Source organism: Pseudomonas sp. IT-P395 (assembly GCF_949767675.1).
GTDB lineage: Bacteria > Pseudomonadota > Gammaproteobacteria > Pseudomonadales > Pseudomonadaceae > Aquipseudomonas.
Genome location: NZ_CATKPW010000022.1, coordinates 169986 through 283632 on the forward strand (window position 1 = coordinate 169986; position 113647 = coordinate 283632).

The window sequence follows — 113647 nt, forward strand, 5'->3', positions numbered from 1 at the left end:
TCATCTAAATCATAAAAAAACGCAGTTAAAGTTGGCTGGTAGGAAAAAGATTGTAACGGGCGTCTCAATATCTTCTGGCCAAGTTAGGGCTCCGAAATCATTTAAGAGAAAGCTCAGGGCTCAGATTTATGAGTTGGAGAAAAATATTGGTAGTCTAGCGCGGCTGCCAGATTTTGATCCATTAATTTATGAGCGTTTAATAGGCCGAATTAATTATCTTCTCCAAATCGAACCTGAAAACAATTATGCGAAGGTGAAGAAAGCTTACCTGAGTAAATGCCATCAAGATTTTCTCGGACTTGTTGATGAGCAGATTATCAGTGCATTTGTGTAGTTTTGCTTGAGCTATAAAAATAGTATTCGACTGTTATCTGTTATATCGCGCAATTGAAATTATGCTTTAGATCGCTTTGCTAATACTTTCAAGCTTTTAGATTCCATACCTTTTACACCTTATTTCTAAGTTCTTTTTTCACCCGATAAACTGTTGCGACGCCACAACCTGCCAATGTTTGATCTGCTGATGCACCTGGAAACTTTTTTAGAAGCACTTAGTGCAATTTCTCCGGCCAGATATGTCGTCGCGAGCAGCACCTCGCTTGCACATAAACTCGGCAACCCCCTACCTTCGCCGGCAGGGCTACTAGTTGGCCCTAGAGAAGAAATCGCTCCCGACTCGGGTAGGCTTTGTTCTCAAGTTTACACCGATGGTACGCATCCGCGTACAGGGGTGGTTAAGTGGGGAGTAGGCGATTGGAATAAATCGTTAATTGGCACAGACGGGACTCTGGCTCGTAAGTGAGAATGATGGAGTCAGATTGGGAGCTCCTCAGCCCCCGTCCAGCGGAAACCTATGCCTCAATTACGCGAGATATGCGCTGTGCTTAATACTCAGCAAACCCGGCCAACGCGCCAAGCAAAGGACGCCAGCCATGACGAGTTTATGGTACTTCAGCTTGTCAGAAAGCCAAGCGCACAAGAGATTGAGTTCTCAGGTTACTGATAAAAAAACCGCGCTAGGCGCGGTTTTTTTTGCGTGGAATTTGACGAGGTTTGCGAGTCAAAACTCCAACGAACAGCGGCACTTACAAGACTATCTCTAGGTACTCTGGGTTCCACGCAATGGAGACGCACTGCTATTTGAAGGCTTCGTATATCCAGGTGCAAAGATTGCGCTCTCGACACCATAGAGAGCCAGCGGGTCGCTTAACCATAACCGATAAGCTAGACCCTTGATGCTGTGATCAGGTGAGCAATCAACGTGGTATTGCTGCAGGACATAGCCCGCCATCGCTGCACGCACACGAAGCCGCATGACTCCATCTTCCATCCCGAAATCGCGAATAACTAGCTCGGCTGAATCTTTGTCAGGATGGGGGACTATAGGGAGGTCCAGCATTCGATTCCACTGATCATCATTCGACCAACTCTCTGCAGCTAGAGGCTTTTCCCCAATAACAACCTCAGCGCTGCTCATCCTAGTGAATACGAAATCTGCAAATTTTCCGCTCTTGCGATCAAATGCGCGAGCATGCCAACGGAGCCCATCACAACCGATAGCAAACGGAACAATCTCTCGCGTTGAAGGCCCCGATTTCGACGTGTACTCGATTCTTACCACTTGCCCAAGGCGAATTGCACGCGTGATAGGCGCGAGGATTTCGATCTTAGGGCGACTCAGCAACGACACTGATTCGTGTCGAATCAGTGAACCTTCCCCTGAATCTACGCCATCCCCGAATCCTTGCGACAGAGTCACTAATACGCGTTCGGAAGCATGTATTACCTGAGGCACGAACTGCTCACGAATAACATAGTGCTTACTAACCGGATCAAGCTCAGTGTTTTCCGGGGCGAGTTCACGGTAGAGCGCAAAGTCGCGTGTGGCTGCTGCTGAAGCCACTCCAAAGCGTTCCATTAGATCCGAGCGCGATACGACTCCCAAAAAATAGAGGCGGAAGTCTATGAAGGCTAAGCGCTCCTGCTGTGCCTTGCTGTAATCGCTGAGGTCAATCATGTTTTCTCCGTTCGGTCGTCAACGGGTGCAACCAATCATTCATGTGTCGAGGATAACACATGATGGGTTGACGTGATCAAAATGATGATGATAGTATTAAGTTATGGATTGACCTCATGCTCTTTATGAGCATGCTAGCAAATCTCTAATGGAGATTTGTAGTGGAAGTTTGAGACCAGGAAATAGAAAGCCGACCAAGGTACGAACTTGATCGGCTTTTGGGAAAAGACGTCTGAACAGGCTCCAGATGTCTCTCGCGCTTCAGGAAAAGCGTTGTGATGGTAGCCTCAATGGGTACCGTTCGCAAGGGAGCGAGTTTGTGTTCGAGCCTATCTCTGTGAGAGACGACTATGTCCCAGCAAGAGATGTTCGAAAAGCCGGACGAGGAAGGGGAGGTCATTTACCGTATGACCATCCGCACTAAGTCTGGAAAGGTGATACGACGTGCGAACGGCCAGCCGTTCCGCATTGTTCTTCGCCCAAAAGCGGCTTAATAGGCCGTCCACTCGACTCAGGGCATCAATTGATGCCCTGTATTCCCTTTAGAATGGATCACTCCCATGAGCCAGGATTTTTACGATCGAAACGGCACTCCGACCATCTATACCGATGACAATGTCCATCTTTTTAGTTTTGATGGGCGACCAGTTGGGTATTTTCATGGTGACGCCCTGTATTCATACGTGGGACAGCATCTAGGCCGTATTGCTAATGGATTGATACGCGACAATCACGGTCAAGTAGTATTTTTTTCCAGCAATGCTAATGGCGGCCCAATGAGGCCTATGCGTCAGTTGAAGCCTCTAAAAGGCCTTAAGCAGCTTAAACCCCTCAAAGGGCTACGGCAGCTCCAGCCCCTACGCCCACTACTTAACAACAGTTGGTCGCAGCTCTCCGGGCAACAATTCTTCCTTTGAGCAGCCGCCTCAGCCTGATAGCGCCCGAATGGTAGCAGTAAGGTATAGGTCATGCTTTTGTAGTAAGAGTTAGTCCCTTGCCACTATTGTCAAAATATATTGTTGAAAATCAGGGTCGGTTTGGTGGGATAGGCTGGGAGGTGTCAAAATTTCCGCCGAGCTGGGGCCTCCCTGTTGAGCCGTTTGTCCCAGTATTTGCTGAACTATCGGTGTCAAAATATTTTGTTCTGCACCAGCGCAAAAAATCGCAGCTTAGGCTGCGATTTTTGTATCTGACTCGAGAGGCACCATGGATCGCTTCCAGGAAATGCACATCTTCACCACCGTCGCCCAAGAGCAAGGCTTCTCCTCTGCCGCGCGGCGTCTTGGTTTGTCAGCGGCCAGCGTCACGCGCGCGGTGGCGGCGCTGGAGTCGCGCATCGGCACGCGGTTGTTGATCCGCACCACGCGCAGTGTGCATTTGAGCGAAGCGGGGCAGCGTTACCTGGAAGATTGCCGGAGGATTCTCGCCGAGGTGCAAGAGGCCGAGGATTCGGCGGCGGGCAGTCATGCCGAGCCGCGTGGGCAACTGACGGTGACGGCGCCGGTGTTGTTCGGTGATTTGTTTGTGACGCCGCTGATGGCGCGTTATCTCGCGCAGTATCCGGATGTCACGATCAACGCGGTGTTGGTCGATCGGATCGTCAACATGGTCGAGGAGGGCCTTGATGTGGCGGTGCGCATCGGTGATCTGCCGGACAGCAGTCAGCATGCGATTCGCGTGGGTGAGGTGCGTCGGGTCATTTGCGGCTCGCCCGACTACTTCGCCAAGTATGGCCGACCGGCTCATCCCCACGCGTTGGCGGGGGCGCCAGTGGTGGCGACTTCAGCGATCGGTCAGCAACGCAGTTGGCCGTTTCTCGACGCGGGCGAACCGCTTAGCGTGCGCCCTGAGCCGCGTCTGATCGTGACTGCCAATCAGGCAGCGATTACCGCAGCCTGCATGGGGCTGGGTTTGACTCGGGTTCTGTCTTACCAAGTCGCCAGCAAAATCGCGACTGGCGAGCTGGAAATCGTCCTTGCTGAATTTGAACTGCCGCCCTTGCCGATCCACGTGGTGTATCAGGGCGGGCGCAAAGCGCCAGCGCGGATTCGCAGTTTTGTCGATTTCACCGCCAAGGCTTTACGTGAGCACCCAGCGCTTAAAGATGCTGCGTTATTGCATGAGATGAAATAATCGATTGCAGTTGCTGGTGATTCTGTTGTTTTCGCGATCAGCGCAAGATGACCTCCATCGGCGCGCTCATCCCCGCAGCGGCGCCCCTGTTCAGCGGAGTCGACCATGCAAGCGATCAAACTCTACAACTTTCCACGTTCCGGCCACGCCCACCGTGTCGAGCTGATGTTGTCCCTGCTGCAATTGCCGACCGAGCTGATCTTCGTCGATCTGGCCAAAGGTGAGCATAAGCAGCCGGCGTATCTGGCGATCAACAGTTTTGGCCAGGTGCCGGCCATTGATGACGACGGTGTGGTGCTCGCCGATTCCAACGCGATTCTGGTGTATCTGGCGCAGAAATACGGCCATGGTCGTTGGCTGCCAACCGATCCGGTCGGCGCCGCGCGGGTACAGCGCTGGCTGTCGGCTGCCGCCGGGCCGATCGCTTTCGGCCCCGCCGCTGCGCGATTGGTCACGGTGTTTGGTGCCCAGCTGAATGCAGAAGAAGCGATTACCCGGGCGCACAACCTGCTCAAGGTGATGGACATCGAGTTGGGCAAAACGCCGTATCTGGCCGGCGACGAACCAAGCATTGCCGACGTTTCGGCCTACAGTTACATCGCCCACGCGCCGGAAGGCAACGTGTCGCTGGACGACTACGGCAACGTCCGCGCCTGGCTGGCCCGGGTTGAAGCATTGCCCGGCTTCGTCGGTATGCCGCGTACTGTTGCGGGTCTGCAAACCACCGCCTGATTTTCGCAATCCACACTGTGCCGACGGTGCAGGGGAGAGGTCATGATGGAACGTTCACCGTGGCACGCTGGCGAACAGCAATTGCAGGCCCATGTCGGCGTTGCCGAACGCATGGAAGCCTTCGGACGTAAGGTGATTCGCACCTGGATGCCGGATCAGCACCGTGAGTTCTATCAGCAATTGCCTTTCATGCTGTACGGCGCAGTTGATGCAGACGGGCGGCCCTGGGCCAGTGTGCTCGAAGGCGCGCCGGGGTTTGCCCATTCGCCGGATCCCGAGCATCTGCATTTCGCCAGCCAGGTCGCTGCCGATGATCCGGCGCAACTGCGCAATGGCGAACCGATCGGTTTGCTTGGCATCGAGTTACACACACGCCGGCGCAATCGCCTCAATGGTCATGTCGGCAATCTGAACGCTCATGGTTTTGACGTGAGCGTGGATCAGGCCTTCGGCAACTGCCCGCAATACATCCAACTGCGCCAGTTTCAGCGGGTGCCGCTGACGGATCCGCAGACACGCCCGGCTGAGCATCTGAACGGTCTCGATGATGCGGCCATTGCGCTGATCGCCGGTGCCGATACGTTTTTTGTCGCCAGTTATGTGGATGTCGACGGCCAGCGTGCGGTGGATGTTTCCCACCGGGGTGGCCAGGCCGGTTTCGTACGGGTGGAAGGCAATCGTCTGACCATCCCCGATTTCGCCGGCAATCTGCACTTCAACACCCTCGGCAATTTGTTGCTGAACCCTAAGGCCGGCTTGCTGTTCATCGACTTTTCCACAGGTGATCTGCTGCAACTCAGCGGGCGTACCGAGATTCTTCTCGAAGACCCGCAGATCGAAGCCTTTCAAGGTGCGGAACGGCTGTGGACATTTGAGGTGGAAAAACTGGTGCGGCGCCCGGCAGCTCTGGCGTTGCGCTGGCGCTTCGACGGCATGTCGCCGACCAGTCTGTTGACCGGTAATTGGGCCGAGGCCGACGCGCGTTTGCAAGCGCAGGCGCTGGGCAATCAATGGCGGCCGCTGCGGGTGGCGAAGATCGAAGCTGAAAGTCGTCATATCCGCTCGATCTATCTGGAGCCAACTGATGGCGCCGGGTTGCCGGTGTTTCTCGCAGGTCAGCATTTGCCGCTGCGTTTCACGATTGATGGCGAGGTGCATATTCGTACTTACAGCCTTTCGAGCGCGCCGTCGGATGGTTTCTACCGCATTAGCGTCAAACGCGAAGGTCTGATTTCATCGCATCTGCATGAGCAGATTCGCGTTGGCGACGTACTTGAAGCGCGGGCACCGCAAGGGCATTTCACCGTGGCGCCGCTGGAACAGCGACCATTGGTGCTGCTGGCTGCCGGTGTCGGCATCACGCCGTTGCTGTCGATGCTGCGCGAGGTGGTCTACCAAGGCCTGCGGACGCGGGGAATTCGTCCGACATTGTTGTTGCAGAGTTCGCGCAGTCTGGCGGATCAACCGTTTCGCAAGGAGCTGGATCGTCTGCTCGAAACGGCGGGCGACTCTGTGCGAGTCCTGCGTCTGCTCAGCCAGCCGGAAGCGGATGTGCGAGAGGGCGAGGATTTCGATGTGCGCGGGCGGATCGACGGCGCGGTGCTGAGGAACCTGCTGGATGCCGAGGATTTTGATCAGCTCGACTTTGTGCTCTGCGGCCCCGGTGGTTTTACCCAAGGGCTTTACGACACTTTGCGCGAACTGGATGTGCGCGATGCGCAGATTCATGCGGAAACCTTTGGCCCGTCGACCCTGAAACGTCAGGCCGATCCGGACGCGATCGTGATCGAGCAACCGCCTGCGGCAACCACTTCGGTGCCAGTGGTGTTCGAGCGCTCGGCCAAGGAAGCACGCTGGCAACCCGATGGCGGCAGTTTGCTGGAGCTGGCGGAAAGTCGCGGATTGCGCCCCGAGTTCAGTTGCCGCGGTGGTTCGTGCGGTACCTGCAAGACCCGGCTGGTCAGTGGTGCGGTGAATTATCCACAGGTGCCGGCGGATATTCCGGAAGCGGGGCATGTGCTGATTTGCTGCGCGGTTCCGGCGCAAAGCAATCAGCCACTGGTCTTGGACCTGTAACCCGAGCCTTCGGCAGCGCCTACAGGGGATCGGTGTTCCACCCACGCTCAGGCGTAGGACAGGGATTTCTCTTCCAGCAATTCCTGATACAGCTCCGTCCACTTGCGGCCCATGTCATCGGCGGTGAATAACTGCCGGTAACGTGCTTCGGCTTTCACCCCCATGGCAGCGGCGCGGACCGGGTCTTCCCAGAGCGTGCGCATCGCCTCGCGAAATGCCTGTGGATGACTGGGAGGGACCACCAGCCCGGTTTCGTTGTGAATATTGATGTAGCTGGTGCCGGTGCCAATCTCGCTGGAAATCATCGGTTTGCCGTACATCGCACCTTCCAGCAGAGAAATGCCGAACGCTTCCGAGCGCAGGTGCGACGGGAAAACAATCGCGTAGCTCAGTTGCAGCAGTGCGACTTTGTCTTCGTCACCCAGGCGCCCGAGGAAATGAATGTTACGCAGGCCCAGCGCCTGCGCCTGTGCGTGCAGCTCCAGTTCCAGTGGCCCGGCGCCGACGATGACCACGGGATAGTCCACTTCTTTCAGGGCCTCCAGCAAAATGTGCAGGCCTTTGTAGTAACGCATCACGCCGACAAACAGGAAAAACTTATCCCCAAGCTGCTGACGCCAGCGATTCATCCGTTCGGCATCGGGCTGTGGATAACCGGCCTTGTTCAAACCGTAGGGAATCACTCGGGTCTTGTCCTGGAATTGCTGCAACACGTCGCTGGTGTGCAGGTAGTTCGGCGAAGCGGCAACGATACGGTCGGCGCTGGCGAGGAAGCGGTTCATCAGCGGGCGATAGAGTTTGAGAAGGTGTTTCTGGCGAATGATGTCCGAGTGGTAGGTCACCACACTCGGTTTATTCGTCGCGCTAGCGAAATGCACCAGGTCCATGAACGGCCACGGGAAGTGGTAGTTGATCACATCCGCCTCGGCCGCCAGTTCGCGAAACTGTTTGAACACGCTCCAGGAAAAACCGGTGGAGGCGAACTGGATGTCGAGTTTGGCGCGGTGCACTTCGTGCTGACCGAGTTGCACCACGGGGGGATTCGGGTCGGCGCTGAGTGTCAGCACCTGGCCGTCGATACCGTGCTGAGCGCCGCTCTCGCAGAGCTGGAAGATCACTTGCTCAATGCCGCCGACCGAGTCAGGCAGGTACGTCTTGAAAAAATGAAGAACTCGCATTCAACCTCCCATGGCCTGACGGTAGGCACCGGCCGTGGCCTGTGCACAACGCTCCCAGGAAAAAAGCCGTGACTGCTGCAATCCGGCTTCTTGGCATGCCTGCCAATGCCCTTGATCGTCGATCAGTCGGCTCAGCGCATCGCGCAGGCCTTCTGCATCGTCAGCTTCAATATAGTTGCCCGCCGCACCCGCGACTTCCGGCATCGCCGAAGAACGCGTGAGCAGCACCGGCGTGCCGCTGGCCATGGCCTCCAGTACCGGCAGACCAAAACCTTCATACAGCGACGGAAAAATCAGCGCCCGCGCGCCGGCCAGCAATTGCGCGACCTGTTCATCGGGCAAATAACCGAGCAGGCACACATGCCCGCTGGCCAGCGCCTGACGCAGGGGTTCGCTGAACTGTTCGCGCTCCCAGCCGGCCATGCCGACGATCAACAGTGGAAAGCGCTGGCGCACCGCCTCCGGCAGTAGGGCATGGGCGCGTAGGGCCAGGCCAAGGTTCTTGCGCGGCTCCAGCGTGCCCACGCAAAGAAAATATTCCCGCGCCGCCACCGCATGAGCCTTGAGCACCGCGTCAATGGCGCACGCTTCGCGCGGATGAAAGCGCTTGGCGACCCCCAGTGGGGCCACCACAAAACGCTCGGCAGGCAGGCCGAAATACGCTTGAGCTTCGTCGGCAATGGCTTGCGAGTCGGTGAGAATTACTTGGGCTTGCTGCACACCCACGGCCAATCGACGTTCGATTTCCTTGAGTCGCGCCGCAGGCTGGGTCTCAGGGAAATGCAGGTGCGTCAGGTCATGCAGGGTGATCACGGTCGGGCCGTCGAAGGCCAGTGGCCACAGGCTTGGTTCGTGATAGAGGTCGATGCCTTGCGCGCGGCCCTGATCGAAGCGTTTCTGTTCCAGCCAGCGGCGCGCCTGATAGGCCCCGGGGATCTGCCGCAGCAGCGGTGTCAGGCGCGAGTAACCGGGCATGGCCGCTTCCGGCAATGCCGAGCTCCAGCCCCAGCCGTGGAACAGCGTCACGTCAATGTCGGGCTCACTGCGCAAGGCGTTGACCAGTTCGGCAACGTAATGGCCGATGCCGGTGCGCGGTGCCTGGAGAATGCGCGCGTTAAGAGCAATGCGCATGCTGACTCTCGGGGGCAGGCATCGCTGCATTCAAGTTGCGTTCAATACGTTCGACCAATTGGGCGCTCGCTTCACGCCAGCTCAACCAGCGCCAATGTTCTAGGCTCAGCGTTGCCGGAAACTCGCCGGAGCGCTCCATGCCGGTCACCAGATCAGTCAGACTCTGTGGATTCGTCAGGTCGAAATACGCCATGTAGTCGCCGCCGATCTCGCGAAACACCGGGATGTCGCTGGCCATTGCCGGTAACTGGCGTTGCATGGCTTCCACCAGTGGCAAGCCGAAACCTTCGACATGGGACGGAAACACCAGCGCCGTGGCGTGAGAGTAGGCGTGCTCGAGACTTTTGTCCGAGAGCGAGTTGTACATGAACAAGCGTCGGTTCAGCTCGGGATGCTGGCGGATTCGTTCGATCAGTGCGTCGCACTTCCAGCCGATCTTGCCGACGATGCATAACCGCGCTTTCGATCCTGTTGCCCAGGCGAGTTCAAACGCCTCGAGCAGGTACGCGTGGTTTTTGCGCGGCTCGATGGTGCTGACCATGAGAAACACCGGGTCCTTGGTCTGGAACATGTCCAGCAGGCCACGGTCGACCTTGGCATCGGCCTCACTCAAGTCCAGTTCGGAGCCGAGGTGGAAATAATCAAACCAGCGCTGCCCGACCTGTTGCGTGCCGATCCGGCGCAGCATTTCCTCGCGCACCTGATCGCGGATCGTGGTCGAGATCGCGACATAACCATCAGCGGTGCGCGCGATCCAGTCGAACCAGTCGTTGAACACTTTGACCAGTCCGGCATCGCAAAACTGCGGGTGGGTCAGGGGGATCAGGTCATAAATCACCGAAATTATGCCCACGCCCTCACGCTTGAGTTGCTCGGCGAGGGGGAAAAAGTTGGCGTGCCAGGACGAGTCGAGCAGCACCAATTGATCGCCCCCCCGGTGGACCAGCGGGATACAGCGCTCGGGAATCTGTTGGCCCTTGAGGACGCGCTCTAGCAGGCGCATGGGCAAGCTGAAACAGGCGAATGCCGTGAGTCGGCAGCCGACGTACAGCACCCGACGGGTGAAATGCGACTGGTTGAACGGCCAGCGTCGCTCCACCGCTCGGTGACGTAGCCAGAAGGCGTTGGCCCACTGTTCCAGTTTCACCCGCAGACCCATCAGGTCGAGCTTCGGGGACTTCAGCGGCGCCAGACTTTTAACTTCATACAAACCGCCATCGATCATCACCACCGGGATGCATTCGAGGGTGTCATCGGCCGTCGGCAATTGCTGAATGACGTTGCGTACAACACGTTGAATGCCCGAGTTGGCGGAGGGATGTTCGAAAACGTAAGTGCACTCCACCAGCAATCGTGTCATCGCAAGATCTCCGTATCAGGCGTTTTTAAAAGGTTTTCACTGGAACGGGTGATTTCGGTCCGGGCTTGTAACCAGGAGCAGCCGACAAAGTCTTCCTGGCGATTGTTGATCACGTGGAAGATCAAACCATAATCGCGCCACTCGAAGTTGCGATCCAGGTGCGAATCCAGACGTGACAGGCTCAACGCCACGGAGTAGTTACCCTTGCCCAGACGCATGTCGAAAGCGAAGCGAAAGGTCACGCGTTCGCCGGCACTCAGCTCGGTAATGGCTTTGTCGAGGCGATGGGTGTTGATGCCATAAATGGCCTGGCCCAGACGATCCTTGATCATGAAGCCGAGAATCAGCCGCTCGATGTCTTCACGAATTTCGGTCTGCACTTCCAGCACCACAGGCTGACCGACCTCCGCGACTTCAAGGCTGCGTCCTTGCTCATCGAGCAGGCGCACGCTGAGAATCGCTGCTTCACCGGTGCCGGAAATGGTCTGTACCTGGCCATTGGCGAGCATCTCCTGGCGCACCGTCTGGCCTTCGCGCTGGGCCAGCATGGCGTTGTAGTAGTCCATGACTTCTTCGGGTTTGCCACGCATGGCCAGACGTCCGTTCTCCAGGAGAATCGCGGTGTCGCAGATCGATTGAATGGCCGAGCGGTCATGGGACACGATCAGCAGGGTCGTACCGGCTTTGCGGAAGCTGCGGATGCGCTCGAAACTTTTATGCTGGAAATACGCATCACCGACCGACAGCGCTTCGTCGACGATCAGGATGTCCGGACGCCGCGCGGTCGCGACACTGAACGCCAGGCGCATCTGCATGCCGCTGGAATAGGTACGCACCGGATGATCGATGGCGTCGCCGATTTCGGCAAAGCTTTCGATTTGCGGCATCAACGCTTCGATCTCTTCGACCTGCATGCCCAGCAACTGACCGGCCATGACAGCGTTCTGCCGACCGGTAAAGTCCGGGTGAAAACCCATGCCCAATTCCAGCAACGCGGCCACGCGGCCTTGCAGATGGATCTGTCCACAGGTCGGTTGGGTGGTGCCGGTGATCATTTTCAGCAGGGTACTTTTGCCCGCGCCGTTGACGCCGACGATGCCAACCGCTTCACCGGGTTTGATCTCGAAATCGACGTCTTGCAAGACCCAGTGCAGGTGATGGCGGTTCGGCGAGAACGGCACCAGCCATTCCAGCAAGCGACTCCAGCGATTCGGATATTGTTTATAGGCTTTGGCCAGGCCAGTAACGCGTATGTGTCCCATCAGAGTTCGTCCACCATTTCACCGACTCGTTGACGGAACAGGCGCAACGCCATGGTGCAGAGCAGCAGACCGATGATCAGCAGCGGTGTCAGTGACGACCACTGCGGCCATTGGTTGTAAAGGAACACGTTCTGGTAGCTGGTCATCAGCGCCGTCATCGGGTTCAGGCTGATGACGTGCTGGATGCCTGACGGCAGGATCGAAAGCGGGTAAACGATGGGCGTCAGCCAGAACCAGAACTGCAGGCAGATGCCGAACATCTGCCCGACATCGCGAAAGAACACATTGAGAATCCCGAGCAGCATCCCCAGCCCCGCGGCAAAGATCACTTGCACGATCAACAGCGGTATCAGCGCCAGCAGGGCCATGCCGGGCAGGCGGCCGCTGATCAGCAGAAAGCCGAAGAACAGCCCGAGAATGATCGCAAAATTGATACCGGCGTTGAGCAGGGTAATCACCGGCAGGCAAATGCGCGGGAAGCTGATTTTCTTCAGCAGGTTGGCGTTTTCCAGAAACATGCTCTGGCTGCGCGTGGTGATTTCCGCGAACAGACCCCACGTCAGCAGGCCGGCGCAGAGATAGACGCTGTAGGCCAAGCCATCGTCCACGCCCGGCAGACGGGCGCGCATGATCTGGGAAAAGATCACCGTGTACACAACAATCATCGACAACGGGTTGAGTACAGTCCACAGCGCGCCGAACAACGAGTTGCGATAACGTGATTGAAACTCCCGCTTGACGCTACCGAGGATGAATCCGCGATAACTGCGCATTGAGCGGTAAAGGGAAAGCAGCATTCAAACCGTCCTGCCGTATTGGTCTTCGAAGCGGACGATGTCGTCCTCTCCCAGGTATTCGCCGCTTTGTACTTCGATGATCACCAGATCGATCACCCCGGGGTTTTCCAGGCGATGGCGGTGGCCGGCAGCGATGAACGTCGATTCGTTTTTCGCCACCAAGTGGGTACCGGTACCATTGTTGGTAACCTTGGCCATGCCTTCGACGACCACCCAGTGTTCGTTACGGTGATGGTGCATTTGCAGAGACAGCTTGCCGCCGGGCTTGACCACAATGCGCTTGATCTTGAAGCGCGGGCCCTCCTCGAGCACGGTGTAGGTGCCCCATGGCCGACTCACCGTGCGGTGCAGACGGTAGGCTTCGTGGGATTTGTCCTTGAGCTGCTTGGCCACTCGTCGCACGTCCTGCGCACGATCAGCGTGAGCGACCAGTACGGCGTCGGCGGTGTCGATGACGATCAGGTTGTCCACGCCGACGGCAGCCACCAGCCGACCTTCGCTTTGAACGAAGTTATTGTGGCTGTCGATGAAAATCGCTTCGCCGCTGGCACGATTGTTATCGGCATCGGCCGGTACCAGAGCCGCGACGGCGCCCCAGGAACCGATATCGCTCCAGTCGAACCCGGCGGGTACCACGACGACTTTTTCCGAGCGCTCCATCAACGCGTAGTCGATGGAGATGTCGGTGATCTCGGCGAACAGCGCTGGCGACAGTTCCTGTTGCAGGCAGCCGACAGTTTCCAGCGGGGCGCTAGCCGCCATGCAGGCACGGGTCTGTTCCAGCAACTGCGGCGCATGCAGTTGCAACTCGGCCAGCACACTTGCGGTGGTGAAGCAGAACATCCCTGAGTTCCACAGGAAGTTGCCGCTTTCCAGATAATGCGTGGCGGTTTGCAGGTCGGGTTTCTCGACGAAACGCTGCACTTTCGCAGCGCCTCTGGCGTCGAGTGGCGCGCCAGTCTCGATGTAGCCGAAGCCGGTTTCCGGGGCGGTCGGCGTCACACCGAAGGTCACCAGATAACCGTCCTTCGCCAGATTGACCGCGTGTTCGACGGCACTTTTCAGCGCGTCCTGATTGACGATCAAATGGTCGGCCGGCATCACCACCATGATCGCGTCGTCACCGTGCAGCGCTTGCAGCGACAACGCGGCAGCAGCGATGGCCGGGGCAGTGTTGCGGCCGGTCGGCTCCAGCAGGAAATGCCCGCGATGACGCGAGACATGGGCGGCGCAATAGTGATCCTTGCTCTGGAAGTAGTACTCGCGGTTAGTCACCGTGACAATGTCGCCCCAACCGTCCAGCAACGCGGCGGCACGCTGGTAGGTCTTGCCCAGCAGCGACTGGCCGTCGGGCAGGGTCATGAACGGCTTGGGATGGCCCTCGCGGGACACCGGCCACAAACGAGTGCCGGCACCGCCGGACAGAATCACGGGAATCAGCATGGCCTACTCCTTGGCGACGCGTTTCATGTCCGCATCCATCATCATGCGGATCAAGGTATCCAGGTCGGTTTTCGGCTTCCAGCCCAGCACACGCTGAGCCTTGGCTGGATTGCCGAGCAGCACTTCAACTTCGGCCGGGCGGAAAAACGCCGGGTCGATCTTCACGTAGTCGCGGTAGTTGAGGCCGACGTGATCGAAGGCGATGCGGCACATTTCACGCACCGTGGTGGTGACGCCAGTGGCGACAACAAAATCGTCGGGTTTGTCCTGTTGCAGCATCAGCCACATGGCTTCGACGTAGTCACCGGCAAAGCCCCAATCGCGCTTGGCGTCGATGTTGCCCAGGGCCAGTTCGTGCTGTTTGCCCTGTTTGATGCGCGCCGCGGCATCGGTGACTTTGCGCGTCACGAATTCGATGCCGCGCAGCGGTGATTCGTGATTGAAGAGGATGCCGCTGCTGGCGTGCAGGTTGAAACTTTCGCGGTAGTTGACGGTGATCCAGTGGCCATACAGTTTGGCCACGCCGTACGGGCTGCGGGGGTAGAACGGCGTGTTTTCATCCTGCTGTTCAGCCTGGATCAGACCGAACATTTCGCTGGTCGATGCCTGATAAAACCGGGTATGCGGGCTGAACTGGCGGATCGCTTCGAGCAGGTGGGTAACGCCCAGACCATCGACGATGCCAGTCGTCACCGGTTGATTCCACGACGCGGCGACAAAGCTCTGCGCGGCGAGGTTATAGACCTCGTCCGGCGCCGATTGAATGACTGCACGCTGTACCGAACAGGCATCGGCCATGTCACCGTCCAAATAGACGATGTCGGCTTCGACCCCCATCTCGCGCAGACGCCAGCGCGAATCGCTGCTGCGCCGTGCCACGAGGCCGTAAACCTTGTAGCCCTTGCCGAGCAACAACTTGGCCAGATATGCGCCGTCCTGGCCGGTGATGCCTGTGATCAATGCACTTTTAGTCATTCTTGTTTTACTCGCGTCTCCCAGTCGGACAGGATCGCCCGCAGGGATTGTTGTGTTGTGATTTCAGGCGTCCATCCTGTGGTCTGGGTCAGCCGGTTATGGCTGCCACAAACGCGACGCTGATCGGCACGCCGCATGCGCGCAGGGTCTTGAACCAGTTGCATGTCGACTTCGGCGAGATCGCCGAGCTGCTCGATCAGGCTGCGAATGCTTTGCTCGCGGCCCGAGCAGATGTTGTAGACCTGTCCTGACGTGCCTTTTTCCAGCAGCGCGAAGTAGGCCGATATCACATCGCCGACATCGAGGAAATCTCGCGTCACATCGATGTCGCCAACCTCCAGTTGCGGCGCTTGAAGGCCCTGTTTGATGCGACTTATCTGGCGGGCGGCACTGGCGATGACAAAGCTTTCTTTCTGGCCGCTGCCGATGTGGTTGAACGGACGCGCTACCAACACCGGCCAGCCTTCACTCAGGCCCCATTGCAGGCTGAGAAACTCCGCCGAGAGTTTGCTCACCGCGTAAGGATTGCGCGGGCAGGGAGACTGTTGTTCGCTGATCGGCAGATCGCTCTCGCCGACTTGACCGTAGACATCGCCGGAGCTGACGTAGAGGAAGGTGCCGGCAAAGCCCCGCGCCTTGAGCGCCTGCAGCAGATTGAGGGTGCCGAAAAGATTGATGTCGAAGGTACGCGCCGGATCACGGAACGCTTCCGGGACGAAGGTCTGCCCGGCCAGATGAATTACCGCGTCGGGCATCTGCGGCCACAGATCACGGAGGCTGTCAGCATTCGTGAGGTCGTAGGGCGAGGCGGCAGGCAGCAGCTCCCACGGCGAATCAGGCAATGCCAGACGCGATTGAATATGTTGTCCCACGAATCCACTGAGACCCGTGACGAACAGACGCTTTTTCAAACAGCGACCCCTTGGTCTTGAACTTGCGCCACTTTCTCACAGGCTTTAAGGAGAGGTCTGTCAGACCGGAGGAAAAACCGGGTGAGAGACGGGCGAAGTCAGTTGTTGTAGTTGTTTGTTATCAATCTGTGCCAATTGCGCAGCAATTTCAACAGGCCAAACCGTGACCGGTCAGTTCTCGTCAGCGTAGTCCGATTTATTCTCGTCGGGCGGTTCCCGGATCCTTGATGGATGTGTTTAGAATGGCCCTCGTCGCCATTCCCCCAGGTCCACCGTGGGCGTGGCGCAACCAGGGTGAAACTGACCACTAAAACAAGAACGAAGACGTGCCTGAAGATGATGGACTAGCTGCGTTATTGCGGCTTGATCCAACGCCGGGTCGTCATAGCATGAGGTTGCCGGGACGGCTGCTTCATCGTGGGATGCCATGAATTTCATTCTTTACTCGGACGTCAACGACCGCTCCATCAGCCAAAGTCTCGGGCGTCCCGAATACAGCTACTACTTCGTGCTCAAGGCTTATCGCCCGGTGCTGGAAAGCCTTGGTCGCGTGCATGTGGTCACGTCGACTGACGACGTCGATCCGCTGTATCTGCAATTGCGCCAGGCCGATCAGGAATGCCTGTTTCTTTCGTTTGCACCGCCACATAAAACCCCGATCGGCCTGCAGTGCCCGATGGTCTGCGTGATTGCCTGGGAATATGACTCGATCCCCACCGAATACGCTGGCGACGATGTGCGCCAGGACTGGCGCCAGACACTGGCCCGCCATGGCCGGGTGATTACGTTGTCCACCCACACCGCGCAGGCCATCCGTCGCAGTCTGGGTGAAGATTTCCCCGTGCTGGTATTGCCCACGCCACTGTGGGAGCGTTTCGCTCAGGTGCGGCGAGATTGTCCAAGTGTCCCGGTAAACCCCGGCACCACGCTGCAGATTAAGGGCTGCATCATCGACAGCCGTGCTCTGGGGCTGTCGGCCGATGGCTTGATCGCACCGATACTCCGCGAGCCGGAACTGCAAACACCGCAAGTGATCGAGCCCGTGCCGGAGCCGATCGCGGAACCTCCTCCGGCACTGACCCTGCGCCGGCGTGCTTTCATCACCAAGCATTACCTGATCGCGGGCTACAGAGCTGTCACGGTGGCCTCCGAACATCGACCGCTGTTTCTGCTCAAGCACAACCTGTTGCAGTGGTATCGCGAAGCCGTCAGTGATTTGCTGCCGGGCTCGGTCCGCGAGGAACACCGCGAGTTGCCTGATCCCATTGTCGAGGCAATAACGCCGGCTCCAGCCGTGAGTGAAATGCCGGTGTTGGCTGAGCACCCGCAAGCTTCGCTCCCCGACACCAGTCAGCACGTACAGATCGACGTCAGCGGCGTGGTTTACGTCAGCGTGTTCAACCCCGAGGACGGGCGCAAGAACTGGCATCACCTGATCACTGCGTTCTGCTGGGCTATGCGTGATGTCGACGACGCGACGCTGGTGCTGAAAATCACCCAAAACGATCTGTCGAGCTATTACGTTCATCTCATTACGTTGCTCTCGCAGCTGTCGCCATTCGCCTGTCGCGTGGTGGTCATGCATGGCTATCTGGAAGAGGAGGAATTTGCCCGGTTGTATGGCGCTGCGAGTTTCTACGTCAATGCGTCGCGCTGCGAAGGGTTGTGCCTGCCGTTGATGGAGTTCATGTCGTGTGCCCGCCCGGTGATTGCGCCGAACCACACCGCGATGGGTGACTACATCGACGAACGCGTTGCTTTCATCGTCAAGTCCAGCCGCGAACCGACCATCTGGCCGGAGGACGCGCGCATTCTCTATCGCACGCTGCGCCATCGTCCCGACTGGGGATCGTTGAAAACCGCCTACGAGGACAGCTACGCCATGGCCAAGAACCATCCAGAGGCTTACCTGGCGATGGCCGCTGCCGCTGCTGAGCGGATGCGTGAATACTGCGGTTTTACGCCCGTGCAGCAGCGCGCGGAGGCGTTTTTCGGTCTGAGGGCCAATAGCGAAATGACTTCGTTGGCGGTCGAGACCGGAGCGGCCTCATGCTGATCATCATTCATTCGGAAACCAACAAGAGCAATATCCAGCAGAACCTCGGCCGGCCGGAGTACAGCTATTACTTCGTGCTCAAGGAGTTTCGCCCCGTTCTCGAACGAATCGGTCAGGTGATTGAAGTCAGCAACCCTGACGAGTTAGTGGATCGTTTGTATTTCGACTGCTTGAGCCGGGGCGAGGATTGCGTCTTCCTGTCGTTCTCGCCGCCGCATCGCACGCCCATCCATTACGCATGCCCGACCATCCCGGTGTTCGCCTGGGAATTCAGCACCATCCCGACTGAAAGCTGGCAGGGCGAATCCCGTCACGATTGGCGTGTGGTGTTGCAGGCGTGTGGCCGGGCGATTACGCATTCGACATTCACGGTGAACGCGGTGCGCGACGTGATGGGGGCGGACTATCCGATCTGCGCGATCCCGGCTCCGGTGTGGGATCGCTTTGCCGCTCGCGGCGAGCAATTGGCCAAGCGTCCGGTGGTTGACCTTGTGACGCTGAACCTGCGTGGATTGCTGATCGACAGTCGTCGCACGGACTTGCGGCCGTATGGCCCACCGCGATTGCGCGAAGGCACGCCGATGTCCTTCGCAGGACCGCCAGAGGATTGCCAATTGCAGCTCGAAGGCGTGGTCTACACCTCGGTGTTCAACCCTTACGACGGCCGCAAGAATTGGCAGGATATGGTCAGCGCGTTCTGCACGACGTTTCGCGACATCAGCGATGTGACCCTGGTGCTCAAACTGACCCACCATGACATCGCCGATGCGCTGACCGACATGCTGCATCACTTGTACAAGAACCAGTCGTATCAGTGCCGGATCGTGCTGATCCATGGCTATCTGGCGGATGCCGATTACGAAGCACTGGTGCAGGCCACCAGCTACGTGGTCAACAGTTCTTACGGTGAAGGACAGTGCCTGCCGTTGATGGAGTTCATGTCCTGCGGCAAACCGGCGATTGCGCCGTTGAACACCGCGATGGCCGATTATGTGAGCAGCGATAATGCATTTATCGTCGACTTCACCGAAGAGCTCACCGCCTGGCCGCATGACCCGCGTGCGGCCTATCGCACGATGCGTTACATCACCGACTGGGATTCGCTGTGTCTGGCGTATCGCGCCAGTTATGACGTGGCAAAAACCGATGAGCAGCGTTACGCCGGGATGTCCGCCGAGGCGATTCGCAGTCTGCAGCGATTCTGTAGCCAGGCCAGCACCGAGCAGAGATTGCGCGATTTTTTTGCGCAGCCACTGCAAGCCCGCGGAACGTTGCCTGCGCCAGTTACGGTCGCATGATCCGGCGTCTGCTCGCACGATGGCGTCCGGCGCGTGCCGCGCAACCGCTGTCGGCACCGTTGGCCAAGGTGTCGCCTCGCGACGTCGGTTTACATGACGCCGTGCTCGACGGTTGGTTCTTGAATGACAGCGGCGAGTTGCTCAAGGGCTTTGCGATCAGCGCTGACGATACGTTGCTGGATGTCGGTTGTGGCGAAGGCGTGGCGACACTGTTTGCCGTGCGTCAGGGCGCTTCGGTGATTTTTACCGACAGCGAACACGCCAAGGTGCGTGAGCTCGCACGGCAGGTCGAAGCACAAAGCGACAAAGCCCATCTTGGGCTGGTCAGCAATAGCCTGCCGTTGCCACTGGCTGACGGCTGCGCCAGTAAAGTGGTGTGCATGGAGGTGCTGGAGCACATCGATCAGCCCCAACCGTTCATGGCCGAACTGGTGCGCATGGGGCGCCCAGGTGCACAGTATCTGTTCAGCGTGCCGGCACCGGTGGGCGAACACTTGCAAAAAGGCATCGCCCCGGACAGTTACTATCAGTCTCCCAATCATGTGCAGATTTTCACCCCGGAGCGCTTCGCTGCGCTGGTAGAAGAGGCTGGCCTGGTGATCGAACATCGCCAGGCCAGCGGATTCTTCTGGGTGATGGGCATGATTTTTTTCTGGGCCGGCGAACGGGCTGCAGGGCGTGATCCGGGCGGTGCGGTGCGTGACCGGATTCAGGAGCCCTTCATGCCGTTGATGGAGAACTGGGCCAAGACCTGGCAGGATCTGCTCGCTCAGCCGGGCGGGCTGGCGATCAAGCAGACGCTTGACCGCTTCATGCCCAAGAGCCAGGTGATCATCGCCCGCAAGCCATCGGGTGTGGGGGAGGCACCATGAGCAGCAAGCGGATCATGGACATTGAAGTGCTGCGCGCAATTGCCGTATTGGGCGTGTTGTTCCATCACTTGCAGGGCAGTCTGTTTACCGATGTCGTGCCGTCGCTGGAAAAGATCCATGCCTGGGCGCAGCCGTGGTGGGGCGTTGATCTGTTTTTCGCCATCTCCGGTTTTGTTATTGCCCGAAGCCTGATCCCGGCGCTGCAAGGCTGTACAACCCGCCAGGAGTATTGGCAGCAGACGCGCAATTTCTGGCTTCGCCGGGTTTTCCGGTTACTGCCGTCGGCCTGGTTATGGCTGGCGCTGATGTTGCTGGCGTGCGTGTTTCTCAATCGTTCGGGGGCGTTCGGTACGTTGTCGGCCAACCTGCAAGCAACGTTGGCCGGGGTGTTGCAGTACGCCAACTTCCGGTTTGCCGACAGCTTCTTTCGCTACGAGTACGGCAGCAGTTTCGTCTACTGGAGCCTGTCGCTGGAGGAGCAGTTCTACCTGCTGTTCCCGCTGCTGATTCTGCTCTGTCGCAAACATTTGGTCTGGGCATTGCTGGCGCTGGTCGCGGTGCAGATTTTCACCCTGCGCACGCCGTTGTTGATGGTGGTGCGTACTGATGCGCTGGCCCTCGGTGTTTTGCTGGCAATGTGGAGTGCGCAGCCGAGTTATCAACGTTGGCGGCCGAATTTTCTCGCTCGGCCATGGGTCGGAATTTCGGCATTGATGCTGATCGGCGCGCTGTTGAGTTTCATGGCCACCGATCGCTTCACGTTCGCCTGGTACCGTATCGGTTCAATTGCCGTACTGAGCGCAATACTGGTGTGGATCGCATCGTACAACCGCAATTACCTGATGCCCGCTGGCGCGATGCAGCGGCTGCTGGGGTGGATCGGTAGCCGGTCCTATGGCATCTACCTGATTCACATACCCGCTTATCAATTGGTGCGTGAACTGATCTTTCGCTTGCAGAGCGCCGGTCTGCCCAGCCCTACCGGCCACCCGGTGCTGACGCTGCTGATCGCTTTCGGCCTGATCGTGTTGCTCAGCGAACTCAATTACCGCTGGGTCGAAATGCCCATGCGCAACCGTGGTGCCGCGCTCGTGCGCCGCCTCGGTACGTCCCGATCCACCGTCCCGTCCTCTGGAGCCACCTCATGCTGAGCCTACTGAAGAAACTCACGGCGGCGACGCCAGCACCGGTCCCCGCGCAGGCAGTGGAGCCGGTCGCCAGCAAGGTCGATCCGTACATGCTCGGCTTGTACGATGCCAAGCTCAGTGGCTGGTTCAACCAGGAAACCAACGAGCTGTTCAAAGGTTTCGTGGTGTCTGCCGAGGACACGCTGCTTGATGTCGGCTGCGGTGATGGCGGCAACGTGCATTTTTGCGGCATGCGCGGGGCGAAGATCATCATCGCCGACATCGACGGGGCCAAGGTCGAAGCGACTCGTCAGCGCCTGAGCGATACGCCGGCACGGGACATCGAATGTCACGTCACCGATTGCAATCCGTTGCCGATCGCCGACGGCACTGCAACGCGCGTGGTCTCCACCGAAGTCATCGAGCATGTCGACGATCCGGCACAGTTCCTCGCCGAACTGGTGCGTGTCGGCAAACCGGGCGCCTTGTACCTGTTGAGCGTGCCGCACCCGAGTTCTGAAGACCTGCAAAAAGACATCGCCGCGCCCCAGTACTTCCAGAAGCCCAATCACATTCGCATCATCAGCGAAGAGCAGTTCAAGGCGCTGGTCAGCGAGGCCGGGCTGGAGATCGTCAGCCATAGCCAGTACGGCTTTTACTGGTCGATGTGGATGCTGTTGTTCTGGGAAGCCAAGGTCGATTTCAGCAACCCGGATCATCCGCTGCTCAATCACTGGGCCGAGACCTGGCAAGCGGTGCTGGACTCGCCGCGTGGTGCGCAGATCAAACAGGCGCTGGACGCGGTGGTTGCGAAAAGCCAAGTCATCATTGCCCGCAAACCCGCCGCACCCGTGTAGGAGCTGCGGCACGCTGCGATCTTTTGATTTTGATCCTGAAAAACAAGATCAAAAGATCGCAGCCTCGTTTTACTCGACAGCTCCTACAGGGGTTTTGTGTAACCTTGCAGCCTTGTGGTGTCAGGGGGCCGGAAGGTATGCGGTTTATTGTGGGTCTGTTTTTGGGCATCGTTATCGCGGGTTGCGAGCAACACGACGCGCGCCCTCTCGACCAACAACTCTACATCTGGCAACGCCAGTGGACGCCGGCCCACGAGGTAGCGCTGCGTGACAGTCGCCAGGATTTCTCGACGCTGCGCGTGCTGGCGCTGCAAGCCTTTCCAAATGCCGGATGGAGCCGGGCGCGGATCGATGCGCCGTTATTGATAGCCGACGGCCGTCCTTTGATCGCAGTGATTCGTCTCGATGGGCAGTTGAAGGCGCTGGATCAGGATCAGCTCACCACGCAGATTCTGCAGGTGCTTGCCGATTGGCAGGCGCAAGGTCTTGTATTGAGCGGCGTCGAGATTGATCACGATGCCGGTAACGCACGTTTGCCGGCCTACGCTGAATTCCTCGAACATTTGCGCTCGGCATTGCCGACGTCTCTGCCTTTGAGCATCACGGCACTTCCGGCCTGGCTCGACAGTGCGCAATTGCCAACACTCCTGCAAACCGTCGACAGCAGCGTGCTGCAAGTCCACGCCGTCAGTGATCCGCGTCGGGGTCTGTTCGATCCTGATCAGGCGTTGAAGTGGGCCAAGGCTTGGGCGCGGATTACCGACAAACCTTTTTTTCTCGCGCTGCCGGCTTACGGTGTGGCGCTGTTGCCGGATGATGGCGGGGCGCCGGTGGTGGAAAGCGAAGTACAACTTGAGCGGGGCGGTGAGCGCCAGGAATTGCTCGCAGATCCGCAGCAATTGCGCCAACTTGGCAAGGCCTTGCGCGAAGACCCACCGGCGCATCTGGCCGGTCTGATCTGGTTCCGCCTGCCGCTGGCCACTGACCGCCGCGCCTGGAGTCTGACCACCCTTGCGGCGGTCGCACGGGGTGATCAACTGAACAGTCAGCTCGGCGTGACGCTGAGCGAGTTCGACGGCCTCTACGACATCAAACTCGACAATCCCGGCAACCTCGACAGTGCCTGGCCTGCGCGGATCATTCTCAAGGCGAAAAACTGTGAAGGCGCCGATGCGCTCGCCGGTTACTCGTTGCAACAAAGCCCGGATCTGCTTACCTTCACCCGCCTGCGCGACGGCCGCTTGCCGGCGGGTGGGCAGCACGTCATCGGTTGGGCGCGTTGCGCCAATATTGATCAAGGAGGTTCGCATGTTGACCCGTAACTGGCCCCGCCATCTGCTCTGTCTGAGCCTCTGTTTGCCATTGAGTTCGGTGCTGGCCTGCGGACCGGATTTCCCGATGCGCCTGCTCGATAATCGCGGGCAAACCCTGGCGGATCTGCCTGAGGGCAACTTCAACTTCGAACTCAGTCGGCTCGGCAAAGCCATCGCCGGGCTGAAGAACGTCACCGCTGCAACGCACAATCCGAACGATATGTACGGTGAGGAAAACGCGGCCGCCGAGGCACGGGAGAAAGCCGAGCAGGCCGGACTGAGCCCCGAGCAGCAAGCGTTGGTCAAACAACTGCGCGGCCTGACCGATGCGCGTCAGGTCGAGGCGCAGGGCGCCGGCCTGCCGGCGGAAATCCGCTTGTACGTGGCTGGTGCGGTGGCGTTTGCCACGGGCGATCATCAACTCGCGGTCGAGTATTTCAACAAGCTGCTGACGCTGCCGGCAGATCAGCGTCCGTTGCGCAGCACGTGGGCGGCGTATTCGCTGGGCCGTACCTGGTTTGCGATGAGCCGCGAAGGCGGGGATGCGGTCGAGGCGCTGGAGCAATCGCGTGATGCGTTCCGCCAAGCCCGGCAACTGAGCATCGACGGTTTCAGCGATCCGCTGGAGTTGGGTGTTGCCAGCCTCGGTGAAGAGGCGCGAGTGTTACGCTCGGCGGGCGACTGGAACGGCGCCATCGAATTGTATGAAGCACAGAACCTGCACGGCTCGGCCGTGGGTTACACATCGCTCAAGCAATTGATGAATGAACTGGCGGAGTTGCCCGAGGCCGAACTCGCCGATTTGCTGCAGCACAAAGCCGTGCAGCAACTGGTCACGGCATCGCTGGTGAGCCGTCAAGGCTGGTCGTTTGGCGATGAGCCGCCGAACGAGAAAAAACTGGTGAAACTGCTGCAAAACAGCACCCGCGGCAGCCTCGAAAACGCGGATCGTCTGGCGGCGATGAGTTATCAACAGGGTGATTACGCCGGTGCCAAGGCCTTTCTCGAGAACGCCGGCGACGGCGGCCTGGCGTGGTGGCTGCGGGCCAAACTGGCGGTGCGTGACGGTGACAAAAACGCCGCAGCCGCAGCCTATTCGAAAGCCGCGCAAGCCTTCCCGCAGAGCGAAGACTGGGGTTATCGCCGTACGCCGGACTGGGCGTTTGAAGCGGTTCAGCCGAAATGCCGGGTCGAGGGCGAAAGCGCGATTCTCGCGTTGCAACGTGGCGAGTACCTGCAGGCTTTCGTGCAGTTGTATCGCAGCAACAGTGTCTATTGGTTCGATGCCGCGACCGTGGCCGAGCGCGTACTGACCGTCGATGAGCTGAAAAAGTACGTCGACGATAACGTCCCGGCTCCGCCCGCGCTGACTCAGCAGCAGCGTGATAACTACGTGCCGCTGCCGGTCGCCGCCAGCCTGCGCAACCTGCTCGGCCGGCGTTTGCTGCGCGAAGGGCGTTACGCCGACGCGGTCGCTTATTTCGACAATCCCGACCTGCAAAACAAGGCTCGCCTCTACGGCGAACAACGGCTGAAGGCCGATGCGTCGTGGTGGCCGACCAAGCGCGCCAGTGCGCTGTATAACGCCGCGTGGACAGCGCGTGAATGGGGCATGGATATTCTCGGTTATGAGATGGCGCCGGACTACGCCACGTTCGGTGGCAACTACAGTCTGGAAAGCACGGAGCTGAAAGTCGGCCCGCTGGTGAGCGAGGCCGAAGTGCAACGTCAGGCCGCCAGCGAAGCGAAACCGGATCAGCGCTATCACTACCGTTTCGTCGCCACCGAACTGGCCGGGCGCGCCGCTGACAACCTGCCGCACACCAGTCAGGCATTCGCCGCCGTGCTGTGCAACGCGGCCGGCTGGAACAGCAGCCTGGAAGATCAGAGCGCGCTGTATCAGCGTTACATCAAGGAAGGTCCGTTCGTCCCGTGGGCGGTCGACTTCGGCAATCAGTGCCGGTACCCGGATTTCGAAAACGCTGACAAGCGTTACGTCACTCAGGTCACGGATGCCGTGCGTTCATCGCTGCGGCCGTACAAGTGGCCGGTGCAGATCGGCGTGGTTGTGCTGGTCAGCGCTGCGGCATTGCTGCTGATCACCCGTCGCCAGCGCAAGGTCCGCAAAAGCTAAGCCTGCTGGACGAAGGTCAGGCGTATGGCGAAACCGATCAGCAGGCTGCCGAACAGCCATTGTTGTACGCGTTGGGCGGTTGGACTGTGTTGCAGCCAACGACCCAATGCGGCGCCGGTGAGGGCGTAGGCGCTGTCGAACAGCAGACCGACGCCGACCAGCAACATGCCGAGCACGGCGAACTGGCTCAATACCGGTGCGCCGTCATTGACGATGAACTGCGGCAGCAGCACCGAGCAGAACAGCAGCGCTTTTGGGTTGAGCAGGTTGGTCAGCAAACCGCGTCGAACGGCTTCGCGCCATTGCCCGTGTACGTCACCAGCCTCACCCGCATTCAGGCTCGGCAGCAGAGTGCTGCGCAGGCATTGAATGCCGATCCACAACAGATACGCCGCCCCCGCCAAACGCACGACCTCGAATGTCCACGGTGCAGCCTTGAACAGCGCGGCCAGCCCCAACGCCGCCAGCGCCACGTGGCAACCGCGAGCAACGCCCAGGCCGATAGCGGTGGCCAGTGCCGCGCCGCGTCCCTGTCGCGCACCGGTTTGCAGAAGCAGGATCATGTCCGGGCCGGGTAACAGATAGATCACCGCCAATGCCAGGAAAAACAGCCAGAGACTCGCCATGTTGCCGCCCTTTCGTTGTCGATTCGGTGCGCCAAGTCTAGAGCTGAAGGGTGGGGCAGGTGCTTGCGAAGTCAGCTTCAAAAACCTTCTTGATTGGCATAATCTGCTGGTTTTCCATTGCATGACTATCGGGATCTGCCAAACATGAAACTCGACGCCTTCGATCGCAAGATTCTCGCGGCGCTGCAACGCAACGGACGCCTGAGCAATGTCGAGCTGGCGGATGAAATCGGCCTGTCGGCCTCACCGTGTCTGCGCCGGGTGCGGATGCTCGAGGAGGCCGGGGTGATTCGCGGTTATCAGGCCAATCTTGATCGCGATGAAGTCGGGCTGGGGCTGACGGTGTTTGTCGGGGTCAAGGTCGAGCGCCACAACGATGAGCAGGCCGAGGCGTTCTACCGCGCGGTGACAGCGTTGCCGGAAGTGATTTCCGCGTTTCTGGTGTCGGGGGAATCGGACTTTTTGCTGCAAGTGGTGGTGCCGGATTTACGCGCGTATGACCGCTTTCTCAGTGGCTGCCTGTTGAAGCTGCCGGGGGTGAGCGACATTCGCAGCAACTTTGCCATTCACACGGTGAAGACGCCGGGGTCGTTGCCGCTGGGGCATCTTCCGGCTTAAGACCGGGTGGGGCCCCATTCGCGAGCAGCTCGCTCCCACATTCGACCGCAGTCCTTCAGAAGGTACACGGTCAATTGTGGGAGCGAGCCTGCTCGCGAAAGCGGTGTTTCAGCCACCTGGATTTCAGAACCCTACATCTGCGTCGCCATCCCCTCGACATTCATCGCCGCCTGACGCAACGCCTCTGACCGCGTTGGATGCGGATGGCACGTCAACGCAATGTCTTCCGCCGAGGCACTGAACTCCATCGCCACACAAAACTCGCCAATCATTTCACTGACGCTCGGGCCGACCAGGTGCACGCCGAGGACTTCATCGGTGCGTTCATCCGCGAGGACTTTGGCGAAACCCTCGGTCTCATGGTTGATCTTCGCCCGGCTGTTGGCGGTGAAGGGAAACTTGCCGACCTTATAGGCACGGCCCTCGGCCTTGAGTTGTTCTTCAGTCTTGCCGACGCTGGCCAGTTCCGGTCTGGTATAGATCACGTTGGGGATCAGGTCGTAATTGACCTCGCCAGCCTTGCCATGGATCTGCTCGACGCACGCCATCGCTTCATCTTCAGCCTTGTGCGCGAGCATCGGCCCGGAGGTCACGTCGCCGATCACCCAGACCCCGGCGGCTTCGGTACGGTGCTGTTTGTTGGCGAGCATGCCGCGCTTGTCAGTGCTTAGGCCGACGTTTTCCAGACCGAGGCCTTGGGTATACGGACGACGACCGATAGCGACCAGCACGTAATCAGCTTCGAGCAACTCGGCCGTACCGCCAGCGGCCGGCTCGACGCTGAGTTGCACGCCGTTGGCGGAAGAGGTGGCGCTGGTGACTTTCGAACTCAGCTTGAACGCGATGCCCTGTTTGCCCAGTGAGCGTTGCAGGGTTTTGCCGGCCTCGCCATCGACGCCGGGGCAGATGCGATCGAGGTATTCGACCACGGTGACCTGCGCGCCCAGGCGTCGCCAGACTGAACCCAGTTCCAGGCCGATCACCCCGGCACCAATCACCACCAAATGCTTGGGCACCTCACTCAGAGACAGCGCGCCGGTTGAGTCGAGGATGCGTTTGTTATCGATCTCGACGCCGGGCAGGGGAGTGGGTTCGGAGCCGGTGGCGATGATGATGTCCTTGGCGGTCACTTCGATCTTGTTGCCCTGATCGTCGGTCACGGTGACTTTGCCCGGGCCGTCGATGTGGCCCCAGCCCTTGATCCACTCGACTTTGTTTTTGCGAAAGAGAAACTCGATGCCTTTGGTCAGGCCCGCCACGCTCTCGTCTTTCTGTTTCATCATCTGCGCGAGATTCAACGTCGGTTTGACCTCGATGCCGAGGTTGGCGAATTCCGCACCTATCGCCGCTTCGTACAGCTCCGAGGCATGCAACAGGGCTTTGGACGGCATGCAACCGACGTTCAGGCAAGTGCCGCCCAGCGTCGCACGACCTTCCACGCAAGCGGCCTTGAGGCCCAACTGGCCGGCGCGGATCGCTGCGTTATAACCCCCGGGGCCGCCGCCCAGAATCACTACGTCATAGTTGCTCATGCGCTTGCTCCTGTTGGATGGATGCGGATCGCTAAAAGTAGTTCTGAATAAAAATTACGAACGTAATATGTGCGTTTCGAGGCTTTTCGGTCAAGGCTTCAGGCAAGCGACAGGTTGGGCGTCTTTGAATACGCGTAATTGTGTACGAATATTTCACGCTTTTCGTTATATCGTAACGATATGAACCGCGAGCCAATGATATTGGGGTGATATGCAAGTTGATCTGGAGGTGGATGGCACGCAAGTGACCGGACTGCCGCGTTTTCAGCAGGCGGCCACGCAGGGCAGGCGACTGCGGCGTTGGGCGTTTGCCCTCGGTGGATTGGCCGGGGCGGGCTGGGTGTTGGCGTTTTTCGTCGGGCTGTTTGCACCGCAGTCATTGTGGCTGCCGCTGCTGGTCAATCAGAGCGCGGCGCTGCTGGTGTTGGTCGCCGGGCTGCAATCTGCGTGGTGGGTGACGCAATGGCGCGCGCGGGTGATCAATCCTGTTGTGCTGACGCCTATTGCCGAAGATGAACGCTCTGCGCCGCAAGGGTGGTACGAGCGCCTGCTGGATCACCTCAGCCAGCGGGGTTTGCATGCACTTGGCCTGATCGGTGCTGCGACGCTGTGGTTGGCTGGCTGGGCGTTGCTGGTGGCGCTGAGTATCGAACAGGTGTGGAACCTGGCGCTGCCCGCCGCAGCCGTTGGATTGTCCGCCACTGTGGGCGCAGCGCTGTCATTACTGCTGGCGTTCGGCTTGTTGGTGCTTGAGCGACAACTGGCTCAGGAGAATCCTGCGCAATGGCCGGAAGCAGGTTCATTGGCGCAACTGACGCGCGTGGCGATCATCACTCTGGTGCTCGGCGCGCTGTGTTTGTTGTTCGCTGGCGAGAATGCCGTGTGGCCAGTTCGCGTGTCTGTACTGATAGGTATCTTGCCAGGATTGGTCGCGATCGAGTGGCTATTGCGCGCCGTTCTTTCAGTTTTTAGCCCTCGTCGCGAACAGCTTGAGCCAAGGTTGCTGGCGCGCAGTTTTGTTACCGACATGCTGCGTTGGCCACCCCAGCCTTTTCTCGCGTTGCAGCACGAATTGCACAACCGTTTTGGCATCGATCTGCGCCAGATCTGGGCGTTCAGTTTCATGCGCCGAGCGTTTCTGCCAGTGCTGGCGCTCGTCGCAGCGGTGGGTTGGCTGCTCACCGGCATTCATGAAATCCCGCTGCAGGGCCGTGGCATCTATGAGCGCTTCGGCAAACCGGTGCAGGTGTTCGGCCCAGGATTGCACACGGGTTTGCCGTGGCCGCTGGGGCGCGTGCTGATCGTCGAGAACGGTGTGGTGCACGAATTGGCCACCAGCGTCGGCGAGAATCCGGCGCCGCTGCAAGCCGATCCTGCCGAAGGCCCTGCGCCGATGACAGCCAACCGCTTGTGGGACGCCAGCCACGTCAATGACAAGTCGCAAGTCATCGCCAGCAGCCGTGGCGCTCAACAGAGCTTTCAGATCGTCAACATGGACGTGCGCTTCGTTTATCGCATAGGCCTGACTGATCAGGCGGCGCTGGCCGCGACCTACAACAGTGCCGATGTGCCGACGCTGATTCGCAGCACGGCCAGCCGGATTCTGGTGCATGACTTTGCCTCGCGCACACTCGACGGTTTGCTCGGTGAAGATCGGGTCGGACTGGGCGAGGAGATCGGTCGCGCGGTGCAAAGTGATCTGCAGCAACTCAACAGCGGCGTGGAGATTCTCGCCACAGTCGTCGAAGCCATTCACCCGCCGGCCGGTGCCGCCAATGCCTACCACAGCGTGCAAGCGGCGCAGATCGGCGCGCAGGCGTTGATCTCCCGCGAGCGTGGCGCTGCGGCCGAAGCGAGCAATCAGGCGCAATTGCAGGCCAGCCTCGCTCGCGATCAGGCCAGCGCCAACGCGCGCGAAACCCGTGCTACGGCGCAGGCGGCGGATCTGAAATTCAGCGCCGAACAAAAAGCCTATTCCAGTGCTGGTCAGGCTTTCGTGCTTGAGCAATATCTCGGTCAGCTCAGCCAAGGCCTGAGTAAAGCCAAATTGCTGGTAATCGACCATCGTCTGGGTGGCAGCAGCAATCCGCCGACCATCGATCTGCGTACTTTCACGCTGCCGGCTGACCCTTCGCCCGCGCGCAACACCGCTCAACCAGGAGTCGCCCATTGAGCCAGTCGCACACTCACGAACCGCATGATCACAGCGGCCACGATCATGGCCACGGCGGACATCACCATCACCACGGTGCGCCGGAAGAGGCGGGGCCTTTCCCGTGGCGACGCATGAGCTGGGCGGTGTTGCTGGTTGCGTTCGCCATCGCAGCAGCGAGCCTGGTGCAAGTGCGCTCGGGCGAAGCCACGGTGATTACCCGCTTCGGCAATCCATCGCGGGTACTGCTTGATCCGGGTTTGAGCTGGCGTTGGCCGGCGCCGTTCGAAGCGGCGATCCCGGTGGATCTGCGTTTGCGCACCACCTCCAGCGGCTTGCAGGATGTTGGTACCCGCGACGGTTTGCGCATCATCGTGCAGGCCTACGTGGCGTGGCAGGTGCAGGGTGATCCGGACAATGTGCAGCGCTTCATGCGCGCGGTACAGAACCAGCCGGATGAGGCGGCGCGGCAGATTCGCACCTTCGTGGGCTCGGCGCTGGAAACCACAGCCAGCAGTTTCGATCTGGCGAACCTGGTGAACACTGATGCCAGTCAGGTGCATATCGCTGAATTCGAAGCGCAGTTGCGTCAGCAGATCGATCAGCAATTGCTCGCCACCTATGGCGTGCGCGTTGTGCAAGTCGGCATCGAGCGTTTGACTTTGCCTTCTGTGACCCTTACCGCAACTGTCGATCGCATGCGCGCCGAGCGTGAAACAATCGCTACCGAACGTACCGCGATCGGCAAGCGTGAGGCTGCGCAAATCCGCTCTGCTGCCGAACGCGATGCGCGAATTGTGCAGGCCGACGCCACCGTGAAAGCTGCAGAAATCGAAGCACAATCTCGAGTTGAAGCCGCGCAGATTTACGGCCGTGCGTACGCCAGTTCGCCGCAGCTGTACAACTTGCTGCGCTCGCTGGACACCCTTGGCACCATCGTTACGCCAGACACCAAACTGATCTTGCGCACTGACGCGGCGCCATTTCGCGTGCTGATCGATGGCCCGCCAACACTCGACAGTAAATCCGGATCGCAGCCATGAGCGAAGAAGTTCCACGTGGAACACATTCGCTGAACAGCCCGTGGATTCAGGCTGGTCGTTTGGCATTTCTCGCCCTGTATGCGGTGACGGTGTTGGCCGCATTGGCTTGGGCGTTTTCCAATGTGCGACAGATCGATCCGCAGAATCGTGCGGTGGTTTTGCACTTTGGTGCACTGGATCGCGTGCAGAACGCGGGGCTGTTGTTGGCTTGGCCGCAGCCGTTCGAACAGGTGGTTTTGTTGCCGGCCGCGGATCGGGTGATCGAGCGTCGGGTGGAAAACCTGTTGCGCAGCGATGAGGCACTCAAGGCTGATCGAGTCGCTTCCTTCGCTACACCACTCAGCGATGCTCTGGCCGGCTCTGGTTATTTATTGACCGGTGACGCCGGCGTGGTGCAGCTGGATGTGCGGGTGTTCTACAAAGTCACCGACCCTTACGACTTTGTCTTGCAGGCCGATCATGTGTTGCCGGCGCTGGATCGATTGGTCACTCGCAGTGCCGTGGCACTGACTGCCGCCAGGGATCTGGACACCATTCTGGTCGCGCGTCCGGAATTGATCGGCGCTGACAATCAGGCTGCCGAACGACGTGAGCGATTGCGCGGTGATTTGGTCCAAGGCATCAACAAACGCCTCGCCGAGTTGAAGGCGAGCGGGCAGGGTATCGGGATCGAAGTGGCGCGGGTCGATGTGCAGTCGAGTCTGCCGGATCCGGCGGTCAGTGCATTCAACGCGGTGCTGACGGCCAGTCAGCAAGCCGACAAAGCTGTGGCCAACGCACGTACCGATGCCGAAAAGCTCACCCAGACCTCCAACGAACAAGCCGATCGGGCGCTACAAGTCGCTCACGCGCAGGCCGGTGAACGCTTGGCCAAAGCCACGGCTGACACTGCCACGGTGTCGAGTCTGGCCAGCAGTACCGACCCGCAAATGCTTCTGCGCCTGTACCGCGAGCGCATGCCGAAGATTCTCGGTCAGGCCGGATCGGTCACCACGGTCGACCCGAAAGACGATTCCCGTCTGATCATTCAGGGAGCCAGTAAATGACTGCGACGACCGCTGCACCGAGCCTGTTGTCCTCGGCCGAACAACGCCGCGCCGCACGCCAACTGACATTGGCGATGCTGGCGCTCGGTCTTCTGGGGCTGGGTTTGATCTGGCGTTGGCTGGTGCCGGAGCAAACCGGCGTCAGTCAGTTGCTGCTTGGTTTTGCTTCTTTATTAGTCGCCGTCCCGGTGATGCGTTCGGCGTGGTACAGCCTGCGCTATCCAAGCTTGCACGGCATCACCGATCAACTGATTGCCCTGGCCATGCTCGGTGCATGGGCCACCGGCGATCTGCTGACGGCGGCGCTGCTGCCGATCATCATGATCTTCGGCCATGTGCTGGAGGAGCGCAGCGTGATCGGTTCGCAGGAAGCGATTCATGCGCTTGGCCAACTGACGCGCAGTCACGCACGCAAGCTTCTGGCGGATGGTTCGATCATCGAAGTGGACAACGGCACGCTGAAATCCGGCGACACCGTTGAGGTGCGCGCCGGTGATCGGGTGCCGGCGGACGGTCGGGTTTTGTCCGGCCAGGCCAGTCTGGATACGGCTTCGATTACCGGCGAATCAGTGCCCGTCGAGGCGGCTGTCGGCATGACGGTGTTCGGCGGCGCGATCAATCTCGATGGCCTGCTGCGCATTGAAGTGACCCGCACTGGCGACGAGTCGACCCTCGGCAAAGTCATCGCGCTGATGCAGAACGCCGAGCGCTCGAAGCCACCGATCACCCGTTTGCTCGAACGTTACGCCGGCAGCTATATGGTGCTGGTGTTGTTGCTGGCAGCGGTGACCTGGTTCGTCACCAACGATGCGCAAGCGATGCTTGCGGTGTTGGTGGCAGCGTGTCCGTGCGCGTTGGTGTTGTCCGCTCCGGCGACGGCGATTGCCGGTGTCGCGGTGGCAGCGCGTCACGGGATTTTGATTCGCAGTTCGGCGTTCCTCGAAGAACTGGCTGACCTGACATCGCTGGTCGTCGATAAAACCGGGACACTGACTTACGGCACATTACGCTTGCAGTCGATCAACAGCCCGCAAGCAGAGTCGTCTGTGGTCATGGCGCTTGCCGCCAGCCTCGGCGCGGCGAGCAGTCACCCGGTCAGTCGTGCACTCGCAGGGTTGGTCAGTCAGGATCAATGCCTACCGCTGAGTGATATTCACGAGCGTCAGGGCCTTGGTGTAGTCGCCATGACCGGGCAGGGCGAAGCGGCGCTCGGTCGGCCAGAATTGTTCGCGCAACTGGGCATCACCACGACAACGGTCCCCGATCACGATGGCCCCATCGCCGGGCTGGCATTGAACGGGGAATTCCTCGCTTGGCTGTTGCTCGCCGACACGGTTAAACCGGAGGCCCGTTTCGCCCTCGACGAATTGCGTGAATTGGGGCTCGGACGGCAATTGCTGCTGACCGGCGATCGTCAAAGCGTGGCCCAGTCGCTCGCCAAGGAGGTCGGTTTGCATGAGGTCCAAGCCCAGGCCTTGCCCGAGGACAAACTCAATCGCGTGCTCAAGGAAATCGACAATGGTTTCCGGCCGATGGTGGTCGGTGACGGCATCAATGACTCCCTCGCGCTCAAGGCAGGCGTGGTCGGTGTGGCAATGGGCGCGGGTGGCGCCGACATCGCGCTGGCCTCGGCGGATATTGTCTTGATCGGCAGCGACCTGCGCCGACTCGGCACCTGCGTGCGCCTCAGCCGCCAGTGCCGCCGGACGTTGCAGGTCAACGTGATCATCGGTCTGGGTTGGACGCTGGCCATCGTCGTGTTCGCTGCATTCGGCTGGCTGGGTGCCGCCGGGGCGATGATTGCCGCGCTGCTGCACAACCTCAGCACGCTGCTGGTCCTCGGTAATGCCGGGCGTTTGCTGCGCTTTCAGGAGCCGTTGCTCAAGCTCCAGAAAGACCTTTGAAATTATTTTTCGATCCTCTGTAACGCCGTCGGGGGCGCTCTCTCTAGTGCTATGTCGGGACTGAACAACCTTCCAGCCGACACCCCTGACGATTACCGAGGATAAGAAAAATGACCATCAAGACCGCTGCTGCTGGTGCCGCTCTCGCTTTGGCCGCCGCCACAATGTTCGCCGGTGTTGCCTCCAACGCGATGGCCGCCGATGCCAACGTTCACTGCTACGGCGTGAACGGCTGCAAAGGCCAGAACGACTGCAAAACCAAAGACCACGCCTGCAAAGGCATGGGTGCCTGTAAAGGCCAGGGCTTTAAGGCAATGACTCAGGCGGCGTGTGAAAAAGCCGGTGGCAAGGTCGGCGAATAACTGACCGGCAAGTGTTGCCGCAGTGGTTGGCGCCACTGCGGCCACTTTTTATCAGGAGTTCGCCCCATGTCTGTTTCTCTTCCCTTCCTGGGCTACGGCTTGGGTTTACGTAGCACTTACTACCAGCAGATCCTTGAGCAGTCGCCGGATGTCGACTGGTTTGAAGTGGTTTCGGAAAATTTCATGGTGCAGGGCGGTAAGGCCCTGTATTACCTCGACGCTATCGCCGAGCGCTATCCGCTGGTGATGCACGGCGTATCCCTGTCCATCGGCGGGCCGCATGCCCTCGACCCTGACTATCTCAACCAACTCAAGCAATTGGCCGAACGGGTCAAGCCGGCATGGATCTCCGATCATTTGTGCTGGAGCCGTGGCAATGCCCATCAGTTACATGATCTGCTGCCGCTGCCTTACACCGAAGAAAGCCTGAATTACATTACCGCTCGGGTAATCCAGGTTCAGGACGTTTTGCAGCGTCCGTTGGTGCTGGAGAATGTCTCCAGTTATGTCCGTGTTGCCTCGGATGATTTCACCGAGTGGGAGTTTCTCGCAGCGCTGAGCCGCGAAAGCGGCTGCGAATTGCTGCTGGACGTGAACAATGTTTACGTCAGTTCACGTAATCATGGCTTCGATCCGTGGGCCTTCATCAGCAACCTGCCCATCGACAAAGTCCGCCAACTGCATCTGGCGGGGCACAGTGACTACGGCGATTACGTGATCGACACTCACGACCATCCGGTGAGCGATCCGGTCTGGGCACTCTATCAACGCACACTGGAACACTTCGGCCCTGTGGCCACGTTGCTGGAGCGTGACGATCATTTTCCGCCTTTCGATGAATTGCTCGATGAACTGCAAAAGGCCCGTGAGCTGGGGAACAAGGTTCTGGCCGGGAGGCAGCAATGCGCCTGAAGGAGTGGCAACTGGCGTTCGAGACGTTCCTTCTCGATGAAGACCGCAGTGCAAATCTGTCCTTGGGCAAGAGCCTGATCGGTGGCCCGACACTGGATGTCGGCACGGGGCTGGCGATCTATCACAACGCTTACAAAGCGCGGTTGCTGGAAGTCTTGCGCAATGACTTTCCGACGATCCTGCACTGGCTGGGTGATGAAGAGTTCGATGACCTCGCCATGGCGTACATCCGTCGGTATCCATCAGCGCATTACAGCCTGCGCTGGTTGGGCAAAGGCTTTGAAGGTTTTGTCCGCGAGCATCTGGTGCCGGAGCAGAGTGCGCCGCTGGCCGAGCTGATCGCGCTCGAATGGGCTTTCACACTGGCCTTTGATGCACCCGCCGATGAGCCGCTGACGATTGACGCTGTGGCGGCCCTGGCCCCGGAGGAGTGGCCCGAATTGCGCGTCAAAGCGGTGCCATCCTTGCAGTGGCTGGGGTGCCGCTTCAACAGCCTTGCACTGTGGCGCTCGGTGAAGGAAAAAGCAGACTTCCCTGAAAGCATGGCGTTGGATATTCCACAGGCCTGTCTGATTTGGCGCAACCAGCTGATCTGCAGTTACCGCAGCCTCGATTCGGCGCAGGCGACGGCCCTCGATGGTTTGCTCAACCAAGGATGGAGTTTCGCCGAACTGTGCGCCGAGTTAGCAGTCACTTATGGTGAGGGCGCGCCACTTCAAGCCGTGACCTGGTTGAAACAGTGGATTCAGGAAGGTTTGCTGGTGCGTCTGCAGCGATAGATCAGGCTAATCAAATCGATAGCCTGCTATTTTTCCGGGATGGTCTACCCTCAGATCTGACGTCTGAAACAAGGGGGATTTTCCATGCTCGCGCAACTTCCACCGGCCTTACAGAATCTGCAGCTTCCGCTTCGCCTGCGACTCTGGGATGGCCATGAGTTCAATCTGGGGCCGGCGCCCAGCGTCACCATCGTGGTCAAGGACCCGCAGATGGTCACCCAGTTCACCCATCCAAGCCTGGATGCGCTCGGAGCGGCATTCGTTGAAGGCAAACTTGAGCTGGAGGGCTCGATCAGCGAGGTCATCCGGGTCTGCGACGAATTGAGCAACGCTTTGCTCGGCGAAGATGATGACAGTCAGCCGGTGCGTTCGGTGCACGACAAGGAAACTGACGCCAAAGCCATTTCCTATCACTACGACCTGTCCAATGCGTTCTACCAGCTCTGGCTGGATAGCGACATGGCGTATTCCTGCGCTTATTTCGAAACGGGCAGCGAAACTCTGGAACAGGCGCAACAAGCCAAATTTCGACACTTATGCCGCAAGCTGCGCTTGCAGCCAGGCGAGTACCTGCTGGATGTCGGCTGCGGTTGGGGTGGTCTGGCACGCTTTGCCGCGCGCGAATTCGGTGCGAAAGTCTTCGGTATTACCCTGAGCAAGGAACAGCTGGAACTGGCACGCGAACGGGTCAAGGCCGAAGGCCTGGAAGACCAGATCGAACTGCAGTTGCTCGACTACCGCGATCTGCCTCAGGACGGGCGTTTCGACAAGGTAGTCAGCGTCGGGATGTTCGAGCACGTTGGCCACGCCAATCTCGCCGAGTACTGCAAAACCCTGTTCGGCGCGGTGAAGGAGGGCGGTCTGGTAATGAACCATGGCATCACCGCCAAACACACCGATGGTCGTCCGGTGGGACGCGGTGCCGGGGAATTCATCGAGAAATACGTATTCCCCAACGGTGAGTTGCCGCACCTGGCGATGATCTCGGCCGAGATCAGCGAAGCGGGGCTGGAGATTGTCGACGTCGAAAGCCTGCGCCTGCATTACGCGCGCACGCTGGATCACTGGAGCGAGCGGCTGGAGGATAACCTTGAAACGGCAGGCAAACTGGTGCCGGATCAGGCGTTGCGCATCTGGCGTCTGTACCTGGCCGGCTGCGCTTATGCGTTTGCGCGCGGCTGGATCAATCTGCACCAGATCCTTGCGGTGAAAGCGCATCCGGATGGCAGTCATGAACTGCCATGGACGCGCGACGATATCTATAACCCTTAACACTGAATATTCCCCTCTCCCTTTGGGAGAGGGTCAGGGTGAGGGTTTTTAGAGAATCGGTGAAATCAGCCGGGCGATCCGCATGCCGACTTGTTGCAGTCGGTGGATTTCCCGGCTTTCTTCTTTGGCAATTTCGTAGGCTTGCTCGAAATCGGCGATAAGCATGTTTTCCACGCTGGCGGCGAAGTCGCTGTCGACGGTCAGCAGCATCACTTCGAAATTCAATCGGAACGAACGGTTGTCCAGATTGGCGCTGCCGATGGCGCTGATCTCACTGTCGATCAACACCACTTTCTGATGCAGGAAACCGGGCTCATAGCGGAACACTCGCACGCCGGCACGCACAGCTTCAAACGCGTAGAGACTGGAAGCGGCGTAAACGATGCGATGATCGGGACGCGATGGCAGCAGTAGTCGCACATCGACACCCCGTAAGACCGCCAACCTTAATGCGGCAAATACAGCCTCGTCGGGAATGAAGTAAGGGCTGGTGATCCACACGCGTTCGGTGGCCGCATGGATGGCTTCGACAAAGAACAGCGAGCAGGTTTCGTAAGCATCGGCCGGGCCGCTGGCGAGCAGTTGGCAGAGCACGCCGTCGTCCGGATATTCGTCCGGCAGTATCAGCGGAGGCAATGTTCGCGCGGCCCAGAACCAGTCCTCGGCAAAGGATTCCTGCATGCACGCGACCACCGGGCCGCGTACTTTTACATGGGTATCGCGCCACGGCGCCAGCGGTGGTTTTTCGCCCATGTATTCATCGCCGACGTTATGCCCGCCAACAAATCCCACCACGCCGTCGACCACGACGATCTTGCGATGGTTACGAAAGTTGACCTGAAAGCGATTGAGCCAGCCGCTGCGCGTGGCGAAGGCTTTGACCTCAACGCCGCCATCACGTAACGCCTGCACATAACTGTGGGGCAGGGCATGGCTACCAATACGGTCGTAGAGCAGATGAATCGCCACGCCTTCGGCGGCTTTCTTCAGCAGCAGATCACGCAGGCGCTGACCGAGGCGATCATCGTGGATGATGAAAAACTGGATCAGCACCGCTTCCTTCGCCTGATCAATAGCCTGGAAGATCGCCTCAAAGGTGGCTGCACCGTTGATCAACAATTGCACTTCGTTGTTCGCCAGACACGGCATGCGCCCCAATTTTGGCATTGCGCGTAACGAGGCGTAGGCATTCGAGGCGCGCGCGGTCAGCGCTTCTTCCACCCACGGGCGCCAGTTCAGTTCGGAGATGGCCTGACGCATCTGTTCGTTGGCCTGACGTCGCGCGTTGATGTAGCCATCAAAGGTACTGCGGCCAAACACCAGGTACGGAATAAGCGTGAGATAGGGAATGAAGATCAGCGACAATGCCCAGGCGATCGAGCCTTGAGCCGTGCGCACGGTGAGCACCGCGTGAACGGCGGCGATCAAGCCGAGAGTGTGTATCAGGGCGATCAGATAACCGAAAATGTGCGGTCCAAAATAATCCATGGGGCAGCCTTGCTCCGGAAGATTCAATGCTTAACAGACCATGTTCTGTGGCGAATGTCGCTATTTAATTGGTGCATGAACCGAAGCAATCGGCTGACGTCTAACGGCCACTACTGATCAGGAGTTTTTCGATGAACGTTCGTCTGCTGGGTTTGGCGCTGGGCCTGGGTTTGGCATTGCCGGTGGTTGCGCAGGCGCAGATGCTGCAGCCGGGGCTGTGGGAAATGACATCGAGCAACGTCAAGGTCGATGACCAGCCGATGGATGTGCAATCGATCCTCGGCCAACTGCAAGGGCAGATGACCCCGCAGCAGCGTGCGGCACTGGAAAAAAACGGCATCAATATCGGCGGCAAGGGTATTCGCGCCTGTCTGACGCCGGAGCAAGTGGCGACCAACGATATTCCGTTGGCTGACCCGCAATCGGGCTGCAAACAACAGATCACCGAGCGCACTGGCAATCAGTGGAAATTCCGTTTCAGCTGCCCGAAAGCGCAAGGCACCGGGGTGGCGACGTTCCTCAGTGATCGTGAGTTCAACACCGTGGCCAACGGCACGTTCAATGCGATCGGGATCAACCAGAAGGGCAGTCTGGAAACTCGCGCGGTTTGGTTGGGTCAGGATTGCGGCGCTGTTAAACCCCGCGCCTAAATGTATCTCCTGCAGGAGCTGCGGCACGCTGCGATCTTTTGATCTTGATTGTAAAAAACAAGATCAAAAGATCGCAGCCTCGTTTCACTCGTCAGCTCCTACTGAGTTTTTTCAATCAGCGCATAAATCGTAGCGCCGACCCGCGACATCCCTCATTCACCCGACCCTCCCGCCAGGCAATCTGCCCCGAGACAATCGTCGTACTCACCCGATGCCGAAAGCTGCGTCCGGCAAACGGCGTCCATCCACACTGCGACAGAATGGGTTGCCGATTCACCTCCAAGGTGTGCGGCTCAACCAATATCAGATCCGCCCAGTAGCCTTCACGTAAATACCCACGATCGGGAATCGCAAACAGATCCGCGACTCTGTGGCTGGTCTTTGCTACCAACGTGGTGATTGGCAGTACATCGTCCGCAACCAACTCCATCAGTGCCGGCAACGCGTGCTGTACCAGCGGTAATCCAGAAGGTGCCTGCGCATAAGCTCGCTGCTTTTCTTCCCAGGTATGCGGTGCATGGTCACTGCCAATCACGTCCAGCAGATTGCTGCTCAGGGCCGCGCGCAACGCATCGCGATCCGCTTGGGTCTTGATCGCCGGATTGCATTTGATCAGGTTGCCGAGGGCAGCATAGTCGCGATCATCAAATAGCAAATGATGCAGACAGACTTCAGCGCTGATGCGTTTTTGCGCCAGCGCTTTGTCCTCGAACAACGTCAGTTCACGCGCCGTTGTCAGGTGCAAGACATGGAGCCGCGTGCCGTGACGTTTGGCTAACTCGACCGCCAGTGAAGAGGAGCGATAACACGCCTCGGCATTGCGGATGAGCGGGTGAGCAGCGGGCGGGATTCGTTCGCCGAACAGCTCACGCAGATTGGCCGCATTCGCGTCGATGCTCGGCGTGTGTTCACAGTGCGCCAACAGAATGGTCGGCACCTCGGCGAACAGTCGCTCAAGGATTTGCGGATCATCCACCAGCATGTTGCCGGTCGAGGCGCCCATGAACACTTTCACGCCGGCCACTTCACACGGATTGAGCGCGGCAACCGTATCTAGATTGTCCCGGCTCACGCCAAAGTGAAAGCCGTAGTTAGCCACCGAGTTGATCGCCGCCCGGCGCTTTTTATCCGCCAAGGCTTCGAGGGTGAGGGTGGCCGGATTTGTGTTGGGCATGTCCATGAAGCTGGTGATGCCACCGGCCACCGCTGCGCGTGACTCGGTGTGGATGCTGCCCTTGGCCGGCGCGCCCGGTTCACGGAAATGCACTTGGTCATCGATCATCCCCGGCAGCAACCATTGGCCGTTCGCGTCGATTTCTAGCGTGGCGTTTTCGCCTTCAATGCTTCGCGCAATCTTGACGATGCGTCCGTTGCTGACCAACAGATCGCCGTCGAACTCGCGCCCTTCATTGACCAGTCTTGCGTTGCGAATCAGCACGCTGCTCATGATTCAGAACTCGTTCTGCAAGGCTTTGTAGCCGCGCACCAGATCGACATTGGTACGTGCCACGTCTTCGGAAAACTCCGAAGCGCTGACGCTCACCGGTGGGAACAATGAGAGGTCGGTGTTCGGTCCGATGCGGGTGGTGGAGGGCACGTAGAATGCGGCCGGCAAATCCCGACCATCGACCACCGAGTTGTGCCGCACGACACAACCATTGCCGACAACGCAGTTGAACAGCACGCTGTTGAAACCGATGAACACGCGGTCGCCGACGACGCAGGGGCCATGCACGATCGAGCGGTGGGCGATGGAGCTGAATTCGCCAATAGTCACTGCAGCACCGGATTTGGAGTGGATGACCACGCCGTCCTGGATGTTCGAATTGGCGCCGATGGTGATCGGTTCCATCTCGCCCGAGGCGTCCACTTCGTCGGCGCGGATCACTGCGTAGGGGCCGACGAACACGTTCTCGCCGATCACCACTTTGCCGCAAATGATTGCGGTCTTGTCGACGTAGGCTGACTCGGCAATTTGCGGTAAATCACCTGATGGGTTCTTGCGGATCATGGTTGGCTCAGCGCGTTGTAAAGGGCGTTGAGGTTGTATTCGAACAGACCGGTGAAGGTGCTGGCGGGGCCATTGGCGGCGAGGGCGTCGGAGTACAAAGTGCCGCCAATGTGCGCGCCACTTTCGTCAGCAATCTGTTTGAGCAGGCGCGCGTCTTTGATGTTTTCCATGAACACTGCTTTGACGTGAGCTTGGCGAATCTGCGTAATCAGTGCAGCGACTTCGGCAGCCGAGGGTTCGCGTTCAGTGGACAAGCCTTGCGGCGCCATGAAGTCGATGCCGTACGCTTGGCCGAGATAACCGAAAGCATCGTGGCTGGTGACGATTTTGCGGTTGCCCGGAGGTAGTGCACCGAGTTTGGCTTTGGCCTCGGCGAGCAGGGCGTAGATCTGCTTCAGGTAGGTTTTGCTGTTGCGTTCGTAGTCCGCTTTATTCGCGGGATCCGCAGCGATCAGTGCCTTGGTGATATTGGCGACATACAACTCGGCGTTCGCCAGATTGTGCCAGGCGTGCGGGTCGGGAACGGTTTCGCCGTCCTCATCCAGTGATCGCGGAATCACGCCATGACTGGCACTGACCACTGTGGCTTTGGTCTCGGTGCTGGTCACCAGTCGGTCCAGCCAAGGCTCGAAACCGAGACCGTTCTTGATGATCAGTCTGGCGCTGAGCAATGCCTTGGCATCGTCCGGTGTCGGCTCGTAGGTGTGTGCGTCAGCATCGGGGCCGACCATGTTGGTGATCTGCACATGCTCGCCGCCGACCTGATGGACCATGTCGGCGAGGATGCTGAAGCTGGTGACCACCGGTAATTTTTCCGCCGCCGACAATGACATCGACAGCATCAGGCTGAGCAACACGAGTAGAGCGCGCATCGGGAAGCACCTCATTGGGATGTGAGCAAAGGCGGGCGGCGCAACAGACCGTGAACCGGCCCGAACACCACGGACAGCAGATAGCCGAGGCCGGCGACCAGCACGATGGCCGGGCCGCTGGGTAGCGAGTAGTAGAACGACAACAGCAAGCCGAACCACACTGAGAGACATCCAATGACGGCTGCGATGGCAATCAGGATCGGCAGACGACGGCTCCAGAATCGTGAGGCGGCGGCGGGGAGCATCATCAGCCCGACGACCATCAGGGCGCCGATGGCCTGAAAGCCGATCACCAGATTGAGTACGACCAGCGTCAGAAAGACGCCGTGGGCGAGTGGGCCGAGGCGGCTCACGGTTCTCAAGAACAACGGGTCGAGGGTGTCGAGCAACAGTGGTTTGTAGATCAGCGCCATGGCGATCAGGCTGAATCCCGAGACCCACAACATGCCGGTGAGGGTCGGGCCGTCGACGGCCAATGCCGAGCCAAACAACAAGTGAAGCAGGTCGAGGCGTTTGCCGGCGATGCCGAGAATCAGCACGCCGCTGGCAAGGGAAATGGGATAAATCGCGGCGAGGCTGGCGTCTTCACGCAGACCTGTGCGACGGGTGATCCAGGCGGCGAGGCCGGCCATACTCAGTCCGGCCCCGAGACCGCCGAGCGTCAATGCCGGCAGGCTGAGTCCGGCGAACCAGAAACCCAATGCAGCGCCGGGAAGGATGCCATGGGCCACTGCATCACCGATCAGGCTCATCCGTCGCAGGATCAAGAACACGCCGAGCGGTGCGGTACTGCAAGCGAGTACCAGGCCGCCGAGCAGGGCCCGGCGCATGAACACGAACTCGTTGAACGGCTGCCAGAAGTGGGCGACGGCGAGCATCAGGCCACCTGCGTGCGAGGTGTTTGCTGGATCAGCTCGACGCTCGCGCCGAACACGCACTGGCGGTTTTTGATCAGCAAGGTTTGCGGTATGTGTTGGCGCACGGCGACGAGGTCGTGGCACACGACGACCAGTGTTCGACCTTCGCCATGCCAGGTATGGATGTGCTGCCAGAGCAATTGTTGGCCGAGTTCATCGAGTGCGGCGTGGGGTTCATCGAGCAGCAGCACCGCAGCGTCAGTCAGACTCAGACGAGCGAGCAGGGCGCGTTGCAGTTCACCGCCGGACAGGGCCATGAGTGGACGCTGTTCGAGTCCGCTGAGGTGCCAGTTTGCCAGTGCATCTTTCAGGCGCTGGTTTCGTAGTTGTGTCGATAGTCTTCGCCCCCAGAAACCAGCGGCGACCAGTTCTTCGAGGCTGATGGGGAATTGGCGATCCAGATGCTGTTGCTGGGGCAGGAAGGACAATCCGCTTTGACGTGGAACACTCAGGCCGACATTGCCTGCCAATGGTTTTTGCAGCCCGGCGATCACCTTCAGCAGGCTGCTTTTGCCACAGCCGTTGGCGCCGATGATCGCCGTCAGGCTGCCGCTGTCGAGCTCGAGGCTCAGGGGCGCAGTCAGTGGTTGGCCGGGTGCCCCCCAACTCAGGGATTGGCAGCGGATCATGCTTGTTCACGCTGCCAGTGGCTTTCGGCGACGGCATCGTGGGCGTGCAGACTTTCGGCGTGGATCACTCGCAAATGAAATGCACTGACGCCCGGAGTCCGACGCAGGGCCAGATTCAGACGGCGTGCCGCGTCTTCGCAGAACATCAGGTTCTGCCCGTTGGCGAGGGCGAAGGCTTGTTCGTCAGCGCGTTTTACGGCGGTTTGTACGGCGGTGCCAAGGGCCGCCTCGGCGTCATTGATGATCACGCTCAACGGCAGCTCATCGATGAATTCGTCGAGATGTAGATGCAGTTGCGCGGTGCTGCGTTGGCTGTGAGGCGTGGCGACGATGCCGTGGGTCGAGCCTAGCCAGGCCAGAACGTCGGCGTGCTGAAGGCCTTTGTTGGCGAAGTCGTCGATAAATTGTTGCTGGATCAACTGCCGCGCCAAAGCCGCTGAGCAAGGGCAAGTCGAAGAGTAGGGCAATTCAATTTTGAGTTCCACGTGGAACATGTTGTCTTTCAGGCTTGCCGAAATACTCGCTGGATAGGATTTCCAGCCAGCCAATGGACTGATCAACGCAGGCCTTTTCATCAGCAGATCGGTGTGAATATTCAAGTAAGCACGGCTGGATAAACCTTCGTGGCTCTTCAGAAAACGCTTGAGCACCTGCTGCAGAAGAGCGGGTGTCAGGCGCTCCTGTTCGAGCGCTTCCAGAGCCAAATACAGTCGCGACATATGAATGCCGCGTGCCTCGCCATCATCAAGACTCACTCCAGCGTCAGCCTTGGCATTCAGGTGTTGGCCTTCCAATAAGATAGGTAATGCGATGCCCTGCATGCCCACCCATTCAAGTGGCAATGCTTGGCGAGTAACTTGCGCGGCGATATCCGGGAGTGAAAGCGAATTCATGTTCGGGACCATCATGGTGATTCAATTCGATGTTACATTATAACAATACTCATCACGATGTCTTTTTCATGAACAGGTTTTCATATGCACAGACGTCAGGTGCTTAATCTGATTTTGGCCAGCGCCGCTTTTGCTTATCCGTTCAGTGTGTCTGCTACACAAATTCGCCAGGCACGACTTTGGCGATCTGAGGACAAAGTGCGGTTGGTGTTCGATTTGAGCGGGCCAGTGCGCTACAAGACCTTCACACTCAATGCGCCTGAACGGCTGATCATTGATGTGAGTGGGGCTAGCTTGAGCGGCGATTTCAGTCGGTTGGCGCTGGATGGCTCGGTTATACGGTCGATTCGATCCGGGCCTTTTGGTCTGGGTGATACGCGGATTGTTCTCGATCTAAGCAATCCCGTGCTGCTGAACAGTTTCCTTTTGGCGCCGCAGGATGGGCAAAGTCATCGCTTGGTATTGGATTTGGTCAGCACAAAACCGATGCCAACAAGCCCAAAGGTTCCACGTGAAACACCGCAGATTGGCGCTCATCCGAAGCGCGACATCATCGTAGTCGTCGATCCTGGACACGGCGGCAAGGATCCCGGCGCGGTCGGCGCCAAGGGCGAACGGGAAAAAGATGTAGTGCTTTCCATTGCGCAGTTACTCGCTAAACGCCTGAAAAAAGAGAAAGGCTTTGACGTAAAACTGGTACGCAATGACGACTTTTTTGTTCCGTTGCGCAAGCGTGTGGAGATTGCCAGGCAGCACAAGGCTGACATTTTTATCTCGGTACATGCTGATGCGGCGCCGCGTCTTACTGCCTCTGGCGCATCTGTTTATTGCCTTTCTGAGGGTGGCGCAACGTCGGCGACTGCTCGCTTCATGGCGCAGCGAGAGAACGGCGCAGACCTGCTCGGTGCGACAAGCCTGCTCAATTTGAAAGATAAGGATCCGATGCTCGCCGGGGTAATTCTCGACATGTCGATGAACGCGACGATTGCCGCGAGTTTGCAGCTCGGCAGCACGGTGCTGGGCAGTCTGGCCGACATTACCACGCTGCACCAGAAACGCGTGGAACAAGCCGGATTCGCAGTGCTGAAATCGCCGGATGTGCCTTCAATTCTGGTGGAAACCGGCTTTATTTCCAATGCGCGGGACAGCCAGCGATTGGTCACCGCTCGGCATCAGCAAGCCGTGGCAGACGGTTTGTTTAAAGGATTGCAGCGTTACTTTGAAAAGAATCCCCCCGTCGACAGTTACCTGGCTTGGCAGCAGGCGCAGCAAGAGGCTCAGGTTTAACAGCCGGTAATCCGGCTGCAAGTGAACTTCGCGCTGCTACCGCCCGAGCTGGAGAACCGATTGATCGTCGTCCAGCCGACACGTCGGGTGTAGCCCACCCAGGCTTCGCCGTCAGAGGCGATGCCGGTGAAGAACGTCAGTTGGCCGAAACGGCTATTGGTTTGCGCCCAATAACGCTGGCCAGCCTTTTCAAACCCACGCAGATAAAGCGTGTTGCCGACGGTGTTGACGCTATAGGCGTTACCGTCGGCATCGACGCATGCCAACAGATTTGCGCTGCGTGTGCAGGTCGCAAGCGCCGGCACCTGCGCCGATGCATTGCCGATCATCAACAATCCAAGGCTCAACAACGAGCATTTCAGCGCAGTTTTCATTACGAATCCCGGAGTGGTGTCGGCTCAGCTTCCTGCGGTTTATTGCTCAGGACAAGAGGAGAGCTGGTTTATTCATGTTGTTATACTATAACATAAAAAACAACCAAGCCTGAGCGGGCCGATTTCAAGCGTTTGCTTTTAGCGAAATCCTTCGCATGAAGCACAGACACGCCAAGCGCAAGCAAAGCGCTAATCGGTTGCCATTTTAAGAGGATTATCCAATGTCAGCCGAATTGCCCGTTACCGTACTTTCAGGATTTCTTGGTGCCGGAAAAAGTACACTTTTGAATTACGTACTACGTAATCGCAAGGGGTTGCGTGTAGCCGTCATCGTCAATGATATGAGCGAGATCAATATCGATGGCAGCGAAGTTCAGCGCGATGTCAGCCTTAACCGCGCTGAAGAGAAAATTGTCGAAATGAGTAACGGCTGTATCTGCTGTACGTTACGCGAAGACCTGCTAGACGAAGTCAGCAAACTCGCCCGTGAGGGCCGCTTCGATTATTTATTGATCGAATCCACTGGAATCTCCGAACCACTGCCCGTGGCCGAAACCTTTACCTTCCGCGATGAACACGGCCAGAGTCTCTCCGACATCGCGCGTCTCGACACCATGGTCACTGTAGTCGACGGCTTGAATTTCCTGCCGGACTACCACGCGGCAGAGAGTCTCGCCTCCCGTGGCGAAATTCTCGGCGAAGAAGACGAACGCTCGATCACCGACCTGTTGATTGAGCAAATCGAATTCGCCGACGTGCTGTTGATCAGCAAGATCGACCTGATCAGCCAAAGCCAGCGCGAGGAACTGATGGCTATCCTCAAGCGCCTCAACGCTCAGGCCGAAATCATCCCGATGGTGATGGGCGTGGTGCCGCTGGAAAAGATCCTCAATACCAATCGTTTTGACTTCGAGAGAGCCGCGCAAGCGCCGGGTTGGCTGCAAGAGTTGCGCGGCGAGCATGTGCCGGAAACAGACGAGTACGGCATCGCTTCAACTGCCTACCGCGCACGCCGCCCGTTTCACCCGCAACGCTTCTTCAGCTTCATTGACCGTCCGTGGTTGAACGGCAAACTGCTGCGCTCCAAAGGCTTCTTCTGGCTCGCAAGCAAACCCACCGACGCCGGTAGCTGGTCGCAGGCCGGTGGATTGATGCGCCACGGTTTTGCCGGGCGCTGGTGGCGCTTCGTGCCGAAGGATCAGTGGCCACAAGATCAGGAAAGCACCGCAGCCATCATGGAAAACTGGACGCCAAGCGTTGGCGACTGTCGCCAGGAGTTGGTGTTCATTGGTCAGAACATCGATTTCCTGCAGCTTTCTGCTGAACTCGATGCCTGCCTGCTCACCGATGAAGAAATGGCCCTTGGCGTGGAGGGATGGCGATTGCTGCCAGATCCGTTCGGTCCTTGGCACGAAGAGGTCGCCTGATGCTCGCGCTTAAACTGCTGCAGAACCGTACGCGCCATCAGCATCAAGGCCCGACACCGAAGGCGTTGACGCGAATTCTCGAAGACGACACCAATCTTGCCGTCTGGCAACGCCAACTGCCGTTGCACATCAGCGATTTCGCCCAGTTACTCCTGTCGCTCAACGAACCGCTGGCGGAGTCGTTGTGCCTGGAGTTGCCGAGCGAGGACGCGGAGCCTGATCTCACCGGGCTGGCTTCAGGATTCCGCGATCTGGAAGGGTATGAGGGCTTCATCGCCGACCTGAAATGGTTAGTCAGCGCCTTCGCCTGCTTGCTCGGTGCGCGGCGAATCGGCTTGCGCCTGCGGGTGCTGGATAAAGCCATGTGCCCGCGCTTCCACGTCGATCATGTGCCGGTGCGGCTGATCACCACGTACGCCGGCGTCGGCAGCCAATGGCTCAAGGAAGGCGCGATGGATCGCCAGCAACTGGGGCAGGCCAACGCCGAACCCCAAGCGCAAATACAGCAACTCAAGAGCGGCGAAGTCGCCTTACTGAAAGGCGAGAAATGGCACGGCAATGAAGGCTTCGGTCTGATTCACCGCTCGCCGCAACCGGCCGCAGGCGAGCGTCGTCTGATACTGACCCTCGACTGGCTCGGCTGACGCCTCAAGGCTTGAGCCACGACCCCTGGCTCTGGCCTTCGCAGTACGGCTTCAAATACGCGGCATCGGTGGCGACGCCGTAATAGTGGATGTCCTGGCGATAAGGCATATTGGCGACTTGCGCGTTGCCGCACACGCCAAACGCGCCGCTCGGGCATTGATCGACGTATTGCACCTCGACTTTCTGCCCGGCCAGCGCTGGCTGGCAGAAACCGTCGTTGAACAGTTTTTCCGGAATATTGCGGTTCTGCTGACAGACTTTGACGTCGAGCCGCTCGCCCTGACTGTGCACTACGCAGGCCTGAGCCCACGCTTCGCTCGACAGCAGCGTCAACAGCAACGACCATCCCATCCAACGCATCTTTTGAATCTCCCAAGAAAGCTCCCGGCCATGTTGCAGAACATTCCGACCCATGTCATTGCTGGCCCTTTGGGCGCCGGCAAGACCAGCCTGATTCGCCAGCTCATGGCGCAGCGGCCAGCCGGCGAGCGCTGGGCGGTGCTGATCAATGAGTTCGGCCAGATCGGCCTCGATGCCGCGCTGCTGACAAGTGATGCCGATGGTATCGCACTGGGCGAAGTGGCCGGAGGCTGCTTGTGCTGTGTCAATGGCGCGCCGTTTCAGATTGGCCTCGGGCGTTTGTTGCGCAAGGCGAAGCCGGACCGGTTGTTCATCGAACCTTCCGGGCTGGGGCATCCGGCGCAGTTGCTCAAGCAATTGAATGAGGCGCCGTGGTTGGGTGTCCTGGCGGTGCAGCCGTGTGTTCTTGTTCTCGACGCTCAATCGCTTCAGGCCGGGAAAGCATTGCCGGTAGCGCAGCAGGAAGCGTTGGCCAGCGCTGGGCTGTTGCTGCTGAACAAGGCGGAAAACCTTGATGAAAATAAACGGCAGAAAATAGCCAGCCAGTTGCCGTCAGTCAGGCTGATATGGACGCAACGGGCGCAACTGCCCCTGAGCGAACTGCCGGGCCTGGCTGCGCAAGCGGTCAATGGTTTGGACAATCTGATCGTGCCCAAGGGGTTAGGGCAAATGCCGGCTGTCTGGAGCGATCCGACGCTGCCGATCTGCTTGAGTCAGGCCCAGGAGGGTGGCTGGAGTGTCGGTTGGCGTTGGCATCCGGGACAAAAGTTCGACAAGGCACGTATCGCCGATTGGCTAAACGGGCTTCATTGGAAAAGAGCGAAACTGGTTATCCACAGTGCAGATGGCTGGATTTCGGCGAACGCGCTAGAGAATGCGCAGTTGGTTTGGCTGGCCAGTGAATGGCGGAAAGATTCGCGCATCGAGCTGATCTTCAGTGATGCGCAGGATGTTGAGGTGCTGCAGAGAGGGTTGTCGGGGTGCCGGGCGGATTAAGATCAAAAGATCGCAGCCTCCGGCAGCTCCTACTTGGCCTTCAGGGCTTCCATTTGGTGTGTTCCTGGCGCCACTGGCTTAGCTCGATGACTTCCGCTCGAGGCTTGTGCACTTCAACCACCGGCGGTGTGTCGTCAAACGGCGCCGGGTAGGGCGCTAGTTCGATCTGCGCACTGTGCGCGCCAAACTGGGTGATGGTGCCGTTATGGCGGCTTTCGCCGGTCACGGTGAACTCAAAGTTATACACCCGCGCCAGTCGTCGGCGACCGTTGGCGTCCTTGATGAAACCGATCTTCTTCAGAGCGACGTTGCCGTCGAGCAACTCGACCCGCACGTTCAGGCAATGCTGTTTGACCCGCTCCAGCGCGCGTTCGCGCAAGCCGTGGTTATGCCACAGCCAGGCGCCGGCAGCGGCGAACAGTATCAGCACGAAGATGTTTTCCAGGGTCAGCATCAACATCGAACTCCAAAAGATAGCGTCAGCTTAACTGCGTCGCCGGTCTGTCGTACAGGCTGCGTTTCGTCGCATACTGCGCGGCTTGAATTTCAATCGTTTTACGGAATGACCCGAATGAAACGTACGCCTCATCTGCTCGCCATTCAGTCCCATGTGGTGTTCGGCCACGCCGGCAACAGCGCCGCGGTTTTTCCGATGCAGCGGGTCGGGGTCAATGTCTGGCCGCTCAACACCGTGCAGTTTTCCAACCACACTCAGTACGGTCAGTGGGCCGGCGAAGTGCTGGCGCCGCAACAGATTCCCGAGCTGGTCGAAGGCATCGCTGCGATTGGCGAGCTGGGTAATTGCGATGCGGTGCTGTCCGGGTACCTCGGTAGCGCGGCGCAAGGCCGGGCGATTCTCAGCGGTGTCGAACGCATCAAGTCGGTCAATCCGAAAGCGCTCTATCTATGTGATCCGGTGATGGGCCATCCGGAGAAGGGTTGCAGCGTGCCGACCGAGGTCAGCGATTTCCTGCTGGAAGAGGCGGCGGCCGTGGCGGACATCATGTGTCCGAACCAGTTGGAGCTCGACAGCTTCTCCGGGCGCAAGCCGCAGTCGCTGTTCGATTGCCTGGCGATGGCGCGGGCACTGTTGGCGCGCGGGCCGAAAGCGGTGCTGGTCAAGCATCTGGATTATCCGGGCAAACCAGCCGATGGCTTTGAAATGTTGCTGGTGACAGCCGAAGGCTGCTGGCATCTGCGCCGTCCGCTGTTGGCGTTTCCGCGTCAGCCAGTGGGCGTGGGTGATCTGACGTCGGGCTTGTTTTTGGCGCGGGTGCTGTTGGGCGATAGCCTGGTGGCGGCGTTCGAATTCACTGCGGCGGCGGTGCATGAGGTGCTGCTGGAGACTCAGGCGTGCGCCAGTTATGAGTTGCAACTGGTGCGGGCGCAGGATCGGATTGCGCATCCACGGGTGAAGTTCGAGGCGACGGCGATCAGTCTGTAATCGCGTAATCGTTCAAAAAGATCGCAGCCTGCGGCAGCTCCTACATGGGAATGCAAAACCCTGTAGGAGCTGCCGAAGGTTGCGATCTTTTGTCTTTGATCTCAGGCGTCGCCCTTGATCTCCTGATAGCGCTTTTCCAGCTCCTGACGAATCTGCCGACGCTGCTGCGCCTGCATATAACGACGCTTGTCTTCACTGTTCTGCGGTTGCAGCGGCGGCACGGCGGCCGGTTTACGCTGGTCATCCACGGCGACCATGGTGAAGAAGCAGCTGTTGGTGTGGCGCACCGAGCGTTCGCGGATGTTTTCGGTCACCACTTTGATGCCGACTTCCATCGACGTGTTGCCGGTGTAGTTGACCGACGCGAGGAAGGTCACCAGTTCGCCGACATGGATCGGCTCGCGGAAAATCACCTGATCCACCGACAGCGTCACCACGTAGCGGCCGGCATAGCGGCTCGCGCAGGCGTAGGCCACTTCGTCGAGGTATTTGAGCAGGGTGCCGCCGTGGACATTGCCAGAGAAGTTGGCCATGTCGGGGGTCATCAGTACCGTCATCGACAGCTGGGCGTTTCCGGGTTCCATAACGTTCTCACGGATCAAGGCTGGTTGCTGGAAGCACCTCTGCGGGTGCCTGGTTGCTTTTCTAAAGCACCGTTATCGGGACGCCGGGCGACTCGCCGCCGTCACGCCGGAATCGATCTGTTTCCATATATTGCACCGCCTTCCAGCCGCAAGTCGCGGTGTTAACCTGCAAAAGCCCCTTACAAAGGCAATTCCCACACGAAAAGCGGATTTTTACTTCGCTCGCCCAGACATTTCTGACGTCTGCTGGCGAGCCTCGTCATTCAAGGAGCCCACGCCATGCATGCCATCAGCTTTATTCAGGATCTGGCAGTGATCATGTTGGTCGCAGGCGTGGTGACCGTGTTGTTCCACCGTTTCAAGCAACCGGTGGTGCTCGGCTATATCGTCGCCGGCTTCATCATCGGCCCGCACACGCCGCCGTTCGGCCTGATCCACGATGAAGAAACCATCAAGACCCTCGCCGAACTCGGGGTGATCTTCCTGATGTTCTGCCTGGGGCTGGAGTTCAGCCTGCGCAAGTTGTTCAAGGTCGGTGCCACGGCGTTTATTGCGGCGTTCCTCGAAATCGTCCTGATGATCTGGATCGGCTACGAAATCGGCCGCTGGTTCGACTGGAACACCATGGACTCGCTGTTCCTCGGCGCGATTCTGGCGATCTCCTCGACCACCATCATCGTCAAAGCGCTCAACGATCTGAAGATGAAAAACGAGCGCTTTGCGCAGTTGATCTTCGGCGTGCTGATCGTCGAAGACATCCTCGGCATCGGCATCATCGCGCTACTGTCGAGCATCGCAGTGAGCGGCACCGTCAGCTCCGGAGAAGTGTTCTCCACAGTCGGCAAGCTGTCGCTGTTCATGATCGTCGCTTTGGTCATCGGCATTCTGCTGGTGCCGCGTTTGCTGGCTTACGTGGCCAAATTCGAAAGCAATGAGATGCTGCTGATTACGGTGCTGGGCCTGTGTTTCGGCTTTTGCCTGCTGGTGGTCAAGCTTGAATACAGCATGGTCCTCGGTGCGTTCCTGATCGGCGCGATCATGGCCGAGTCGCGGCAATTGCTGAAGATCGAGCGGCTGATCGAGCCGGTTCGCGATCTGTTCAGCGCGATCTTCTTCGTTGCCATCGGCCTGATGCTCGACCCGATGATCCTTCTCGAATATGCGTGGCCGATTGCGGTGATCACCGTGGCCGTTGTGCTCGGCAAGATGTTGTCCTGCGGCCTCGGGGCCTTTATCGCCGGCAACGACGGACGCACCTCACTGCGGGTGGGGATGGGGCTGTCACAGATTGGCGAATTTTCCTTCATCATCGCCGCGCTGGGTATGACCTTGCAGGTCACCAGCAACTTCCTCTATCCGGTCGCCGTGGCTGTGTCGGTGATCACTACGCTGCTGACACCGTATCTGATCCGTGCAGCCGATCCGCTGTCGATCAAGCTGTCTGCGGCGGTGCCCAAGCCTCTCGGCCGTGTGCTGGGCATGTACGGCGAATGGCTGCGCAGCATCCAGCCGCAAGGCGAGGGCGCGATGCTGGCGTCGATTATCCGCAAGATTTTGCTCCAGGTCGGGGTCAATCTGGCGTTGGTGATTGCGATCTTCTTTAGCGGTGCATTCTTCGCTGAACGCCTCTCGGCCTGGCTACAGGACTGGATCAGCGATCCGAGCTGGCAGAAGGCGTTGATCTGGGGCGGGGCGTTGCTGGTCTCGCTGCCGTTTTTGATTGCGGCGTATCGCAAGCTCAAGGCGTTGTCGATGCTGCTGGCTGAGATGGGCGTGAAGCCGGAGATGGCCGGGCGGCACACGCAGCGAGTGCGTCGGGTGATCTCCGAAGTGATCCCGATTCTCTCGCTGCTGGTGATTTTCCTGCTGTTGGCAGCCTTGTCGGCCAGTATTCTGCCGACCAACAAGTTACTGGTGCTGATCGCCGTAGTCGCCGCTGCGGTAGCGGCGCTGCTCTGGCGCTGGTTCATCCGCGTGCACACGCGGATGCAGGTGGCGCTGCTGGAAACCCTCGACAACCACAAGGAGTCGTCGGGGCATTGACCACCCGGGGCGGCTGGCCGATCAGCTTTCCAGCCAGACGTCCCGCGCCCAGTGCCACACCGATTCCCAGGATTCTTCGGTGATCAGCTCTTCTTCGCCGGACCACAGCACCACGGTGCCGTCTTCTTCGACGCAGTAGTAGTTGTCGCCGTCTTGGCAGATCGGGATCAGATCACGCGGTACACCGATGTCCCAGGCATTGGCTGCGACGTCCGGCAGATAGGTGTGCGATTGCGGGTCGGTGACGGTCACCGGTTCCAGACTGCCGTACACCACGTCGCTGACAGTCAGCAAAAATTCTTTGAAGACGAACGGAATGTTGATGAACAGTTCTTCTTCGACTTCGACCAGTTGGTCTTCGTCAGGCAATTCCAAAGGAACCGGCACGGGTTCGTTGGCTTCACGCAGTTGTTCGATGATTTCTTCCACGTCCGGGATCCTCTTGCTTGAATGGCGCGGTTTATATGGGCCGGTTTATACAGTAGCTCGCTATAGATGCAACCGCGAAATAGAAAACCCCAGCCGAGGCTGGGGTTTTTATTACAGCAAGTGAAGCGTGCGAGGGATCAGCCGTTCTGGCGGATACCGGCAACCAGCCAAGGCTGGTTCTCGCCCTGCGGACGTTCCATGTTCCAGCTTTCGCTGAACACTTCGCCCTGGTCGAAGCGCGAGGACTTCGACACACCGCTGAAGGTCAGGGTGGCGATGGTCTTGTCGGCACGGTCATCCACGCCGTCCAGTTGCACCTGAAGGTTGTCGATGTAGGTCGACTGGAACGCGTCACCCAGATCTGCACGCTCACGCTTGAGGAACTCAAGCATTTGCGGGGTCACGAACTCGGCGATCTTGTCCATTTCGTTGGCGTCCCAGTGCTGCTGCAGCGACTGGAAGTGGCTGCGTGCAGCTTCAAGGAAGTTCTGCTCGTTAAACCAGGCTGGTGCGTTGATCACCGGACGAGCGGCAACAGGTGCAGCCGAACCACCGAAGATCGAACCCATGGCGGCAGGTTTCTGCTCGAACACTTCACGCTGCATCGGCGCGCCGGCCGGAGCGAATTGCTCCTGCTGCTTGCGGCGACGCGCGGCGATGAAGCGGAAGATCACGAACGCGATCACGGCCATGATCAGGATGTCGAAGATCTGCATGCCCTGGAAGCCACCGCCCATGAACATGGACGCCAGCAGGCCACCGGCGGCGATACCGGCCAGAGGGCCGAGCCATTTCGAAGCACCGCCGGCCTTGGCGGCAGCGCCTGCGGCACCGGCAGCACCTGCGGTCGCAGCAGCGCCGCCGACACCTGGAGAAGAAGGAGCCATCTGGCTGGTCTGGTGCGTCGGCGCAGCGCCGGCGCTTTTGCCACCACCAAAGCGCTTGGCGTTGGCGTCGAGGCTCATCGTCAGGCCGATGCACAACGCCATGGCGATGCTAAGAAAACGTTTCATAAAGGGAATTCCCGTTTGTGGAGACACGCGCGCCATGTTGCACAGCTGAAGTGTTACTGGCTAGCGAGAGAGTGTTTCGGGCTTTTGCCTGACAGGTCGCGTTCAGCTTCGCGAGGCAATCAGCCTATGTACTTTTGTCTGTAGGAAAAGGCGATAGGTTCAGCGGGATTGATGCACTGTGCGCCGTATTATCTGTGGGAGCGAGCCTGCTCGCGAAGGTGCCGTGTCAGACATATGAGTGCTCAATGACACACCGCTTTCGCGAGCAGGCTCGCTCCCACATTTGTTCAGTGCAGGTCGTCAGATCGCTTCCAGCTTGGCGTAACCGAGCATCAGCCACTTGCTGCCTTCGCTGAAGTTGACCTGCACCCGCGCCTGCGCGCCGGCACCTTCGAAGTTGAGGATCACGCCGTCACCAAAGATCGAATGGCGTACTGCCTGACCGAGGCTGAACCCCGTTTCCGGGATTTCGCTGCCACTGAACAGGTTGCTGCCGCTCATCGACTGGTTGCCGCCGAACGGACGGCTGACGCTGTTCGACAAACGCACTTCCTGAATCAGGCCTTTCGGCACTTCGCGGACGAAACGCGAAACCTTGTTATAGGTTTCACTGCCGTACAGGCGTCGGGTTTCCGCATAGGTCATCACCAGATTCTGCATCGCCCGGGTGATACCGACGTAGGCCAGACGCCGTTCTTCTTCAAGACGACCCGGCTCTTCCAGGCTCATCTTGTGCGGAAACAGGCCTTCTTCCATACCGACGAGGAACACGTAAGGGAATTCCAGTCCCTTGGCGCTGTGCAGCGTCATCAACTGAATACTGTCTTCGTGCTCGTCGGCCTGAGTGTCACCCGCCTCCAGCGAAGCGTGGCCGAGGAATGCCGCCAGCGGCGTCAGCTCTTCGTCTTCTTCGGTGTTTTCGAAGTTGCGTGCGGCGCTGACCAGTTCCTCAAGGTTTTCTACCCGGGCCTGGCCTTTCTCACCTTTTTCCGCTTCGTGGTAGGCAATCAGGCCGGACTGTTCGATGACGGTTTGCGTCATCAGGTGCAACGGCATTTCCATGCACTTGGCGGCGAGGTTCTCGATCAACTCGATAAACGCACCCAGCGCACCGGCAGCGCGACCGGTCAGGCCTTTGTTGGCGACCAATTGGCGCATGGCTTCCCACATCGACACATCGCTGTGCCGTGCATGGTCGCGGATCGCTTCGACGGTTTTTTCACCGATGCCACGGGCTGGAACGTTGATTACCCGTTCCAGCGCCGCATCGTTGCCGCGACCTTCGAGCAAACGCAGGTACGCCATGGCGTTCTTGATTTCCGCACGCTCGAAGAAGCGCTGACCGCCATAGATGCGATACGGAATGCGTTCACGCAGTAAAGCTTCTTCCAAAACGCGTGATTGGGCGTTGGAGCGATACAGAATCGCAATATCGCTACGGGCCAAGCCGGTTTTCAGCGCGCTTTCGATGGTTTCGACAACGTAGCGTGCTTCGTCGTGTTCGTTGAACGCAGCGTACAGATTGATCGCTTCGCCATCGCCGCCGTCGGTCCACAGTTCTTTGCCGAGGCGCCCGGTGTTATTGGCGATCAGGGCGTTGGCAGCCTTGAGGATGCCGGCGGTGGAGCGATAATTCTGCTCCAGACGAATGGTTACCGAATCGGCGAAGTCGGAAGAATACTGATGAATGTTTTCGATCTTCGCGCCACGCCAGCCGTAAATCGACTGGTCGTCGTCGCCCACCACCATCAGGCTGTCGCCGCCCTTGCCGAGCAGGCGCAACCAGGCGTATTGCACGGCGTTGGTGTCCTGGAACTCGTCCACCAGAATATGTCGGAAGCGCTTTTGGTAATGCGCCAGCAGGCCCGGATGATCGCGCCAGAGGTCGAGGGCGCGCAGCAGCAGTTCGGAGAAGTCGATGACGCCGGCACGCTGGCACGCCGCCTCGTAGGCTTCGTAAATGCCGCGCATGGTCGCCAGGTACAAATCGCCGCTGGCCTGAATGTGTTGCGGGCGCAGGCCTTCGTCTTTCTGGCCGTTGATGAACCACTGCGCCTGACGTGCCGGCCAGCGTTGCTCATCGAGACCGAGCTCGCGGATCACCCGCTTGACCAGCCGTTGCTGGTCGTCGCTGTCGAGAATCTGGAAGGTCTGGCTCAGGCCCGCTTCCTGCCAGTGCGCCCGCAGCAAGCGGTGCGCCAGGCCGTGGAAGGTGCCGACCCACATGCCGGCCGGGTTGATGCCCAGCAACTGCTCGATGCGGTGACGCATCTCGGCAGCGGCCTTGTTGGTGAAGGTCACCGACAGGATGGAGTGGGGCGAGGCGTTTTCGACCTGGATCAACCAGGCGATACGGTGCACCAGCACTCGGGTTTTACCGGAGCCAGCACCGGCCAGGACCAACTGACGGCCAACGGGGGCTGCTACGGCCTGGCGTTGGGCATCGTTGAGGGAGTTCAGCAGAAGGGAGAGATCATCGCGCATCGGGGCATTCTAGGGTGCGCCGCAGGCCCGGGCAAACCGAGCTTTGCATTAGCCGATGAAAGTCCTGTCGATGACGACCGGTCGGTCACTGCCTGCAGGCATCGGCCCGCCGCGCTTCAAGGGTTTGGCCGGTGGCAAAGGGCGGAACAGTTTCGGTGAAATTATGATCTGGAGCAGTTTGGCAACGGGATCGGCTTGTGTATGCTCCGTCCACGTTTCGGGCGCACGCCCTCCTTATAAGAACAAGAACGTTGCCCATGACCCTCAGCTCCGAACTGTCGGGCCCCTCCGTGGAACCCCGGGTTATCCGCAAGCACTATGCCGTCGAAATGGCGGTCGAGCGCACGCGTCTGCTGTATCAGGGCTCGTTGTTGCCCACGCTGTTCATGTTGATCAATGGTCTGGTCTGCGCCGGCCTGCTCTGGAGCCCGCAGCGCTACTTCGTGGTCAGCGTCTGGCTGGTATGGTTGCTGTCATTGGTCGCGCTGCGGGTGATTCAGGTGGCGGCATTCGATTCGGCGATCCCTGATCGTCAGGCGCAACCGATCTGGCGGCGGATGTTTCTGCTTGGCTCGACCATGACCGGCCTGACCCTGGCCGGCGCCGGCATCGCCTTGGTGCCCGCCGACAACTTCATCCAACAGGCTTGGGTGTTCGGCCTGATTGGCGCCGCAACCCTGTCGGCCAGCGTTGCCTACGCGGTGAGCCTGCCAGCGTTTCTCTCCTTTACCTTGCCCTGTCTGTTGCCGGCGATCGGTTATCTGTTCTGGGGCGGTGACGAGCAGGCGCGCGGTTGGGGCTGGCTCGGGCTGATCCTGCTCGGCTCGCTGAGCGTGGTGGCATGGCAGGTCAATCGGCTGATCGATCGCGGCTTGCTACGGCGCTTCCAGAATCAGCACTTGATCGAACACCTGCAACAGACGCAGGCGCGCAGCGAACAGCTCAATCAAGAGTTGGCCAAAGAAATCGACCAGCGCCGCTGCGCCGAGGGCAAGTTGCGTGAGGCGCAGGTCGAACTCGAAGACCGCGTGGTCCAGCGCAGCCTTGAACTGGACGCCGCCAATCAGGCCCTGAGCAAAAGCGAGGCGCGGCTGGCGCTGGCGTTGAAGGCCAGTGAGTTGGGGTTGTGGGACTGGAACCTGCAAACCGACGAAGTTCACCACACGCAGATTCAGGAGCTGTTCGGCCTCGCTCCGGAATACGTCACGGCGCTGTTGCGCGACCTCAAGCCACGTCTGCATCCAGACGATGTGCCGACGCTGAAATACGCGTTGATCGAGCACTTGAAGGGTCGTACCGAGGACTATCAGATCGAATACCGCGTACGCCACGGCGATGGCCATTGGGTCTGGATCGAAGACCGTGGCCGCGCGGTAGAACGCAGCGACAGCGGTCGGGTGATCCGCATGGTCGGCACCCGCCGCGACATCAGTGCCAGCAAAAGCCTCGAAGAGCAGCAGCGCCTGGCGGCGACCGTATTCGAAGCGGCCAGTGAAGGCATCGTGATTCTGGACCCGAACTATGCGCTGATCGCGATCAATCAGGCGTTCAGCCGCGTCACCGGCTACGACATCGAAGACATGCTCGGGCGCAATGTCGTCGAATTACCGTGCAGCCGCGATGCCCGCCGTCATTACGTGGCGATCCGCCATGCGCTTGAGCAGCATGGCAGTTGGCAGGGCGAACTGGTGGAGACGCGCAAAAACGGCGAGCTGTATCCGCAGTGGCTGCAACTTAATGCGGTACGTGATGGTCGGGGAAATGTCAGTCATATCGTCGGCTTCTTCGCCGATCTGTCGGCGCGACGCGAATCTGAAGAGCGCCTGCGCTATCTGACCCATTACGACGAACTCACCGGGCTGGCCAACCGCTCACTGTTTCGCGAGCGTTTGCATGAAGCGCATCAGCGCTCGCGTCAAGGCCGGCGCAGTCTGGCGTTGCTGCACATCAATCTGGATCGCTTCAAATTGCTCAACGACAGCCTCGGCCATGAGATTGCCGACCAGTTGCTGCAGAAAATGGCGCGCCGTCTGGTCAACGCCTTGCCGGAAGCGGACACCATCGCGCGGTTGTCCGGCGACGAATTCGCCGTGCTGTTCGATGCCTACGGTAACCTGTCGAGTCTGGCCCGGGTTGCCACGCGCCTGTCGAGCAAGTTGCGACTGCCACTGACGGTCGAGGGGCATGAGCTGGTGGTCAGCGCCTCGATGGGCATCAGCATGCTGCCAGACAACGCTCGGGAGATTTCTGCGCTGGTCAGCCAGTCGAACATGGCTATGCAACACGCCAAGCATTTGGGCGGCAACAACTTCCAGTTCTACACCGACAGCCTGCAAGCCAGCACCCTTGAGCGCTTGCAGCTGGAAAATCAGTTGCGCAAAGCCATCGAAGAAAAGCAGCTCAAAGTGTTCTATCAACCGAAGTTGTGCCTTGAAACCGGGCGGTTGAATGCCGCGGAAGCACTGGTGCGTTGGGATCATCCGAGCATGGGCCGGGTGCCGCCGGGGGATTTCATCGGGTTGGCCGAGGAAACCGGTCTGATCGGGCCGATCGGCGAATTCGTCCTGCGTCAGGCGTGCTGGCAGGCTTGTGAATGGCAGCGTCAGGGCCTGGAGCCGATCCGGGTTTCGGTGAACCTGTCGGTGCATCAATTGCGTCAGGGCAAGCTGGTCAGTCTGGTGCGTCAGGTGCTGGAGGAAACCGGTCTGGCGCCGCACTACCTCGAACTGGAATTGACCGAAAGCCAGTTGCTCGACAGCGTCGAACACATCATCGCGACCTTCCAGCAGCTACGTGATCTGGGCGTGAAACTGGCCATTGACGATTTCGGCACAGGCTATTCGTCGTTGAGTTACCTCAAGCGCATTCCGGTGGATTACGTGAAGATCGATCAGGCGTTCATTCGCGGGTTGGGTGAGGGCAGCGAAGACGCGGCGATCACTCGCGCGATCATCGCCATGGCGCATGGACTATCGCTGAAGGTGGTAGCTGAAGGTGTCGAGCGCCTGGAGCAGCTGGAATTTTTACGCGTTGAGCGCTGCGATGAGGTGCAGGGTTATCTGATCAGTCGGCCTGTGGAGGCTGCCAGTCTGGCCGGGCTTTTGCGCGCGCAGGATAATCCGTTTTAAGGGCTACATGCTCCTCATCGCGCCTGATATGGGGACATGGAGTTACGCATTGAGCAGGCAAAAAGCCAATTCATGTAGTATAACTACAAGCGTGCTACATCCTTGCCCATAAGAAGAGTCCAGCCCCTTGAATCTGCTGCAACACATCGCCCAGTCACGTCACCTGTTACGCAAGTCGGAGCTCAAGGTCGCCGACCACGTGCTGCTTGACCCTGCGGCGGTGATGCACAGTTCCATGGCCGACCTGGCCCACAGCGTCGGCATCAGTGAGCCGACTATCGTGCGCTTCTGTCGAGCCATCGGTTGTTCCGGTTTTCAGGATCTCAAACTCAAACTGGCGCAAAGCCTGGCCGCCGGTGCCAGCTTCGGCCAGTTCGCGATCCATGAAGACGACTCGGTTGCCGATTACAGCCTGAAGATTTTCGACACCACGTTGCACACCTTGATGGAGGTTCGCGAGAAGCTCGATCCGGTCGAGTTGCAGCGCGCAGTGACGTTGATGTCGCAGGCGCAGCGCGTCGAGTTCTATGGCTTCGGTGCCTCGGGTGCAGTGGCAGCGGATGCGCAGCACAAGTTCTTTCGTTTGCTGCTGACGGCGGCGGCGTATTCCGATCCGCACATGCAGGCAATGTCGGCGGTAACGTTGAAGCCGACCGATGTGGCGATCTGCATTTCGCAGTCGGGGCGTTCCAAGGATTTGCTGATCACCGCCAATCTGGTGCGCGAGAGCGGGGCATCGCTGATTACCCTGTGTCCGAGCCAGACGCCGTTGGCCGAATTGTCGACGGTCAATCTGGCGATCGATGTGCATGAAGACACGGAGATTTATACGCCGCTGACGTCGCGTATCGCGCACCTGGTGGTGATCGATGTGCTGGCGATGGGCGTAGCGATGGCGCGCGGGCCAAGCCTGGTCAATCACCTCAAGAGCGTGAAGCGCAGTCTGCGCAGCTTGCGCTTGTCGCCCAAGGCCGCCAAAGCCCTGGATGATTAAGATCAAAAGATCGCAGCCTTCGGCAGCTCCTACACGGATCAATGTAGGAGCTGCCGAAGGCTGCGATCTTTTGCTTTTTGGGCGGCAACTTTCATCAAACCGTCATCCCTCCCGCCTATCGTGAAACTCCCGTCATCGCCTTGGGAGACTCGAAATGGCTCAGCCCTACGAAGAACGCAACAGCGCCGCGAAAACCCGTCGTCAGCAGGAAGACCAGCGCCGCATGGAATTTCGCCGCGCTATCGAAGAGCGCTTCGAACTCCGTCAGCTTCAGGCCGAAATCGGCGACTTTCCCGAGATCAATCACTGGCAGGCAACGCCCGTAGCTTCCCGTCGAAACGCTCAACCAGCGCGCTGATCTGCACGCGTTCGCTGCGGATAAACGCCAGGAAGGCGTGCGCCACCGGTGACAGGCGTTTGGCTTTGGCTTGCACCAGGCACCAGCTGCGCAGCAGCGGCAATTCCTCGACCGGCAGCTCGACGAGTCCGCCGGTCGCCAGCTCCAGGTTCAGGGCGTGGCGCGTCAACAGCGCCAGGCCCAGACCCGCCTGCACGCATTCACGCTGAGCTTCGGCCGAGGCCACTTCCTGCGTCTGGGTGAAGTGCACGCGCTTCTCTTTGAAATACTCTTCGCAGGCCAGTCGCGTGCCCGAACCCGGTTCACGGATCAGCAATGTATAGGGTTCAAGATCCTGCAAACGCAACGGGCCCATGTGCGCCAACGGATGATCCGGACGCGCCACGGCAACGATCGGATTGTTGAGGAACGGCAGGAACTCCAGACCCATGTCCTGCGGCACCATCGACATGATCACCAGATCATCGCGGTTGTCCGACAGCCGCCGGATCACTTGACCACGGTTGACTACCGTCAATTGCAGATTCACTTCCGGGTGCTGGCGCTTGAACGCGGCGAACAGGTGCGGGACGAAGTATTTGGCGCTCGATTCGACCGCCAGTTTCAGCTGACCCTGCAACGAGCCCTGCATGTCCGACAGTTGCATATCGAGGTTTTCCAGGCGTCCGAAGATGTCCCGGCTTGCGCGCTGGAGGGCCTCGGCAGCCTCGGTCATGTAGAGCTTTTTACCGACATAATCGAATAATGGCTGGCCGATCAGCTCCTCGAGCTGACGAATCTGTAGGCTGACGGCCGGTTGCGTGAGGGACATTTCCTCGGCTGCGCGGCTGTAAGAGCGTAAATCACACACTTCGTTGAAGATCTGCAACTGGCGCAATGTCATACGCATCAAGGACTTACGCATTTTTTATGGGCTCTGACGGCGGGCTGATGTTTCAACTATAAGTCTTTGCTTATGCCTGACCCAATTATTATTCATTTTTGTTAATCCCTCATGAGCGCTAGTGTGGACCTGCGACTAAATTGAAACATTTGGTCACGCGTCGACCTGGGTCTAGCAGGTCGTGGTGCCACCGGCTCAAGGGAACCTCCAAGTGATAACAAAGATCCTGATCGCCAACCGTGGTGAGATTGCCGTACGAATCGTGCGAGCCTGCGCCGAAATGGGCATTCGCTCGGTTGCGATTTTTTCCGACGCCGACCGTCATGCGTTGCATGTGAAGCGTGCGGACGAGGCCCATAGCATCGGTGCCGAGCCACTGGCCGGTTACCTGAACCCGCGCAAGCTGGTGAACCTGGCGGTTGAAACCGGCTGCGATGCGTTGCACCCCGGTTACGGTTTCCTCTCGGAAAACGCCGAGCTGGCAGACATATGCGCTGAACGCGGCATCAAATTCATTGGCCCGTCGGCGGAAGTCATTCGCCGCATGGGCGACAAGACCGAAGCGCGGCGCAGCATGATCAAGGCCGGTGTGCCGGTTACGCCGGGTACCGAAGGCAATGTTGCCGACATCGAAGAAGCCTTGGCCGAAGGCGACCGCATCGGTTACCCGGTGATGCTCAAAGCCACTTCCGGTGGTGGCGGGCGCGGTATCCGTCGCTGCAATAGCCGCGAAGAACTCGAACAGAATTTCCCTCGGGTGATTTCCGAAGCGACCAAGGCGTTCGGTTCTGCCGAAGTGTTCCTGGAAAAATGCATCGTCAATCCCAAGCACATCGAAGCGCAGATTCTCGGCGACAGCTTTGGCAACGTCGTGCACCTGTTCGAGCGTGATTGCTCGATCCAGCGTCGCAACCAGAAGCTCATCGAAATCGCCCCGAGCCCGCAACTGACTCCCGAGCAACGCGCTTACATCGGCGACTTGTCGGTGCGTGCGGCGAAGGCAGTGGGTTACGAGAACGCCGGTACTGTGGAGTTCCTGCTCGCCGAGGGCGAGGTGTACTTCATGGAGATGAACACCCGGGTGCAGGTGGAACACACCATCACCGAAGAGATCACCGGGATCGATATCGTTCGCGAGCAGATTCGCATCGCCTCCGGCCTGCCGTTGTCGGTCAAGCAGGAAGACATCCAGCACCGTGGTTTCGCGTTGCAGTTCCGCATCAACGCTGAGGACCCGAAGAACAACTTCCTGCCGAGCTTCGGCAAGATCACCCGTTACTACGCCCCCGGCGGTCCGGGCGTGCGCACCGATACCGCGATCTACACCGGCTATACCATTCCGCCATTCTACGATTCGATGTGCCTGAAACTGGTGGTCTGGGCGCTGACCTGGGAAGAGGCGATGGACCGTGGCCTGCGCGCCCTCGACGACATGCGTCTGCAGGGGGTGAAGACCACCGCGGCGTACTATCAGGAAATCCTGCGCAACCCGGAATTCCGTAGCGGCCAGTTCAATACCAGCTTCGTTGAAAGCCACCCGGAACTGACCAACTACTCGATCAAGCGCAAACCCGAAGAGCTGGCCCTGGCCATCGCCGCCGCCATCGCCGCCCACGCAGGCCTGTGAGGAATACAACAATGTCCAAGAAGATCTTTGTCACCGATACCATCCTGCGCGACGCTCACCAATCGCTGCTCGCCACCCGCATGCGCACCGAAGACATGCTGCCGATCTGCGACAAGCTCGACAAAGTCGGCTACTGGTCGCTGGAATGCTGGGGCGGTGCGACGTTCGACGCCTGCGTCCGCTTCCTCAAAGAAGACCCGTGGGAGCGTCTGCGCCAACTGCGTGCGGCGCTGCCTAACACGCGTCTGCAAATGCTTTTGCGCGGCCAGAACCTGCTGGGCTACCGCCATTACAGCGATGACGTGGTCAAAGCGTTCGTCGCCAAGGCTGCGGTAAATGGCATCGACGTGTTCCGCATTTTCGACGCGATGAACGACGTGCGTAACCTGCGCGTGGCCATCGAAGCGGTGAAGGCGGCCGGCAAACATGCGCAAGGCACCATCGCTTACACCACCAGTCCGGTTCACACCATCGATGCGTTCGTGGCCCAAGCCAAGCAGATGGAAGCCATGGGTTGCGACTCGGTGGCGATCAAGGACATGGCTGGCTTGTTGACCCCGTACGCCACCGGTGAACTGGTGCGTGCGTTGAAAGCCGAGCAATCGTTGCCGGTGTTTATCCACTCGCACGACACCGCCGGTCTGGCGACCATGTGCCAACTCAAGGCGATCGAAAACGGCGCCGATCATATCGACACCGCAATCTCCAGCTTCGCCTCGGGCACCAGCCATCCAGGCACTGAGTCGATGGTTGCTGCACTCAAAGGCACCGAGTTCGACACCGGCCTGAACCTCGAGCTGCTGCAAGAGATCGGCCTTTACTTCTACGCCGTGCGTAAGAAGTACCACCAGTTCGAAAGCGAATTCACCGCGGTCGACACTCGCGTGCAAGTCAACCAGGTGCCGGGCGGGATGATCTCCAACCTTGCCAACCAGTTGAAAGAGCAGGGCGCACTCAACCGCATGGCTGAAGTCCTCGCGGAAATCCCGCGCGTACGTGAAGACCTTGGCTTCCCGCCGCTGGTGACGCCGACCTCGCAGATCGTCGGCACCCAGGCGTTCTTCAACGTGCTGGCCGGCGAGCGCTACAAGACTATCACCAACGAAGTGAAGCTTTACCTGCAAGGCGGCTATGGCAAAGCACCGGGCGTAGTGAACGAAAAACTGCGTCGTCAGGCGATCGGCAGTGAAGAAGTCATCGATGTGCGTCCGGCCGATCTGCTCAAGCCGGAAATGACCAAGCTGCGTGCCGACATCGGCGCACTGGCCAAGTCGGAAGAAGACGTGCTGACCTTCGCCATGTTCCCGGACATCGGTCGCAAGTTCCTCGAAGAGCGCGCCGCGGGAACCCTCACGCCGGAAGTGCTGCTGCCGATTCCAGAGGCTGGCGGTGTGACCAAGGCTGGCGGCGAAGGCGTGCCGACCGAGTTCGTTATCGACGTCCACGGCGAAACCTACCGCGTCGACATCACCGGTGTCGGCGTCAAGGCTGAAGGCAAGCGTCACTTCTACCTGTCCATCGACGGCATGCCGGAAGAAGTGGTGTTTGAGCCGCTCAACGAGTTCGTCAGCGGTGGCAGCAGCAAGCGCAAGCAAGCCTCGGCGCCGGGCCACGTCAGCACCACCATGCCGGGCAACATCGTCGATGTGCTGGTCAAGGAGGGTGACACCGTCAAGGCGGGTCAGGCTGTGCTGATCACCGAAGCGATGAAGATGGAAACCGAAGTCCAGGCTGCGGTTGCCGGCAAGGTCACCGCCATTCATGTGGCCAAGGGTGATCGGGTCAATCCGGGTGAAATTCTGATCGAGATCGAAGGCTGAGATAACGGCCGCGATCCAACGCTTTAAACCTCGGGGGGGCATGTGCTCCCCTTTTTTTTGCCTGAATTTTTCACCTGTAGGAGCTGCCGAAGGCTGCGATCTTTTGATGTTGTTTTGGGTTAATAAAAACAAAGATCAAAAGATCGCAGCCTTCGGCAACTCCTACAGAAAATGTTGTGTCAGTTAAAACGCCATGCGCCATTGGCCCATCACGCCGTGAGTGCGGCTGTCAGTGGCCATTTCACCGGTAAGACCAACGCCGACGGAGTGATTGGCTGACAGCCCAAGATCGAGGCCGGCATCCACCGACAGGCTGTTGCGATCCAGCGCGGCACCGGCAACCTCAAACCGCTTGCCACCCTTGACCAGTTGTTGGCGGGTGTCGCTTTCGATCTCGCCAAAGGTGTGTTTCCAACCGGCACTGAATCGCGGCGTCAGCGTCATGCCGTTATCCAGCCGAGTGATTTTTGCCGTGCGCAGGCCGAAGGTGCTGCTGAGGTTGTCGCGGGTTTGCCCAAAGACTTTCAGCGCTGCATCCCCACCTTTTTCGCTGTAGCTGTCGCGCTGATAGCGCTGATAGCCGAGGCTGGCGAACGGTTCGAGCGTCGCGTTGTGCCGGCCAACATTGACCGCCAGTTCGGCAAAGGCTTGCTGGGTGTTGGCGTCATAGTTGCCCTTGAGACGATCGCTGAAGCCGTTGAAGGCCACTCGCCGCTTGCTGTCGCCGTCATGGCTGGCATAGGTCGCCCCGAGACGCAGTGAGAACGGTCCGTCCTGGCGCACGGCGTAGGCGCCGAGGTGCCAGCTGTCGAGGTCGCCATCGTATTGCCGAGCGTCGAGTCTGGTTTGCGATTTACCACCGACCAGGCCGATATGCCATTGCTCATCGAGCCGCCAGTCGGCGCCCATGACCAGGCCTTGGGTCGCGTGTTTCAGGGTGCTGTCGAACTCGCGGTCAACCTTGCCGCCATGGCCGAGCGCCTGAATCCACACCCGCCCGGAGTCGGCGCCGCCGGCGGCCTGACGCGGTGAGTTGCCGGAACCGTAGGCAGAACCGTAACGGCTATTCAGTTGCTGCATGGCCGAGAGCATGCTCGCGCTCACCGGAGTGATACTGCTTAGCGTGGCTTTGGCGAGATTGGCGTTGCTGCCGGCGGCGAGTTGTTCGATGGCGACGGGGGCGGTGGTTTTGTCGCTGGTCAGTAGTGCGGCGACTGCTGCGTTTGTGGGTTTTAGTGGCGCAGGGGCGGGCTGTTCGGCGGTCTCGTTAACTTGCGCAGTAAGAGGTTCGTCCTGCATTAGCGATGGGACGGACTCTGCAACGAGCGTCGACGCCGATGGCGGAACTGGAACTGGAACTGATGCGGATGCCGTCAATGGCGTTGGCGTTGGCGTTGGCGTTGGCGTCGCGAATGGCGCAGGCGTTTGTGGTTCGACAATGCTGTCGGCAACTGCACGACCGTTGTCTGTTGTGGCAACGCTCGCAAGCGGCTCACCGTTACGGGCATAAGTCAGCCCGACAGATTTTTTGTTGTACTGAGGTGTGGCGGTCATAAAGGCGAGGTTGTTAAGGACCTTGCCGAATTCGCCTTCTACCTTGCCGGCTTCGATGATTTTGTACTGGCGACTTTGCGGATACTCCCCTGGAACGGCAACGACGTTCAGGGTTGCACCTTCCAGCCTGGCAGTGCCATCGACCTTGATCGTTTGACTGCCACTGGGCGTGACCTCATAAGCCAGCTCGGCGGTTGGGGACAAGCGCAAGTCGCCTTTCACGCGCGGACTGCCGAGTGCCCCATTGACGGAGAGCAGGCCGGCGACCTCCAGGCTGCCCACAGCGCCTTTACCTGCAAAGCTGCCACCTCTTTCGACATAGACATCGCCCTTGATGCCCCCCAGGTTGGTCAAAGCGGTACCGCTGTTGACCAGCACGCCGTCCTTGAAGTCACCCTTGGAACTCAGAGTCCAGTCGCCCCGGCTGAGGAGCAGGCCGTTGAAATTACGCGTGTCTTTCAGCTCGCCGCCTGCCGCTGCATCCAGGAACAGGACGTTATCTCCTGCGCCACCATCCAGCAGGCCGGTAAAGCTTGCGCCGTCCGTGAGTGTGATCAGATCGTTTACAGCGGTACCTTTAAACGTTTCTTCAGGGGTTTTAAAAGCGATGGGTACCGTACTTGGGTCGGTGAGAAATCCCTTGAGTCGTTCAAGTGCCATTTCTTTAGCGTTGGTTTCGGGCAATTCAGTGGCATTCACGACTGCGGTTGAATCAGCGACTTCAGAGGATTGCTGAGCGTTGGCAAGCTCTACACAAGCCAGCGCCAGCGAAATGGCCAAAGCCAAGTGTTTTGGTTTGAAAGTGTGTTGAAGGGGCATTAGGTAGGGCCTTTTTTGAAAGGAGACCCAACTCTATTGATGCACCCGAAAATCCGATGTCGGCTGCTTCCCGCAGGCTTGCAGGCGACATCGCATCGTTTTGTAGAAAATGACCGTGTGATCTGGAACCCGGAGTTTTGCTCGGCTGCAGCGGCTCTTTTTCCTACAACCAATCAAGACCGCGCCGCCTGTTCAACCTCAAAAACTCATCTGCCACTGCCCGATCAAACCGTGATTGCGGCTGTTGCTGCCGATCTCACCGCTGTATCCCACACCCAGCGTGTGCCGCGCAGAAATCCCCACATCCAGCCCGGCTTCCAGCACCAGGCTGTCGCGATCCAGCGAGCTACCATCGACACTGAACGCGGTGCCGCCAGTCACAAACGCCTGACGCGTCGAGCTGCCGACATCGCCGTAAGTGTGTTTCCAGCCAGCAGCCATGCGCGGGGTCACGCTCATGCCGTTGTCGAGGCTGCTCAAGTGCGCCAGGCGCAGGCCGAAGGTGCTGCTGAAGTTGTCCTGGGTCTGGCTGTCGACTTGCAGCGCGGCGGCGCCGCCTTTTTCCTTATAGCTGTCGCGGTGGTAGCGCTGATAACCGAGGCTGGCGAAGGGCTCGGCGCTGAGGCGGCCGCTGCCCATGGCATAGCCGAGTTCGGCGAAGGCTTGCTGGCTATCGGCGTCGTAATCGCCTTTCGGGCGGTCGCTGAAACCATTGAAGGCGATGGTGCGTTTGCTTTCGCCCTGATGGCCGCTGTACGCCGCGCCGAGGCGCAAAGCGATCGGGCCGTTCTGGTGCAGCGCGTAGACGCCGGCGTGCCAGCTCTCGACGTTGCCGTCGACGCCGGTCGCGTCCAGATCGGTTTTCGAATAACCACCCAGTACGCCCAGGCGCCACGCTGGATTCAGTGACCAGTCGGCGCCCAGCACGCTGCCCTTGGTGCGTTGTTCCAGACCACTGCTGCCGTGTTCGCCATCGAGCTTGCCGTAGCCGCCGATGCCTTGCAGCCAGAGCCGGCCGTGAGCGTTCGGATCATTCAGGTTGCGCGCCTCGGTCGGCACGCCGTTGGCCGCCAGCACGGGCGTGTCGCGTTGATCGAGGCCGACCAGCAGTCCCGGGCTGCCGCCCATTTGCTGCATCGCCGAGAGCATGCTGCTGCCGACCTGACTGCTGGCGCTGAGGGTGGCGTTGGTCAGGTTGGCGTTGCTGGCACCGGCCAGTTGCTCGATTGCTGCGCCGGCGCTGCTTTGGCTGGTATTGAGCAAGGCGTTGTACAGCGCACTGTTTTTGCCGATTGAGGCGAGGCTGTTGGCGGCGTTTGTGCCGTTGCCGGTCGTGGCAAACTCATTGAAAGCCACGTCGTTGCGAGTGTAGGTCAGGTCAACTTGGGTAGGCGTGTAGGCAAGGGTCGGCGTCAGGAATGCATAGTCGCTGCTGACCTTGCCGAAGGTGCCGTTGACCTGCGCCGCTTGCAGCACGGTGTAGTGGCTCTGCCAGGGATACGTGCCGCTATCGGGATTCACCGCGAGCGTTGCGCCATTGAGATTGGCGATGCCGCCGACCTGTACCGGCGCGCTGCTGCCATCGGCGTTGACGCCGTAGGCGAGGGTGGCTGCGCTGCCCATGTTCAAATCGCGAACGATGGTTGCGCGACCGAGTCCGGTGTCGGTGCGCAATGTGCCGTTGACGGTGAGGCTGCCCACCGAACCGCCACCGGCATACACACCGCCGGCATCCACGGTCAGGTTACCGGTGATGCTGCCTTGATTGATCAGTTTTGCGCCGTTGCGCACTGCACCGCCGTCGCTGAAGTCGCCGCTGCCTGTGAGTGTCCACGCACCTTGTTCTACCTCCAGCCATTCGAAGTTACGACTGGCGCCGAAGCTGCCACCGGCCGCATCGTCCATCACCACCCGGTCGTAACCGCTGCCGCCATCCACCACGCCGACAAAGCGACTGCCGTTGCGCAGGGTCAGACTGTCGTTACCGCCGCCCAGATCCAGCGCCAGGCCATTGCTGCCACTGATCGTGCCGCCGTTGATGACGTTGTCGTCGAACTCGCCGACGAGCTTCACGCCGAAACCGTTGAGGCCTTGAATGGTGCCGAAGTTTTCCAGAGTGGTCGCCGCCAGTCCCGAGCCGCCGCTGCCATCGTCGACCAGAATGGCGCTGTCGGCACCGCTGATCAAAGCGTTGCTGGCGTTGAGGATGTAACCGCCACCCAGCGCGATACCCTCGCTGCCGTTGGCGAAACCACCCTTGTCCACACCGCCCGCACCGACGCCCTGAATAGTCCCGTAGTTTTCGATGTGGGCGATCTTGTCGATGTCCACGCCGTCGCCGTCACCGTTCGCTTGCAAGCCTGAGTAAGCGCCAGTGATGGTGCCGTGGTTAATCACCGTGCCATCGCCGTCGGAACCGAAGCCGGAACCATTGCGGCCGGCGATCTGCCCGTAGTTGATCAGCGTCGCGCCAAGATCGGTGGTGATGCCATGGCGGCCACCGGAAATCACCCCGTAGTTGGTCACACTGACGCCGCTCGCGGAATCGATATCGATGCCGTCGAATTTCCCGTCGGCATTGTGCGAATCGCCGGACGAAATCTCGCCATAGTTGCTGATCGTCGCATTCGCGCCGGTCTTCATGCCGTCGCTGGCGTCGCCGCGAATCAGCCCGCCGACGCGGTTGATAATGGTGGTCTTCACGCCGTCACTGCGCAGCGCATCGAGATCCAGTCCCTGGCCGGTGGTGGAGCGAATCACGCCGCTGTTGTCGATCAACAGGCTGCCGCTGACAAAGTTGCTGTCGATACGCAACGCGTCGTTGGCACCGCGAATCTGCCCGCCGCTGCGGTTGTAAATCGTGTAGTTGCGCGCCTGGGTCAGGTCGCCACTGCTGTCGATGGCCCGGCCACCGCTGGAAACGATTTTGCCGGCGTTGTCGATCACCACACCGGCACCGCTGGTCTTGTCTTTCAGGCTCACGGCCTTGCCGCTGTTGGTGATGCTGCCCGGCGCGGAAATCGTCAACGTGTCGCTGCCACCCAGCGTTTGTGCTGCCGTGGTGGCGGTGTCGATCTGCACAGTTTTAGCGTTTGCCGAAGTGGCAGCGATCAACAGGGCAATGGCGAGGGACAGACGCTGTGGCGGGAACGGCATGGTCGGACGGCCTTTTTGTTATAAGCGGGCCGTCCTGTATAGCGAAGGGTTTTTACAGAATGATGTCGGTGGTTGATCTGCATTGTTTTGCATCTTCAGCGCTGAAATATATTAATTTCTGCATTTTGTTGCAGTTTTTTTGCCTGCTTCTCTCATTAGGTGCGGTAAGTTTTGATTCAAACGCCGAAGCACTCACATCAATGAATCCCCGCGCCATTAATGTTTATTGAGCCTTATGCGGCGCTCGAAGATTGGAGAGGAAAATGGTAATGACAGTTCTCGAACGCATGGCGCTCATCGAAAGCATTCAAGAGGCGCTGGCCGACGGGACATTGGAAATCAGCGAAGCCGTCCGCCGTTTACGAGTTGAGGTGACAGGGCTGCATCAAATCCAATTCGCTAAGATGTGCAAAATTTCGGTCCGCACGTTGATACACATAGAGCACGCTGAGGGTAATCAGACGTTGAGGTCGTTGGACTCAATATTCCGATTGTTTGGCCTGAAAATGGGCGTTGTGCGGGTACGCCGAGAGCCCCATTAAAACCCGACGCAACCCGCAAGGTGCCGATCCCCCTAGCTCCGTCGCACGTAAGCCTTGCCGTAATGCCGCTCCATTCGTGCCTGAATCAACTCCAGTCCAATGGACATCAGCCAGTAGATGATCGCCGCCGTCGTCAGCATTTCGATGTAGCGGTAGCTTGAGCGCCCGTATGACTGGGCGAGAAACATCACTTCCCAGACGCCCATCACCGAGATCAGTGACGAGTCCTTGAGCATCGAGATGAACTGGTTGGTCGTGGGCGGGATGATCGTGCGCATGGCTTGCGGCAGGGTGATGCGCCAGAAAATCACCGTCTCGCGCATACCCAGTGCTAGCGAAGCTTCGCGCTGGCCGTGGTCGACACCGAGGATGCCGGCGCGGAAGATTTCGCTGAGATAGGCGCCGTAGTTCAGCGACAAGGCAATGATGCCCGCGACGATGGCGCCAGGCACGATGCCCAGTTGCGGCAAGCCGAGGTAGATCAGCAGGATCTGGATAAGCAGTGGCGTGCCGCGAAAGAACGAGGTGTAAAAACTGGCGATGCCGAACGCCACGGCGCTTTTCGACAGACGTGCCAATGCCGTGATGAAGCCCAGCAGGGACGAGGCGACAATCGAGCACACGCAGAGGAACAGCGTCAGCGCTGCACCCTGCAAGAAGCCGTTGGGCGCCAGGTGCAGGCCGACCAGATTGGGCAGTTTGTCGAGGATGATCGAGAACTTCAGGTCGAAGCTCAGGAAGAACCCGGCGAACAGGCAGAACAGCGTTGCCCAGGTCAGGTACAGCCGCGTACGAAAACCGAACATCCGTTGCAGGCGTGATTCAGCCACCGGTTGCGGTGGCTGTGGCGGTGTCGGGAAAGAAGTCATTGGCTGATATCAGCGCCGATCCATTTTTGCGAAAGCTTGCTCAGGGTGCCGTCCTGTTTCAGTTGCGCGAACACCTCGCGCACTTTGGCATCCCATTGCGCGTCACCCTTTTCGATGGCCACCGAGTTCGGCTCCGAATACAGCGGCGCGCCGGCCAGTTTGAAGCGTTTGTCCTGGTTCAGGCGTGGCTGCGCGGTGACGAGGTTGGTGAGGATTGCATCCAGGCGCACGCCGGCGCCCAGGCCCAAGTCCTGGAAGGCGACGTTATCGGTATCGTACGGCGCGATCTGCACATCTTCGAACGGGTACTGCAGTTGCGTATCTTCGGCGCCTTCGATGACCAGGTTCTTGTTCAGATAGCTTTCGTAACTGGACGCGCTGGTGAGGCCGACTTTTTTGCCGCTCAGATCCTTGGCGTCGTGGATCCGCTCATCCTTGGCATTGACCACGATCACCGCCGGCGAAGCGTAGTACTCGACCGGGAAATCGAACACCTCGGCGCGGGCCTTGCTCGGCGTCATCGAGCAGATGCAGATATCGTAGCGCCCGCTCCAGCGGCCGGCGGCAATGACGTCCCAGGACGGCGTTTCCAGTCGTAACTTGACGCCCAGTTTTTCAGCCACGGCCTTGGCGACATCCACGTCGAAGCCGTCTAGTTGGTTCTGGTCATTGAGAAACGAGAACGGTGGATAGCTTTCCATCAGCACACCGACCAGCTCTTTCTTTTGCTCGATACGGTCCAGCGTGGTGCCAGCAAAGGCTTGCGTGGAGGCGGCCAGAATCGTCAGGCCCAGGGCCAGTAGCGGTTGAAATTTCACAGTCGATCCCTGGGTAAAAAAGAGGTTGTTTTTAACGGAATGGTGCGTATTAAATAGTTATAAGAACGACTCTGATAGTGAGTTATTTTCATAAGCATATGAGTGAAAAGCATATGGGCGCAGGCAGCACGATTATTCTCGATGGCGGCATGGGCCGTGAATTGCAGCGCGCCGGTGCGCCATTTCGCCAGCCGGAGTGGTCGGCGCTGGCGTTGAGCGAGGCGCCGCAAGCGGTTGAGGCGGTACATGCCGCTTATATCGCCAGTGGCGCCAATGTGATTACCACCAACAGTTATGCCGTGGTGCCGTTCCATATTGGTGAGGAACGCTTCGCCGCTGAAGGGCAGGCACTGGCGGCGTTGGCCGGTGAACTGGCGCGACGTGCGGTGCAAGCCTCGGGGAAATCCGTGCGGGTGGCCGGCTCATTGCCGCCGCTGTTCGGCTCCTATCGTCCGGATCTGTTCGAGGCCGCCCGAGTGACTGAGTTGCTGGCGCCCTTGGTCAACGGCCTGGCAGCGCATGTTGATGTGTGGCTGGCGGAAACCCAGAGTTCGATCATCGAGGCGCGAGCCATTCACGCCGGGTTGCCGAAGGATGGCAAACCGTTCTGGTTGTCGTTCACCTTGAAGGACGAAGACACTGATGAAGTGCCGCGCCTGCGCTCTGGTGAGCCGGTCGCCGAAGCGGCTGCGGTGGCGGCTGAGTTGGGCGTCGAGACGTTGCTGTTCAATTGCAGTCAGCCAGAAGTGATCGGTGCCGCGATTGATGCCGCGCGTGAAACCTTCGAGCGTCTGGGGGTGAAGATAAACATTGGTGCTTACGCCAATGCGTTTCCGCCGCAGCCAAAAGAAGCTACGGCCAATGACGGACTTGATCCGCTGCGCGAGGATCTGGATCCGCCGGGGTACTTGCACTGGGCGATTGACTGGCAGCAGCGCGGTGCCAGCCATTTGGGCGGTTGCTGCGGGATCGGGCCGGAACACATCGCGGTGCTGGCGCAGAAACTGGGCTGAAAACAGATCAAAAAATCGCAATCTGCGGCAGCTCCTACATGGGATTGACGTTCACCCTGTAGGGGCTGCCGCAGGCTGCGATCTTTTGCTTTTCAGGTAATCACGATCGGCATTCAACCAAGCCTTTCACCTGCCCGTCGGACGTCTGATTATCATCCGACAGCCACTGCTCGAACCCTGCCGCAATCGCCGGCCACTCGCCATCCAGAATCGAGTACCACGCGGTATCGCGGTTCTGTCCCTTGACCACCATGTGCTGGCGGAACACGCCTTCGAAGCTGAAACCCAAACGCTCGGCGGCGTATTTGGAGCGGGCGTTGCCGTTGTTGCATTTCCATTCGAGGCGGCGGTAGCCGAGGTCGAAGGAATATTTGGCCAGCAGGTATACCGCTTCGGTGCTTCTCGGCGAGCGCTGCATCGGCGCACCAAAGGTGACGTGACCGATTTCAATGCGACCCTGGGCCGGGACGATCGACATCAGGCTGAGGATGCCTTGCACTTGGCCGCTGGCGCGGTCGATGACGCTGAAGAAATACGGGTCGCTGGCGGCCGCGTGGTTGTTCAGCCAGGCGTCGAAAGTGCTGCGCTCCGGAAAAGGTCCATAAGGCAAGTAATCCCAGAGTTTCGGGTCGGCGCCGGGGCCTTCGAGGGCGGCGAACAGTTCGTCGCCATGGCGCGCCGGGTCGAGTCTTTCCAGGCGAATGAAACGCCCTTCGAGCAGCGTGGCAGTGGGGGCGGGGGCGCCTTTCCAGTCAGCCAGTGAAGTGGTCATGCAGATGTCTCCTTAAATGGCCTTGCGAAACTGGATGAAGCCCGGGCGTTCAGCGATGCGCTCGTAGAGCTGGATCGCAGTGGCGTTGGTTTCGTGGGTCAGCCAGTGCACTTTGCAGCAGCCGTCAGCCTTGGCCGTGGCGTAAACGTGTTCGATCAACAGACGACCGACACCGCTGCCACGGGTTTCCGGCACCACCAGCAGATCCTGCAGGTAGCAGGAGTTTTCGATGCTCCAGTTCGAGCGATGGTAGATGTAATGCACCATGCCCACGGCTTTACCGTCGGCCCACGCCAATGCTGCGTGGGTTGGCTCGCTCGGGTCGAGAAAACGCTGCCAGGTACTTTGCGTCACAGCTTCCGGCAGTTGGGTGTTGTAGAAACGCAGATAAGCCTGCCACAGCGGTAGCCACGCGGCGTGGTCGTCGGCGCTGACCTGGCGAATGTCGGTCTGACTCATGGTGATTTCCTTAGCGCATCAATCGGGCGAGGGTTTGATCATTGATTTCCGGGCTGGCCGCCAGGCCTTCGCGCACGCCGGCAATGTCTTCGGCGCTGCGGTTCTGGCTGAGCTTGCGTTTGCCTTCGAGGCGGTCGATGGGAATGGCGAAACCGACAATCGCTTTGAGCATGCCGTCGATGTAATCGGCAGGCGCATCGGCGACGGACCACGGTTGCGCGCGGCCGGCTTCATGACGGTCGGTGAGGGTGCTGACGATGTCGAGCAGGCGTCCGCCGTCGCTGAAAGTTTCGGCGTGGCCATAGGCATGCACGGCGATGTAGTTCCAGGTCGGCACGACTTTGCCGTGCTCGGCCTTGCTCGGATAAAAACCCGGGCTGACGTAGGCATCGGCGCCGGCGAAGATCAGCATGGCTTCGGCACCGTCGCGCAAGTCTTTCCACTGCGGGTTGGCGCGGGCCAGGTGCCCGTACAGCGTGCCGTACTCGCCTTGTTCGCAATGCAGCAGCACCGGCACATGGCTGGCCTGCAAGCCACTTTCGCCGTGGGTCACCAGAATGGCGAGGCGGGTGGCGAGGATCAGCTCGTGCAGTTGGGAAAGGTCTTCGATGGCAAAGGCGCGCGGTGTGTACATGGACAAATTTTCCTTGGCGAATGCCTGCATCGTAGGCAGGCTATTGGTCTGTTGTAAGAGCCATTGATGACCAATTTCATAGGTCCATTGCCATGCCCGATTCGCCAACGTTGTCCATGCCCTTCAACCCTGCCGGTATCGAGCTTGATCGGCGCCAGGGCTTGAGTCGCCAGCTCTATCAGGCGTTGCGCCTGCGTGTGCTGGATGGACGGCTGGCGAGTGGTACACGGTTACCGGCCAGTCGCGATCTGGCGGCGGCGTTGGGGATCTCCCGCAACAGCGTGGTGCGCGCCTACGATCAACTGTATGCCGAAGGCTTTATTGAGGGGCGGGTAGGGGATGGCACCTACGTCGCCCAATTGATGCCCGTGACGACCCCAACGAAAAAACTATCCACAAAAGTATCCACAGGGTTTTCAACAGGCTTACCCACAGCCTTATCCACAAATTGGCTGGATTTATCTGTGATTTCATCCAGTAAAGTTATCCACAGTGATAATTTTTCGCGCATTGAAAAGAACCATTTGGCCCGACCCCCGAGTGGTCCGCCGCGAGCATTCAGGGTGGGTGTTCCGGCGTTTGATCTATTCCCCTTCGAGGTGTGGGCCAAGCTGAATGCGGCTTTCTGGCGTAAACCGGATCTGGAGCAACTGTGTTACGGCGATCCGTCCGGCGATGCGCGCCTGCGTGCAATGATCGCTGCCTATCTGCGCAGTTCGCGCGGCATGCAGTGTTCACCTGAGCAAATTGTGATCACCAGCGGCGCACAGCAAGGCATTAGCCTTTGTGCACAGTTGCTGGTGGCGCCGGGCGACGGTGTCGCGATCGAAAATCCTGGCTACCGCGCGGCCGGTCATGCGTTCGCTGTGGCGGGCGCTCGTTTGCACGGTATTGCCGTAGACGAAGAGGGCATGGATTGCTCGGCGCTGTCGGCCACCGGGGATTGTCGCGTGGCGTATGTCACGCCCTCTCATCAGTACCCGACCGGCGTGGTGATGAGCCTGGCGCGACGCCTCGAACTGCTCGCCTGGGCCGAGCGCTGCCATGGCTGGATCGTCGAGGACGATTACGATGGCGAATACCGTTACACCGGCGCGCCGCTGGCACCGTTGGCGGCACTCGATCGACAGGGACGCGTGCTGTATGTCGGCACTTTCGGCAAGGTCGCGTTTCCGGCGCTGCGCCTTGGGTATTTGGTTTTGCCGCCGGGGCTGGTGGATGCGTTCTCGCAACGCCGGGCGGTGGATGTCCGGCATTCCGAGGTGAGTACACAGGCGGTGATGGCTGAGTTCATGGCGGCCGGGCATTTCCAGCGGCATATCCGGCGCATGCGCCGTGCCGCGCTGAGCCGGCGCAACACCTTGCTCGACGGTTGGCCAACCGCCATCGCCGGGGTGGGTGATTTGCCCGCCGTCTCTGCCGGGCTGCACCTGACCGTGGCCGTGGACAGCATCGAGCGCGAGCAGCAGTTGATTGCGCAAGCGGCTGGCGTCGACGTCGAGATCAACGGCTTGAGCAGTTACTGGCTGCCGGACTCGACGACGCTGCTGGACCAGCGTGCCGGGCTGGTCCTGGGCTTTGCCGCTGTCCCTGAACCGGCAATCAACGCAGCGTTGATCCGGTTACGGCAGGCGTGGAAGGCGTGAGAAACAGTGCCTTCGCCGATTTGTCGGAAATGCCGCTGCGATGGATGTCGATCAGCGCCTGATTGTTCAGAAAGCGCGGCTCAAAGGCACCTCCCATACGCTGCTGCGCCACGGTTTTCATATGGCCGATGGGGAAGGGCGTGACGGGCGCCTCGGCACTGCTGTAATGGAAATGTGCGTAACACAACACCTTGTTGGTGTGGGCGTCGCGTACTTCGTACTCGTCGAGGAAATCCCTGTCCTGACCTTTGAGCCTGCGTCGCTTCACGGTTTTTGCAATCCTGACTTCGCCCTTGTCCTTGAGCCATTGCACTCCTGCGGCTGTCGGTAACTGTTGCTTGACCATGCCGATACGGGTGCTGGTACCTTTTTCTTCAAGTTTATTGGCAGCGTCGTCAAGCTTGTGGCCGAGTTCTTCGGTCGGCTTTTTGAGGTCGGCGGTCAGGTTGCTCGCAGTCAATGCTTCGTCGATTGCCGCATTGGCTTCCCGCAGGACGGCCGCATGCTTGTGGTATTGCTCCTCGACCTCGACAGGGATCCGCCATCCTCGTTTGAGCTGTGCTTCGATGCGTAGGTGAAAGCGAGCCAAACCGTCGATCAGGGCCTGACCATCACGAATACTGCTACTCAGGGAGGGGCGGGCCTTGGGCGGCTGGGGTTTCGCCGTGCGCTGTTCGACCCAGACACCAGGCGATTCCTCCTCGAACGTGGCGATGACCCCTGTCAACGTGGTTCGCACTTCGACCAGGTTGGTATCCGGGCCTTCGAGGCTCTTTTTCCGTTCGCCGACCACCGTGCCCCTGGATTTGGTTTTGATGATCCGTCGCGTCGATGAAGAGGCAGATCTCGGCCTGGAAGGCCCCGGCCCCGGCCCCGGCTCCAGCAAGTGCTTATAGCGCAGCAGCTCGACCAGTTTGCTTTCGGTACGGGCCTGGAACGCGCTCACCCGGCTGCGTACATGCTCCAGGCGTGCGGTATTGATCTGTTCGGGGTAGTCAATGAGCAGATCGCCAAAGCGTTGATTGATGGCAGAAAATTGTTCGGCCACATTGTTCAGGGCATCCGTGCGTTCGCGCAGATTTTCGAGGCTTTCATCCGCGGTCAGATTCAACGTGCTCTGGATACTCAGCGCGGCGTCTTCGATGAGACTGCCCAGCGTTTTATAGGCATTGGCGGCGTCCGCCGTGGCGCCGCCCTTGATGCAGATCTCCTGGCCGAGACTGATCTGCAACAGTTTGAGGTCGTTCAGTTCATATTTCGGTAACGCCTCGCGATAGGTTTGCACCACCTCGACAGCTTTTTTTCCCAACAACTTCAGTTCGTCAAAACGGCTCTGGGCCATCTCCATTTTTTCAATGATCGCCTGGGTCTGATCGGTCATCTTTTCGAAGGTCTGAACAAACGCCTGTACGGCGAAATCACCTTCATTGGCCAGCATTGCCTGCATTGTCTTGAGGTTGGCCTGGAACTCTGTGGAGTGCAGTTCGAGCCATTCCTGGCCAAGAAAAAGCTGCATCTCCAAGCGCTGGATCATGACGATGCGGTAGTTGGGAATGGGCTCCTTCAGATGCAACGCCTTGATTTGTTCAATGTTCGCGCCGTACGCCTTGTGCTGTGCGTCGAGTGTCGCCAGATACTGCTCGCGCGCCGGTGCCCGGGCTTCCCCGAGCGCATTGCTCAAGGCGTTATGGTCGGCGTCACGCTGAACCTGCTTGGTTTGCATCGTTGCATCGAATGCGCTGATTTCGGCGGTCAGTTGCCCGGCATCCATTTTGTTGACGTCTTGAGCGGCCTCAAGGGCGTTGTCGAGTCCGCCGCCGCGCAGGCGCAATCGAAGGTCTACCACCCATTGACCGTTGGCGGTGCGAGTCAGCGGCGGCCCGTTACGCGGCGGTTGCTGACGTGAGTCGATGATCTGCACCTCGGCGTGCTCATTGAACATGACTTCGAACCAGCGCTTGCCGACGGGGGCGAACCATTGTTTCTGGCGGGGATAAAGGTGCCTGTGCGTACCCTCCCTGGCGGCATCGCCGATGCCTCTGGGTTTGGCGATCTGTAAACTATCGAGCAGCGCTTTCAGTGCGACCGGGGATCGTTTCAGAGCAGTAAAGGGGTTCACCACCATCTCATGCGCGATGGGCAGTGCAGTGCTGGAAACGTCCGGCAGCTGCAAAGGTTTGCTGACGACGAGGTCTGTGGTGACGGTGGGGCTTGGTTCTTCCTGCGGGATCGACTCGCTGAGTGGCTTGTCGCCCATTGCTGCGCGATGGGCGAGCACCATGCCCAAGGCCAGAAGAATGTCGGTGAGGGCCGTCCAGGCAATCTTGCCGGATTGCTCATTGGCCACATCGCTGATTTCTTGCAGGTCGTCCATGATCTGCCAGATCCACGCCGCCGTGCCGACGCTGCGCCCGAGGAATGGCAAGGCGGCGTTGAACAGCATCCAGCCGCCGTGTTTAAGCGTGACCCAGCGTGCTTCTGCGTCAGAGACCGATTGGCGGTCGGCCTGGGTGATGACTGCCTGCACGTTGCTGTTATGCAGGGTCGCGAGTACATCGTGGTTAATCATTGTTGTCGCCAGTGCAACGGGGCCGGACATGTCGAGGGCGGTCAAGGGGTTCACCAGCAATTGCGGGATCGTCCAGACAGAAGGCAATCGGGCGGTGAAGACGAACTGGCTGTAGTCGAAGCGCACGTCGTCCGGCAACCAGGCCAGGACCGACTCGCGCAGATCCCGTGAATGCTGGATCTCGTACAGCAGGTTGGCGTGCGAGGGAAATTGCATCAGTGCCTTTTCGAACAGCGGTCGATAGAGCAGACACGGCCCCTTGTCCGTCTCGCGCGGGCCGATGACGAACATGTTATTGACGGTGTCCGCCTGTGAGCGGCTGCGATGGGCAACGAACCCGAGCGGGCGAATGACGATTTCATCGCGATCGACATAACGCTCATCGCTGGTGTTTGCCAGCGCGGCAACCACATAGCGATAACCCTGGTCAGTGATGCCGGCCTTGCCTTGTATTTTGTGCTGCAACGCCAGCAGCGGCAGTTCGATGGGCAACTGGCTGGTATAGAGCGCTTGCAGTGCCGACGCCTGCTCGGTGTCGTCAATCAGCAGGTTTTGCAGGTACGCCGGGTAGGTCTGGCCGATATCGACGCTGCTGACCAGTTGTTCCAGGTAGCTTGCAGTCATCCAATCAGGCGCCGCGCCGCCCTCCTTGTAACCAACGGTCTTATTGCCTGCTGGCTGCCCTGCGAGGTTTTGCAGGGCAAGCTCGATGAGCGACAGCGTCTGGGTCTGCGTGTTACCCGGCAAGACGAATGTGCCCCAGACCACCAGGCTGGTGATGCTGATTTCGATGTCATCGATGCTCACCTCGCCGGCCTGCGGATGATCCTTGGCGATCTGTTGTTTCAAGGCATCACGGGTGAACGCTTGCAGGGTAATGACTTCGCTCTGAAATGATTTTCCCTTGTTGGTGTGCTGCACCATAGTCAGATCGAGCAGATGCCGGCTGTATCGGGTTTGATCGGCGGGAGAGGCGTTGTCGAGCCAGGCTGGCAGCATCGGACGCAAGAGATCGATGTGAGGCTTGAGGCGCGGTGTCGGCTCTCGGGGATTGCCGACAGTCCCGGCGTGCGGATAAAGCTCGCTGGAACTCGAGCCCTGGAAATAATTGATCGCGCCCAGCGCTTCTGCTTCCAGGGCAACCAGTGTGCAGGCCTGATAGTCGAAAAAATCGCCCTGCGGTTCGACCAGTCGCCATTTCAACCCGGCCCCGGAGGCACCTTTCCAGTAACGACGCGGCAGGGCTTCTCCGAGCTTTGCCAACGATTCAAAACTCTCGAATCCTTTAAGCACCGAGTGGGTCATGATCAACGTACGTTTGTCGTGGGTGCCGATCAGTACAGCCGTATCGAGCAGGCTCACGTGGTTCTGCTCGTCGCCCTCGCCGCGGTCAAGATCAATCAGGCAGGCGCGGATCTTGTATGGGGCGGTGGGCAGTCGTTGGTGTTTATCCGGGAACGTGTAAAGCGCTTCGGCCATGGCGCGCTGGTCGGCATCCCAGTCCGGGTTCGTGTCGATCTTCCACAAATTGCGCAAGGCCTGTGACAACTGCTGCCAGCGGGGCTGCCCCGGATAGGTGAAATCGTCCCAGTAATTGACCTGCTGTTCCTTGTAGGCGATGAACAGCAACGGTGCCAGCTCATTGAGCAGCTTGCCGATTGCGCTGATTTTTACCGGCAGATGGATGGCGGACGGCAGGTCCGGTTGCAAGGTCAGATAATGCTCACCGTCGAGATACGCCACCGTGGTGCCGGAGAGGCCCAGACGTACCAGGGTGTCGGTCAGCGATTCGATCAGATAGCGACCGGGGACCACTTGATCACCCTCAATGATCCAGGTCGGTCTTACGACCACGGCCAGCTGCGGGTCGAGATCGAGGTCGGGATACAGCGTCCTGAGCGCCGGGTGCAGCGTTTTCGACGCGACTTCTCGCAGCGAAGGGCCAGTCACCAGTTGGGTCACGACATCGACGGCGCTGGGCGAAGGGATTTCGGGCATGGGCAACTCCTGCTCTGATGGCCGCGCCGAAAGGGCGACGGTTCCGGGCAAGGTAGAGGCGGGCTGCGGCGCGCGTGCGGTACATACATATTGCGGGCGAAAAAAGACCCGCCTGGGCGGGTCCGGTTTTTACGGTTGCGACGGGACTGTGGTTATTGTTCGAAGCCTTCCAGCACGTTCACTGCGTTGATGCCGATTTCCTCTACAGCGTAACCGCCCTCCATGACAAACAATGTCGGTTTGCCGAGTGCGGCGATGCGTTTGCCCATTGCCAGATAATCCGGGCTGTCGAGTTTGAACTGCGAGATCGGGTCATCTTTGAAAGTGTCGACACCCAGCGACACGACAATCACGTCGGCGCCATAACGCTCGATCTCGTTGCAGGCCTGATCCAGCGCCGCACTCCATACCTCCCAGCCAGATCCGGCGGGCAGCGGATAGTTGAAGTTGAAGCCTTCACCGGCGCCTTCGCCACGTTCATCGTCGTAGCCGAGGAAGAACGGGAATTCCGCTTCCGGGTGGCCGTGGATCGAGGTGAACAGCACGTCGCTGCGCGCATAGAAAATCGACTGCGTGCCGTTGCCGTGGTGATAGTCGACATCAAGGATCGCGACTTTTTTGTGACCCTGATCGAGAAAAGCCTGTGCGGCGATGGCGGCATTGTTGAGGTAGCAATAACCGCCCATCAAATCGCTGGCGGCGTGGTGTCCCGGTGGGCGGCACAGGGCGAAGGCACTGCGCGCGCCACACTGGATTTGCGCTTGTGCAGTCAGGGCAACCTGCGCCGCGCTGTAGGCCGCTTGCCATGTACCGGCGGTGATCGGTGCGCCGCCGTCGAAGCTGTAATAACCGAGCTGACCATGCAGGCTGGTGGGTTTGATTGCACGCAGGGTGCGCGCCGGCCAGGTGTAGGGCAGCAGATCACCGTCGGTGTTGAATTCAGTCCAGCGATCCCACGCGCCTTTGAAGAAGTCGAGGTAGTCGCGGCTGTGGATCCGGGCGATCGGCTCCAGACCGAAATCCTTCGGTGCCTCGACCGGGCCGAGGTTCTGGTTCTTGACGCGCTGCAGGACGTGGTCGGCGCGCGACGGCATCTCGAAGCACGGCTTGAGCTGGCCATCGATGAGTTCGCAACGGCCATGGTGCAGGTGATGATCGTCCGAGTAGATCGTCAGCATTTGTTGTTCTCCGCAGGGCTGATTCAGTTGCCCCCAGTGTTGCGGCGCGAGGCGAATCGGAAAACGGCAGGAAAGGCCAAAAGGGGATGGATATGGCCAAAAACACTGACCGAAATTGCCCCTTTAGGATCAAAAGATCGCAGCCTTCGGCAGCTCCTGCGCCGATCCCTTGTAGGAGTTGCCGAAGGCTGCGATCTTTTGATCTTCAGGCCCGGAATTGGCTCGGCGCCACGCCGCTCCAGCGCACAAAGGCATGGCGGAAACTGGCGGTCTCGCTGAACCCGAGCGTTTCGGCAATGCGATAGATCGGCAACTGATCCTCACACAACATCTGCTTGGCCCGCTCGAAACGCAGCTCATCGAGCAGTTCCTGATAGCTGCTGCCCATATCTTTCAAATGCCGGCGCAAGGTGCGTGGCGAACACTTCATCTGCTGCGCCAGACCTTCCAGTCCCGGTGCTGCATTCAGTTGCGCGCTGAGTAACTGTCGAATCCGCCCCAGCCACGCCTGACGCCCGGTGAACTCAAGATTCTGCTTTCGGCAACGTTCGGCCATGGCTTGGTGGGTGATGGCATCCGCCAACGGCAGTGGCTGGTCGAGCCAGTGCCGATCGAAGGCAAACGCGTTGTCCTTCGCCGCGAAGTGCAACGGTGAGTTGAAGTGTTCGGCATAGCTGTCGCGGTAGTCCGGCGCGGCGTGTTCGAAGCGCGTGGCGAGCAAAGGCAGCGGATGCCCGAGCAGGTCATCGCAAATGACTTTCAGCGACACCAGGCAGAACTCGGCGTTGAACACCGCCATCGCCGGGCTCTCGCGATAATCGGCAGCGACGAACCAGACGCGCTCGCCGTCGTCTTCCAGATTCAGTTCGAAAAGTGTTCCCAGCAGCGCCGGATAACGGATCGCCAGGCGCAAAGCGTCACCGAAGGTGGCACAGGTCAGCAGCGCGTAACCGAGGATTCCATAGCAGGACACGTGCATGCGTTGGCCCAGTTCCAGACCGATATCGTGCTTTAACGCGACCGCGTTGGCGCAGACCTGCATCTCCTGATTGGTGGTGATGCGCGTGTCGGCGCGGCTGAGATCCGCCGCACTGATGCCGCTGCCGGCCAGCAATGCATCGCTCGACAGGCCTTCGGCCTTGAAGGTGTTGAGGATCAGCGACACGGCGTTGAGGGTGGTGAGGTGGGAGTGGAGCATAGGATCTTCCAGCCTTGAGATGGCTGGAATGCAGCAAGTTGCATGCCGCAGCAGCCCCTCACCCCAACCCTCTCCCAAAGGTAGAGGGGGCCGATTGGGGGATATTGGCGAGATACGCCGACCTGAAAAAACGCTGCCGAATCCATAATCGACTGTTTTTTTCAGGTCGGCGTATAGCGCAAGACACTAAGGTCAGTTCCCTCTCCCTCCGGGAGAGGGCTAGGGTGAGGGCCGATCCAGAGCCATGCTCAGAGTAGCTCACCACACAGATCCAGTTCGATCAGCCGACGCACTTCTTGAGTTTCAAGGCCTGCACCGAGCAGGCCGTGCAACTTGCCGAACGCGGCCTCGCGAGTCATGCCACCACCGGACAATACGCCGACACCGCGCAAGCGACTGCCAGCCTCGTAAACATCCAGCTCGACGCCACCCTCATGGCACTGCGTCACTGCAACCACCACCACACCGTTATCCCGTGCGCGGCCAAGGCTTGCCAGAAACTCAGGGTTGTCGCTCGGCCCGGTACCGCTGCCGTAGCACTCCAGCACCAGACCTTGAATGCCGCTGTCGAGGAGGCCGTCGAGCACTTCGGCGCTGATGCCCGGGAATAGCGGCAGCACGGCAACTTTGGCCAGCTGTTTCGGCTGGTTGTAATTCAACGACGCTGGAATCGAAGAGGCTTTGACACCGCCGCCCTGACGCTCAAGTCGTTTGAACGGATGACGGCCGAAGCTGCGCACCTTCGCGCAACGGGTTGGCGCCAGCAGTTCACCGTGGAAGTACAGATGCACACCGGGCGCCAGGCCTTGGCCGAGGGCAACCAGTGCGCCACTGAGATTCTCCCAGGCATCGCTGTCAGTAACGCCAGCCGGCAACATTGAACCGGTGAAGCACACACGGGCATTCAGCCCCAGCAGCTGGAAGCTCATCGCTGCCGCGCTGTAGGCCAGCGTGTCGGTGCCGTGCAGGATCAGCACGCTGTCGCAACCTTGCACGTCAACGGCATCGACCACCGCTTCACGCAGTTGCTGCCAGTAGGCCGGGGTCATGTTGGCGCTGTCGATCAGCGGCGACATCTCGCGAAAGCGCCACTGCGGTACGACGAGTTCAGGCTGGCTGTGCAGATAGTCGCGCATCCGCGCTTCGAAACCGGACGCCGGGGCCAGGCCATTGGCGCTGGCCTGCATGCCGATGGTGCCACCGGTGTAGAGCACCATGACGTGTTGGGCGGCGGGGTAGGTCGACGAATTCATGGGGATTCTCCGAAAGGATGAGGTCCTTGTGGGAGCGAGCCTGCTGGCGATGGCGGTTCATCATTCAGCGTTGATGTTGGCTGAAAGACAGCTATCGCGAGCAGGCAAACTCCGACAAGTTATTGCACCACAATAACTGACGGGCGCAGGGGATGCGCCCGTCATTCACCTGTCAGCGTTGCGCTGCAGGCACGCCTTGCGGCTCGGCTTCAGTCTTGCCGACAGCGGCAGACGGATTGGTCGGCCAGGCTTTCAGGTCGAGGTCCAGATCAGCAAATTTGCTCGAGTCGAACACCGGCTGTTTGACGCCGGCGCGGCGTTGCGCATCGTAGTCGCGCATCACACGCATGCCGACCTTGAACAGCATGGCCAGGGCCACGAGGTTGACGAAGGCCAGGCAGGTCATGGTGATGTCGGCGAAGGCGAACACGGTCGACAGGTCCTGCATCGAACCCCATACCACCAGCGCCAGCACCAGGCCACGGAAAATCATCAGCGCGGCGCGGTTGCGGGTGAGGAACTGCAGGCTGTTTTCGCCCAGGTAGTAGTTGTAGAGGATGCAGGTGAAGACGAACAGCGACAGCGCGACGCTGACGAACATGCGACCCCAGTCACCGACCACGGCGGCCAGCGAGTTCTGGGTCAGGACGATGCCGTCACCTTCGAAGCCCGGGGTGTAGAAGCCCGACAGCAGGATCAGCAGTGCAGTACAGGTGCAGATCACGAAAGTGTCGAGGAACACACTGAAGGCCTGAACCACGCCCTGCGCGCCCGGGTGTTTCACCGCAGCCACGGCAGCGACGTTCGGCGCACTGCCCAGGCCCGCTTCGTTGGCGAACACGCCACGCTTCACGCCCATGACGATGGCGCTGCCGAGCAGACCACCAAAGGCCGGATCGAGGCCGAAGGCGCTCTTGAAGATGGTTTCCAGCATGGCTGGTACGTGTTCGATCTGAGTACCGATCACGTACAGGGTCACGCCGATATAGGCGAGGGTCTTGATCGGTACCAGCAGGTCGGACACCGAAGCGATACGCTTGATGCCGCCAATGAAGGTAATGGCCAGCAGCACTGCCAGGACGATACCGGTGTGTTGTGGGTTGAATTCAAAGGCGTTCTGCAGCGAGTGGGTCACGGTGTAGGACTGCAGGCCAATGAAGGCGAAGCCGTAGGTGACCAGCAGCAGGACCGAGAACACTACCGCCATGCCTTTGAGCTTCAAGCCGTGCTGGATGTAGTAGGCCGGGCCACCACGGTACAGACCGTCGCCATCGGCGCGCTTGTAGACCTGGGCCAGGGTGCACTCGAAGAAGCTGCTGGACATGCCGACCAGTGCGGTCACCCACATCCAGAACACCGCACCTGGACCACCGAGTGTCACGGCGATGCCGACACCGGCGATGTTGCCCGCACCAACGCGGCCGGCAAGGCTGAGCATCAGGGCCTGGAACGAGCTGAGTTGCCCGGCGCTGCCCTTGAGGCTGTCGCGGAACACCGCGAACATGTGGAAGAAGTGACGCAATTGAACGAAACGCGAGCGAATCGTGAAGTAGCTACCGAGCCCGACAATGAGCACGATCAGTACTTTCCCTGAGAGGAAGTCGTTAATGACTTCGAGCATGGATTTTTCCTCGCTGTTTTTTGTGTGAGCAAATGCTGGAAGGTCGGAAACATCGCGTTACACCGGTTTGCGCGCGGCACAACAGGTGAGGCGAGGATTTCGTCCCGGATCCATTTCGCGGGTTTGTTATTAGTTCGGGTTTCACATGGGTTATGGCCTCGTTACCGACGACCGCTCATGCGAAGAGGGGCGGCACTATACCGATCAGTGGCGCGCCCGTCTGCACAGTCGTGGTGCAAGCGACGAAACGAGGCTTTGAAACACCCGGCGTTACCGGCGCCGGGCTTGTGCAGGAATTGCTCTTCTGTCAGAGCGAGCAATCCCCAGACATACGGGTCTCAGGGGCAGAAAGTTAAAAAAAAGGGCTTGGGGACTAAATCCCCAAGCCCTCAAAAGGTGAGAGGTGTCTAGTCCCTCGACCTGGTGAGCGGTGCTACAAGTAACGTGTCGGCTCAGGCTTTCAGCGGAACCAGACGCGGAGCAATCATGTTTTCCGGGCGCAGGATGTCGGCGAGCATGGCTTCGTCGAGCAGACCTTCTTCGCGCACCAGTTCCAGCACGCCGCGGCCGCTTTCAAGAGCAAGACCGGCGATACGGGTGGCGTTTTTGTAGCCGATGTACGGGTTCAGAGCGGTAACCAGACCGATCGAGTGCTCGACCAGTTCACGGCAGCGCGCTTCGTTGGCGGTGATGCCGACGATGCAGTGCTCGCGCAGCATGTCCATGGCGCGTTGCAGCAGGCGGATCGAGTCGAAGATCTTGAAAGCGATCAGCGGCTCCATCACGTTAAGTTGCAGTTGGCCGCCTTCGGCTGCCATGGTCAGCGCCAGATCGTTACCAATTACTTGGAACGCCACCTGGTTAACCGCTTCCGGAATAACCGGGTTGACCTTGCCAGGCATGATCGAGCTGCCTGGCTGACGCGCTGGCAGGTTGATTTCGTTGATGCCGGTGCGTGGGCCGCTGGACAGCAGGCGCAGGTCGTTGCAGATCTTCGACAGCTTCACCGCGGTGCGCTTGAGCATGCCGGAGAACAGCACGAAGGCGCCCATGTCGGAAGTCGCTTCGATCAGGTCGGCCGCCGGAACCAGCGGTTGACCGCTGATCAGGGCCAGACGCTGTACCGCCAGCGCTTGATAACGCGGGTCGGCGTTGATGCCGGTACCGATCGCGGTGCCGCCCAGGTTCACTTCAGTCAGCAGTTCCGGGGCCAGCGTCTTCAGACGGGCCAGGTCTTCGCCCATGGTGGTGGCGAAGGCACGGAATTCTTGACCCAAGGTCATCGGCACGGCGTCTTGCAGCTGGGTACGGCCCATTTTCAGGACGTGATCGAATTCCTTGCCCTTGGCGGCGAATGCCTGAATCAGGCTGTCGAGGCTGGCCAGCAGGGTGTCGTGACCGAGCAGCAAGCCCAGGCGGATCGCCGTCGGGTAAGCGTCGTTGGTCGACTGCGCCATGTTCACGTCGTCGTTCGGGTGCAGGTACTGGTACTCGCCTTTCTGGTGACCCATTGCTTCCAGCGCAATGTTGGCGATCACTTCGTTGGCGTTCATGTTGGTGGAGGTACCGGCGCCACCTTGAATCATGTCGACCACGAACTCTTCGTGGTAATCACCGCGGATCAATCGGGCACAGGCTTCGCTGATGGCAGAGTGCTTGGCTTCGCTCAGATGACCCAACTCGCGGTTGGCGTCAGCAGCGGCCTGTTTGACCATTGCCAGGCCGACAACCAGTTTCGGGTAATGCGAAATCGGAACGCCGGAGAGACGGAAGTTATTCACCGCTCGCAGGGTCTGGATGCCGTAATACGCTTGAGCCGGTACTTCGAGGGCGCCAAGCAGGTCGTTTTCTGTGCGGAAAGATGCAGCGGAGGACATGATAGAAATCATCTCGATATGGACCCGGTCTGTGCCGGAACGCTGCGAATGCTAGGCTTGTAGGAAATTTTGGGCCAATGCTGTTCAGCACTGCCCTATGCACATTCGGCATAATGCCCGTGTGACGCCGCGTGCGCGGCAGACGTGTGACCTGTTTTGGTGCGTGTCCGGGAGGACGTGATGAATCTGGAAAGCAAATGGCTCGAGGACTTCAGTGCTCTGGCCGCCACCCGTAGCTTTTCGCAGGCGGCCGAGCGACGCTTCGTGACCCAGCCGGCCTTCAGCCGGCGGATCCGCAGTCTGGAGGCTGCGCTGGGGCTGACCCTGGTCAATCGCTCGCGCACGCCGGTTGAACTGACGGCGGCGGGGCAGTTGTTTCTAGTGACCGCACGCACCGTGGTCGAACAGCTCGGTGAAGTGCTGCGTCATCTGCATCATCTGGAAGGCGGGCAGGGCGAAGTGATGCAGGTCGCGGCGGCGCATTCGCTGGCGCTGGGTTTCTTTCCGCGCTGGATCGCACAACTACGTAATGAAGGTTTGAACATCGCCACGCGCTTGGTCGCCACCAACGTCGGTGACGCGGTGCATGCGTTGCGTGAAGGTGGTTGCGATCTGATGCTGGCGTTCTACGACCCGGACGCGGCGATGCAGATGGACCCGGAGATCTTCCCGTCGCTGCATTTGGGCCAGACCGAGATGTTGCCGGTGTGCGCGGCGGATGCTGATGGCAAGCCGCTGTTCGATCTGGAAGGTGATGCCAGCGTGCCGTTGCTGGCGTACAGCGCCGGAGCGTTTCTCGGGCGCTCGGTGAATGGATTGCTGCGTCAGCGGCAGTTGCGCTTTACCACTATTTACGAAACCGCGATGGCTGACAGTCTGAAGAGCATGGCGTTGGAAGGTCTCGGGATTGCCTGGGTGCCACAGCTGAGCGTGCGCGCGGAATTGGCCCGTGGCGAACTGGTGGTCTGCGGCGGCCCGCAATGGCATGTGCCGCTGGAGATCCGTTTGTACCGCTGCGCTCTAGTGCGCAAAGCCAACGTGCGGCTGCTGTGGCGCAAGCTCGAAGGCGGCGCCGCACAAGGTACGACCGTAACCTGAGGTTGATGAAAAACCCTGTGGGAGCTGGCTTGCCAGCGATGGCGGTGGGTCAGACACCGACTCTGTTTGCTGATGCGACGCCATCGCTGGCAAGCCAGCTCCCACAGGGATCGTGTGATGTCTATGCTCTGACCTTCAGGTCAATAAAACCGGGCCTTTCGCTCATTTGACAGATGGTCGTTTCGGGGGCTGTTTATTGCTTTCTTTGCGGTATACTGCGCGGCCTTCGGCCGGCACGTCCGGCCATTTTTCGTACAATCAAGCCACGCAACCTGCGTGGCTTGTTGTTTTATGACGCGCCTGCGGGCGCTCCAGAGAGAAGAGGCGCGACGATGAGTGCACTGGTTGGCGTGATCATGGGCTCCAAGTCCGATTGGTCCACCCTTAGCCACACCGCCGATATGCTGGAAAAGCTCGGCATCCCGTACGAGGTCAAAGTGGTCTCTGCCCACCGCACCCCGGATCTGCTGTTCCAGTACGCCGAAGAGGCTGAAAGCCGCGGCATCGAGGTGATTATCGCCGGTGCCGGTGGCGCAGCCCACTTGCCAGGCATGTGTGCGGCCAAGACCCACCTGCCGGTGCTGGGGGTGCCAGTGCAGTCGGCCATGCTCTCGGGCGTCGACTCGCTGCTGTCGATCGTGCAGATGCCAGCGGGCATTCCGGTCGCCACCCTGGCCATCGGCAAGGCCGGCGCGATCAACGCAGCCCTGCTCTCGGCGAGCATCCTCGGCGCCAAGCATCCGCAGTTCCACGCGGTACTGAAAACCTTCCGTGCCGAGCAGACAGACAGCGTCCTGGACAATCCAGACCCACGTATTGCCTGAGGTTGTTGAGATGAAGATCGGTGTAATCGGTGGCGGCCAGTTGGGTCGCATGTTGGCCTTGGCGGGCACTCCGCTGGGCATGAACTTCGCTTTTCTCGACCCTGCGCCGGACGCTTGTGCGGCCGCTTTGGGCGAACACCTGCGGGCCGATTACGGCGATCAGGATCATCTGCGCCAACTGGCCGATGAAGTCGATCTGGTGACCTTCGAGTTCGAAAGTGTCCCGGCCGAAACCGTGGCATTCCTCTCGCAATTCGTCCCGGTCTACCCGAGCGCCGAAGCCCTGCGCATCGCTCGCGATCGCTGGTTCGAAAAGAGCATGTTCAAGGACCTGGGCATCCCGACTCCGGCCTTCGCTGACATTCAGTCGCAAGCCGATCTGGACGCTGCGGTGGCTTCGATCGGCCTGCCGGCCGTACTGAAAACCCGCACCCTGGGTTACGACGGCAAGGGCCAGAAAGTTCTGCGCAAACCGGAAGACGTGGTCGGCACCTTTGCCGAGCTGGGCAGCGTGTCCTGCCTGCTGGAAGGCTTCGTGCCGTTCACCGGTGAAGTCTCGCTGATCGCCGTACGTGCTCGCGATGGTGAAACCAGGTTCTATCCGCTGGTGCACAACACCCACGACAGCGGCATCCTCAAGTTGTCGGTTGCCAGTACCGATCACCCGTTGCAGGCGCTGGCCGAAGACTACTCGAGCCGTGTGCTCAAGCAACTCGACTACGTCGGCGTCATGGCGTTCGAGTTCTTTGAAGTCGACGGTGGCCTGAAAGCCAACGAAATCGCCCCGCGCGTGCACAACTCCGGGCACTGGACCACCGAAGGCGCCGAGTGCAGCCAGTTCGAAAACCACCTGCGCGCCGTTGCCGGCCTGCCGCTGGGTTCGACCGCCAAGGTTGGCGAGAGCGCGATGCTCAACTTCATCGGTGTGGTTCCGCCGGTTGAGAAAGTCATCGCCATCGAAGACTGCCATCTGCATCACTACGGCAAGGCCTTCAAGGCCGGGCGCAAGGTCGGCCACGCCAACCTGCGCTGCGCCGACATGGCCACGCTGCAAGCGCAGATCGTCAAGGTCGAAGCGCTGATCGCCGAGTAAAACAGTTTCATGTGGCAGCGGCGGAACCATTCAGGGGCCGCCGTTCTCTCATGGCAGGATGCCAAAGTCTGTCTAGGCTTTGGCATATCTACCAAATCAGAGGGAAATGCCATGGGAATTATCGGAACCATCTTTATCGGCTTGATCGTCGGCCTGCTGGCGCGGTTCCTGAAACCGGGCGATGACAGCATGGGCTGGATCATGACCATCCTGCTCGGTATCGGCGGTTCGCTGGCAGCCACTTACGGCGGCCAGGCTCTGGGCATCTATCACGCGGGCGAGGGCGCAGGTTTCATCGGCGCACTGGTTGGCGCAATCGTGTTGCTGGTGATCTACGGCCTGATCAAAAAGAACTGATCCAAAGCGACAAAGCCCTCTCTGCCAAAGTGGCCGGGAGGGCTAGAATGCTCGGCGATTCACTGTTCCTTCCTTTCTATACCGAGCACCTTCATGCGCCGTCTTCTGTTGACTCTCCTCTTCCTGGGCAGCGGTTTGGCCCACGCCGGCGAACTGCCGGAAACCGATTGGCTCGAACTGATGCCCAAGTCGGATCAAAAGGCCCTCGAGGCCATGCCTGAAATCGACCACAACTCCCCGGAAGCCACCGGCACCTTCACCGAGAAGGGCGGGATGAAGCAGGCCAAAGGTCTGCCGGCGGTGATGTATTCGACCAAAACCGTGGCGTCGATGAACGACAAGCACATTCGCATCGGTGGTTATCCGGTGCCGCTGGAGTCCGACGCCAAGGGTCGCAGCACGCTGTTCTTCCTCGTGCCGTATCCGGGCGCTTGCATCCACGTGCCGCCACCGCCACCGAATCAACTGGTGCTGGTGCGTTATCCGAAAGGTTTGAAGCTGGACGATATCTACACGCCGTTGTGGGTGACCGGCACGCTGAAGGTTGAAAAGGTCAGCAATGACCTGGCTGACGCAGCGTATGCGTTGGAAGCGGACAAAGTGCGGGTGGTGCAGGAGTCTGATCTCTGAAGCAAAAGATCGCAGCCTGCGGCAGCTCCTCCAAGGATATGCATTCCAATGTAGGAGCTGCCGAAGGCTGCGATCTTTTGATCTTAAAGCGGTTTGCTGGCGACACTGACGCCCATGGTATGGCTCGCACCCGGTGCCAGATCCACAACGTCATCCATCACATTAGCCGTCTCGATGCACAGCATGCGCTGCCAGCCATCGTTATCCATGTCAGCAAGCGCCGCCGCGCGATCGATCCACGGGTTCCAGATCACTGCTGTGCGCGAGCCGGTGGCGGTCAGCACAATGCGCCGCTCCCAGGTCGGGTCGACGATGCTCAGCTGTGGCGGCGCATTGAGATAGATACGGTCGGTCTCACCGGCAAACTGCAGGTCACCTTGCTGGCTGTTGGTTTTCCAGTCATCCAGCGTCTCGATGTAATTCAAGCCATCGACACCGTCGACATGCACATTGCGCACGTCACTCACTGCGAAATACGTGTGCAGCGCCTGACTCAGGCTGACGGTGTCACTGCCACGGTTATGGCTGGTCAGGCTGAAGCTCAATTGGTCGGACAAATGCAGGGTCAGGCTCAGATCAACCTGATGCGGCCAGCCCGGCAGGCCACCTTCGGGGTAAGGCAGCTTGAATTCGACCTTGACGCCGTCAGCCTCTGATTCGATGCCGCCCAGCTCCCAATCCATCGCCCGCACCAGACCGTGCGCGGGTGCCGGTTGCTCACCGGTGTACATGGCCTGCACGCTCTGCGGGTTGCGTTCGAACTTGCCGAACCACGGCCAGCACACCGGCACGCCGGCGCGAATGCTTTTGCCTGTCTTGAACTCGGCCTTGTCGTTGAGCCAGATGATCGGCGGCTGGCCATCGATCTGATAACTGAGGATGTGCGCGCCTTGCTGGGTCACCAGCACTTCGGCCTGACCGTGGCGGATGCGCCAGCAGTTCAGTTCATTCAGTTTCACCGCTTCAACGTTGGGCGTGTTCATGGGACAGCTCTCGATCAGACACTTGGGACGGTTATCGACCGCAAAACGGCCGCGAGGTTTAACGCGCGCGCGGTGGAACCGAGCGGGTGCGACCGCTGCCGTCGATAGCGACGAAGACGAATACGGCTTCGGTGACTTTACGCCACTCGCTGGACAGCGGGTCGTCGCTCCACACTTCGACCATCATCTGGATCGAGCTGCGGCCGATCTCCAGGGTCTGGGTATAAAAGGACAATTGCGCACCCACTGCCACTGGCACGAGAAACGCCATGCGATCAATGGCTACGGTCGCTACACGACCACCTGCCACGCGGCTGGCCATTGCGGTGCCGGCCAAATCCATCTGCGCTACCAGCCAACCGCCGAAAATATCGCCAAAGCCGTTGGTTTCGCGTGGAAGTGCGGTGATTTGCAGGGCCAGGTCGCCTTGCGGGATCGGATCTTCTTGTTCGAGCTCTATCATGCCGTGGGGCCTCTGACCCGTGACTCTTCGTGGGTATTGCTGGTGGTAGCCGTCTTCAAGAAAAACGATTCAACACCGAACACACTGCGTTCGTCACGTTTTCCATCAGGCGCCTAAAGGGAAACTCTGCGAAAAAGGCTAAATCCCGAGCAAAGGACGGGCCAACAACGTTTTCGCACAGTAACCTCTTACAAATCCTGCGCAGGTGGCGAGTATATCGGTCGGTAGACTCCGCGACGACCATCCGGTTCTGATTTTGACCGTCAATTACGCGCCTCTATGTGCTTTTTCGAACAATTTGCTATGGTGCCGAACCTGCCCGAGCCACTGCCAGCGTTGTTGTGGCGGCAGATCCGACTATAAGAGAAGCCCTTGCCATGACCACAGCGCCTTCGAGCCTCGCGCAGCCCGAGCAACCCGCACGACCATTGACCCGCAATGACTACAAGACTCTGTCGCTGTCCGCTCTCGGCGGCGCGCTGGAATTCTACGACTTCATCATCTTCGTCTTCTTCGCCACCGTGGTCGGCAAGCTGTTCTTCCCGGCCGATATGCCCGAGTGGCTGCGCCTGATGCAGACCTTCGGCATCTTCGCCGCCGGCTACCTCGCGCGGCCGCTGGGCGGCATCGTCATGGCGCACTTCGGCGACCTGCTGGGGCGCAAGAAGATGTTCACCCTGAGCATTTTCATGATGGCCGTGCCGACCTTGATCATGGGTCTGCTGCCAACGTATGCGCAGATCGGCATGTGGGCGCCGATCCTGCTTCTATTGATGCGGGTGATTCAGGGCGCGGCGATTGGCGGTGAAGTGCCGGGGGCATGGGTCTTCGTTTCCGAACACGTACCGCAAAAGCACATGGGTTACGCCTGCGGCACGCTCACCAGCGGCCTGACCGCCGGTATTCTGCTCGGTTCGCTGGTCGCCACCGCGATCAACAGCATCTATACGCCTGCCGAGGTGTCCGATTACGCCTGGCGAATCCCGTTCCTGCTCGGCGGTGTGTTCGGCCTGTTCTCGGTCTACCTGCGCCGCTGGCTGCACGAGACCCCAGTGTTCGCCGAGCTGCAACTGCGCAAAGCCTTGGCTGAAGAAGTGCCGCTGCGCGCGGTGCTGCGTGACCATCGCGGCGCGATTGCAATCTCGATGCTGCTGACCTGGTTGCTCTCCGCTGGCATCGTCGTGGTCATTCTGATGACGCCGACCGTGCTGCAAACGGTCTATCACTTCACGCCGACAGAGTCGCTGCAGTCGAACAGTCTGGCGATCGTGTTCCTGAGCATCGGCTGCATCATTTCCGGCGCACTGGCGGATCGCTTTGGCGCAGGCCGGGTGTTCGTATTTGGTTGCCTGGGTCTGCTGATCAGCTCCTGGACCTTCTATCACAGCCTCGCCGATCACCCGAACTGGCTGTTCCCGCTCTATGCGCTGACCGGTTTTCTGGTCGGCACCATTGGTGCGGTGCCGTACGTGATGGTCAAAGCGTTCCCGCCGGTGGTGCGCTTCAGCGGGTTGTCGTTCTCGTATAACGTGGCTTACGCGATCTTTGGTGGCCTGACGCCGATGGTGGTGAGTCTGCTGTTGAAAGAAAGCGCGATGGGGCCTGCCTACTATGTGGCGGTGCTGTGTGCGATGGGGATTCTGGTCGGGGCGTGGCTGTGGAAGAAGGGGCGCTGATCCCAAGATTCTGCTTCTAGGGCTCTCGCCAGCGTGAGAGCCTTGATTCACATTCTCCTGTCGGGAGTCGAGCGCCATGCTCAAGCATGTGGGCCAAGGCGTTTGCGGCATCCGACTTTTCAATTACTTGATGCTCAACCATCAGATCAAGTAACCAAAGAGCGCCGTGCACCTCCAGTCCATCTCGTTGTGCCTGGCGCCTTAACTTGCCATCTCCGGTCAGCAACGGACGTCCTGTTTCCTGTGCGAGCAGGTAACAAGACACGTCTGCCAGTGAGCTGTTGTTGTGTTCGACTTTCAGCTCAAAGAGTCTGATCACGCCAGATTCATCGAACGATTCGACACTCAGCCCTCGATCAAGCAGTTCCTGGTGGGGAAAGTCGGCAAGTTCATGCATGACAAAGTCGGTGCAGCAAAGTGTGAATGGCAATCGAAACATCTGCTCCAGTAATCCGGCGTTTCTGAAATCAATCCAGATATTCGTATCACTGATGAAGATCAAACTCATGCATTCTCCAGTGAACCCAGGAAATTGGGGTCCAGTGCGCTAACTGGTTTGCGCAGGAGTTCGGCAGCCCGAGACTTGGTGATCAGCCCTTCTGCCAACGCCCAGAATGCTAGCGACTCAAATCTTTGCGGCGGTTTGCAAGGTAGCGGCTCAGGTTCTGATTTGCGCCAGCCGTTGGCGCTGAATTGGATAGTGAGGGATTTATAGCCACTTTCGCTAAGAAGCTTCAGATCTTTCAGGCGTCTCAACGCGGCATGCATTGAGATCCCGTATTGACGCTTTGCAATCAGCAGTTCTCGTGGATGAACTCTGGAGCGAGGATGGCTACCGAAGTCACCGGTGACACTTTTCGCCGGGTAGAGAAACGCGCCGGCGAATCGATGGCAGCAATTTTCCTTGTCCCTCTCCGGCATATCCTCGGGTAATGCCATGACCCAGTGGCCGAGTTCATGCGCGGCAGTGAACCTGATTCGTTCGCCTGGGCGATCGGCATTCAGTGCAATCAACACGTGCTCGCCGTTACCGGTGGCGGCGCAGGCCCCGTCGAAATCGTCCGGGCCGTTTAGCATGGCGACCTTTATGCTGTGCTCCTCCAACTGTTCGGTGAGATTGGCTATAGGGTCGCTACCAATTCCCCAGAACTGACGAAGTTGCTCTGCTGCGCGTTCGGCGTCCTCAAGGCAGGAAACGGGGATCATTTGTGCCGGAGTAGCTGGGGTATGTATGTCGGCAGGATCGAAACACTCCTCAAGCGCGATGTAACGCTCAAGGTGTTCCCGAATTTTCTCTTCCACCTGTGCCTGGCGATATTTAGGCATTCGGGCCAGTTTTCGAAACTCCAGAGGCGCCAGCGCAATTGCTTCCACGCGGAAGAAATACTCAGGGCTGACCTGAAGCGCTCTGGCCAGTTGCAGCAGACGAGTTGAGTTAGGGGTACTCAACCCTTTCTCATATTTGCTCAAGGCTTGCTTGGTTATGTCGCCAAGCTCCATCGCCAAAGCCTCAAGGCTGAGGCCTTTTTGCAGACGTGCGCGGCGAATTCGATCGTTTATCATGGGGCCCTCTCGTGGTTGACAAGACTATATTTAGAAGATGATTTGTCAACCTGCAAAGCGTTTCCTTTTTTAAAGGTGATGCCCATGCTGGCCTTTCATCCAATTGTCATATTTCAGCCATAGAGTGTTCACACGGCCTGCTGATACTTGGCCCCGACTTAACACACCCTATCTGCTAGGAGTAAGGCATGAAACTGAAGCGTTTGATGGCGGCAATGACTTTTGTCGCTGCTGGCGTTGCGACTGCCAACGCGGTTGCCGCTGTTGACCCTGCTATCCCGAGCTACACCAAGACCACTGGTGTGTCGGGCAACCTGTCCAGCGTCGGCTCCGATACCCTGGCCAACCTCATGACCCTGTGGGCTGAGAACTACAAAAAAGAATACCCGAACGTAAACATCCAGATTCAGGCCGCTGGCTCCGCCACTGCGCCACCTGCACTGACTGAAGGCACCTCCAACCTGGGCCCGATGAGCCGCAAGATGAAGGACACCGAACTGGCGGCCTTCGAGCAGAAGTACGGCTACAAGCCAACCGCTATCCCGGTGGCCGTTGATGCCCTGGCTGTCTTCGTACACAAAGACAACCCGATCCAGCACCTGACCATGGAACAGGTTGACGCGATCTTCTCGTCGACCCGTCTGTGTGGCGCCAAAGCCGACGTGAAAACCTGGGGCGACCTGGGCGTGACCGGCGACCTGGCCAACAAGCCAGTGCAACTGTTCGGCCGTAACTCGGTATCCGGCACCTACGGCTACTTCAAGGAAGAAGCCCTGTGCAAAGGCGACTACAAGCCAAACGTCAACGAACAACCAGGCTCGGCTTCGGTCGTGCAGTCGATCAGCTCCTCGCTGAACGGCATCGGTTACTCGGGCATCGGTTACAAAACCGCCAGCGTTAAAACCGTACCGCTGGCCAAGAAAGGCAGCACTGACTTCATCGAAGACACCGAAGAAAACGCCCTGAACGGCAAATACCCGCTGTCGCGTTTCCTCTACGTTTACGTCAACAAAGCCCCGAACAAGCCTCTGGCCCCGCTGGAAGCCGAGTTCGTGAAACTGGTGCTGTCGAAGCAGGGCCAGGAAGTGGTAGTTAAAGACGGTTACATTCCATTGCCAGCCAAGGTTGCTGCAAAAGCACTGGCTGACCTGGGTCTGCAGGAAGGCGGCGCTGTCGCAAAGAAGTAACAAATTGAGTCCAGGGTGAACCCCACCGGACTCAGGTAAAAGGCCGGATCTGCGCGCAGGCCGGCCTTTTCCACACCTCAAATTTTTGATCCTCTGCCAGTCCCGCTGGCGGTGGATTTGCTGCGTCACTGCATTGTCATCTTTCTGTCATACAGGATCGCTAGGGTGAGCGCATGAATGATCTGGCCAATTCCCACATGACTACTAATCCTCCCAAGCGCATTGATTTCAATACGCCTGAGCTGCAACGCAAGCGCCGTATTCGCGCGCTCAAGGATCGCTTCACCCGCTGGTACGTCCTCGTTGGCGGTCTCGCGGTGCTGGCAGCCATCACCCTGATCTTCTTCTTCCTCGCCTACGTGGTTGCGCCGCTGTTCCAGGGTGCCGACCTGACCGCGAAAGACTCGATCACCCCGGCCTGGATGCAGGACGCCGGCAAGCCGCTGATGATTTCGCTCGAAGAGCAGAATCAGGTGGCCATGCGCGTTTCCGATAAGGGTCAGGCATTGTTCTTTGATATCGACAGTGGCGCTGAACTGAAGCGCGTCGATCTGCCGGTGCCTGCTGGCGCCACCGTGACCTCGATTGGTGAAGATCAGCCGGGCCACCCGCTGGTAGCCGTGGGCTTGTCCAACGGCCAGGCGCTGGTGTTCCGTCACACTTATAAAGTCAGCTACCCCGATGGCAAGAAAACCATCACCCCGGCCATCGAATATCCGTACGGCGAGACGCCGATCGCGCTGAACGAAGCCGGCGGTGCGCTGGAGCATGTCAGCCTGAACGCCACCGACACGACGCTGATGCTGGTCGGTTCGACCGGTTCGCAACTCAACGTGCTGTCGCTGACCAGCGAAGAAAACATGATGACCGGCGAAGTCACCAACGAGCAGAAGCGTATCGATCTGCCGCAGATGACTGAACCGGTGAAAAACATCTTCGTCGACCCGCGCCAGCAGTGGCTGTACGTGGTCAACGGTCGTGCTCAGGCCGATGTGTTCAGCCTGCGCGACAAGAGCCTCAACGGTCGCTACAAACTGCTGGAAAACGCTGACGCCGAAGTCACCGCGACCACGCAGTTGGTTGGTGGTATCTCGCTGATCATCGGTGACTCCAAGGGTGGTCTGGCTCAATGGTTCATGGCCCGCGATACCGATGGCGAGCTGCGCCTGAAGCAGATCCGCACCTTCCAGATGGGCACCACGCCGATCGTTGAAATCAGCGCTGAAGAACGTCGCAAAGGCTTCCTCGCGCTGGATGCCAGCGGCAAGCTCGGCGTGTTCCACAGCACCGCGCACCGCACTTTGCTGGTCGATCAAGTGGTGGAAGGCCAAGGCCTGTTCGGTCTGTCGCCGCGTGCCAACCGTGTGATCGTCGAAGCCGGCGGCAAGCTGCAACCGCTGCTGCTCGATAACCCGCACCCGGAAGTCTCCTGGAGCGCGTTGTGGAGCAAGGTCTGGTACGAGAACTACGACGAGCCTAAATACGTCTGGCAATCGACCGCCGCCAACACCGATTTTGAACCGAAACTGAGCCTCTCACCGCTGACCTTCGGCACCCTGAAAGCTGCGTTCTACGCGATGCTGCTGGCCGCGCCGCTGGCTGTGGCTGCGGCGATCTACACCGCGTACTTCATGGCCCCGGGCATGCGCCGCAAGGTCAAACCGGTGATCGAGCTGATGGAAGCGATGCCGACGGTGATCCTCGGTTTCTTCGCCGGCCTGTTCCTCGCGCCGTATGTCGAAGGGCATCTGCCGGGCATCTTCAGCCTGCTGATGTTGTTGCCGATCGGCATTCTGGTCGCCGGTTTCACCTTCAGCCGCTTGCCTGAATCGATCCGCCTGAAAGTCCCGGACGGTTGGGAAAGTGCGCTGCTGATTCCAGTAATTCTGTTTGTGGGCTGGCTGTCGCTGTACATGAGCCCGTTCATGGAGAACTGGTTCTTCGGCGGTGACATGCGCATGTGGATCTCCCACGACCTCGGCATCACCTACGACCAGCGCAACGCCTTGGTGGTCGGTCTGGCCATGGGTTTTGCGGTGATCCCGAACATCTACTCGATCGCTGAAGACGCCGTGTTCAGCGTGCCGCGCGGCCTGACCCTCGGCTCGCTGGCTCTGGGTGCCACGCCTTGGCAGACCATGACTCGCGTGGTGATCCTGACTGCCAGTCCGGGGATTTTCTCGGCGCTGATGATCGGCATGGGCCGTGCGGTAGGCGAAACCATGATCGTGCTGATGGCCACCGGTAACACCCCGGTCATGGAAATGAACCTGTTCGAAGGCCTGCGCACCCTGGCTGCCAACGTCGCGGTGGAAATGCCCGAGTCGGAAGTCGGCGGCAGCCACTACCGCGTGCTGTTCCTCTCGGCGCTGGTACTGCTGTTGTTCACCTTCGTCATGAACACCCTGGCAGAACTGATTCGTCAGCGTCTGCGCAAGAAATACTCGTCGCTTTAAGCAAAGGTAGAAGTCTGTGAAACAGAACTCCCTGAAAGGATGGTTCAAGAGCGGCGCCCCGGGCGTCTGGATCAGCGGTGGCGCGGTGTCCATCGCGGTCATCATGACCATTGGCCTGCTGGCGGTAATTGCCGTGCGTGGTCTGGGTCACTTCTGGCCGGCCGACCTGGTCCACGCCCATTACGACGTACCGGGCCAGGCCAATCACCTGGTCATCGGCGAAGTGGTACAGAAGGAAGAAGTGCCCCGTGCCCGTCTGAAGAGTGCCGGTTTGCCGGTGCCCGATGAAGGCCCGGAATTCATGACCCGCGAGCTGATCAAGGTCGGCAACCGTGACCTGAATGGCAACGACTTCACGTGGATCGTCGGCGAGTGGCTGACCAACCAGACCACGCCGCCAGAGTTGATGGCGATCGAACGTCGCGAGTGGGGCAATTTCTACGGCTACCTGGTCAACGTCAAACAGGATGGCAAGGTCATCGCCGAAGGCGAGGCCGCGTGGCCTGAGCTGCAGGCGCGGATCAACCGTGTGAATGGGCTGGCGGCACAACTGAAGTCGCTGGAAAAGACTGACATCGGTGCGATCAACGCAGGCCTTGAGCGCATCCGTCTGCACGGTCGCAAACTGGAACTGGAAGGCAAGCTCGACGCCACCGCACAAGCGGACATGGAATCCGAGCGCGCCGAACTGAATGCGCGTTATCAGGACATCGAAGCACGCCTGGCCGATCTGCATGCGCAGTTCAACCGCGATGCCCTGACCGCTCGCGATGCCAACGGCAAAGAGATCGAAATCGGTCTGGGCAAAGTGGTTCACGCCTACCAGCCGAACGCGATGAGCACCTTTACCAAGGTCGGCTTCTACTTCAGCAAGATCTGGGAATTCCTTTCGGATGACCCGCGTGAAGCCAACACCGAAGGCGGGATCTTCCCGGCGATCTTCGGCACCGTGATGATGACCCTGATCATGGCGATGATCGTTACCCCGTTCGGCGTACTGGCGGCGGTGTACCTGCGTGAATACGCCAAGCAGAACACTCTGACGCGGATTATCCGCATCGCGGTGAACAACCTCGCTGGCGTTCCGGCGATCGTTTATGGCGTGTTCGGTCTGGGCTTCTTCGTTTACGTACTCGGTGGTTCGGTTGACCGCTTGTTCTTCCCCGAAGCATTGCCGGCACCGACCTTTGGTACCCCGGGTCTGCTCTGGGCCTCGCTGACTTTGGCGCTGCTGGCGGTGCCGGTGGTGATCGTCGCGACCGAGGAAGGTCTGGCGCGTATCCCGCGTACTGTGCGTGAAGGCTCGTTGGCCCTCGGCGCGACCAAGGCTGAAACGTTGTGGAAGATTGTGATCCCGATGGCCAGCCCGGCGATGATGACCGGCATGATTCTCGCCGTGGCTCGCGCCGCCGGTGAAGTGGCGCCGCTGATGCTGGTGGGTGTGGTGAAACTGGCGCCGTCGCTGCCGGTGGACGGCAACTACCCGTACCTGCACCTGGATCAGAAGATCATGCACTTGGGCTTCCACATCTATGACGTCGGCTTCCAGAGCCCGAACGTCGAAGCGGCGCGTCCGCTGGTGTACGCCACGGCGCTGCTGCTGGTACTGGTCATCGCGACGTTGAACCTGTCGGCGGTGTATATCCGCAACCACCTGCGTGAAAAATACAAAGCTTTGGACAGTTAACACAAATCCTGTGGGAGCTGGCTTGCCAGCGATGCAGGCGACTCGGTCAGCCAGTAACACCGCGCTGATGCCATCGCTGGCAAGCCAGCTCCCACAAGGATCGGCGCAAGCCACAGATTTTCAGTAACCCATTGGCAAGGCCAGTGGTTCAACGAACCGAATTTGTTAGCACAGGGAGCCTCCCATGCAGCACGAAACACATAGCCACGGCATCAACATGTCTGCCCTGGGTCGCGACAAGCAAAGCCTGAATCTGGCGCAGGAAACCGTGGCCATCGAAGTGCCGGGCCTGAGCCTGTACTACGGCGAGAAGCAGGCATTGTTCGACGTCAGCATGAACATCCCGAAGCAGCGCGTGACCGCGTTCATCGGCCCGTCCGGCTGCGGTAAATCGACGTTGCTGCGCACCTTCAACCGCATGAACGATCTGGTTGACGGCTGCCGCGTCGAAGGCGCGATCAACCTCTACGGCAACAACATCTATCGCAAAGGCGAAGACGTCGCCGAGCTGCGTCGTCGCGTCGGCATGGTGTTCCAGAAGCCCAACCCGTTCCCGAAGACCATCTACGAAAACGTGGTCTACGGCTTGCGCATCCAGGGCATCAACAAGAAGCGCGTCCTCGACGAAGCGGTCGAATGGGCGTTGAAAGGCGCGGCACTGTGGGACGAAGTCAAAGACCGTCTGCACGAATCGGCACTCGGCCTGTCTGGCGGTCAGCAACAACGTCTGGTGATCGCCCGCACTATCGCGGTTGAGCCGGAAGTGCTGCTGCTCGACGAACCGTGCTCGGCCCTCGACCCGATCTCGACCCTGAAGGTTGAAGAGCTGATCTACGAGCTGAAATCCAAGTTCACCATCGTCATCGTGACCCACAACATGCAGCAGGCTGCGCGGGTTTCGGACTACACCGCGTTCATGTACATGGGCAAACTGGTCGAATTCGGCGACACCGACACCCTGTTCACCAATCCGGCGAAGAAGCAGACCGAAGACTACATCACCGGTCGTTATGGCTGACAGTTGCGGGTTATTCACAGAATTGACGCTGCGGCCCACCGCACCTTACCGGACGCTCCAAGGACGCCAACATGATTAGTAAAGAAGGCCTTACCCACCACATCTCCGCGCAGTTCAACGCTGAGCTTGAGGAAGTGCGCAGCCACCTCCTGGCCATGGGCGGGCTGGTCGAGAAGCAGGTCAACGACGCGGTGACCGCGCTGATCGAGGCCGATTCCGGCTTGGCTCAGCAGGTGCGCGAGATTGATGACCAGATCAACCAGATGGAACGCAACATCGACGAAGAATGCCTGCGCATTCTTGCCCGTCGTCAACCGGCGGCGTCCGACCTGCGTTTGATCATCAGTATTTCCAAGTCGGTGATCGACCTTGAGCGCATCGGTGACGAAGCGACCAAGATCGCTCGCCGCGCGATTCAGCTGTGCGAAGAAGGTGAAGCGCCGCGCGGTTACGTCGAGGTTCGCCATATCGGCGACCAGGTGCGCAACATGGTCCGCGATGCGCTGGATGCGTTTGCCCGTTTCGACGCTGATCTGGCGTTGTCGGTGGCGCAGTACGACAAGATCATCGACCGCGAATACAAAACCGCCCTGCGTGAGTTGGCGACCTACATGATGGAAGACCCGCGCTCTATCTCGCGGGTCTTGAGCATCATCTGGGTGCTGCGTTCGCTGGAACGCATCGGCGATCACGCGCGCAACATCTCCGAACTGGTCATCTACCTGGTGCGCGGTACCGACGTACGCCACATGGGCCTCAAGCGCATGAAAGAAGAAGTTGAAGGCACAAGCGGCGAAACCGCTAATGTTCCGGGCGATGTTGACGATAAGTAAGATTGCCTGAGAAAAGCGCCCGGCCCTTTGGCCGGGCGTTTTTGTTTGTGCTTTTCACAAGGCAGATCGAATTAAAAAGCAGCACCCGCGAACGAAAAGTCCCGGCGTGACTGAAGAGTTTTGGCAATGTGCCATCAGCCAGCGTTATGCTTGCCGGGATTTTAATAGGGGTGTTGGATGAGCAAGATCAGTGTGTTGGTCGTGGACGATGCTTCGTTCATTCGTGACCTGGTGAAAAAGTGCCTGCGTAATTATTTCCCGGGGATCCGTACCGAGGACGCCGTCAACGGTAAGAAGGCTCAGGCCATGCTGGCCAAGGAAGCGTTCGACCTGGTGCTCTGCGACTGGGAAATGCCGGAAATGTCCGGTCTCGAACTGCTGACCTGGTGCCGCGAACAAGACAACCTCAAGACCATGCCATTCGTCATGGTCACCAGCCGTGGCGACAAGGAAAACGTCGTGCAGGCGATTCAGGCCGGTGTTTCCGGTTACGTCAGCAAGCCGTTCACCAACGAGCAACTGCTGACCAAGGTCAAACAGGCGCTGAACAAGGTCGGCAAGCTCGATACCCTGATGAACAGCGCGCCGACCAAGATGAACTCGGCGTTCGGTAACGATTCTCTGAGCGCCTTGACCGGTGGCAAGCCTGCCGTGGTCGGCGGTGCCCCGGCAGCGGCTGCGGTCAACCCGTTCGCCAAACCGGCAGCTGCCGCGCCAGCGCCCGCCGCCGCGCCGTCCCGTGGTTTGCTCAACAGCCCACCGGTCAAGGCACCCGTCGCCGCGTCGGCGCCGGCCAGTGGCCGTGGTCAGGGCCAGTTGCGTCTGCCAAGCGGTACTCAGCAATGTGTGATCAAGGCTTTGAGCATCAAGGAAGCGTTGCTGGTGGTGAAACGCACCGACACCCTGCCGCAGATCCTCGACAGCGCCGTGCTCGATCTGGAGCAGGGCGACAACGCCGAAATCGCCCGCCTCAACGGCTACCTGCACGCCGTCGTTGCGTTTGAGCCGAAACCGGACAGCGACTGGCTACAACTGACGTTCCGCTTTGTCGACCAGGATGCGCAGAAGCTCGACTACATCTCCCGCCTGATCGCCCGCGGCACGGCGCAGAAGCACTTCGTTCCAGGCGCTTGATCACAGCTTTACACTGATCGTTCCCACGCTCTGCGTGGGAATGCCTCAACCGGACGCTCCGCGTCCTCTCGCATGGGACGCAGAGCGTCCCGGGCTGCATCCCCACGCAGAGCGTGGGGACGATCATTTGAAACATCTGTCGACTAGCCTGGTCTGCTTCACCTGCTAGGCTCTTTTCCAGGCCTACCTTTCGACAGACTTTTGCCCATGCTCGCGCGCCTGCTGTTTTTCTGTGGTCTCTTCATGGCCTCCACCTCGGCTGTGGCCATGACCATTTACAAATCCACCGATGCCAACGGCGTGGTCTCGTACAGCGACCGGCCGAGCAAAGGCTCGCAGGTGTTCGTCTTTCAGGACCGCATGGTTGAGCGCCTGGAGCGGCAGGTCTATCTCGATATCAAGAAGCAGAAGGGCGTTGACGTGGTGTTCGTACGCAACGATCTGTATGCACCGGTCGAGGTGGCACTGGCGTTTACCGGCATGAGCAATGTACGCGGCGCGCCAGCCAAAGCCATCCGCCGGGTGCTGCCGGCGCGCAGCAACACGCGTCTGGCGCTGCTGACGGCGATTACCAGCGGCAAGCCGCTGGTCTATTCGCCGCAGTTCCAATATTCACTGGGTGACCCTTCTGGTGCTGCGCAGAGCTATCGCTACCCGTTGCCGTGGCGCGGTGGGCCGTTTCGTCTGAGTCAGGGCGCCAACGGTCAGTACAGCCACTATGGGCCGAAGAATCGCTATGCGATGGACATCGCCATGCCGGTGGGTACGCCGATCATTGCCGCGCGGGCCGGGGTGGTGGTGAAGACTGAAAACTCGCAGAGTGGGCGCGGCAATGATGCGTCGGGCAATTTCGTGCGGGTGCTGCACGACGACGGCACCATGGGCGTGTACCTGCACCTCAAGCAAGGTTCGGTGAGCGTACGCGAAGGGCAGCGGGTGACGGTGGGCAGTCCGTTGGCGCTGTCAGGTAATACCGGCAACAGCAGCGGCCCGCATTTGCACTTTGTCGTACAGCGCAATACCGGCGAGGGGCTGGTGTCGATTCCGTATCAGTTCAACCAGCCGCTGGGGGCGTTGCCCAACTTTGCGTTGGGTAAGCAGTAAGCTTCTAAAAGCAAAAGATCGCAGCCTGCGGCAACTCCTGCATGGGAATGCGATCCCTGTAGGAGCTGCCGCAGGCTGCGATCTTTTAGCAGGCAACGCGGTTTCCCGCATTGCACTCAATCCAGCATCAACACCTTGGCCAGCACAATCTTCGGCCCTTTCATCTTCTTGATGATGATCCGCAGGCCTTCGACCTCCAGCACTTCTTCCTCTTCAGGTACGCGCTTCAAAGTCTCGTAGACCAGCCCGGCAAGGGTTTCCGCTTCGATGTGATCAAGGTCGATGCCCAACAGGCGTTCCACCTTGAACAGCGGCGTGTCACCCCGCACCAAGAGTTTGCCCGGCTGATAGGCGAGGATCCCGCGCTCAGCCTTGCGATGTTCGTCCTGAATGTCGCCGACCAGCACTTCCAGCACGTCTTCCATGGTCAGGTAGCCGATGATGTTGCCGTCAGCCTCCTCGACCACGGCGAAGTGCGAGCCGCCCTTGCGGAACTGCTCCAGCAACTGCGACAGCGGCATGTGCCGTGATACGCGTTCCAGCGGGCGGGTCAGTTCGGCGAGGTTGAACGACTCGGGAATGTGATCCAGTGCTGCTAGTTCCAGCAGCAGATCCTTGATGTGCAGCAGGCCGACGAACTCCTGGCGCTCGCTGTCGTACACCGGATAACGGCTGAACTTGTGGCGACGGAACATCGCCAGGATTTCTTTCAGCGGCGCGTTGAATTCGAGGGTGATCAGGTCTTCGCGGGAGTTGGCCCAGTCGACCACTTCCAGTTCGCCCATTTCCACCGCCGACGCCAATACACGCATGCCCTGATCGCTCGGATCCTGGCCACGGCTGGAGTGCAGGATCAGTTTCAGTTCTTCACGGCTGTAATGGTGTTCGTGGTGCGGGCCGGGTTCGCCTTGGCCGGCGATACGCAGGATCGCGTTGGCGCTGGCGTTGAGCAGGTAGATCGCCGGGTACATCGCCCAGTAGAACAGGTACAGCGGCACGGCCGTCCACAGCGACAGCAGCTCGGGTTTGCGGATCGCCCAGGATTTCGGGGCCAGTTCACCGACCACGATGTGCAGGTACGAAATGATGAAGAACGCGGTGAAGAACGACACGCCTTTGACGATTTCCGGCGACTGCACGCCGACCGCGCTGAGCAGCGGTTCGAGAATGTGCGCAAAGGCCGGCTCACCGACCCAGCCGAGGCCGAGGGAGGCGAGGGTGATACCCAACTGACACGCCGAGAGGTACGCATCGAGCTGACTGTGCACGGTGCGCAGGATGTGTCCGCGCCAGCCGTTCTGATCAGCGATGGCCTCGACCCGGGTCGAGCGCAGTTTGACCATGGCGAATTCCGCCGCAACGAAAAAGCCGTTGAGCAAAACCAGGATCAGAGCAAAAAGGATCATGCCGAAATCGGCGAATATTGTTGCGAGGGACAAGCCAGGGGAAGGGTCCATGATGGAGTTTTGCGGGTTCCGTGTGATTCAAGAGGGAGAAAAATCGCGCCTGAAAGGCAGGCACAAGTCAGCCAATGTAGCGGCTGACATGGCGATTGCCTAGTGGCGAGTGCCGGTCGGTCTTACTCGGCGGCGCTGATGGCCCGCACATGGGCCACCTGAGCCGGGGCAAAATGGCAGGTGAACGTGCTGCCGTGACCGGGCACGCTGCTGATCTCCATGCGTGCGCGGTGGCGCAGCAATACGTGCTTGACGATGGCCAGACCCAGACCGGTGCCGCCGGTGTTGGAGTTGCGACTGGAATCGACGCGGTAGAAGCGTTCGGTCAGGCGCGGCAGGTGTTTGCTGTCGATACCGATCCCGGAATCCTGCACGCTCAGGTGCGCGCCCTGATCGTCACCCCACCAGCGAATGCGGATGTTGCCCTCGGCCGGGGTGTACTTCACCGCGTTGAACACCAGATTGGAAAACGCGCTGCGCAATTCCGCCTCGCTGCCCTTGAGCAACAGGCCGGCGTCGGCTTCGAGGCTGATGCGCTGGTTCTTCGCGCCGGACAATTGCTGCGCATCGCTCTTGATTGATTGCAGCAGGCTGTCAATCTGCACTGGCTGGTTGTCCGACGGGTAATCGGTGGCTTCGAGTTTCGCCAGCAGCAACAAATCGTTGAGCAGGGTCTGCATGCGTCCGCCCTGTTGCTGCATCTGCTGCAGGGCGCGGCTCCAGCGCGGATTCACTTCTTCGACGTTGTCGAGCAGGGTTTCCAGATAGCCGCAGATCACTGTCAGCGGTGTGCGCAACTCGTGAGAGACGTTGGCGATGAAGTCTTTGCGCATCTGTTCCAGCTGATGGATGCGCGTGACATCGCGCACCAGCATCAAGTGTTCGTTGTTGCCGTAGCGGGTCAGGTACAGCTGAATGCGTACGCGATCGTTGGTTGGCGAGGGGATTTCCAGCGGCTCGGCGTAGCTGTCCTGCTCGAAGTACTCCTTGAAGCGCGGATGGCGCACCAGGTTGGTCACCGGTTGGCCGCTGTCCTGCGGGGTCTTGAGGCCGAGCAAGGTTTCGGCAGCGCGGTTCCACCATTCCAGGTTGCCGTCGCTGTCGAGCATGATCACCGCGTCTTTCAGCGCGGCGGTGGATTCCTGCACCCGGTCAATCACCGCTTGCAGGCGCCCGCGCACACGTTGGTCGCGGCGTTGCAGGTGGTAGATGCTGTCGAACACTTCGCCCCACAGACCATAGCCATCGGGCGGTGCTTCGTCGGGTTGATGCTGGCGCAGCCATTCGTGCAGACGCAGCAATTGCTTCAGCGTCCAGGCCAGATAGATCCCCAGGCCCGCCGCGAGGCTCCAGCCGTAATAGCCGGTGATCAGGCCGATCACCAGGCAGACGGTGACCAGCAGCAGCATGTGGCGAATCAGGGTGCCATGCCAGTTTTGATTCACGGGAAATACGGTCCTTGTCTGCGAGTCTGGCGGTCGGCTCAGGCCTTGGTGGAAAACCGGTAGCCGGTGCCGCGCACGGTTTGTACCAGATTTTCGTAAGCGTCACCGAGGGCCTTGCGCAGGCGGCGGATGTGCACGTCGACGGTGCGCTCTTCAACATAGACGTTGCCGCCCCAGACCTGATCCAGCAACTGGCCACGGGTGTAGGCGCGTTCCTGGTGGGTCATGAAGAATTGCAGCAGACGGTATTCGGTCGGGCCCATCTCGGCCGGTTTGCCGTCGATGGTTACGCGGTGGCTGATCGGGTCGAGCAGCAGGCCACCGACTTCGATCGGCGCTTCGCCGTCGGTCGGACCGGCGCGGCGCAGCACGGCTTTGAGGCGTGCGACCAGTTCGCGCGGGGAAAACGGTTTGGTGATGTAGTCGTCGGCGCCGACTTCCAGCCCCTGGATCTTGTTGTCCTCTTCGCCCTTGGCGGTGAGCATGATGATCGGGATGTCCCCGGTCAGTTCATCACGTTTCAGACGACGGGCCAGCTCGATGCCGGAGGTGCCGGGCAGCATCCAGTCGAGCAGGATCAGGTCCGGCTTGCGGTCGACGATGATGGCGTGCGCCTGCTGCGAGTTCTCTGCCTCGAGGCAGTCATAGCCGGCCATTTCCAACGCAACGGCGATCATTTCGCGAATGGGCGCTTCGTCGTCGACGATCAGAATGCTCCTGCCAACCATGCCTTAATCCTCTTGTCATTTAACTGTCTTGCGCCGCATTAGATAACGGAATTATTGCAGTCGTGTGACAGTATTTTAGTCCGGCAGCGATTGTGCAAATCCTCAACTAAGCTCTAAGTCCGAATCCTGACAACCACAAAAGAAGGTTTCCATGACTCAAATGACTGTTTCTTTCAAAGCCCTGCTGATGGCTGCGGCCCTGACATTGCCTGGATTTGCACTGGCTGCGGATCCGGCGATGGAGAAGGACGGCATGTACACCGACCACAAGGGCATGACCCTGTATACCTTCGCCAAGGACTCGGGCGGCAAGTCGATGTGCAACGACAAATGCGCAACGAACTGGCCGCCGTTGATGGCGACCGCGGGTGACAAGTCGATGGGTGACTGGACTGTCATCAAACGCGACGACGGCACGATGCAATGGGCCTACCAAGGCATGCCGCTGTACACCTTCGTGATGGACAAGAAAGCCGGTGACATGACCGGTGACGGCAAAATGGACGGCGCGTGGAAAGTCGCCAAAGCCAAGTAAACGCGGTCCCTTGTAGGAGTGAGCCTGCTCGCGATAGCGGTGTATCAGTCGGCATTTTCGTTAACTGACACACCGCTTTCGCGAGCAGGCTCACTCCTACATTGATTTGCGTTTAGCGCAACGCGT

At 59.4% G+C, this 113647-nt stretch carries 98 protein-coding genes (2 of these 98 only partly in view); 51 read left to right on the forward strand and 47 right to left on the reverse strand.

The window, feature by feature from the left end; genetic code table 11:
• A protein-coding gene (locus tag ACM6IN_RS16025) for a reverse transcriptase family protein (RefSeq protein WP_414916344.1) crosses the window boundary here: on the forward strand, positions 1-334 show its 3' portion. 560 nt of this gene lie to the left of the window's left edge; 334 of the gene's 894 nt are visible here — the last part of the coding sequence; the start codon falls outside the window, past its left edge; it ends in the stop codon at positions 332-334.
• Between the two features lie 765 nt (positions 335-1099).
• On the opposite strand, the gene ACM6IN_RS16030 is transcribed toward ACM6IN_RS16025, so the two are convergent.
• Positions 1100-2017 carry a helix-turn-helix transcriptional regulator gene (locus ACM6IN_RS16030; RefSeq protein WP_320395758.1) on the reverse strand — a complete coding sequence of 306 codons (918 nt, stop codon included), beginning with the start codon at positions 2015-2017 and terminating at the stop codon, positions 1100-1102.
• A 560-nt stretch (positions 2018-2577) separates the two neighbouring features.
• Here ACM6IN_RS16030 and ACM6IN_RS16035 point away from each other — a divergent pair.
• The 4 genes from ACM6IN_RS16035 to ACM6IN_RS16050 all read left to right on the forward strand — a co-directional run bounded on the left by ACM6IN_RS16035 (position 2578) and on the right by ACM6IN_RS16050 (position 6958).
• Positions 2578-2934 (forward strand): 4-fold beta flower protein, encoded by a 357-nt coding sequence (locus ACM6IN_RS16035; RefSeq protein ID WP_320395757.1) that lies wholly within the window; start codon positions 2578-2580, stop codon positions 2932-2934.
• Between the two features lie 289 nt (positions 2935-3223).
• Positions 3224-4150: a LysR family transcriptional regulator gene (locus ACM6IN_RS16040; RefSeq protein ID WP_414916345.1), complete on the forward strand. Its 927-nt coding sequence runs from the start codon at positions 3224-3226 to the stop codon at positions 4148-4150.
• Between the two features lie 105 nt (positions 4151-4255).
• Entirely contained in the window at positions 4256-4882 is a 627-nt protein-coding gene (locus tag ACM6IN_RS16045; protein WP_123376041.1) for a glutathione S-transferase family protein, read from the forward strand.
• A 45-nt stretch (positions 4883-4927) separates the two neighbouring features.
• A complete protein-coding gene (locus tag ACM6IN_RS16050; protein ID WP_414916484.1) occupies positions 4928-6958 on the forward strand; it encodes a pyridoxamine 5'-phosphate oxidase family protein in 2031 nt (676 codons plus the stop codon).
• A gap of 47 nt (positions 6959-7005) precedes the next feature.
• Here the strand turns inward: ACM6IN_RS16050 and ACM6IN_RS16055 are convergent, their stop codons facing one another.
• From ACM6IN_RS16055 to ACM6IN_RS16090, 8 genes are read right to left on the reverse strand one after another with little or no spacing between them, the layout of a single operon-like run.
• A complete protein-coding gene (locus tag ACM6IN_RS16055) occupies positions 7006-8136 on the reverse strand; it encodes a glycosyltransferase family 4 protein (RefSeq protein WP_414916346.1) in 1131 nt (376 codons plus the stop codon).
• On the reverse strand, positions 8137-9267 hold the full coding sequence (locus ACM6IN_RS16060; RefSeq protein WP_414916347.1) for a glycosyltransferase family 4 protein: 1131 nt from the start codon (positions 9265-9267) through the stop codon (positions 8137-8139). It abuts the gene before it with no gap.
• Positions 9251-10627, reverse strand: coding sequence for a glycosyltransferase family 4 protein (locus tag ACM6IN_RS16065; RefSeq protein WP_414916348.1), 1377 nt, complete (start codon positions 10625-10627; stop codon positions 9251-9253). The genes ACM6IN_RS16060 and ACM6IN_RS16065 overlap by 17 nt, the downstream gene beginning before the upstream one ends.
• Positions 10624-11889 (reverse strand): ABC transporter ATP-binding protein, encoded by a 1266-nt coding sequence (locus ACM6IN_RS16070; protein ID WP_007911975.1) that lies wholly within the window; start codon positions 11887-11889, stop codon positions 10624-10626. Before ACM6IN_RS16070 ends, ACM6IN_RS16065 begins: the two co-directional genes overlap by 4 nt.
• Complete coding sequence (locus tag ACM6IN_RS16075; RefSeq protein WP_007911978.1) at positions 11889-12686, reverse strand: ABC transporter permease; 798 nt, start codon at positions 12684-12686, stop codon at positions 11889-11891. Before ACM6IN_RS16075 ends, ACM6IN_RS16070 begins: the two co-directional genes overlap by 1 nt.
• A complete protein-coding gene (locus tag ACM6IN_RS16080) occupies positions 12687-14129 on the reverse strand; it encodes a mannose-1-phosphate guanylyltransferase/mannose-6-phosphate isomerase (RefSeq protein WP_007911980.1) in 1443 nt (480 codons plus the stop codon).
• 3 nt (positions 14130-14132) lie between these two features.
• Positions 14133-15104: a GDP-mannose 4,6-dehydratase gene (gene gmd / locus ACM6IN_RS16085; RefSeq protein ID WP_095113151.1), complete on the reverse strand. Its 972-nt coding sequence runs from the start codon at positions 15102-15104 to the stop codon at positions 14133-14135.
• Positions 15101-16015: a GDP-mannose 4,6-dehydratase gene (locus tag ACM6IN_RS16090; protein ID WP_414916349.1), complete on the reverse strand. Its 915-nt coding sequence runs from the start codon at positions 16013-16015 to the stop codon at positions 15101-15103. Before ACM6IN_RS16090 ends, gmd begins: the two co-directional genes overlap by 4 nt.
• A 427-nt stretch (positions 16016-16442) precedes the next feature.
• On the opposite strand from ACM6IN_RS16090, the gene ACM6IN_RS16095 reads away from it, so the two are divergent.
• From ACM6IN_RS16095 to ACM6IN_RS16125, 7 genes are all read left to right on the forward strand, one after another.
• On the forward strand, positions 16443-18071 hold the full coding sequence (locus tag ACM6IN_RS16095; RefSeq protein WP_095113152.1) for a glycosyltransferase: 1629 nt from the start codon (positions 16443-16445) through the stop codon (positions 18069-18071).
• Positions 18065-19369 (forward strand): glycosyltransferase, encoded by a 1305-nt coding sequence (locus ACM6IN_RS16100; RefSeq protein ID WP_007912004.1) that lies wholly within the window; start codon positions 18065-18067, stop codon positions 19367-19369. Before ACM6IN_RS16095 ends, ACM6IN_RS16100 begins: the two co-directional genes overlap by 7 nt.
• Positions 19366-20241, forward strand: a complete 876-nt coding sequence (locus ACM6IN_RS16105) for a class I SAM-dependent methyltransferase (protein WP_414916350.1) — start codon at positions 19366-19368, stop codon at positions 20239-20241. The genes ACM6IN_RS16100 and ACM6IN_RS16105 overlap by 4 nt, the downstream gene beginning before the upstream one ends.
• On the forward strand, positions 20238-21392 hold the full coding sequence (locus ACM6IN_RS16110) for an acyltransferase family protein (RefSeq protein ID WP_414916351.1): 1155 nt from the start codon (positions 20238-20240) through the stop codon (positions 21390-21392). Before ACM6IN_RS16105 ends, ACM6IN_RS16110 begins: the two co-directional genes overlap by 4 nt.
• Positions 21386-22225, forward strand: coding sequence for a class I SAM-dependent methyltransferase (locus ACM6IN_RS16115; protein WP_007912007.1), 840 nt, complete (start codon positions 21386-21388; stop codon positions 22223-22225). Before ACM6IN_RS16110 ends, ACM6IN_RS16115 begins: the two co-directional genes overlap by 7 nt.
• Positions 22226-22362: 137 nt before the next feature.
• Complete coding sequence (locus tag ACM6IN_RS16120; protein ID WP_414916352.1) at positions 22363-23547, forward strand: DUF3142 domain-containing protein; 1185 nt, start codon at positions 22363-22365, stop codon at positions 23545-23547.
• On the forward strand, positions 23534-25672 hold the full coding sequence (locus ACM6IN_RS16125) for a hypothetical protein (protein WP_414916353.1): 2139 nt from the start codon (positions 23534-23536) through the stop codon (positions 25670-25672). The genes ACM6IN_RS16120 and ACM6IN_RS16125 overlap by 14 nt, the downstream gene beginning before the upstream one ends.
• Here the strand turns inward: ACM6IN_RS16125 and ACM6IN_RS16130 are convergent.
• Positions 25669-26298, reverse strand: a complete 630-nt coding sequence (locus tag ACM6IN_RS16130; RefSeq protein ID WP_095113157.1) for a LysE family translocator — start codon at positions 26296-26298, stop codon at positions 25669-25671. The genes ACM6IN_RS16125 and ACM6IN_RS16130 overlap by 4 nt on opposite strands.
• Before the next feature lie 144 nt (positions 26299-26442).
• Here ACM6IN_RS16130 and ACM6IN_RS16135 point away from each other — a divergent pair, with 144 nt between their 5' ends.
• A complete protein-coding gene (locus ACM6IN_RS16135; protein WP_414916354.1) occupies positions 26443-26916 on the forward strand; it encodes an Lrp/AsnC family transcriptional regulator in 474 nt (157 codons plus the stop codon).
• 131 nt (positions 26917-27047) lie between these two features.
• On the opposite strand, the gene lpdA is transcribed toward ACM6IN_RS16135, so the two are convergent.
• The gene (gene lpdA, locus ACM6IN_RS16140) at positions 27048-28448 is read right to left on the reverse strand and encodes a dihydrolipoyl dehydrogenase (RefSeq protein ID WP_414916355.1); all 1401 of its coding nucleotides are present in this window, start codon (positions 28446-28448) and stop codon (positions 27048-27050) included.
• A 211-nt stretch (positions 28449-28659) separates the two neighbouring features.
• On the opposite strand from lpdA, the gene hflK (ACM6IN_RS16145) reads away from it, so the two are divergent.
• From hflK (ACM6IN_RS16145) to cfaB, 8 genes are all read left to right on the forward strand, one after another.
• Positions 28660-30621 carry a protease modulator HflK gene (hflK, locus tag ACM6IN_RS16145; protein WP_414916356.1) on the forward strand — a complete coding sequence of 654 codons (1962 nt, stop codon included), beginning with the start codon at positions 28660-28662 and terminating at the stop codon, positions 30619-30621.
• A complete protein-coding gene (hflC, locus tag ACM6IN_RS16150; protein WP_414916357.1) occupies positions 30618-31643 on the forward strand; it encodes a protease modulator HflC in 1026 nt (341 codons plus the stop codon). Before hflK (ACM6IN_RS16145) ends, hflC begins: the two co-directional genes overlap by 4 nt.
• On the forward strand, positions 31640-32689 hold the full coding sequence (gene hflK / locus ACM6IN_RS16155) for a protease modulator HflK (RefSeq protein ID WP_007912025.1): 1050 nt from the start codon (positions 31640-31642) through the stop codon (positions 32687-32689). Before hflC ends, hflK (ACM6IN_RS16155) begins: the two co-directional genes overlap by 4 nt.
• The gene (locus ACM6IN_RS16160) at positions 32686-34593 is read left to right on the forward strand and encodes a heavy metal translocating P-type ATPase (protein ID WP_414916358.1); all 1908 of its coding nucleotides are present in this window, start codon (positions 32686-32688) and stop codon (positions 34591-34593) included. Before hflK (ACM6IN_RS16155) ends, ACM6IN_RS16160 begins: the two co-directional genes overlap by 4 nt.
• A gap of 110 nt (positions 34594-34703) precedes the next feature.
• The gene (locus tag ACM6IN_RS16165) at positions 34704-34955 is read left to right on the forward strand and encodes a membrane protein (protein ID WP_007912027.1); all 252 of its coding nucleotides are present in this window, start codon (positions 34704-34706) and stop codon (positions 34953-34955) included.
• A 66-nt stretch (positions 34956-35021) separates the two neighbouring features.
• Positions 35022-35867 carry a DUF692 domain-containing protein gene (locus ACM6IN_RS16170; RefSeq protein ID WP_414916359.1) on the forward strand — a complete coding sequence of 282 codons (846 nt, stop codon included), beginning with the start codon at positions 35022-35024 and terminating at the stop codon, positions 35865-35867.
• Positions 35858-36646, forward strand: a complete 789-nt coding sequence (locus tag ACM6IN_RS16175) for a DNA-binding domain-containing protein (RefSeq protein WP_007912030.1) — start codon at positions 35858-35860, stop codon at positions 36644-36646. The genes ACM6IN_RS16170 and ACM6IN_RS16175 overlap by 10 nt, the downstream gene beginning before the upstream one ends.
• An 84-nt stretch (positions 36647-36730) precedes the next feature.
• The gene (cfaB, locus tag ACM6IN_RS16180) at positions 36731-37918 is read left to right on the forward strand and encodes a C17 cyclopropane fatty acid synthase CfaB (protein ID WP_123376056.1); all 1188 of its coding nucleotides are present in this window, start codon (positions 36731-36733) and stop codon (positions 37916-37918) included.
• Between the two features lie 48 nt (positions 37919-37966).
• On the opposite strand, the gene cls is transcribed toward cfaB, so the two are convergent.
• Positions 37967-39406 carry a cardiolipin synthase gene (cls, locus tag ACM6IN_RS16185; protein ID WP_007912032.1) on the reverse strand — a complete coding sequence of 480 codons (1440 nt, stop codon included), beginning with the start codon at positions 39404-39406 and terminating at the stop codon, positions 37967-37969.
• A 131-nt stretch (positions 39407-39537) separates the two neighbouring features.
• On the opposite strand from cls, the gene ACM6IN_RS16190 reads away from it, so the two are divergent.
• Positions 39538-40056 (forward strand): DUF3617 domain-containing protein, encoded by a 519-nt coding sequence (locus ACM6IN_RS16190; RefSeq protein ID WP_123376057.1) that lies wholly within the window; start codon positions 39538-39540, stop codon positions 40054-40056.
• A 115-nt stretch (positions 40057-40171) separates the two neighbouring features.
• Here ACM6IN_RS16190 and ACM6IN_RS16195 read toward each other — a convergent pair whose 3' ends face one another.
• Genes ACM6IN_RS16195 through folE2 form a run of 6 tightly spaced genes read right to left on the reverse strand, consistent with a single transcriptional unit; the run spans position 40172 to position 45378 of the window.
• Entirely contained in the window at positions 40172-41503 is a 1332-nt protein-coding gene (locus ACM6IN_RS16195) for a dihydroorotase (RefSeq protein ID WP_414916360.1), read from the reverse strand.
• A 3-nt stretch (positions 41504-41506) separates the two neighbouring features.
• Complete coding sequence (locus ACM6IN_RS16200; RefSeq protein ID WP_414916361.1) at positions 41507-42067, reverse strand: carbonate dehydratase; 561 nt, start codon at positions 42065-42067, stop codon at positions 41507-41509.
• Positions 42064-42939, reverse strand: a complete 876-nt coding sequence (locus ACM6IN_RS16205; RefSeq protein WP_414916362.1) for a metal ABC transporter substrate-binding protein — start codon at positions 42937-42939, stop codon at positions 42064-42066. Before ACM6IN_RS16205 ends, ACM6IN_RS16200 begins: the two co-directional genes overlap by 4 nt.
• A gap of 11 nt (positions 42940-42950) precedes the next feature.
• Complete coding sequence (locus tag ACM6IN_RS16210) at positions 42951-43817, reverse strand: metal ABC transporter permease (protein ID WP_007949691.1); 867 nt, start codon at positions 43815-43817, stop codon at positions 42951-42953.
• Positions 43817-44485: a metal ABC transporter ATP-binding protein gene (locus ACM6IN_RS16215; protein WP_007912043.1), complete on the reverse strand. Its 669-nt coding sequence runs from the start codon at positions 44483-44485 to the stop codon at positions 43817-43819. The genes ACM6IN_RS16210 and ACM6IN_RS16215 overlap by 1 nt, the downstream gene beginning before the upstream one ends.
• The gene (gene folE2, locus ACM6IN_RS16220) at positions 44482-45378 is read right to left on the reverse strand and encodes a GTP cyclohydrolase FolE2 (protein ID WP_414916363.1); all 897 of its coding nucleotides are present in this window, start codon (positions 45376-45378) and stop codon (positions 44482-44484) included. The genes ACM6IN_RS16215 and folE2 overlap by 4 nt, the downstream gene beginning before the upstream one ends.
• 84 nt (positions 45379-45462) lie before the next feature.
• On the opposite strand from folE2, the gene ACM6IN_RS16225 reads away from it, so the two are divergent.
• Positions 45463-46665, forward strand: a complete 1203-nt coding sequence (locus ACM6IN_RS16225) for an N-acetylmuramoyl-L-alanine amidase (protein WP_123376062.1) — start codon at positions 45463-45465, stop codon at positions 46663-46665.
• On the opposite strand, the gene ACM6IN_RS16230 is transcribed toward ACM6IN_RS16225, so the two are convergent.
• Complete coding sequence (locus ACM6IN_RS16230) at positions 46662-47039, reverse strand: glutamine synthetase (RefSeq protein WP_095113171.1); 378 nt, start codon at positions 47037-47039, stop codon at positions 46662-46664. The two genes, ACM6IN_RS16225 and ACM6IN_RS16230, sit on opposite strands and share 4 nt — an antisense overlap.
• A 221-nt stretch (positions 47040-47260) precedes the next feature.
• Between ACM6IN_RS16230 and zigA the strand changes: the two genes are divergently transcribed.
• On the forward strand, positions 47261-48466 hold the full coding sequence (zigA, locus tag ACM6IN_RS16235) for a zinc metallochaperone GTPase ZigA (protein ID WP_414916364.1): 1206 nt from the start codon (positions 47261-47263) through the stop codon (positions 48464-48466).
• Positions 48466-49110: a DUF1826 domain-containing protein gene (locus ACM6IN_RS16240; protein WP_007912053.1), complete on the forward strand. Its 645-nt coding sequence runs from the start codon at positions 48466-48468 to the stop codon at positions 49108-49110. Before zigA ends, ACM6IN_RS16240 begins: the two co-directional genes overlap by 1 nt.
• A 4-nt stretch (positions 49111-49114) precedes the next feature.
• Here ACM6IN_RS16240 and ACM6IN_RS16245 read toward each other — a convergent pair whose 3' ends face one another.
• Positions 49115-49471, reverse strand: coding sequence for a hypothetical protein (locus ACM6IN_RS16245; protein ID WP_007912055.1), 357 nt, complete (start codon positions 49469-49471; stop codon positions 49115-49117).
• A gap of 30 nt (positions 49472-49501) precedes the next feature.
• Here ACM6IN_RS16245 and ACM6IN_RS16250 point away from each other — a divergent pair, with 30 nt between their 5' ends.
• A complete protein-coding gene (locus ACM6IN_RS16250) occupies positions 49502-50467 on the forward strand; it encodes a CobW family GTP-binding protein (protein ID WP_007912058.1) in 966 nt (321 codons plus the stop codon).
• A 40-nt stretch (positions 50468-50507) separates the two neighbouring features.
• Here the strand turns inward: ACM6IN_RS16250 and ACM6IN_RS16255 are convergent, their stop codons facing one another.
• Positions 50508-50921 (reverse strand): DUF3301 domain-containing protein, encoded by a 414-nt coding sequence (locus tag ACM6IN_RS16255; RefSeq protein ID WP_007912059.1) that lies wholly within the window; start codon positions 50919-50921, stop codon positions 50508-50510.
• Positions 50922-51038: 117 nt separating this feature from the next.
• Here ACM6IN_RS16255 and pdxY point away from each other — a divergent pair, with 117 nt between their 5' ends.
• Entirely contained in the window at positions 51039-51911 is an 873-nt protein-coding gene (gene pdxY / locus ACM6IN_RS16260; RefSeq protein ID WP_414916365.1) for a pyridoxal kinase PdxY, read from the forward strand.
• A 101-nt stretch (positions 51912-52012) separates the two neighbouring features.
• On the opposite strand, the gene ACM6IN_RS16265 is transcribed toward pdxY, so the two are convergent.
• Positions 52013-52495, reverse strand: coding sequence for an acyl-CoA thioesterase (locus ACM6IN_RS16265; RefSeq protein WP_003229693.1), 483 nt, complete (start codon positions 52493-52495; stop codon positions 52013-52015).
• A 279-nt stretch (positions 52496-52774) separates the two neighbouring features.
• Between ACM6IN_RS16265 and ACM6IN_RS16270 the strand changes: the two genes are divergently transcribed.
• Positions 52775-54538 (forward strand): cation:proton antiporter, encoded by a 1764-nt coding sequence (locus ACM6IN_RS16270; protein ID WP_414894528.1) that lies wholly within the window; start codon positions 52775-52777, stop codon positions 54536-54538.
• Between the two features lie 21 nt (positions 54539-54559).
• Here the strand turns inward: ACM6IN_RS16270 and ACM6IN_RS16275 are convergent, their stop codons facing one another.
• The 3 genes from ACM6IN_RS16275 to uvrD form a co-directional block, all read right to left on the reverse strand.
• A complete protein-coding gene (locus ACM6IN_RS16275) occupies positions 54560-54967 on the reverse strand; it encodes an SMI1/KNR4 family protein (RefSeq protein WP_095113175.1) in 408 nt (135 codons plus the stop codon).
• Between the two features lie 137 nt (positions 54968-55104).
• Positions 55105-55980 carry a Tim44 domain-containing protein gene (locus ACM6IN_RS16280; RefSeq protein WP_007912068.1) on the reverse strand — a complete coding sequence of 292 codons (876 nt, stop codon included), beginning with the start codon at positions 55978-55980 and terminating at the stop codon, positions 55105-55107.
• A 300-nt stretch (positions 55981-56280) separates the two neighbouring features.
• Positions 56281-58464, reverse strand: coding sequence for a DNA helicase II (gene uvrD, locus ACM6IN_RS16285; protein WP_007912069.1), 2184 nt, complete (start codon positions 58462-58464; stop codon positions 56281-56283).
• A 257-nt stretch (positions 58465-58721) separates the two neighbouring features.
• Here uvrD and ACM6IN_RS16290 point away from each other — a divergent pair, with 257 nt between their 5' ends.
• The 3 genes from ACM6IN_RS16290 to ACM6IN_RS16300 all read left to right on the forward strand — a co-directional run bounded on the left by ACM6IN_RS16290 (position 58722) and on the right by ACM6IN_RS16300 (position 62944).
• Positions 58722-61592: a putative bifunctional diguanylate cyclase/phosphodiesterase gene (locus tag ACM6IN_RS16290; RefSeq protein ID WP_095113176.1), complete on the forward strand. Its 2871-nt coding sequence runs from the start codon at positions 58722-58724 to the stop codon at positions 61590-61592.
• Positions 61593-61719: 127 nt separating this feature from the next.
• Positions 61720-62586 carry a transcriptional regulator HexR gene (hexR, locus tag ACM6IN_RS16295; protein WP_007912071.1) on the forward strand — a complete coding sequence of 289 codons (867 nt, stop codon included), beginning with the start codon at positions 61720-61722 and terminating at the stop codon, positions 62584-62586.
• 154 nt (positions 62587-62740) lie between these two features.
• Positions 62741-62944, forward strand: coding sequence for a PA3496 family putative envelope integrity protein (locus ACM6IN_RS16300; RefSeq protein ID WP_414916366.1), 204 nt, complete (start codon positions 62741-62743; stop codon positions 62942-62944).
• On the opposite strand, the gene ACM6IN_RS16305 is transcribed toward ACM6IN_RS16300, so the two are convergent.
• A complete protein-coding gene (locus ACM6IN_RS16305) occupies positions 62886-63848 on the reverse strand; it encodes a LysR family transcriptional regulator (protein WP_007912073.1) in 963 nt (320 codons plus the stop codon). The two genes, ACM6IN_RS16300 and ACM6IN_RS16305, sit on opposite strands and share 59 nt — an antisense overlap.
• 190 nt (positions 63849-64038) lie before the next feature.
• Here ACM6IN_RS16305 and ACM6IN_RS16310 point away from each other — a divergent pair, with 190 nt between their 5' ends.
• On the forward strand, positions 64039-65454 hold the full coding sequence (locus tag ACM6IN_RS16310; RefSeq protein WP_025112637.1) for an acetyl-CoA carboxylase biotin carboxylase subunit: 1416 nt from the start codon (positions 64039-64041) through the stop codon (positions 65452-65454).
• 11 nt (positions 65455-65465) lie between these two features.
• Positions 65466-67274 (forward strand): sodium-extruding oxaloacetate decarboxylase subunit alpha, encoded by a 1809-nt coding sequence (gene oadA, locus ACM6IN_RS16315; RefSeq protein WP_007912076.1) that lies wholly within the window; start codon positions 65466-65468, stop codon positions 67272-67274.
• A gap of 183 nt (positions 67275-67457) precedes the next feature.
• Here the strand turns inward: oadA and ACM6IN_RS16320 are convergent, their stop codons facing one another.
• Both ACM6IN_RS16320 and ACM6IN_RS16325 read right to left on the reverse strand, forming a co-directional pair.
• The gene (locus tag ACM6IN_RS16320) at positions 67458-69647 is read right to left on the reverse strand and encodes an autotransporter domain-containing protein (RefSeq protein WP_414916367.1); all 2190 of its coding nucleotides are present in this window, start codon (positions 69645-69647) and stop codon (positions 67458-67460) included.
• Positions 69648-69845: 198 nt separating this feature from the next.
• Positions 69846-72803 (reverse strand): autotransporter domain-containing protein, encoded by a 2958-nt coding sequence (locus ACM6IN_RS16325; RefSeq protein ID WP_414916368.1) that lies wholly within the window; start codon positions 72801-72803, stop codon positions 69846-69848.
• Between the two features lie 263 nt (positions 72804-73066).
• Here ACM6IN_RS16325 and ACM6IN_RS16330 point away from each other — a divergent pair, with 263 nt between their 5' ends.
• A complete protein-coding gene (locus ACM6IN_RS16330; protein ID WP_007912084.1) occupies positions 73067-73345 on the forward strand; it encodes a helix-turn-helix domain-containing protein in 279 nt (92 codons plus the stop codon).
• A 32-nt stretch (positions 73346-73377) separates the two neighbouring features.
• Here ACM6IN_RS16330 and ACM6IN_RS16335 read toward each other — a convergent pair whose 3' ends face one another.
• Entirely contained in the window at positions 73378-74214 is an 837-nt protein-coding gene (locus tag ACM6IN_RS16335) for an amino acid ABC transporter permease (protein WP_007912085.1), read from the reverse strand.
• The gene (locus ACM6IN_RS16340; RefSeq protein WP_414916369.1) at positions 74211-75032 is read right to left on the reverse strand and encodes an ABC transporter substrate-binding protein; all 822 of its coding nucleotides are present in this window, start codon (positions 75030-75032) and stop codon (positions 74211-74213) included. Before ACM6IN_RS16340 ends, ACM6IN_RS16335 begins: the two co-directional genes overlap by 4 nt.
• 113 nt (positions 75033-75145) lie before the next feature.
• On the opposite strand from ACM6IN_RS16340, the gene ACM6IN_RS16345 reads away from it, so the two are divergent.
• Positions 75146-76045: a homocysteine S-methyltransferase family protein gene (locus tag ACM6IN_RS16345; RefSeq protein ID WP_095113181.1), complete on the forward strand. Its 900-nt coding sequence runs from the start codon at positions 75146-75148 to the stop codon at positions 76043-76045.
• A gap of 100 nt (positions 76046-76145) precedes the next feature.
• Here ACM6IN_RS16345 and ACM6IN_RS16350 read toward each other — a convergent pair whose 3' ends face one another.
• The 3 genes from ACM6IN_RS16350 to ACM6IN_RS16360 are packed head-to-tail and all read right to left on the reverse strand — an operon-like array spanning position 76146 to position 77910.
• Positions 76146-76817 (reverse strand): GNAT family N-acetyltransferase, encoded by a 672-nt coding sequence (locus ACM6IN_RS16350; protein ID WP_095113182.1) that lies wholly within the window; start codon positions 76815-76817, stop codon positions 76146-76148.
• A gap of 12 nt (positions 76818-76829) precedes the next feature.
• On the reverse strand, positions 76830-77276 hold the full coding sequence (locus ACM6IN_RS16355) for a GNAT family N-acetyltransferase (RefSeq protein WP_414916370.1): 447 nt from the start codon (positions 77274-77276) through the stop codon (positions 76830-76832).
• Positions 77277-77286: 10 nt separating this feature from the next.
• Positions 77287-77910, reverse strand: coding sequence for an FMN-binding negative transcriptional regulator (locus ACM6IN_RS16360; RefSeq protein ID WP_026000519.1), 624 nt, complete (start codon positions 77908-77910; stop codon positions 77287-77289).
• Positions 77911-78002: 92 nt separating this feature from the next.
• On the opposite strand from ACM6IN_RS16360, the gene ACM6IN_RS16365 reads away from it, so the two are divergent.
• Positions 78003-79556 carry a PLP-dependent aminotransferase family protein gene (locus ACM6IN_RS16365; protein WP_414916371.1) on the forward strand — a complete coding sequence of 518 codons (1554 nt, stop codon included), beginning with the start codon at positions 78003-78005 and terminating at the stop codon, positions 79554-79556.
• Here ACM6IN_RS16365 and ACM6IN_RS16370 read toward each other — a convergent pair.
• A complete protein-coding gene (locus ACM6IN_RS16370) occupies positions 79513-83754 on the reverse strand; it encodes a dermonecrotic toxin domain-containing protein (RefSeq protein WP_414916372.1) in 4242 nt (1413 codons plus the stop codon). The genes ACM6IN_RS16365 and ACM6IN_RS16370 overlap by 44 nt on opposite strands.
• A 90-nt stretch (positions 83755-83844) precedes the next feature.
• On the opposite strand from ACM6IN_RS16370, the gene ACM6IN_RS16375 reads away from it, so the two are divergent.
• Entirely contained in the window at positions 83845-84141 is a 297-nt protein-coding gene (locus ACM6IN_RS16375; protein ID WP_414916373.1) for a hypothetical protein, read from the forward strand.
• A gap of 134 nt (positions 84142-84275) precedes the next feature.
• On the opposite strand, the gene ACM6IN_RS16380 is transcribed toward ACM6IN_RS16375, so the two are convergent.
• From ACM6IN_RS16380 to aspA, 5 genes are all read right to left on the reverse strand, one after another.
• The gene (locus tag ACM6IN_RS16380) at positions 84276-85301 is read right to left on the reverse strand and encodes a histone deacetylase family protein (protein ID WP_414916374.1); all 1026 of its coding nucleotides are present in this window, start codon (positions 85299-85301) and stop codon (positions 84276-84278) included.
• A 205-nt stretch (positions 85302-85506) separates the two neighbouring features.
• Positions 85507-86499 (reverse strand): AraC family transcriptional regulator, encoded by a 993-nt coding sequence (locus ACM6IN_RS16385; protein WP_414916375.1) that lies wholly within the window; start codon positions 86497-86499, stop codon positions 85507-85509.
• Between the two features lie 248 nt (positions 86500-86747).
• On the reverse strand, positions 86748-87752 hold the full coding sequence (locus ACM6IN_RS16390) for an asparaginase (protein WP_414916376.1): 1005 nt from the start codon (positions 87750-87752) through the stop codon (positions 86748-86750).
• 172 nt (positions 87753-87924) lie between these two features.
• Positions 87925-89373 (reverse strand): alanine/glycine:cation symporter family protein, encoded by a 1449-nt coding sequence (locus tag ACM6IN_RS16395; RefSeq protein ID WP_007912101.1) that lies wholly within the window; start codon positions 89371-89373, stop codon positions 87925-87927.
• Positions 89374-89825: 452 nt separating this feature from the next.
• Complete coding sequence (gene aspA, locus ACM6IN_RS16400) at positions 89826-91250, reverse strand: aspartate ammonia-lyase (RefSeq protein ID WP_414916377.1); 1425 nt, start codon at positions 91248-91250, stop codon at positions 89826-89828.
• 180 nt (positions 91251-91430) lie between these two features.
• Here aspA and ACM6IN_RS16405 point away from each other — a divergent pair, with 180 nt between their 5' ends.
• The 5 genes from ACM6IN_RS16405 to ACM6IN_RS16425 all read left to right on the forward strand — a co-directional run bounded on the left by ACM6IN_RS16405 (position 91431) and on the right by ACM6IN_RS16425 (position 95252).
• Positions 91431-92348 carry a LysR substrate-binding domain-containing protein gene (locus ACM6IN_RS16405; protein ID WP_123376075.1) on the forward strand — a complete coding sequence of 306 codons (918 nt, stop codon included), beginning with the start codon at positions 91431-91433 and terminating at the stop codon, positions 92346-92348.
• Positions 92349-92680: 332 nt separating this feature from the next.
• Positions 92681-93172 (forward strand): 5-(carboxyamino)imidazole ribonucleotide mutase, encoded by a 492-nt coding sequence (purE, locus tag ACM6IN_RS16410; protein ID WP_007920220.1) that lies wholly within the window; start codon positions 92681-92683, stop codon positions 93170-93172.
• A 10-nt stretch (positions 93173-93182) separates the two neighbouring features.
• Positions 93183-94265 (forward strand): 5-(carboxyamino)imidazole ribonucleotide synthase, encoded by a 1083-nt coding sequence (locus tag ACM6IN_RS16415; RefSeq protein WP_158958421.1) that lies wholly within the window; start codon positions 93183-93185, stop codon positions 94263-94265.
• A 111-nt stretch (positions 94266-94376) separates the two neighbouring features.
• A complete protein-coding gene (locus tag ACM6IN_RS16420; protein ID WP_007920223.1) occupies positions 94377-94622 on the forward strand; it encodes a GlsB/YeaQ/YmgE family stress response membrane protein in 246 nt (81 codons plus the stop codon).
• A gap of 93 nt (positions 94623-94715) precedes the next feature.
• The gene (locus ACM6IN_RS16425) at positions 94716-95252 is read left to right on the forward strand and encodes a DUF3299 domain-containing protein (RefSeq protein ID WP_007920225.1); all 537 of its coding nucleotides are present in this window, start codon (positions 94716-94718) and stop codon (positions 95250-95252) included.
• A gap of 83 nt (positions 95253-95335) precedes the next feature.
• Here ACM6IN_RS16425 and ACM6IN_RS16430 read toward each other — a convergent pair whose 3' ends face one another.
• Positions 95336-96235 (reverse strand): D-hexose-6-phosphate mutarotase, encoded by a 900-nt coding sequence (locus ACM6IN_RS16430; RefSeq protein ID WP_414916378.1) that lies wholly within the window; start codon positions 96233-96235, stop codon positions 95336-95338.
• Between the two features lie 58 nt (positions 96236-96293).
• On the reverse strand, positions 96294-96698 hold the full coding sequence (locus ACM6IN_RS16435; protein WP_003229628.1) for an acyl-CoA thioesterase: 405 nt from the start codon (positions 96696-96698) through the stop codon (positions 96294-96296).
• A 377-nt stretch (positions 96699-97075) separates the two neighbouring features.
• Here ACM6IN_RS16435 and ACM6IN_RS16440 point away from each other — a divergent pair, with 377 nt between their 5' ends.
• Entirely contained in the window at positions 97076-98374 is a 1299-nt protein-coding gene (locus tag ACM6IN_RS16440; protein ID WP_007920239.1) for an MFS transporter, read from the forward strand.
• A gap of 16 nt (positions 98375-98390) precedes the next feature.
• On the opposite strand, the gene ACM6IN_RS16445 is transcribed toward ACM6IN_RS16440, so the two are convergent.
• Positions 98391-98882, reverse strand: a complete 492-nt coding sequence (locus ACM6IN_RS16445; protein ID WP_007920241.1) for a type II toxin-antitoxin system VapC family toxin — start codon at positions 98880-98882, stop codon at positions 98391-98393.
• On the reverse strand, positions 98879-99937 hold the full coding sequence (locus ACM6IN_RS16450; protein ID WP_007920245.1) for a helix-turn-helix domain-containing protein: 1059 nt from the start codon (positions 99935-99937) through the stop codon (positions 98879-98881). The genes ACM6IN_RS16445 and ACM6IN_RS16450 overlap by 4 nt, the downstream gene beginning before the upstream one ends.
• 188 nt (positions 99938-100125) lie before the next feature.
• Here ACM6IN_RS16450 and ACM6IN_RS16455 point away from each other — a divergent pair, with 188 nt between their 5' ends.
• The 7 genes from ACM6IN_RS16455 to ACM6IN_RS16485 all read left to right on the forward strand — a co-directional run bounded on the left by ACM6IN_RS16455 (position 100126) and on the right by ACM6IN_RS16485 (position 109356).
• Positions 100126-101124: a phosphate ABC transporter substrate-binding protein PstS gene (locus tag ACM6IN_RS16455; RefSeq protein WP_122660264.1), complete on the forward strand. Its 999-nt coding sequence runs from the start codon at positions 100126-100128 to the stop codon at positions 101122-101124.
• Positions 101125-101546: 422 nt separating this feature from the next.
• A complete protein-coding gene (locus ACM6IN_RS16460; protein WP_176472336.1) occupies positions 101547-103580 on the forward strand; it encodes an ABC transporter permease subunit in 2034 nt (677 codons plus the stop codon).
• Positions 103581-103596: 16 nt separating this feature from the next.
• The gene (pstA, locus tag ACM6IN_RS16465) at positions 103597-105267 is read left to right on the forward strand and encodes a phosphate ABC transporter permease PstA (RefSeq protein ID WP_007920248.1); all 1671 of its coding nucleotides are present in this window, start codon (positions 103597-103599) and stop codon (positions 105265-105267) included.
• A 184-nt stretch (positions 105268-105451) separates the two neighbouring features.
• Positions 105452-106285, forward strand: a complete 834-nt coding sequence (gene pstB / locus ACM6IN_RS16470) for a phosphate ABC transporter ATP-binding protein PstB (RefSeq protein ID WP_007920249.1) — start codon at positions 105452-105454, stop codon at positions 106283-106285.
• 71 nt (positions 106286-106356) lie between these two features.
• Complete coding sequence (phoU, locus tag ACM6IN_RS16475) at positions 106357-107118, forward strand: phosphate signaling complex protein PhoU (RefSeq protein WP_007920250.1); 762 nt, start codon at positions 106357-106359, stop codon at positions 107116-107118.
• 177 nt (positions 107119-107295) lie between these two features.
• Positions 107296-108252: a response regulator gene (locus tag ACM6IN_RS16480; protein WP_007920252.1), complete on the forward strand. Its 957-nt coding sequence runs from the start codon at positions 107296-107298 to the stop codon at positions 108250-108252.
• 207 nt (positions 108253-108459) lie between these two features.
• Complete coding sequence (locus ACM6IN_RS16485; protein ID WP_007920254.1) at positions 108460-109356, forward strand: peptidoglycan DD-metalloendopeptidase family protein; 897 nt, start codon at positions 108460-108462, stop codon at positions 109354-109356.
• A gap of 116 nt (positions 109357-109472) precedes the next feature.
• Here the strand turns inward: ACM6IN_RS16485 and ACM6IN_RS16490 are convergent, their stop codons facing one another.
• The 3 genes from ACM6IN_RS16490 to phoB all read right to left on the reverse strand — a co-directional run bounded on the left by ACM6IN_RS16490 (position 109473) and on the right by phoB (position 112986).
• Entirely contained in the window at positions 109473-110813 is a 1341-nt protein-coding gene (locus tag ACM6IN_RS16490) for a hemolysin family protein (RefSeq protein ID WP_007920256.1), read from the reverse strand.
• 122 nt (positions 110814-110935) lie between these two features.
• On the reverse strand, positions 110936-112222 hold the full coding sequence (gene phoR, locus ACM6IN_RS16495) for a phosphate regulon sensor histidine kinase PhoR (protein WP_238539543.1): 1287 nt from the start codon (positions 112220-112222) through the stop codon (positions 110936-110938).
• A 74-nt stretch (positions 112223-112296) separates the two neighbouring features.
• On the reverse strand, positions 112297-112986 hold the full coding sequence (phoB, locus tag ACM6IN_RS16500) for a phosphate regulon transcriptional regulator PhoB (protein WP_007896474.1): 690 nt from the start codon (positions 112984-112986) through the stop codon (positions 112297-112299).
• 151 nt (positions 112987-113137) lie between these two features.
• On the opposite strand from phoB, the gene ACM6IN_RS16505 reads away from it, so the two are divergent.
• Complete coding sequence (locus tag ACM6IN_RS16505; RefSeq protein ID WP_095113194.1) at positions 113138-113521, forward strand: hypothetical protein; 384 nt, start codon at positions 113138-113140, stop codon at positions 113519-113521.
• Between the two features lie 112 nt (positions 113522-113633).
• Here ACM6IN_RS16505 and ubiA read toward each other — a convergent pair whose 3' ends face one another.
• Positions 113634-113647, reverse strand: partial view of a 4-hydroxybenzoate octaprenyltransferase gene (gene ubiA, locus ACM6IN_RS16510; protein WP_414916379.1) — the 3' end only. Its footprint extends 877 nt past the window's final position; 14 of the gene's 891 nt are visible here — the last part of the coding sequence; the start codon falls outside the window, past its right edge — the gene reads right to left on this strand; the stop codon is at positions 113634-113636.

What these genes read in the sequence shown, in the direction of transcription:
- folE2 (WP_414916363.1), bottom strand. Translation starts at nt 45,378, where the DNA reads ATGAATTCGCTTTCACTCCCGGATATCGCCGCGCAAGTTACTCGCCAA.
- ACM6IN_RS16425 (WP_007920225.1), top strand. Translation starts at nt 94,716, where the DNA reads ATGCGCCGTCTTCTGTTGACTCTCCTCTTCCTGGGCAGCGGTTTGGCC.
- aspA (WP_414916377.1), bottom strand. Translation starts at nt 91,250, where the DNA reads ATGTCCTCCGCTGCATCTTTCCGCACAGAAAACGACCTGCTTGGCGCC.
- ACM6IN_RS16245 (WP_007912055.1), bottom strand. Translation starts at nt 49,471, where the DNA reads ATGCGTTGGATGGGATGGTCGTTGCTGTTGACGCTGCTGTCGAGCGAA.
- ACM6IN_RS16415 (WP_158958421.1), top strand. Translation starts at nt 93,183, where the DNA reads ATGAAGATCGGTGTAATCGGTGGCGGCCAGTTGGGTCGCATGTTGGCC.
- cls (WP_007912032.1), bottom strand. Translation starts at nt 39,406, where the DNA reads ATGGATTATTTTGGACCGCACATTTTCGGTTATCTGATCGCCCTGATA.
- ACM6IN_RS16200 (WP_414916361.1), bottom strand. Translation starts at nt 42,067, where the DNA reads ATGATCCGCAAGAACCCATCAGGTGATTTACCGCAAATTGCCGAGTCA.
- ACM6IN_RS16395 (WP_007912101.1), bottom strand. Translation starts at nt 89,373, where the DNA reads ATGCTCGAAGTCATTAACGACTTCCTCTCAGGGAAAGTACTGATCGTG.
- ACM6IN_RS16205 (WP_414916362.1), bottom strand. Translation starts at nt 42,939, where the DNA reads ATGCGCGCTCTACTCGTGTTGCTCAGCCTGATGCTGTCGATGTCATTG.
- ACM6IN_RS16405 (WP_123376075.1), top strand. Translation starts at nt 91,431, where the DNA reads ATGAATCTGGAAAGCAAATGGCTCGAGGACTTCAGTGCTCTGGCCGCC.
- ACM6IN_RS16030 (WP_320395758.1), bottom strand. Translation starts at nt 2,017, where the DNA reads ATGATTGACCTCAGCGATTACAGCAAGGCACAGCAGGAGCGCTTAGCC.
- pstB (WP_007920249.1), top strand. Translation starts at nt 105,452, where the DNA reads ATGCAGCACGAAACACATAGCCACGGCATCAACATGTCTGCCCTGGGT.
- ACM6IN_RS16445 (WP_007920241.1), bottom strand. Translation starts at nt 98,882, where the DNA reads ATGAGTTTGATCTTCATCAGTGATACGAATATCTGGATTGATTTCAGA.
- ACM6IN_RS16480 (WP_007920252.1), top strand. Translation starts at nt 107,296, where the DNA reads ATGAGCAAGATCAGTGTGTTGGTCGTGGACGATGCTTCGTTCATTCGT.
- ACM6IN_RS16095 (WP_095113152.1), top strand. Translation starts at nt 16,443, where the DNA reads ATGAATTTCATTCTTTACTCGGACGTCAACGACCGCTCCATCAGCCAA.
- ACM6IN_RS16300 (WP_414916366.1), top strand. Translation starts at nt 62,741, where the DNA reads ATGGCTCAGCCCTACGAAGAACGCAACAGCGCCGCGAAAACCCGTCGT.
- ACM6IN_RS16485 (WP_007920254.1), top strand. Translation starts at nt 108,460, where the DNA reads ATGCTCGCGCGCCTGCTGTTTTTCTGTGGTCTCTTCATGGCCTCCACC.
- ACM6IN_RS16170 (WP_414916359.1), top strand. Translation starts at nt 35,022, where the DNA reads ATGTCTGTTTCTCTTCCCTTCCTGGGCTACGGCTTGGGTTTACGTAGC.
- ACM6IN_RS16175 (WP_007912030.1), top strand. Translation starts at nt 35,858, where the DNA reads ATGCGCCTGAAGGAGTGGCAACTGGCGTTCGAGACGTTCCTTCTCGAT.
- cfaB (WP_123376056.1), top strand. Translation starts at nt 36,731, where the DNA reads ATGCTCGCGCAACTTCCACCGGCCTTACAGAATCTGCAGCTTCCGCTT.
- ACM6IN_RS16215 (WP_007912043.1), bottom strand. Translation starts at nt 44,485, where the DNA reads ATGATCCGCTGCCAATCCCTGAGTTGGGGGGCACCCGGCCAACCACTG.
- ACM6IN_RS16345 (WP_095113181.1), top strand. Translation starts at nt 75,146, where the DNA reads ATGGGCGCAGGCAGCACGATTATTCTCGATGGCGGCATGGGCCGTGAA.
- ACM6IN_RS16360 (WP_026000519.1), bottom strand. Translation starts at nt 77,910, where the DNA reads ATGTACACACCGCGCGCCTTTGCCATCGAAGACCTTTCCCAACTGCAC.
- ACM6IN_RS16125 (WP_414916353.1), top strand. Translation starts at nt 23,534, where the DNA reads ATGTTGACCCGTAACTGGCCCCGCCATCTGCTCTGTCTGAGCCTCTGT.
- ACM6IN_RS16045 (WP_123376041.1), top strand. Translation starts at nt 4,256, where the DNA reads ATGCAAGCGATCAAACTCTACAACTTTCCACGTTCCGGCCACGCCCAC.
- ACM6IN_RS16195 (WP_414916360.1), bottom strand. Translation starts at nt 41,503, where the DNA reads ATGAGCAGCGTGCTGATTCGCAACGCAAGACTGGTCAATGAAGGGCGC.
- phoB (WP_007896474.1), bottom strand. Translation starts at nt 112,986, where the DNA reads ATGGTTGGCAGGAGCATTCTGATCGTCGACGACGAAGCGCCCATTCGC.
- ACM6IN_RS16365 (WP_414916371.1), top strand. Translation starts at nt 78,003, where the DNA reads ATGCCCGATTCGCCAACGTTGTCCATGCCCTTCAACCCTGCCGGTATC.
- ACM6IN_RS16450 (WP_007920245.1), bottom strand. Translation starts at nt 99,937, where the DNA reads ATGATAAACGATCGAATTCGCCGCGCACGTCTGCAAAAAGGCCTCAGC.
- ACM6IN_RS16210 (WP_007949691.1), bottom strand. Translation starts at nt 43,817, where the DNA reads ATGCTCGCCGTCGCCCACTTCTGGCAGCCGTTCAACGAGTTCGTGTTC.
- uvrD (WP_007912069.1), bottom strand. Translation starts at nt 58,464, where the DNA reads ATGCGCGATGATCTCTCCCTTCTGCTGAACTCCCTCAACGATGCCCAA.
- ACM6IN_RS16165 (WP_007912027.1), top strand. Translation starts at nt 34,704, where the DNA reads ATGACCATCAAGACCGCTGCTGCTGGTGCCGCTCTCGCTTTGGCCGCC.
- ACM6IN_RS16115 (WP_007912007.1), top strand. Translation starts at nt 21,386, where the DNA reads ATGCTGAGCCTACTGAAGAAACTCACGGCGGCGACGCCAGCACCGGTC.
- ACM6IN_RS16330 (WP_007912084.1), top strand. Translation starts at nt 73,067, where the DNA reads ATGGTAATGACAGTTCTCGAACGCATGGCGCTCATCGAAAGCATTCAA.
- ACM6IN_RS16190 (WP_123376057.1), top strand. Translation starts at nt 39,538, where the DNA reads ATGAACGTTCGTCTGCTGGGTTTGGCGCTGGGCCTGGGTTTGGCATTG.
- ACM6IN_RS16105 (WP_414916350.1), top strand. Translation starts at nt 19,366, where the DNA reads ATGATCCGGCGTCTGCTCGCACGATGGCGTCCGGCGCGTGCCGCGCAA.
- pdxY (WP_414916365.1), top strand. Translation starts at nt 51,039, where the DNA reads ATGAAACGTACGCCTCATCTGCTCGCCATTCAGTCCCATGTGGTGTTC.
- ACM6IN_RS16135 (WP_414916354.1), top strand. Translation starts at nt 26,443, where the DNA reads ATGAAACTCGACGCCTTCGATCGCAAGATTCTCGCGGCGCTGCAACGC.
- ACM6IN_RS16100 (WP_007912004.1), top strand. Translation starts at nt 18,065, where the DNA reads ATGCTGATCATCATTCATTCGGAAACCAACAAGAGCAATATCCAGCAG.
- gmd (WP_095113151.1), bottom strand. Translation starts at nt 15,104, where the DNA reads ATGACTAAAAGTGCATTGATCACAGGCATCACCGGCCAGGACGGCGCA.
- ACM6IN_RS16335 (WP_007912085.1), bottom strand. Translation starts at nt 74,214, where the DNA reads ATGACTTCTTTCCCGACACCGCCACAGCCACCGCAACCGGTGGCTGAA.
- ACM6IN_RS16320 (WP_414916367.1), bottom strand. Translation starts at nt 69,647, where the DNA reads ATGCCCCTTCAACACACTTTCAAACCAAAACACTTGGCTTTGGCCATT.
- ACM6IN_RS16035 (WP_320395757.1), top strand. Translation starts at nt 2,578, where the DNA reads ATGAGCCAGGATTTTTACGATCGAAACGGCACTCCGACCATCTATACC.
- ACM6IN_RS16250 (WP_007912058.1), top strand. Translation starts at nt 49,502, where the DNA reads ATGTTGCAGAACATTCCGACCCATGTCATTGCTGGCCCTTTGGGCGCC.
- lpdA (WP_414916355.1), bottom strand. Translation starts at nt 28,448, where the DNA reads ATGAGCAACTATGACGTAGTGATTCTGGGCGGCGGCCCCGGGGGTTAT.
- ACM6IN_RS16050 (WP_414916484.1), top strand. Translation starts at nt 4,928, where the DNA reads ATGGAACGTTCACCGTGGCACGCTGGCGAACAGCAATTGCAGGCCCAT.
- ACM6IN_RS16270 (WP_414894528.1), top strand. Translation starts at nt 52,775, where the DNA reads ATGCATGCCATCAGCTTTATTCAGGATCTGGCAGTGATCATGTTGGTC.
- ACM6IN_RS16435 (WP_003229628.1), bottom strand. Translation starts at nt 96,698, where the DNA reads ATGATAGAGCTCGAACAAGAAGATCCGATCCCGCAAGGCGACCTGGCC.
- ACM6IN_RS16505 (WP_095113194.1), top strand. Translation starts at nt 113,138, where the DNA reads ATGACTCAAATGACTGTTTCTTTCAAAGCCCTGCTGATGGCTGCGGCC.
- ACM6IN_RS16375 (WP_414916373.1), top strand. Translation starts at nt 83,845, where the DNA reads ATGCTCACCGTCGAGATACGCCACCGTGGTGCCGGAGAGGCCCAGACG.
- ACM6IN_RS16455 (WP_122660264.1), top strand. Translation starts at nt 100,126, where the DNA reads ATGAAACTGAAGCGTTTGATGGCGGCAATGACTTTTGTCGCTGCTGGC.
- ACM6IN_RS16355 (WP_414916370.1), bottom strand. Translation starts at nt 77,276, where the DNA reads ATGAGTCAGACCGACATTCGCCAGGTCAGCGCCGACGACCACGCCGCG.
- ACM6IN_RS16080 (WP_007911980.1), bottom strand. Translation starts at nt 14,129, where the DNA reads ATGCTGATTCCCGTGATTCTGTCCGGCGGTGCCGGCACTCGTTTGTGG.
- ACM6IN_RS16350 (WP_095113182.1), bottom strand. Translation starts at nt 76,817, where the DNA reads ATGACCACTTCACTGGCTGACTGGAAAGGCGCCCCCGCCCCCACTGCC.
- ACM6IN_RS16265 (WP_003229693.1), bottom strand. Translation starts at nt 52,495, where the DNA reads ATGGAACCCGGAAACGCCCAGCTGTCGATGACGGTACTGATGACCCCC.
- ACM6IN_RS16390 (WP_414916376.1), bottom strand. Translation starts at nt 87,752, where the DNA reads ATGAATTCGTCGACCTACCCCGCCGCCCAACACGTCATGGTGCTCTAC.
- ACM6IN_RS16490 (WP_007920256.1), bottom strand. Translation starts at nt 110,813, where the DNA reads ATGGACCCTTCCCCTGGCTTGTCCCTCGCAACAATATTCGCCGATTTC.
- ACM6IN_RS16385 (WP_414916375.1), bottom strand. Translation starts at nt 86,499, where the DNA reads ATGCTCCACTCCCACCTCACCACCCTCAACGCCGTGTCGCTGATCCTC.
- zigA (WP_414916364.1), top strand. Translation starts at nt 47,261, where the DNA reads ATGTCAGCCGAATTGCCCGTTACCGTACTTTCAGGATTTCTTGGTGCC.
- ACM6IN_RS16230 (WP_095113171.1), bottom strand. Translation starts at nt 47,039, where the DNA reads ATGAAAACTGCGCTGAAATGCTCGTTGTTGAGCCTTGGATTGTTGATG.
- ACM6IN_RS16255 (WP_007912059.1), bottom strand. Translation starts at nt 50,921, where the DNA reads ATGCTGACCCTGGAAAACATCTTCGTGCTGATACTGTTCGCCGCTGCC.
- ACM6IN_RS16290 (WP_095113176.1), top strand. Translation starts at nt 58,722, where the DNA reads ATGACCCTCAGCTCCGAACTGTCGGGCCCCTCCGTGGAACCCCGGGTT.
- ACM6IN_RS16420 (WP_007920223.1), top strand. Translation starts at nt 94,377, where the DNA reads ATGGGAATTATCGGAACCATCTTTATCGGCTTGATCGTCGGCCTGCTG.
- hflK (WP_414916356.1), top strand. Translation starts at nt 28,660, where the DNA reads ATGCAAGTTGATCTGGAGGTGGATGGCACGCAAGTGACCGGACTGCCG.
- ACM6IN_RS16130 (WP_095113157.1), bottom strand. Translation starts at nt 26,298, where the DNA reads ATGGCGAGTCTCTGGCTGTTTTTCCTGGCATTGGCGGTGATCTATCTG.
- ACM6IN_RS16055 (WP_414916346.1), bottom strand. Translation starts at nt 8,136, where the DNA reads ATGCGAGTTCTTCATTTTTTCAAGACGTACCTGCCTGACTCGGTCGGC.
- phoU (WP_007920250.1), top strand. Translation starts at nt 106,357, where the DNA reads ATGATTAGTAAAGAAGGCCTTACCCACCACATCTCCGCGCAGTTCAAC.
- ACM6IN_RS16440 (WP_007920239.1), top strand. Translation starts at nt 97,076, where the DNA reads ATGACCACAGCGCCTTCGAGCCTCGCGCAGCCCGAGCAACCCGCACGA.
- ACM6IN_RS16065 (WP_414916348.1), bottom strand. Translation starts at nt 10,627, where the DNA reads ATGACACGATTGCTGGTGGAGTGCACTTACGTTTTCGAACATCCCTCC.
- purE (WP_007920220.1), top strand. Translation starts at nt 92,681, where the DNA reads ATGAGTGCACTGGTTGGCGTGATCATGGGCTCCAAGTCCGATTGGTCC.
- ACM6IN_RS16070 (WP_007911975.1), bottom strand. Translation starts at nt 11,889, where the DNA reads ATGGGACACATACGCGTTACTGGCCTGGCCAAAGCCTATAAACAATAT.
- ACM6IN_RS16460 (WP_176472336.1), top strand. Translation starts at nt 101,547, where the DNA reads ATGCAGGACGCCGGCAAGCCGCTGATGATTTCGCTCGAAGAGCAGAAT.
- oadA (WP_007912076.1), top strand. Translation starts at nt 65,466, where the DNA reads ATGTCCAAGAAGATCTTTGTCACCGATACCATCCTGCGCGACGCTCAC.
- ACM6IN_RS16240 (WP_007912053.1), top strand. Translation starts at nt 48,466, where the DNA reads ATGCTCGCGCTTAAACTGCTGCAGAACCGTACGCGCCATCAGCATCAA.
- ACM6IN_RS16160 (WP_414916358.1), top strand. Translation starts at nt 32,686, where the DNA reads ATGACTGCGACGACCGCTGCACCGAGCCTGTTGTCCTCGGCCGAACAA.
- phoR (WP_238539543.1), bottom strand. Translation starts at nt 112,222, where the DNA reads ATGCTGCTGCTGGTCACCGTCTGCCTGGTGATCGGCCTGATCACCGGC.
- ACM6IN_RS16060 (WP_414916347.1), bottom strand. Translation starts at nt 9,267, where the DNA reads ATGCGCATTGCTCTTAACGCGCGCATTCTCCAGGCACCGCGCACCGGC.
- ACM6IN_RS16110 (WP_414916351.1), top strand. Translation starts at nt 20,238, where the DNA reads ATGAGCAGCAAGCGGATCATGGACATTGAAGTGCTGCGCGCAATTGCC.
- ACM6IN_RS16380 (WP_414916374.1), bottom strand. Translation starts at nt 85,301, where the DNA reads ATGCTGACGATCTACTCGGACGATCATCACCTGCACCATGGCCGTTGC.
- ACM6IN_RS16280 (WP_007912068.1), bottom strand. Translation starts at nt 55,980, where the DNA reads ATGAAACGTTTTCTTAGCATCGCCATGGCGTTGTGCATCGGCCTGACG.
- ACM6IN_RS16075 (WP_007911978.1), bottom strand. Translation starts at nt 12,686, where the DNA reads ATGCTGCTTTCCCTTTACCGCTCAATGCGCAGTTATCGCGGATTCATC.
- ACM6IN_RS16325 (WP_414916368.1), bottom strand. Translation starts at nt 72,803, where the DNA reads ATGCCGTTCCCGCCACAGCGTCTGTCCCTCGCCATTGCCCTGTTGATC.
- ACM6IN_RS16430 (WP_414916378.1), bottom strand. Translation starts at nt 96,235, where the DNA reads ATGAACACGCCCAACGTTGAAGCGGTGAAACTGAATGAACTGAACTGC.
- ACM6IN_RS16120 (WP_414916352.1), top strand. Translation starts at nt 22,363, where the DNA reads ATGCGGTTTATTGTGGGTCTGTTTTTGGGCATCGTTATCGCGGGTTGC.
- hflK (WP_007912025.1), top strand. Translation starts at nt 31,640, where the DNA reads ATGAGCGAAGAAGTTCCACGTGGAACACATTCGCTGAACAGCCCGTGG.
- ACM6IN_RS16305 (WP_007912073.1), bottom strand. Translation starts at nt 63,848, where the DNA reads ATGCGTAAGTCCTTGATGCGTATGACATTGCGCCAGTTGCAGATCTTC.
- ACM6IN_RS16040 (WP_414916345.1), top strand. Translation starts at nt 3,224, where the DNA reads ATGGATCGCTTCCAGGAAATGCACATCTTCACCACCGTCGCCCAAGAG.
- ACM6IN_RS16225 (WP_123376062.1), top strand. Translation starts at nt 45,463, where the DNA reads ATGCACAGACGTCAGGTGCTTAATCTGATTTTGGCCAGCGCCGCTTTT.